Below are 112883 nucleotides of genomic sequence, written 5' to 3'. Positions count from 1 at the left end.
AGGGTTTCGGCGAGCCGGCGGAGCACCCCCGCGGTCGCTTCGAGCGCGGGCGAGCTGATGGCTGCGGCCAGGGCGTCCGCCACGGGCGCCCAGCAGGCACTGGCGGCGGCGAAGGCCATGGCGCCCTCGGGCGTGAGCTGCACCAGCTTCGCCCGCTTGTGGTGGGGATTGGGCGCGAAGCGCACGAAATCCATGGCGGAAAGGTCGTCCACCACCCGCTGCACCGACTGGCGGGTGAGGCCCATGTTGCGGGCGATACCGGCGGTAGGCAGCCCGCCACCGGCCTCCGCGATGGCGCCCAGCACCTGCCAGCGGGCGCTGGTGAGGCCAAGCGGCGCCACCAGCGCGTCGCCGGCGGCGATAAGCGCGCCGTTCAGGCGAAACACCTCCAGCGCCACGCGGCTGGCGGGATGGGTAAAGGGATCATAGGTCGGTGTCATATCGGCAGTATGATGTCGATATGACAGTTAGCTGTCAATGTCAGCGGGCCGCGCCGGTTGGCGGGTTGCGCGTGCATCGGCGCCGGGAACGGCCTATATGCGCGCCATGAGCCAGACGCCGCCCCTCGTCTTCGACCGCGCCCTGTCGCGTCGACGCCTCGCCCGCGCCGCCCATCTCGGCCCGGAGACCTTCCTTCTCGACCGCGTGGCGGAGGATCTGGCCGACCGCCTGGGCTCGGTGAAGCGGCGCTTTTCCACCGCGCTCGATCTCGGCACGCCCACGGATGGGCTCGCGCGCGCCCTCGATGGGCATCCGGCGGTGGAACGCCTGTTCGCCGCCGCGCCCTTGGCGGCGGGGCTTGGCATCCGTCGCGACGCCGTGGTGGCGGACGAGGAGGCGCTGCCGTTTGCACCTCAATCCCTCGATCTGGTGGTGTCCGCGCTCGCGCTCCAGGGGGTCAACGACCTGCCGGGGGTGTTCGCCCAGGTGCGCCGGGCGCTCAAGCCTGATGGCCTGTTCCTGGCCGGTTTCGTGGGCGGCTCCAGCCTGACCGAGCTGCGGCAGGCGTTTGCCATCGCCGAGAGCGAGACCACGGGCGGGGTCTCCCCCCGTGTCGCGCCGTTCGCGGATGTGCGCGACCTGGGCGGGCTGCTGCAACGGGCCGGATTTGCTTTGCCCGTGGCCGATACCGACCGGATCGTGGTGCGCTACGGCTCGCCCTTCACCCTGTTCTCGGAGCTGCGCCGCATGGGCGCGGCCAATGCGTTGACCGAACGGCGACGGGTGCCGCTGCGCCGCGACACGCTGCTCAAGGCAGCCGAGATCTATGGCGCGCGTTTCGCCGATCCGGACGGGCGGCTGCGGGTCACCTTCGACATCGTGTGGCTGTCGGGCTGGGCGCCGCACGAGAGCCAGCAGAAGCCGCTGGCGCCCGGTTCGGCCAAGATGAGCCTGGCCGCCGCCCTCGGCGCCAAAAGGGCGGGCGAGCCGCCCGCCGATGGCGCGGCGTGAGCTTCGATGCCGGAGATCTGAACGGCCCGACCGGCTGCGCGCTTGACGCGCCACGGTAAAACGGCAGCATCACCGGCCTTGGTGGGCCACGATGGCGGGGATGGGCATGGCCGGATTCGTCTTCAATACGCCCGCGCGCATCGTCTGCGCGGCGGGTGCCGCGGGGCAGGCGGGCACGTATTTCCGCGCGGCGGGCGTGTCCCGCGTGCTGGTGGTGACCGATGCCGGCGTCGCGCGGGCCGGTGGGCTGGCGATCGTGCTTGACGCCTTGCGCGCGGCGGGCGTCGCCCATCGCGTGTTCCAGGACGTGCCCAGCGGTCCGGATGCGCAGGCGGCCACGGCGGCGGCCGCAGCGGCCGTGGAGATGCAGGCGGAAGGCGTATTGGGTCTCGGCGGCGGCTCCGCCCTTGATGTGGCCAAGCTCGCCGCGCTGCTGGCGACCGGTGGTGACGCCCTGTCGGAGATTTATGGGACCGGCCTTGCGAAGGGTCCGCGCCTGCCGCTCGTTCTCGTGCCGACCCTGGCTGGCAGTGGCGCGGAGGTCACGCCCATGGCCCTGCTGGTGGCCGGAGGCGAGAAGAAGGCGGTGGTGGCCTCCTGCCTCATCGCCGATGTGGCGCTGCTCGATGTGGACCTGACCCTCACCGCCCCGCCGGCGGAGACGGCGGCCGCCGGGGCCGGCGCCATCGCGATGGCGGTGGAGGCCTTCACCTCCAGCCATGCCAACGCCAATCCGCTGTCGCTGGCCCTGGCCGAGGGCGCGCTCGGACTGCTGGCCTGGGCGCTGCCGCTGGCGGTGCGGGAGGGCGCGGACCGGCGGGCGCGCCATGCCTTGCTCACCGCCTCGCTGATGGCGGGCGAGGCCTGCGCCAATGCGGCGGTGGGGGCGGCGCATGCGCTCGCCTATCCCGTGTGCGCCCGCCATGGAGTGCCGGCGGGCCTCGCGTCGGCTTTGATGCTGCCCCATGTGGTGCGCTTCAACCTGCCGGTGGCGGGCCACGCTTATTCCGGCCTGCTGACGCGGCTGTTTCCGGAGGCTCCGGCGGCGGGCGATTCGGCGGCCCGCGTTGCTGCGTTCGCCGCGCGATTGGGCGCGTTGCTGTCCGTGATCGGATTGCCGCAGACGCTGAAGGCGGCGGGCGTGCCCCAGGCGGACCTCGCCGGCCTCGTGACCGCCGCCCAACGCCAGACGCGGCTGCTTGCCAATAATCCGCGCCCGCTGTTGGCGCAGGACATTGCCGCGCTTTACAAGGCGGCCTGGGGGTAGGGTGCCGCCCGGCGCGTCCTCCCCCCCACATCGGCACGGACACCCGAGGACACCCATGACCGGCACCGAAGCGACAGCGAAACAGGCGGGGCGCGAGGCGCCCTTTCTATTGGCCGATTTTCCCCACGTTCTCACGCTCTCCACCCGCTGGGCGGATGTGGACGTCTACGGCCATGTGAACAACGTGGTCTATTACTCCTATTTCGACACGGTGGTGAATGAACACCTGATCGCCCACGGCGTGCTCGATCCGCAGGCGAGCCCCGTCATCGGCCTCGTGGTGGAGACGCGCTGCACCTATTTCCGCTCGCTCACCTTTCCGGCGCCGGTTACGGCGGCGATGCGGGTGGCCAAGCTCGGCGCCTCGTCGGTGCGTTACGAGATCGCGCTGTTTCAGGGGGAGGATCCGCGGGCGGCGGCGCAGGGCCACTTCGTGCATGTCTACGTGGATCGCGCCACCCAGCGGCCGGCGGCCGTACCCGATGCGGTCCGCCGGGTGCTCCAGCCGCTGGCGTGACCTGGACCGGCCCCGCTCCAAACAAAAAGCCGGCCCGCGGTGCGGACCGGCTCTGAAGGGGTGGATATCGGACCCGATCAGCAGATGTACTGGGCGCCGTTGATGGTCAGGGTCGAACCGGTGACGAAGGAGGCTGCGTCGGAGGCCAGGAACACCACGCCGCGGGCGATGTCCTCCGGCTCGCCGAGACGGCCGACCGGAATGGTGGCGACGATCTTGGCCAGGACGTCCGCAGGCACCGCGCGCACCATCTCGGTGCCGATATAGCCGGGCGCGATGGCGTTCACGGTGATGCCGTGCTTGGCCGATTCCTGGGCCAGGGCCTTCACGAAGCCGATCTCGCCGGCCTTGGCGGCGGAATAATTGGTCTGGCCGAACTGCCCCTTCTGCCCGTTGATGGACGAGATGCAGACGATGCGGCCGAAGCCGCGCGCGCGCATGCCTTCGATCACGTTGCGGGACATGTTGAACGAGCTGGACAGGTTGGTGGTGATCACCGCGTTCCACTGCTCGAGCGACATCTTGTGCAGGGGGGCGTCGCGGGTGATGCCGGCGTTGTTCACCAGCACGTCGACCGGGCCGAGCTCGGCTTCCACCTTGGCGATGCCGTCCTTGCAGGCGTCAAAATTGGAGACATCCCACTTGAAGTGGGGAATGCCGGTCTTCTCGCTGAAGGCCTTGGCGGCCTCGTCATTGCCGGCGTAATTGGCCGCAACCGTGTAGCCGGCCGTCTTGAGCGCGATGGAGATGGCCTCACCGATTCCGCGAGTGCCACCCGTAACCAATGCGACGCGCGCCATAGTTCCCTCCATTCATGTTGGCTCGACCAAGACTAAGTTGAACCTTCCGAAGCGGATCGAGCCACGCCCGGATTGTGTCTAAGCATTTCCGAAAACGGTTGCGAGTGTCTCGGGCCGCGATCGAAGGTCGCGGCCCGTATTTTTACGGAGAGTGACGAATCAATCCCGCTCGACGCACACGGCAACGCCCATGCCGCCGCCGATGCACAGGGTGGCAAGACCTGTTTTCGCATCCCTCTTCTGCATTTCATACAGGAGGGTGATGAGAATGCGGGCGCCTGAGGCGCCGATGGGATGGCCGATGGCGATGGCACCGCCGTTCACGTTCACCTTGGAGGTGTCCCAGCCGAGCCCCTTGTTGACGGCGATGGCCTGGGCCGCGAACGCCTCGTTGGCTTCGATCAGGTCGAGGTCGGCGGGGGTCCAGCCGGCCTTCTCCAGCGCGAGCTTGGCGGCCGGGATGGGGCCGGTGCCCATGATGGACGGGTCGACGCCGGCCTGGGCCCACGACACGATGCGGGCGAGAGGGGTCTTGCCTTCGGCCTTGGCCTTGGCGGCGCTCATCAGCACCAGCGCGGCGGCGCCGTCGTTGATGCCGGAGGCGTTGCCGGCGGTGACGGTGCCGTCCTTGGCGAAGGCCGGCTTCAGCTTTTCCATGCTTTCCAGGGTGGCGCCGTGACGGATGTATTCGTCGTCCGAAACCACCACGTCGCCCTTGCGGGTGGAAATGGTGACCGGCACGATTTCATCCTTGAACTTGCCGGCCTTCTGGGCGGCTTCCGCCTTGTTCTGGGAGGCGACGGCGAATTCGTCCTGTTCCTTGCGGGTGATCTGGAACTGCTTCGCCACGTTCTCGGCGGTGACGCCCATGTGGTAGCCGTTGAAGGCATCCCACAGGCCGTCCTTGATCATGGTGTCCACGAACTCGAGACCGCCCATGCGCTGGCCGTTGCGCAGGTGCGCCGCGTGCACCGACTGGCTCATCGATTCGTGGCCGCCGGCCACCACCACTTCGCTGTCGCCGTTGGCGATGGCCTGGGCGGCGAGCGCCACCGTGCGCAGGCCCGAGCCGCACACCTGGTTCACGGTCCATGCCGGGCTGGAGGCCGGCAGGCCCGCCTTGATCGAGGCCTGGCGGGCCGGGTTCTGGCCCTGGGCGGCGGTGAGCACCTGGCCAAGGATGACCTCGCTCACGGCCTCGGCCGGAACGCCCGCCCGCTCCAGCGCCGCCTTGATGGCGATGGCGCCGAGCTCGTGCGCGGGCAGCGGCGCCAAGGCGCCGTTGAACGAGCCGACGGGGGTGCGCGCCGCGGCGACGATGACGACCTCGTCCTTCATGATTTTCTCCTGGGGCTTGGGAACAGGCGGACTTGGGAACTGGCGGACTTGGGAACTGGCGGACTTGAAACAGGCGTGGCGGCTTTGCGCCGCTTATGGATGCCGGCATTATATCGGGATCGGCCACGGCTTTGTGTCAATGACCCATGTCATGGCGACCCTGATGCTGGCAAGTTCGACCTGTGGGTGAGGGCGTGGGGCCGGCACCAAGGGGCGATGCGGGGGTGTGCGGTTGCGGTGCACGGTGGGTGCACGCGGTGCACATAATTTGGTAGCTATGGTGGTCGAAACGCCCTAACGTGGTAGCACCCCCCAAGGAGAGTGGATGACCGGACGATGGCAAAATCACAAGAGCCAGTCACCATCAAGAAATACGCCAACCGCCGCCTGTACAACACCGGCACGAGTACCTATGTGACCCTCGAAGACCTCGCCACGATGGTGAAGGAAGGCGAGGATTTCGTGGTCTACGATGCCAAGAATGGCGACGATATCACTCATTCGGTCCTGACTCAGATCATCTTCGAGCAGGAGAACAAGGGGCAGAATCTTCTGCCGATCGCCTTCCTGCGGCAGATCATCCGCTTCTATGGCGACAGTATGCAGATGTTGGTGCCGCGCTACCTGGAAGCGTCCATAGACAGTTTCACCAAGGACCAGGAGAAGTATCGCGATCACGTCGCGAAGACTTTGACCGGTGGCGGTTTCGCCGGCCTTGACGATCATGTGCGCCGCAACATGGAGATGTTCGAGCGCGCCTTCCACATCTTCCTGCCGTTCCCCAAGACTGCCGAGGAGGAACAGGCGGAGGCCGAGGCTGCGGCAGCGGCCGCCGCCGCTCAGCCCGCAGCCGCGGTGGAGTCGTCGCGGCCGGCGAGCGCGGGCGGGCCGGACGAGCTTGAAGCGCTGCGTCGGCAGATGGCGGACATGCAGGCGAAGCTGGAGCAACTGGTGGTGCGCCCGGTGGAGCCGAAGGCGCCAGAGCCGCCGGCTCCGGTCCCGCCCCCCGCTCCGACCGAGTTCGCGCCACCGGCTCCCGTTGTGGAGCCTCCGGCTCCGGACGCCCCCGAACCCGACGCGCCGCGGACCGGGGACAACACGGGCAACACGTTCTAAAGGCAAGGCCGTCTTCGACAACAGCCCGTCCCGCCTGGCGCGGGACGGGCTGTTGTCTTTTAGGCGGGCCTATCCCGCGTCGGGGCGGACCGAGAGATCGCGCTGGGCGACCCGGATCGATACCGAGAAGCCGGTCATCACGTCCAGCAGCATCACCGCGAGCATCAGGGCGAACACGGAATTGCCCGCCTGCGGCACCAGCAGGAATTCCGCGAGGCTCACACCGAACAGCAGGATCGACAGCAGGTGGTCGATGAGCGAGCGCGAGCTGATGCGGGTGGACTTCAGGATTTCGAAGAAGAGGACCAGCAGGCAGGTGGCGATGAACGCTTCCGCCAGGGTGATCTTCCATTGGGCGCCGGACAGCATGGACACGAGCGCGAGCGGGGCGCTCCAGTCGAGGCTGGGCGTGAGGAAGGCGACGATATTGAACAGCGCCAGCGGGATAATCAGAAGCGGCACGGGCGTCAGCATGAAGTGCTCCTTCGGACGGAACCCGCGTGAGGTGTGCGCCTGACAGCCTCGCGGGGCCGGGAATCGGCGGCACATTGCTCCAAGGAATGTCACTGTTCCGTTGCCGCCCTGCGGCGGGAGCCATTTTATCCGCCGGGTCCTGGCGATGCCCGGGATTCAGCGTGGGCCTGACGGCTCAGCGGCAGGAGCCTTGAGCGAAAGGGCGCGCACCACGGACGGCCGCCGCGAGGGCGCGGTGTTAAGGGCGCGCTCCTAAGGAGGCGCTCCCGGTCTGGGCCAGGGGAGAACATTGCTCGGGGGGAGGAGCCGCTCGGCCGATTCGCACTCTTGGCAGGGTGCTCCTGGCGCAAAATGCGCGTCGCGCACCCTCCGGTCGGAGGCCGATTCACGGTATCACACGCCGATGGCGATCGATCTGGCCTCACCCCCGCGGGGAAACGCGGGGTGTGGGCAATTCTCGGATTCGACCCTCATGGGGTCGATGGGCCGGGCCGGAGCCCGGCCTTCAATCACGCCTCGACCTTGGCCTTCAAAATCTGCCGGCCCTTGTACATGCCGGTCTTGAGGTCGATGTGGTGGGGACGGCGCAGCTCGCCGGAATCCTTGTCCTCCACGTAGGTGGGCTGCTTCAGCGCATCGGCTGAGCGGCGCATGCCACGGCGGGACGGCGAGGTTTTTCTCTTGGGAACGGCCATTGTCCAAACTCCTGAAGACGAGACATCCTAAGACAGGTCTCGCCCACTGCGGCGGTTCGCGCGAGCCTTTGCGAAACCTCTTCTTATCTGAAGGCGCGCCTTATACAGGCTCTCGGGCCGAAGCGGAAGCCCCGCGCGTGCGCTTTGTGATCGCGCAGTGTTCAGACCGGTGCCTCAACAAAGCCCACTTGCGCGTCAAGGAGAGCTGCGCAAGGGTGCGCGCCGTTCCGGTGCACACCGTTCGGGTGTGCGCCGGTCTGGGGCACACCCCAATCCCCGAGGAAACCGGACCCATGAAGCGTTCCGTCCACTCCGCCGCGCTCGCGGCTGCTCTCGCCACGTCCGTCGCCTTCGTTTCCCTTTCCGGTCCGGTCCTCGCCCAGACGGCGGCGCCGGCGGCGCCCGCCGCTGCGGCCGTGGCTGATCCGGTGGTGGCGACCATCAACGGCACGCCCATCCGCGCGAGCGAGGTGGCCATGGCCGCCGAGGACATCGGCCCGGGACTGCCGCCCCAGCTTCAGGGCGCGGCGCGGCAGGACTATGTGCTCTCCTTCCTCACCGACATGACCCTGCTGGCCCAGGCCGCCGAGGCTCAGAAGCTGGACCAGACGCCGGCCTTCCAGCAGCGCATGGCCTATGCCCGCACCAAGGCCCTCATGGAGGCGCTGATGACCCAGGAGGCCAAGAAGGCGGTCTCCGAGGACATGAAGCGCAAGACCTATGACGAGTTCGTCAAGTCGGCCCCCGCCGAGGAAGAGGTGCACGCCCGCCACATCCTGGTGGACGACGAGGCCAAGGCCAAGGACATCGCCAAGAAGGCCAAGGCCGGCGAGGACTTCTCCAAGCTCGCCAAGGAATATTCCAAGGACGGCGCCGAGGATGGCGGCGATCTGGGCTATTTCACCAAGGATCAGATGGTGCCGGAATTCGCCGAGGCCGCCTTCAAGCTCGACAAGGGCCAGGTGTCCGACCCGGTGAAGAGCCAGTTCGGCTGGCACATCATCAAGATCGAGGACAAGCGCGCGAAGCCGGTGCCCACCTATGAGCAGGTGGAGCCGCAGCTCGACCAGTATCTGGTGCGCAAGGCGCAGGCCGATCTCGTCACCAAGCTGCGGGCCGACGCCAAGGTGGAGAAGGCTGCCGCTCCGGCGGCCCCCGCCGACGCCGCTCCGGCCCCCGCTGCTCCGGCCCCCGCCGCGGTGCCGGCGGCGCCCGCGAAGAAGTGATGCCAGCACGCTGGCGGTGAAAGGGGCGCTTCGGCGCCCCTTTTTTCGTCGCGGCCGGGTCGAGGGAGCGGGGCCGGGCTGGCGCGATGCGCCGGCCGAGCGCGGCCGATCATGCCATCGGCCCCGGTCTTCGACCGTCCCTAGTGGGTTCGCTCAGGCACCGCGCTGGGTTTGACCAAAGCCCCGTAAGTCAAGCTCACAGGCTTTTGGTCTCACATGCTGTCCACGTCCGCGCGGACGTCGGCGATCAGGGCATCTGCGCCGCGCAGGCGGTCGCCCGCGGCGTCATGGACCAGCGCGCCGAAGGCCTTGGCGAGGGCGGCGCAGACGCCGAGCGCGCTCACCTTCTCGCGCACATCGCCGCTCCATTTGACATCAATGGCCAGATCGCGCCCATCGAGGGCCGCCTTCAGCTCGGGCAGGGCGTCGAGATCGGCGTTCACGTCGTGGAAGCGGAGAGTGAAGCCGGCATCCTCCCCGTCCAGGGTGCAGGGCAGGTAGCCGGAGGATTTCAGGGGCACATAGCCGTCGTCCAGGGTGAGCTTCAGCTTCAGCGCGTCCACGGCGCCTTGCAGGGCGGCGCGATCGGGGACGTCGGAACGACGGAGATAGACGGTAAGAGCACGGGCCATGACGGCTCCTTTGAGGAAAGGCCAGAAACAAAATGCGGCGCACCGCGTCTGAAACAGGCCTACCTTAAGGCTGCCGTCGCCCGGAGGGGAAGAGGGGGCGGGCCGCCGACGCGGCCCCCCCCCCCCCGCGTCTCAGGCGCGGGCCGCGTCGAGCTCGGCGACGATGGCCTCGCCCATGGCCTGGGTGGAGATGACCTCCGCCCCCGCCGTGCGGATGTCGGCGGTGCGCTTGCCGGCGTCGAGCACGCCGGAGATGGCGGCCTCGATGCGATCGGCGACCTCGCCCTGGTTGAACGAATAGCGCAGGGCCATGGCCAGCGAGCCGATCATGGCGATGGGATTGGCGATGCCCTTGCCGGCGATGTCGGGGGCCGAGCCATGCACCGGCTCGTACATGGCCGAGCGCTTGCCGGTGGCCGCGTCCACCGCGCCGAGCGAGGCCGAGGGCAGCATGCCGAGCGAGCCGGTGAGCATGGCGGCGATGTCGGAGAGCACGTCGCCGAACAAATTATCGGTGACGATCACGTCAAACTGCTTGGGCCAGCGCACGAGCTGCATGGCGAGAGAATCGGCGAGGTTGTGCTCCAGCTCCACGTCCTTGTAGTCGGCGTCGTGGACCTTGGTCACAACCTCCTTCCACAGCACGCCGGTGCGCATCACATTGTGCTTCTCGGAGGAGGTCACCTTGTTGCGGCGGGTGCGGGCGAGATCGAAGGCGACGCGGGCGATGCGGTCGATTTCGTAGGTATCGTAGATCTGGGTGTCGATGGCGCGCTTCTGGCCGTTGCCGAGGTCGGTGATGGTCTTCGGTTCGCCGAAATAGACGCCGCCGGTGAGCTCGCGCACGATGAGGATGTCGAGCCCCTCCACCACCTCGCGCTTCAGGGAGGAGGCATCCGCCAGCGCCGGATAGCAGATGGCCGGGCGCAGGTTGGCGAACAGTTCCAGGTCCTTGCGCAGGCGCAGCAGGCCGGCTTCCGGGCGCGCCTCATAGGGCACATCCGCCCACTTGGGGCCGCCCACGGCGGCGAGCAGCACGGCGTCGGCCGCCTTGGCGCGGTCCATGGCGGCGTCGGTGATGGCTTGCTTGTGCGCGTCATAGGCGCTGCCGCCCACCAGGTCTTCCTCGATGGCGAAGGAGGCAAGGCCCTCGCGCTCCAGCCAGCCGATGACGCGCTTCACCTCGGCCATCACCTCGGGGCCGATGCCGTCGCCGGCGAGCAGGAGGAGCTTGTGGGTGGCCATGGATGTTTCCTTCATCTGTTGCAGGGGCGGCCCGCCGCCGTCGAGCTGGCGCCGGAGCGCCGCCGGGCGGGCCGGCGCCTGGGGAGAACCGGCGGGAGTGCTAGGACTTTAGCGGTTGAAGCGCAAGGCGGCACGCCCACCGGTCGCGCCCCTTGGGCTCCGCGTGTCAGCCGATCCCCGCCAGATGGGCGGTGTCGTTGAGGCGCAGCAGCTTCGCCGCGCGGTCGGTGAGGTCGAGCAGGGTCAGGTTGCACGGCTCCTGGGCGAGGCGCCAATAGCCGGAAAGAGGCAGGTCCAGGAGGTGGGCGAGCAGCACCCGGTTGACGCTGTCGTGGCCCACCACCACCACCGTTTGCTCGGGATGGCGGGCGAGCAGCATGCGGGTGAGGTCGGCCGCGCGCACCAGCAGGTCCTGCAACGCCTCGCCACCGGGAAAGCGCACCCGGTGCGGCGCCTCGAGCCACAGGGCATGGAGCGCCGGATCGGCGGCTTTGGCCTCCGCGTGGGTCTTCCATTGCCAAGCGCCGTAATCGATGTCGGCGAGGCCCTCCGCCACCGTCGCCGGGGCATTGGTGGCGCGGGCGATGCTGGCCCCGGTCGCCACGGCGCGGGCGAGGGGGCTGGTGTAGATCGCCGCCGGGCGGGCGTATGCGGCGATGGCGGCCGCCAGGGCTTCGGCCTGGGCCTCGCCCTGGGGCGACAGCGGCATGTCCATGCGGCCCCGGAACCGTTCCGGGGAGATCCCTTCCACTTGGCCGTGGCGTGTGAGAATCAGGCGCGGCACTGTGATGGCTCCCGTGGTCGTCTGGAATGTGGGTCGAGGTTAGGGAGGCTGGGCGAAGGCGGTGTGTCACCTTGCGCGGCGGGTGGCCACCACGGCGCCGCCGACAATGAAGGCGCAGGCGAGGGCCAACGCGGCCGTGGGCGCCGCATAGCCCGCCGCCACCAGCAGCAGGGTGGAGAGCACCGGCGCCGCATAGGAGGCGACCCCCAGGAGCCGCACGTCGCCCTTCTTCATGCCGATGTCCCAGGCATAAAAGGCGACCCCCACCGGCCCCACGCCCAATGCGATCACCGCCGCCCATTGGCGGGCATCCGCCGGCCACACCGTCTCTTCCCAGGCGAGGTGGCATAGGCCCGCCAGCAGTGCCGTGACCAGGCAGAAGCCCGCCACGGCCTGGGTCGGCACATCGGCGAAGCGGCGCGAGGCCACCGAATAGATGGCCCAGATGAAGGCGCAGGCGAATGCCGCCAGATAGCCCGGCACATAGCGCCCCTCGATGCCGCCAAAGCCGCCCTTGCCGACCAGCAGCACCACCGTTCCGGCAAAGCCCATGAGCGCGCCGAGCACATGGACGCGCTTCAGCCCGCCGCCGGGCAGGGTGGCGGACAGCAGCACGATGAGCAGCGGCCAGAGATAGTTGATGAGCCCGGCCTCCGCCGGCGGCGCCAGCTTCAGGGCGGCGAAATAGAGAAAATGATAGCCGAACAGCCCGCCCACCCCGTGCACATAGGCCATGGGCCGCTGAACCAGCACCTTGAGGCCCGAGAGGCCACCCCCGCCGGCGAGCGCCGCGCCGAGCCCCACCAGACCGCCGATGGCGAAGGTGAGGGCCGTGAGCAGGAAGGCCGGAACCTGCCCGGTGGCGGCGGTGAGCAGGGCCAGCGTCGCCCACAGCGCGATGGCGAGAAGACCGATGCGGGTGGCGGAGGCCGATGTCATGGCGGCAGCATCCAGGCGGAGCGTGGCCCCGGCAAGGGGTCGGGGCATTGTGGATTCACGGCGGCGGGCCGGGAGGGCGTCCGTCCGATTCTACGGAACACATGAGGCGAGGTCCGTGTCACCACCGGAACGCGTGTTCAAGTTCCGAGCCATTCCCGTTGCGGTGCGTCTTCGGGGGCCTTCCTTCGGCACCGGGCGGCGCGCCTTCGGTGGACCGGTCCGCTTCAGTCCACCAAAGGCGCGTGAAAAAGCTCTATGGCCCCAGAAGCTCGATCAGCGGCGGGATCAGCGGTGCGTCGGCGGGGGGCATGGCCAGCTCGCGCAGCTTGCCCGGCCGCACCCATCTGAGGTCCTGGTGTTCCTTGCGGGTCACGGGGCCTTCCCAGCGCCGGCAGATCCACAGGGGCATCAGCAGGTGGAAGCTCTCATAGGCGTGGCTGGCGAAGGTGAGGGGGGCCAGGCAGGCCTCCTTCACCGTGATGCCCAGCTCCTCGTTCAACTCGCGGATGAGGCTTTGCTCGGGCCGCTCGCCGGGTTCGATCTTGCCGCCCGGAAACTCCCACAGCCCGGCCAGCGCCTTGCCCTCCGGGCGCTGGGCCACCAGCACCCGGTTGTCGGCATCGATGAGCGCGCAGGCCACCACCAGGGTGAGCTTCACGAGCGGTAATCCCCGTTGATGGTGATGTATTCCTTGGTGAGGTCGCAGGTGAGCACCCGGTCCGAGCCGCGGCCGAGGCCGATGTCCACGGTGAGGTCGATCACCAGGTTCTTCATGTATTGGGAGACCACCGCCTCGTCATAATCGGGATCGCGCGCGCCCTCGTGGGCAACCCGGATGTCGCCGAAGGAGATGGAGAGCAGGTCGCGGTCGGCGGGCTCGCCGGCCTTGCCGACCGCCATCACCACGCGGCCCCAATTGGCGTCCTCGCCGGCGACCGCGGTCTTCACCAGCGGCGAATTGGCGATCGACATGGCGATGCGCCGCGCCGACTTCTTGGAAACGGCGCCGTTCACATGCACCCGCAGCAGCTTGCGGGCGCCCTCGCCATCGCGGGCCACCTGCTCGGCGAGATCGGCCAGAAGGTCGAACAGGGCGCGGCGGAACGCCTTGAGCCGCGGGTCGTCCACGTCCTTGATGCGCGGCGCGCCGCGCTCCTCGGCAACGCCGGTGGCGAACAGCAGCAGGGTATCGGAGGTGGAGGTGTCGCCGTCCACGGTGACGGCGTTGAAGGTGTCCTTCACCCCCTTGGAGAGCAGCTTTTGCAGCACGTCGGCGGCGATGGGGGCATCGGTGAAGACAAACGAGAGCATGGTCGCCATGTCGGGGGCGATCATGCCGGCGCCCTTGGCGATGCCGTTGATGCGCACCGGCACGTCGTCCAGCAGCACCTCGGCGGTGGCGAGCTTGGGGAAGGTGTCGGTGGTCATGATGGCGCGGGCGGCGTCCATCCAGGGATAATCCACCAGCCGTTCGGCGGCGTCGGTCAGGGCCGGCTCGAACTTGGTGGCGTCAAGGGGCTCGCCGATGACGCCGGTGGAGGCGAGGAACACCTCGCCCGGCTTGCAGCCGAGCTTCACCGCGGCGATCTCGGCGGTGAGCTTCACCGCCGCGCGGCCGTTCTTGCCGGTGAAGGCGTTGGCATTGCCGGAATTCACCACCAGCGCCCGCGCCTTGCCCTTCTTCAGGGCGTCGCGGCACCATTCCACCGGCGCCGAGGGGCACAGGGAACGGGTGGTCACACCGGCCACCGTGGTGCCCGGCACGAACGACATGACCAGCACGTCGGTGCGCCCCTGATAGCGGATGCCGGCGGCGGTCGTGGTGAGGGTCACGCCGGGCACGGGCTGAAGCTGGGGCACGAACTCGGGGGCAAGAGGCGAGATGGACGACGACATGAGGCGATCCCCGCAAGAGGCCCTCGCCAGAGGCCCGTCCCCCGCCGCGGCGGCGGAGCGGCACGGTCCTCCTGGAGCAGATGGGCCAAAGGCCCTGGTCATGGGCCCTGGAACCGGGGAACAGGCTTCGCCTTTCGACAAGCCGGCACCCGCGGCGCCCCTCGTGTGCCGCACCCGGCGGGCGCTGGCAAGGGGCGTGCGATCGGGGTGCCGGCTAAGGGAGGTCATGTCGCCCGCGTCCCGCCCTCGCGGGGCGCGCCGGGAGGGCGCCTCAAGCCACAGGCCCGTGAGTTCGACTCATGGGCCTGTGGTTCATCCCGCGCGGCGCTTGAGCCGACCTGCTTGGCGCCGGTCGAAGACCGGGGCCGATGGTCTCAGATGCGCGGGACGATGATGAGCCGTTCCACCGGCTTGCCGCCCAGGAGGTGGGACGACACGATCTCGTCGATGTCCTCCGGAGTCTTGGGCGTGTACCAGATGCCCTGGGGATAGACGACCATGATCGGCCCGGCCGAGCAGAAGCTGAGGCAGCCCGAGGCGGTCATGGCGATGTCGCGCCGCCCGGAGGCCTCCAGCTTCTTGCCCAGGCGATCCCACAAGGGCTGGGCGCCGTTGGCGCCGCACGAGCCGCGCGGATGCTGCGGCGGACGCTGGGTGAAGCAGCAGAACACATGGTGCGTGTAGACCTGGGGGATATCCAGGGCTTCGGCGCTTTCGGCAACGTCGGACATGGCGGCTCTTCGATTAGGGCTCCGGAGCTTGGAACCATTCAATTTTCGTGCCGCACGCGGTCCATTTGAGATACATCAAATTCTGCAGAGTGTTGAGGGATACCGTCGCCGGGACGGGCGCGCGGCCATTGGCGGCTTTGAGGGAAGTGCGACACGGGTCCGGTGCGTTCTTGTCCCCGTTTGCACGGGCTGGAACGCAAACGGCCGGACACTAGGCCCGGCCGTTCGCAGGGATGCGGGGCGCGAGGGCTCAGCGGCCGACGAACACCTCGTCGAGCTTGCCGCCGGAGGCGAACTGGTTCTTCTGGACCTTGTCCCAGCCACCGAACACCTCCTCCACCTTCAGCAGGCGCACGGGCGGGAACTGGTCCTTGTATTTCGCCGCGACCTCGGGGTTCACCACGCGATGATAGGCCTTGGCCGCCACCTCCTGGCCGGCGGGGGAATACAGGAACTCCAGATAGGCGGTGGCCGCCGGGCGCGAGCCGCGCTTGTCCACCACCTTGTCCACCACCGCCACCGGGAATTCCGCGAGGAGGCTCACCGAGGGCGCGACGGCCTCCAGCTTGCGGTCCGGATACAGATCCTTGATGGCGCGGGTCTCGGCCTCGAAGGTCACGAGCACGTCGCCGGTCTCACGCTCGACGAAGGTGGTGGTGGCGCCGCGTCCGCCGGTGTCGAACACAGGGACGTTGGCGAGCAGCTTCTTCACGAAGGCGTCGGCCTTGGCGGTATCGCCGTTGTTCTTTTCCAGCGCGTAGGCATAGGCGGCAAGATAGGTGTAGCGCGCGTTGCCGGAGGTTTTCGGGTTCGGGAAGATGACCTGCACGTCATCGCGCACCAGATCCGACCAGTCCTTGATGTTCTTCGGGTTGCCCGCACGCACCAGGAACGAGGGGAAGGAATAATAAGGCGAGGCGTTGTTGGGGAACTTCTTCTGCCAGTCCTTGGCGACGAAGCCGGCCTTGGCCAGGACATCGACGTCGGTCACCTGGTTGAAGGTCACAACGTCCGCGTCCAGACCTTCCAGAATGGCGCGAGCCTGCCGTGAGGAGCCGGCATGGCTCTGGTTCACGGTGAGCTGCTGGCCGGTCTTGTCCTTCCAGAACGGCACGAACAGCGCGTTCTCGGCGGCGAACAGCTCGCGGGCGATGTCGTAGGAGACGTTGAGCAGGGAATCCGGTCCGGGTGCCGGCTGCGCCGTCTGGGCGAATGCCGGCAGGGGCGCGCCGGCGATGGGGGCGGCAAGGGCGCCGGCAAGGGCGCCGGCGAGCACCGATGCGAGAAAGGCCCGGCGGTGGATCATGGATGGACTCCCAAAATCACATTTAAAATACGTTTTAAACCGTATTTCACTATCCATCCAGATAGCATGTGGAAATGGGCCTGTGAACTACCCTGCATCACCTATCGTTATTGTTGAGAAAGCGGCGCGCCGCGCGCCGGCGCCAGGAGGGGCCTCTTCCGGTCATCGCGCCTGTTGCGGCTCGGCCTTTTCGGTTGCCCGGTCGGCGGAGGCCAGCGGGCCGGCGGCGGTGGTGTCCCGGTCCTCGTGGGCGAGGTTGCGGAAATGGCCCTTGGCCTGGAGGATGGCGAGCAGCGCGAGGCCCGGCAGCCCGGCGATGGCGGTGATGATGAAGAACACCGGCCAGCCGGTGGCTTCGGCGACGTAGCCGCCGCCCGAGGCGAGGAAGGTGCGGCCCACGGCGGTGAGGGCGGTCAACAGGGCATATTGGGTGGCGGTGTGGGCGCGGGCGCCGCACAGGGCCGAGAGATAGGCGACGAAGATCACCGTGCCGATGGCGCCGGTGAAATTCTCCACCACGATGGTGGCGGTGAGCGCCGGCACGCTGACGCCGATCATGGCCTGGGCGGTGAAGGCGAGATTGGAGAGGATCTGCAACAGGCCGCCCACCCACAGGCAGGTGGCGAGCGGCAGGGCGCGGGCGATGAAGCCGCCGGCAAACCCGCCGAGCAGGGCTGCGCCGAGGCCCACCCCCTTCACGATGCCCGCATAGGTGGCCTTGTCGAAGCCGATGGAGATGACGAACGGCGCGGTCAGCACGCCGGCGAAGGCGTCGCAGAATTTGTAGAGCAGCACGAACAGCAGGATGGTCACCGCCTGATCCCGCGCCAGGAATTCGCTGAAGGCCCCGACCGCCGTGGACATCACCCGGGCCACGGCCCCCACCCCTTCCTCACGCACGGGGGCGGTGGGCTCGCGGGCCATGAGGGTCGCGATCATGCCCACCGCCACGAACGCGGCGGCGGCCACATAGCCCCAGAACCACACGTCGGCCCGCGTCACGCCGCGCAGCTCCAGATAGGCCACGAGCGCGATCACGCCCGCCCCCGACACCAGCATGCCGATGCGGTAGGCGGCCACATAGCCGGCCATGCCCGCCGCCTGCTCGGAGGTGTCGAGCCGCTCCACGCGGAACGCGTCCACGACGATGTCCTGGGTCGCGGAGAGGGTCGCCACCAGCAGCGCGCCGAGGGCCACCATGAACGGGGAGGCGAGCGGGTTTTGCAGGCCGAGGAACAGGATGCCCGCCATTAGCGCGATCTGGGTCGCCATCAGCCAGCCCCGTCGCCGCCCGAGCAGGCGCGAGAGCACCGGAACGTCGAGCGCGTCCACCAGGGGCGCCCAGAGGAATTTGAGGGTGTAGGGCAGCCCCACGAGGGAAAACAGGCCGATGCTGCCGAGGCTGACCCCCGATTCGGTCATCCATACCGACAATGTGGTGCCCGTGAGCGCCAGCGGCAGGCCGGACGAGAAGCCCAGCAGAATCACCACCAGCACGCTGGGGCGCGCATAGACGGAGAGGGCATCGAGAAGGGAGCGCCGCGCCACGGGCGTCGGGGAGGCGGTGTCGTCGCTCATGCTGGGGTCCCGCGAAATCCCGGTCGGTTGACCCACCCGGAACGGCTGGCCGCCGGGCGGTGGCGGGGGATATCCATGGTCCTTCCGCCTTCGGCGGCAGTGAACATCAGGCGCGTTAAGAAAACGCCTGCGCCCGGCGCGGCACCACCCGCCCGCCGGCGGCCGCGGGAATCAGGCCTGTGCGGGAATCAGGCCTGGGGCTGGGTCCACAGGCCGGTTTCCACCTTGGACACGGCGATCACCGCCTGGGTGCGGCTTTCGACCCCGAGCTTCTGCAGGATGGCGGAGACGTGGGCCTTCACCGTGGCCTCGGATACCGAAAGCTCATAGGCGATCTGCTTGTTGAGGCGGCCTTCCGCCAGCATCATCAGCACCCGCACCTGTTGCGGCGTCAGGGTGGCGAGGCGGGCGATGATGAGGTCGGCCTCCCCGTCGCTGCTCGCGCCCAGGGTGATGTCCGGCGGCACGAAGGCCTCGCCCTTGAGCACGTCGGCGATGGCGTCGCGCATCTGCCGGGTGTCCATGGTCTTGGGAATGAAGCCCGAGGCGCCGAGATCGAGGCAGCGGCGGATCACCGCCGGCTCCTCGTTGCCCGAGACCACCACCACCGGCAGGGCCGAATATTGGGCGCGCAGATAGATGAGGCCCGAGAAGCCACGCGCGCCCGGCATGGTGAGATCCAGCAGGACCAGGTCGAACTCGGCGTCGTTCTCCAGCAGGGCGGTGAGCGCGTCGAAGGTTCCCACTTCCAGGATGGTGGCGCGCGGGTGATGGCTCAGCACCGCCTCTTTCAGGGCGCCGCGAAACAGGGGATGGTCGTCGGCAACGACGAGGCGCAAATCACTTCCAGCGGCTTCTCCCAATTCATCCTCCCTGGAAGCTTCTGCGTTTTGGCCTGATCCCGGATACATTCTTCCGCGCCCTGCGCCGCCCGCGCAACGAATCGCCGTTGGAGATCATCGATCCATGGCGAAGCTGTGGCAAGCGTATGCCTCAAGTTGTAGCGTGACCGATAAATGACATAACAATCTCGCGTTGGTGTTGGCTGGTTCTATGCTCGATTAAGTAGAGTCCTTGCCATGTGCCCAGAACCAGCCGACGGTCGCTCACCGGGATGCTGACGCCGACCCCCGTGATGAGGGTGCGGACGTGCGCCGGCATGTCGTCCGGCCCCTCCGTGTCATGCACCCATCCGGCCCCCTGTGGCGCCAGCCGGTCGAGGGCCGTCAGCAGGTCGCGCCGCACGTCAGGGTCAGCATTTTCCTGGATGGTGAGGGATGCGGACGTATGCCGACAGAAGGCGGTGAACACCCCGGAGCGGGCGCCGATTTCGGTGAGGAAGGCGCTCGCCTCGCGGGTGATGTCGGTGAAGCCCTCGCCCCGCGTCGCCACCGTGAGCCGGCTTTCGGCGTGGGTGTCGACGGGGCTGAGGCGCGCTGGGGTACGGTCGAGACGGAACATGGCGACATACCTGTACTGCGTTGATCGCGGGTCTGTATTGCCTCGCGGCGCGGGGCCTGCAACCTTGGCCGTCGCCCGGCGGCGGACCCGCAGCATGTCACCGCCCGAAACAGGACCTACCGAGCAGGACCTCTCCATGTCGAAACTTATCCTCGATTCCGCGGTGTTCGCGGACTCCGCCGTCGCCACCGACACGCGCATGGTGAACGATGCCATCGTCAAGGCGATGCTGGCGGTGCCGGATCGCTGGTCGGTGCCGCTGCCGCAGGTGCGGGCGGCCCGGATCTCGGGCAAGGGGGCCTTCCCCCTGCCGCCCGAGAGCCCGCGCGCCCATGTGGAGGCTCTTTCCGGACCCCGCGGCCCGATTCCGGTGCGAATCCTGATGCCGGACGGCGCGCCCAAGGGAGTCTATCTCCACATCCACGGCGGTGGCTGGACCCTGGGTTCGGCTCGGGAAAATGAGAACCTCACCGATCGCATCGCCGCGCGCTGCGGGCTGGCGGTGGTGTCGGTGGATTATCGCCTGGCGCCCGAGGAGCCCTATCCCGCCGGCCCGGACGATTGCGAAGCGGCCGCCTTGTGGCTGGTGAAGGAAGCGCACAACCGCTTCGGCACCACGCGCCTCGCCATCGGCGGCGAATCGGGTGGGGCGACGCTCGCCGTCACCACCCTGGTGCGCCTGCGCGACCGCCACGGCATCACCCCGTTCTCGGCGGCGAACCTCACCGCCGGCTGCTACGACCTGCGCCTGACGCCCTCGGTGCGCAACTGGGGCGACCTGCCGCTCGTCATCAATCGCAGCGACGTGGAGCGGTTCGTGGAAGGCTACCTGCGCCTGGAAGGCCGTGCCGGCGACCCGGACGTGTCGCCGCTGCTCGCCAACCTGAGGGGGCTGCCCAAGGCGCTGTTCACGGTGGGCACGCGCGACCCGCTCCTCGACGACACTCTGTTCATGGCCAATGCCTGGCTCGCCGCCGGCAATGATGCGGCACTCGATGTCTATCCGGGCGGATGCCATGTCTTCATCGGCTTCCCCGGCACCCTCACCGATCAGGCCCTGAAGAAGGCGGACGCCTTCCTGTCCGACTTCTGACGGGCGCGCACGCGAAAAAGTGCCTCTCCAGGCCGATCTACAGCGTCTCGCTCTGGTCGGGGGCGCGCAGCTCGTCGATCATCTGCCGGAGGCGACGGTAGATCTGGCTGGCGTAGTCGAATGCCCGGTCGATCTGCGAGGGGTCCGGCGCGGCCTGCGGCGGCGTGCCCGGCGCGGGGGGCGTTTCGCCCGGCCTGGTCGCGCCCGGCGTCGTGCCGGCCTGCTTCAGGGTCGCGATTTCGGCCTGAAGCCGGGCGATCTCCGCTTCGTAGGCATCGCGGGTGTCGGGCACGGCGACGCAGGTGAAGCCCGCGCCGTCCCTCGTGCACAGGGAGACGTGCCCGGTCTGCGTGTCGAGCTTCAGGGCGCCGCCTTCCACCGGCGCGAGCGTGAAGCGCGGTGGCGCGCCATCGCTCGCGGCGCGGGCGGTGCCTGCGACCAGGGGAAGCCCCGCCGCGCCGAGGGCGAGGAGGGCGAGCACGGCGGGGCGGGCGAGCATCGTCATGGTGTCTCCTGGGCGGTGTCGCCGGGCTGTTTATCCTGGGGGACACCTGGGCGGTGTCCCCCAGGAGGGGCGGGGGCCGGTGGGACGGCGTGACTTTCCGCTGTGATCGGGGCCGAACCACGGCGCGCCGGTTCTTCCTGCCGCCGGCTCAACCGATGTCGGAGCGGAACGGCGCGCGCCCGCTGGCAAGGGCATCATCCAGAAGCCCGATGCGATCCTGGCCCCAGAAGATTTCTCCATCGAGCACATAGGCCGGTGCGCCGAACACGTCGGCGGCGATGGCCTTGGCGCGATTGTCGAGATAGGCGGCGGATGCGGCCTCGCCCGTCGCCGCCGCCACGAGCGCGGCGCCGGGCAGGCCGGCGGCATCCGCCACCGTGGCCACCACGGCCGGGTCGGCAAGGTCCTGCTGGAGCTGCCACACGGCGGAGAACAGGCCCGGCAGCAGGCGCTCGATCTCAAGGCCCGCCTGGAGGGCCGCGATGACGGTGCGGTCGGCAAGGGCGGGGTCGAACGGCCAGAAGGCGGGGTGGATGTGGAAGTCGATGCCGCGCTTCACCCGCCAGCGCTGGAGCTCCACGATGCGATAATGCTGGCGCTGGGGCGCCCGCTGGGCCAGCGGCAGGCCGCCGGTTTCGGCGAAGACCGGCCCCAGGGCGACCGGATGGAACGCGACCTTCGCCCCGTGCTGCGCCGCCACCGCCATGAAAGGGGCATGGCCGATGAAGCTCCAGGGGCTGATGGTGGAGAAATAATAGTCGATGCGCCGCTGCATGGTGTCCTCCCGAGGTTGCTTATAGCAGCAGGGCGCGTGATGCCCATGGGGGGGAGGGTCGTGGAGGTCGCTCGGCCCCGCCGGTCGGCCGGGGCCAAGCGCGGCGCTTGACAGACCCGGCGTGTGGCGGTCCATGCTGCGCGTCAGGCGCGTGCCGCGTCTCGATGGGAAATGGCATGACCGATCGCACATCCATCGTCGACCGTCTCTTTGCCCTGAGGGCCGATCTCGCCGGGAAGACCGGTGGGGCCGCTGCTCCGTCGCAGGCGACGCCCGATCCAGCCGCCCGAAGGATCGAGCCGGACGCCGCAAAAGAGGCGGGCCCGCCGCCCGCCCTGGGCACGAACGCGGCGGACATCCAGGCGGCCGGGACATGGGTGAAGGCACATCCGCTCGCGAGCGTGGGGCTGTGCCTGCTGGCGGGGGTGCTCGTCGGCGGCGTGTGGACACGGGGCAGAGAACGGGGCGCGGGACGATGACAGATCTGGATACCCTGGTGCGGAATGTGCGCGTGCTGCTGCGGGCCGACCTCATCATCGCCGAGATCCACCTGCGTCAGGTGGCCACCAAGTCCGGCTTCTATGCCGTGGCCGGCGTGGTCGGCGGGTTCGGCCTGGTGATGCTGGGCATCGCCGGCTTCCTCGCCCTCGAAACCCTTTATGGCCCCATCCTCGCCGCCATCATCACCGGGGGCGGGGCGCTGGTGCTGGCGGTGCTGCTCGCCCTCATTGCGGCGCAGGTGAAGCCGGGGCGGGAGCTGGGCCTCGCCAATGAGGTGCACGCCGCAGCCCTTGCGGCGGTGAACAACGACCTTCAGGTGGCGGGCGCGGGCGTGTCGCGGCTCGCCGCCTTCGTGCGCAACCCCCTCGACAGCGCGTTGCCGGCGGTGGTGCTGACGCTGCTCAACACGCTGTTGAAGGGTTTCCGCAGGAAAGAGTGAGCCCGCGCGCCGTCTTCGCGTGGACCGTCCGCGTGCGGGACTTCGCCGGCGCGGCCGGGCGCAGCCCGTGGGCCTGGCGCAACGGGATGCGGGCGTTCGCCCCAAGCCCTGAGCGTGCCCTGATCTTGCCTAAGCCGTGATCTTGCCCAAGCCCTGACCTTGCCCAAGCCTTGCCCTTGACCCGGGCATCGCGCTGCGGCACCCCGAGGTGTGCCGCCGTGCAATCCTGGGCGGACCTTGCGAGGATGCCCGATGACCGACACGCTGCCATGCCCTAGTGCGCCGCAGACCTCCGGTGCGGGCTCTGCCCCCGAAGCCACGATACCCTCCAGCTCGGCCACCCCCGCCACCCCGGCCACGCCGGACCCATCCGCGCCCCGCTGCCCGGTGGCCCATGGCGCCGCGTTCGAAGGGGTGCGGTCCCCCGCCATACCTCCCGCCACGGCGCGGGACGGCACCCAGCCGGTGATGCTGCTGACCGGCGCGTCCCGTGGCATCGGCCATGCCACGGTGAAGCTGTTTTCGGCCGCCGGCTGGCGGGTCCTCACCTGTTCGCGCCACGCGTTTCCGGACAAGTGCCCCTGGGGCGCTGGGCCGGAGGATCATTTGCAGGTGGATTTGTCGAGCCCCGCCAGCACGCTGGAGGCCATCGCGGAGGTGAAGCGACGCCTGCCCGATGGGGCGCTCCATGCCCTGGTCAACAACGCGGCCATCTCCCCCAAGGGTGAGGGCGGCTCGCGCCTCGGTACGCTGGACACGAACCTGGAGACCTGGGTGGACGTGTTCCAGGTGAATTTCTTCGCCCCCATCATCCTGGCGCGGGGGCTGGCGGCGGAGCTGGAGAAGGCGCAGGGCAGCGTGGTGAATGTCACCTCCATCGCCGGCTCGCGGGTGCATCCGTTCGCCGGGGCGGCCTATGCCACCTCCAAGGCGGCGCTGGCCGCGCTGACGCGGGAGATGGCGTCCGATTTCGGGCGGCGGGGGATCCGGGTGAATGCCATCGCGCCCGGCGAGATCGATACCGCCATCCTGTCGCCGGGCACCGAGAAGATCGTGGCGCAGATTCCCCTGCAGCGCCTGGGCACGCCTGATGAGGTGGCCAAGATCATCTATGTGCTGTGCTCGGACATCTCGTCCTATCTCAACGGCGCCGAGATCCACATCAACGGCGGACAGCACGTCTGACGCCACCCGCCCTCGCCTTCGATCGAGGGGCGGGCGGCGTGGCTCACGCGCCGCCCGCGCTTGACCGCAGGCCGCTGCCTGCGGGGCGCGCCGGTGCGCGCGGGGCACGAAAAAACCCCTCGTCCGATGGAGCGAGGGGTTTTCGTCGGCTGGGCGACGCCGTGGGGCGCCGCCATTGATCTGGAGGCGGTCCAGGCCGCCTGTTGGGCTCAGGCCGCTTGCTGCGTTCAGGCCGCCTGCTTCTTGGGCTGCACTTCGGCCGTGTAGGCGTCCATGAGCTGGTGGGTGATGCCCGACGGCGTGAAGTGCCAGTCGGCGATCGCGCCCACCGGCGTCACCTCGGCGGCGGTACCGGTCACGAAGCATTCGGTGAAGGTCGCCAGCTCCTCGGGCTTGATGTGGCGCTCGACCACCTCGATGCCGTGACGGCGGGCCAGCTCGATCACCGTCTTGCGGGTGATGCCGTTCAGGAAGCAGTCGGCGACCGGGGTATGGATCACGCCGTCCTTCACGAAGAAGATGTTGGCGCCGGTGCACTCGGCCACGAACCCGCGATAATCGAGCATCATGGCGTCGGCGAAGCCGCGCCGCTCGGCCCGGTGCTTGGAGATGGTGCAGATCATGTAGAGGCCGGCGGCCTTGGCCGTGCAGGGGATGGTTGCCGGGTCGGGACGGCGGTATTCCGCAAGGTCGAGCCGGAGGCCCTTCAGGCGCTGCTCGGGGTCGAAATAGCTCGGCCATTCCCACACCGCGATGGCGAGGTGCACCTTGTTGTGCTGGGCGGCGACGCCCATGGTCTCGCTGCCGCGCCAGGCGACCGGGCGGACATAGGCCTCGGTGAGGTTGTTCTTCTCAAGCGTCGCTTTCTTGGCGGCGGCGATCTCGGTCATGGAATAGGGGATCGTGAAGTCCAGGAGCTCGGCGGAATGGCGCAGGCGCTCCGCGTGCTCGATGGATTTGAAGATCTCGCCGCCATAGGCGCGCTCGCCCTCGAACACGGTGCTGGCATAATGCAGGCCATGGGAGAGCACATGCAGCTTGGCGTCCGCCCACGGCACGAAGGCGCCGTCGTACCAGATCCAGCCGTCGCGCTGATCGAAGGGGACACCGGGTGCACTCATGTTCTTCGCTCCTTTTCCGGCCGCGTCGTCCGCGCGGCTTCCTCCCGCGTCGTCCGCCGAAGGCATGGCCTTCTCGGCCTGATGCCTTTGCAGCGCTCGTTCGCGGGAATATCTTTACGCCGGCTCCAAAGCATGGCAACCGGCCTGTCATGTCGCGAAAGGATCGATCACCTTCTTGCTCGACGGCGACCGATCATTTCGCGAAACTGGTTTTCTAAGTAACGATCGCATCGAAAAAGTCAATATGGCTGACATAAACACCGCTCTCGCGCCGGCTGATCCCGCTGCGCGCACCGGGTCGGACGAGGTCCGGGACGGTGTGCCTCTGGTGGATCTGATCGAGCTTTTATTCTTTGCTTACAGGGACTTCGTCGGAGATCCCGACGAGATCCTCGCGCCCATCGGCTTCGGCCGGGCTCACCACCGTGTGATCCACTTCGTGAATCGCAACCCCGGTATGCGTGTCGCGGACCTGCTCGACATCCTCCAGATCACCAAGCAGAGCCTTGGCCGGGTGCTGCGCGAGCTGGTGGACGGGGGCTTCGTGGAGAGCCGGGCCGGGGCCTCCGACCGTCGCCAGCGTCTTTTGTATCCGACCGAGAAGGCCGAGCAGCTCGCCCGCGACTTCGTCGGCATCCAGAGCCGGCGCATCGCCCGCGCCCTCGACGCCTGCGGGCCGGGTTCCGAGGAAACGGTGCGCCGCTTTCTTCTCGCCATGATCGATCCTGAGGATCGCGCGTCCGTGGAGCGCCTGATTCAGCGGGCCGACCGCGCACGCCGGGCGCGTGGCGGCTGAGCGGGCGGCCGGTCGGGCTTGACGCCGGCGGCTTGCGCCGTGCACAGCCGGGGCGAGGCACGGCCAGCCGCCGCGCGGGCCGGGCCTGGGACGGCACGAACATGTGGGGAGCGCCGTGATGTCCGATCCGACCATCGAGACCAGCCCTGATCCGCGGGCCGTGCCGCAATTGCCGGACGACGTGCCTCACCTTTTGGTGGTGGACGACGACAATCGCATCCGTACCCTGCTCTCGCGCCTGCTGATCGAGAACGGTTACCGCGTCACCACCGCCGCCAACGCCGCCGAGGCGCGCGGCCGGCTGGAAGGCCTCACCTTCGATCTGCTGGTGCTGGACGTGATGATGCCCGGCGAGAGCGGGCTCGACCTTGCCCGCGCCCTGCGCGAGACCTCGGCGGTGCCGATCCTGATGCTGACCGCCCGTGCCGAGACCGAGGACCGCATCACCGGCCTCGAGGCGGGGGTGGACGACTATCTGGCCAAGCCGTTCGAGCCCCGCGAGCTGCTGCTGCGCATCGGCTCCATCCTGAAGCGGGCGCTGCCGGCGCCGCAGAAGGCCATCGAGAGCGTGCGCTTCGGCGATTTCATCTTCCATCTGGAGCGCGGCGAATTGTCCCGTGAGGGCGAGATCGTGCGTCTGACCGAGCGCGAGCGCGACATGCTGCGCACCCTGGCGGAGGAGCCCGGCGAGACGGTGCCGCGCCTGGCCCTGGCGGGTGGCGGCGCCACCAGCGAGCGGGCCGTGGATGTGCAGGTGAACCGCCTGCGCCGCAAGCTGGAGCGCGACCCGGCCAATCCGATCTACCTGCAGACCGTGCGTGGCATCGGCTATCGGCTGGTGGTTACCCCTTGAGCCTGGTGCACTGCAGCCTGTCGGGCCTTGGTCGCGCGGTCGGTTTCCTGCGCGAGGCGAACCACCGTTTTGCCCAATGGTTCAACCGGGTGACGCCGAAGGGGCTCTACCCGCGCTCGCTGCTCATCATCGTGACGCCCATGGTGCTGCTGCAATCGGTGGTAGCGTTCGTGTTCATGGAGCGCCACTACAACACGGTGACGCGCCGGCTGTCGGCGGCCGTCAGCCAGGACATTTCGGCGGTGGTGGCGCTTTACGGCGCCCTGCCCGCCACCGATGACCATGCCCTCCTGCGGCGCATCGCCTGGCGCGACCTTCAGCTCAACGTGGCGGTGTTGGCTCCCGATCCGCTGCCGCCGCCAGGGCCCAAGCCCTTCTTTTCCGTGCTCGACAGCGCCTTGTCCCGCGAGATCGGGCAAAAGGTGAGCCGGCCGTTCTGGATCGACACGGTGGGCCGCTCCAACCTGATCGAGGTGCGGGTGAAGATGGATGACGCGGTGCTGCGCATCTTCGCCCAGCGCAACACCGCCTATGCCTCCAACTCCCACATCTTCCTTCTGTGGATGGTGGGCACCTCGCTGGTGCTGCTCACCGTGGCCATCTTGTTCCTGCGCAACCAGATCCGGCCCATCGAAAATCTGGCGGACGCGGCCGAGGCGTTCGGCAAGGGGCGGGACGTGGAGAATTTCCGGCCCCGCGGCGCGCGGGAGGTGCGGCGGGCGTCGGTGGCGTTCCTGGAGATGAAGCGGCGCATCGAGCGGCAGATCGAGCAGCGCACCACCATGCTGGCGGGTGTCTCCCATGACATGCGCACCATCCTGACGCGCTTCAAGTTGGAGCTGGCCTTCCTGCCGGACAATGCCGACACCGCCGCCCTCAAGAAGGACGTGGATGAACTCCAGGGCATGTTGGAGGCCTATCTTGCCTTCGCTCGCGGTGATCCGGGCGAGCAGACCTCGCTCACCGACATGGGGGCCCTCATCGAGGATCTGCGGCAGAATGCGGAGCGCGACGGCGCCACCGCGCGCGCAAGCTTCATGGGGCCGCCGCTGGTGGAGGTGAAGGGCGAGCAATTGAAGCGCTGCATCGGCAATCTCGTGAACAATGCGGTGCGCCATGCGGACACGGTCGAGATCTCCGGCACCCGCGACGCCCGCTGGCTGATCGTGAACGTGGACGACGACGGGCCGGGCATTCCGGAGGCCAAGCGCGACGAGGTGTTCCGTCCGTTCCTGCGGCTCGACGATGCGCGCAACCAGGACGAGGGCGGTTCCGGCCTCGGCCTTGCCATTGCCCGCGACGTGGCGCGCACCCATGGCGGCGACATCGTTCTCGCCGACAGTCCCCTCGGCGGCCTGCGCGCAACGGTGCGCATCCCGGTGTGAAGGCCCGGCGGGTGGCGGCCGATCCCCGCGCGGATCGGCCACGCTCGCGCTGCGTCACCCGGACGCGATGGCGGGGCGGGGAAAAGGGCCTGATTCGGTATGCGCCCGTACGCCCGCGCTTTCCGTCCCCTGTTTTGGGCCGCTTGCCTTCACAATTGCACACGGCAACGACTTTCGGAGGGGGGAGCGACCTTGCGGAGCCTAGACGCGGGCATCAAAAGCGCTAAGTTCTCGCCCGCCCGCGGATCAGCGCTCCGCGGGCGATGAAACCGCCGTGTCGAGTCGTCCCGAGCTTCCCACTCCGGTTTCCCGCCGCTTGCTCACCTATCGCTGAAGGACGCTGAGATCGTGAACGACAGCCATTCCCATACGTCGCATCTGTCGCTGGCCAAGGACAAGATCAAGGTCCTGCTTCTCGAAGGCGTGAACGACAGCGCTGTGGAGATGATGACGTCCGCCGGCTACAGCAACCTCACGCGCCTCTCCAAGGCGCTGGAAGGCGACGCGCTGCTGGAGGCGGTGAAGGGGGTGCACGTTCTGGGCATCCGCTCGCGGACCCATGTCACCGCCAAGGTGCTGGAGGCCGCCGACCGGCTGATCGCGGTGGGCTGCTTCAGCGTCGGCACCAATCAGGTGGAGCTCGACGCCTGCCGGGTCCACGGCATCCCGGTGTTCAACGCGCCCTTCTCCAACACGCGCAGCGTGGCCGAGCTGGTGATCGGCGAGATCGTCATGCTGCTGCGCCGCATTCCCTCGCGCTCGGCCGCCGCGCACAAGGGGCTGTGGGACAAGTCCGCCACCAACAGCTACGAGGTGCGCGGCAAGACGCTCGGCATCGTCGGCTACGGCAACATCGGCTCGCAGCTCTCCTACCTGGCCGAAGCCATGGGCATGCGGGTCATCTTCTATGATGTGGTCGACAAGCTGCGCCTCGGCAACACCGAACCCACGGCGAGCCTGAAGGACCTGCTGGCGCAGAGCGACGTGGTGAGCCTGCATGTGCCCGAGACGCAGTCGACCCACAACATGATCGGTCGCGAGGAGATCGCGGCCATGAAGCCGGGCTCCTATTTCATCAACAACAGCCGCGGCACCGTGGTGGACCTCGATGCCCTCGCCGAGGCCCTGCGCGAAGGCCGCCTCCTGGGCGCCGCCGTGGACGTGTTCCCGGTGGAGCCGCGCGCCAATGGCGAGCTGTTCGTCTCGCCGCTGCAGGGGCTGGAGAATGTCATTCTCACCCCGCACATCGGCGGCTCCACCCTGGAGGCGCAGGAGCGCATCGGCTCCGAGGTGGCGCGCAAGCTCCTCGACTATAGCGACACCGGCTCCACCGTGGGCGCGGTGAACTTCCCGCAGGTGCAGCTTCCCGCGCGCCCGCTCGGCACCCGCTTTATCCAGGTGCAACGCAACCTGCCGGGCATGCTCGGCCGGCTGAACGAGGTGCTGGCGCGGCACTCGGTCAACATCGCCGCCCAGTATTATGAGACCTATGCCGACGTCGGCTATGTGGTGCTCGATGCCGATGCCTCGGCCGCCGACAGCCAGCGGGTGCTTGAGGATATCCGTGCCCTGGAGGGCACCATCCGCGCCCGCCTGCTTTATGAACACAAGGTCTGAGCGGATCTGATCCCCATGCTGCGGCCGGACGCTCGTGACGAGCGCTCCGGCCGCACGCATTTTGGGGGCCTGCCCACGGCGGAGACCTGCGATGCGGGAGGTCGCGACCGGCCCGCGCGGCGCGGTTGGCGCCGAACCTGCATGGACGCGCTGACGACCCGGTCGCCGGGGCCTTTCGCGACAAAACGGTAGGCATGGCGCCGGCTCATGTATGGAAACGCGCGCGCCATGACCGATAACGAGCAATGGGTCATCTGGAACGGCTCGCTGGGCATCCTCGACATGGTGAGCATCGGCCGGTTCGAGGATGGGGAGGCGGGTCGCAGCGCCTTCCTGGCGCCGCCCTATGACATCGTCGGGCCGTTCAGCTTCGATGAGCTGGAACGCGAGGGGCGGATCGCGTTCGCGGCCTGCCTCGTCATGTCGCGCCAGCGCTGGAAGCGCGATCAGGTGGAGCTGCGCCTGGAGGCGCAGCGCGCGCGCCGGGCCTTCATGTTCCCGCCCGACCCGCGGGACGATGCCCGTGCCCACCGCGAGACCCTGGAATTGCCCCTGGACGGCGCCCTGGAGGTGGTGCAGGTCAATGCCGCCTTCCGACGCCTCGCCAAGTCGGCGCATCCCGATGCCGGCGGCAGCGATGCCCTTTACCGGCGCATCGCCGAGGCCCGCGACGCCTTGCTCGCCCTGCTCGCCGCGGTGTCGTGAAGCGCCGGCGGGGCGTGCACCAGCCCCGCCCGGTCTGGACTGCGGTGTCATCGGGCAAGCCCGCGCCCCAAGCCCAAGCCCGCGCCCCAAGCCCGCGCCCCAAGCCCGCCAGCCTGTGGCTTGCGGCGCCTGGGAGCGGTGGTTCGGGGTCAGGGATCGTTGCGCCAGTTGAGGCGGGCCACCACGGTGTAGCGCAGGAACTGCGTCAGCGAGCCTTCCATGAGCAAGGCAATGCCGAGCCGGGCGCCGGCCGCCATGCCCGCCATGGCCAGCGGCCACGATAAGGCGAACAGCGAGCCGGCGGTGAGACCCTGGCCGATGGTGCAGCCGCCGCACAGGATGCCGCCGGCCCCCATAAGGACTGCGCCGAGCAGGTGGCGTTTCATCTCGCGCGGGTCGTCGAACGCCTCCCAGCGGAACAGGTCGGCGCGCCGGGCCGCGATGAAGGCTCCGAGCGCCACGCCGAAGACGCTGCCGGCACCGAACTCCGCGAGGCTTTCGCGCTCGAACAGCAGGCCGAACAGGCTGCGCGCCACTGGCGACACGAAGGTGAGGCTCTGGGGGGCGCTGGGGTGGGCGAACTCGTCCACGAGCACGGTGGTGGCGAGCCAGCCGGCCACCACGCCGAGACCGAGCACCAGGCCCGCCGTCATCAGGCGCGGCGCGCGCCGCAGCCGCTTGTCCATCACCGCCATCGTGACGAGGCCGAGGGCGGACAGGCCCGCCAGCCACGCTCGGATGTCGTGCCCGGCGAGGCGGCCCAGCAGGGAGGGCAGATCCGCCCGGGTGCCCGATGGGACGGCGATGGCGATGCGCTCCAGCCCGTCGACGCGGATGCCGGCGAAGATACCGCGCAGGGTCGCATAGGCCACGGCGCCGAACACCAGGAGCACCACCAGGCTGCGCAGGTCGCCGGAGCCGAGCCGCACCAGCGAGCCGAAGGCGCAGGTGCCCACCAGCGCCATGCCGAGCCCGAACAGCAGGCCGCCCAGGAGGATGCCGAGCCATGGCAGCGCCGCCGGCACGTAATTGGTATGCTCCGGCGCGAGGATGCCGGCGGTGACCAGGAGTTGGGTGCCGGCGATGGCGAGGCCCAGAGCGAGGCCGAACACCTTCATGCGCCGCCAGTCGTGCCCCACCATGGCGTCCTCGAGGGCGCCGAAGGTGCACAGCCGCGCCCGGAACACACAGAAACCCGCGAGGCCTCCGACCAGCAGACCTGCGAGCGCAGCCCACCAGGGGCTTGAAAGGTCCATGGCGCCGCCTCCTCCCTTGAGCCTTTCCGCTGAACAGAGGTTCACCGGAAAGGCTCTAACGATTTGTTTTTTGGCAATTCCGTGCGCAAGAGACAGACACGCTCTTGCTGAAATTGCGGGCGCTGCCGGCGCGGGACGTGGCGTTGCGTCCCTTAGCGGCACGGCGCGATTGGCCGGCTATTTTTCTCCGCTGCGCGCGGTTCCGCAATAGATGTCGTAGATCACCGAGATAACGCGGCGCACATCATCATTGGCGAGGCTGTAATAGATGGCCTTGCCCTCGCGCCTTGTGGTCACCAGCCCGTCGAGGCGCAGCCGCGCCAATTGCTGGGACACGGTGGGCTGGCGCAGGGACAGGATGTTTTCCAGCTCCGTCACCGAAAGCTCCCGCTCGGCCAGGAGGCACAGCAGCAGCAGCCGGTTCTCGTGGGAGAGGGCCTTCAGGAAGTCGCTGGCCTTGCGCGCGTTGCGCATGAGCTGATCGAGCTCGGGAGAAATCTCCGGGCCTTCGCGCAGCTCGTCCGCGATCCGCGTGGACACGATGGGCGGCATATCTTGAACCTCTTGTCTCTCGACGGTGGCCCCCGGCCTCATGGCCGGGCCGGTGCGAGCCGTGCCGTCAACGCACCGATGAGACCCCAGAACGCTTCATCCGAAGCATAACCCGTAATGCGCCCCACTTCGTGGCCGTCTTCCACCAGCACGAAGGTGGGCGTGAACCGCACCGGGGCCGCAAGCGCGACGTCGCGGGGCGGCCCTTGCGAAACATCGACCCGGCGCAAGGGCGCGCGCCGGCCCTCGTCGGTCTTGCCATAGAGCGGCGCCACGTCCCGCTCGAACCTCTGGCAATAGACGCAGCCCTTGCGCTCGAACACCACGAGTTCACCCGCCCGCGCGGGACCCGTGCCGGCGATGGCGAACACGAGAGCCAGCAGGAGCGCCGGCACGACGGCAAGGGAGCGGGCGCGAGGCGTCATTCCACGGCCTTTATGTGCGATTTTGCTTCTCATATAATCGCATTCGCATATATCTTGATCAAGAGAAGAAGCTGCGGCGGGTCAACGCAGCGGGCGGCGCGCGGCGGGTCTTCCGAACCGCGTCCGAGAACGTGCATGGGGAGGACCATGTCGCTGGAGATCAGCCTGCCCGGTGCCTTTCTGGCCGGGCTCCTGTCGTTCGCCTCGCCCTGCGTGCTGCCGCTGGTGCCGGCCTATCTCGGCTTTCTCACCGGCGTCGCCGGGCCGGCGGGAGCAGAGGCCGCGCCGCCGCGGGCTCGCGTGCTTGGCGCCGCGCTGCTGTTCGTGCTCGGTTTCTCCACCGTGTTCATCCTGCTCGGCGCCACCGCCTCCGGCCTCGGGCAACTGCTGATGCGGCATCTGGAGGCGCTGACCCTGGTTTCCGGCGCACTGCTGGTGGTGTTCGGCCTGCATATGAGCGGCCTGCTGCGCATTCCGCTCTTGTATCGGCAGGCGCGGTTCGACGCGGTGGCGACGCCGGCCGGGCTCCTCGCGCCGTTCGGGATCGGGCTGGCGTTCGGCTTCGGCTGGTCGCCGTGCGTCGGACCGGTGCTCGCCGCCATCCTCATGGTGGCGGGGGCGGAAGCGTCGGTCGGCAAGGGCATGGCGCTGCTGGCGGTCTATGCGGCGGGCATCGGCATCCCATTCCTCATCGCCGCCGCCTTCACCGGACCGTTCCTCGCCTGGGCGCGATCGGCCCGGCGCCGGCTCGGCCTGGTGGAGAAGGTGGCGGGTGGCCTGCTGATCCTGACCGGCATCGCCTTCATGACCGGCTTCATGCCCCAGCTCGCCCAATGGCTGCTCGACGGCCTGCCGGCGCTGGGCGCCATCGGCTAAAGCCGGCGCCTGGCGCCATGGGAATTTTTTGGCGCCACTGGCGATCGGACTCGGCGGCGGCGCGACAGCGGAGACTGGATCATGCGGCCCTCATTGCCCATCACCCGGAGGGGTCTGTTCCGCGGCGCGGCCAGCCTTGCCACACTCGCCATGGCCGAGGGCACCGCCAGCGCCGCGCCCCGCCTCGGCGACGACGGGCTCTATACCCAGGATTGGTATGTGGAAAGCTTCCTGGATCTGGGCGAGGATCTTGCGACCGCCACCAGGAGCGGCCGCCATTTCGCCCTGCAATGGAGCCAGCGCGGCTGTTCCTATTGCCGGGAATTGCACACGGTCTATTTCGCCGATCCCGCCATCGCCGACCCTATCCGCGCGGCGTTCGACATCGTCCATCTCGACCTGTTCGGGGCGCGGCAGGTGACGGATTTCGAGGGTGCGCGCCTCAGCGAGAAGGCGTTCGGCCAGAAGGCGCGCATCCGCGCCACGCCCACCTTCCAGTTCTTCGCCTTGGAGGACGGCCGGGCGAAGGAAGTGGCGCGCCTGCCGGGCCTTCTGCCCCGTGGGGAGTTTTCCGCCATGTTCCGCTACGTGGCGGAGGGCGCCTATGCGAGCGGCACCTTCGACGCCTATCTGGCGCGCGCGGCCGACAAGCGCGGCTGAAACAAAAAGGCGGCCCCGCGTATCTGCGGGGCCGTGAAGGTCAACCACGCTCAGAGGACGGCGCGGCCCTATTTCACCGGCCGGTTCACCGGTGATTGCGGATCGAACAGATAGGCCACCACGTCGGCGATCTGCTGTTCGCTCAGCACCCCGTTGTGCCCGAAGCGGGGCATGGACGAGCAGGCAAACACCGCCTGGGCGTTGTAGACCTTGGCGAAGGCGGCCCTGGCATCCTCGGGCGCGAACTTGCGGTCGGCGCCATAACGGGCAAGGCTTGGCCCCAGCGTGCCGTAGCTCACTTCCCTGGGGTCCATCTGATGGCAGGCATAGCAATTGCCGCCGCTCACCGTGCCGGGTGGGTCGGAGAACTGGCCGCCACGCCCGTTCTGCGCCACCTTCTCGCCCGCCTTCCAGTCGCCGATGATGCGGCCTTGCGGATAGGTCACCGTCTTCGCCTCGCGGGCCATGATGGCCTGCGCTTGTTGCGGCGAGGGCTGGTTCCGCGTCTGCGAGCAGACCAGCAGGGTTTCGTCGGGGATGAGGCGCGCGCCCCAGCCCTCGGGCAGCTTGGTGAAACTCGCTTTCACGGCCGTATCCACCACCTGCGGCGGCGCCGGCGGGATCTGCTGCGCCAGCGCCGCGCCGGGTGCGAGCAGGGCCGCTGCGATGACAAGGGTTTTCATGGCTCTCCTCCCTCAGCGCTTGATGGATGGCACGTTGATCGTTCCGCCCGCCGCCTGGGTGTTCAGGAACACGGTGAGGGCGGTGACCACTTCCGATCCGTAGTCGGGCGGGGGCATGCGCATCTGGCGATAGCAGTCCCACAAACGGTGCTGCATGGTGCGCAGCGCGCTTTGGGAGACGCGGTAGGTCGGCCAGGAACTCATGGTGTCCTGGGCGTCCTTGCCCGGCTTGTCGAGCTGCGGCAGCGCCTGCAGCCGAATGCGCTTGCCGGCGTCCGCATGGCAGGTGGAGCAGGAAAAGTCATTGATGGACGCGCGGCGGAAGAACAGCGCCTCGCCCAGTGCGTAGGCCTCCTTCTCCTTGGGATGGGCGAGCGGGGTCGCGATCTTCATGCCGTTGGACCTGTTGGCGATGAAGGCGACAAGATCCTCCATGTCAGAGCCGCGCCCCGGCCCGGAAAAGGGCTTGGCGACGATGGGTTTGGTGTCGAGGCCCTGGAGCTTCTCCATGCACCAGATGAGGCGCTGCTCCAGGTCCATCACCTGGTCGGCGTCGGCGAAATAGCGCGGGAGCGTGGCATAGGCGCCCTCCAGCCGGCCCGGCCCCTGTCCGAGGTCACAGGTTTCGAGCGAGACCTTCCTGGCGCCCCTGGGCTCGGCCCACAGCGCTTCGCCCCGGTCCACCGCGAGGTAGCCGGGATTGGCCATGGGGTCGTTGATCATGGCGCGATAGCGCTCGATCTCCTTCTCGCTTGCATCGTCCTGGGCGCTGGCACAGGTCAGCGGCGCCAATACGAGCGCGAGCGCACACAAGGCTGCGCGAAACCGGATTTTGGGTCGCATGTCTCCTCCCGGATACTGGCGGGGCCGACCTGCGGACCTGCTGGCGAGGTCCTTGACGCGATGGGCCGTCCGAGCCGCCGGATCGAGCATGATAGGAATGTTCGATCGGCGGATAGGAGCTACTTTACATTCAAAAAAATCGATATCACAATATGTGAATTGATCGCCGGCGAGAGAAAACGCGCCGGATGAATCAAACAATCAAAATAATAGCTTATGGCCCGTAATCCGGGTCGTTGGGGAGGAGACGCATGACCTTTCACCACGACGCCACCCGTGTGCCCAGCCGCCGCCGGGCGCTCCAGATGGCGGGTGTCGCGGCGCTCGCCGCCGTGCTCGCCCCGCGCCTGAGCCGCGCCACCGAGGCCCAGGTGGCGGACGAGATGAAGGCCCTGTTCGGCGGCAAGACCATGGGCGAGGGCAAGATCAAGCTTGATCTGCCGGAGATCGCGGAAAATGGTCTGGTGGTGCCCATCAATATCGATGTGGAAAGCCCGATGAGCGAAACGGACTTCGTCAGATCGGTGCATGTGTTCGCCGACGGCAATCCTTTGCCGCAGGTGGTCACCTATCATTTCACGCCCGAGAGCGGAAAGGCCTCCGCCTCCACCCGCATGCGCCTTGCCCAGACGCAGAATGTGATCGCGGTGGCGGAGATGTCGAGCGGCGCGCTGTATTCGGCGAAAGCGCAGGTGAAAGTCACCATCGGCGGCTGCGGCGGCTGATCCGTCCCGCCGTTTCAAGACGACGCGAGCGGAAACCGCCGCGCGATAACAATCTGGAGGAACCCCATGGCCATCAAGTCCACGCCCCGCGTGCGTGTGCCCGCCCAAGCGAAGTCCGGCGAGATCGTCGAGATCAAGACCCTCATCTCCCACGAGATGGAGAGCGGCCAGCGCAAGGATGCGTCCGGCAAGAGCGTGCCGCGCGACATCATCAATACGTTTCAGGCGTCCTTCAACGGCAAGCCGTTCTTCACCGCCGAATGGTTTCCCTCCATTTCGGCCAATCCGTTCCAGTCGTTTTTCTACAAGGCGAAGGAAAGCGGCGCGTTCACCTTCTCCTGGAAGGACGACCAGGGCGGCGAGCAGACGGCCACCGCCAAGCTCACCGTCGCCTGACGCCGCCGGGCGCCTTTGGGCCTGTTTCCACCGATCAAGGGTTTCCCACGCCGGATCGCGCGCCGATCCGGCGGCGGATTGCCCTTGCCTCGCCACCATTCGCCTGGGCCTGAGCCCTGTCTGAGGGACGCGCGACACCCATGATCTCACGACGCGATTTTCTGGCCGCCGGAACGGCGCTCGCCTCCCTGCTCGCCGCCGGCGGGGCCGGGTTCGCCCAGGCGGTGGACACCGGTAAGCTCACCGAGGCCGAGCTGCTGCGCTTCGGCACGCCCGGCACCTTCACCATTCTCCATCTCACAGACATCCACGCCCAATTGATGCCGCTCTATTTCCGCGAGCCGTCCGTCAATCTGGGCGTGGGCGCGGCGCGGGGCCTGCCGCCCCACCTCACCGACGGTGCTTTCCTCGACTATTTCAAGCTCAGGCCCGGCACCCGCGATGCCTATGCCATGACAGCGCAGGATTTCACCGCGCTCGCCCGCGCCTATGGCCGCATGGGCGGCGCCGACCGCATGGCGCGCCTGGTCAAGGCGATCCGCGCCGAGCGCGGCGCCGACAAGGTGCTGGTGCTCGATGGCGGTGACGGCCTGCAAGGCTCCTGGTCCGCCTTGCAGACCAAGGGCGAGGACATGGTGAAGGTGTTCTCCGCCTTGGGCCTCGACGCCATGGTGGGCCATTGGGAATTCACCTATGGCGCCGACCGGATGATGGCGTTGAAGGAGACGGCGCCCTTCGCCTTCCTGGCGCAGAACGTGCGCTCCATCGAATGGCAGGAGCCGGTGTTCGATGCCGCCAGGATGTTCGAGAAGGGCGGGGCCAGGGTGGCGGTGATCGGCCAGGCCTTCCCGCGCACGCCCATTTCCAATCCGCGCTGGATGATTCCCGATTGGGAATTCGGCATCCGCGAGGAGGATATGCAAAAACAGGTGGATGCGGCCCGCGCCGATGGCGCGGACGCGGTGGTGGTGCTCTCCCACAACGGTTTCGACGTGGACCGCAAGATGGCGTCCCGCGTGAGCGGCATCGACGTGATCCTCACCGGCCACACCCATGATGCCATGCCGGCGGTGGTGGAGGTGGGCAAGACACTGCTGGTGGCCACCGGCTCCCACGGCAAGTTCATCTCCCGCCTCGACCTTGATGCGAAGGACGGGAAAGTCACCGGCTACAGGTTCCAGCTCATCCCCGTGTTCTCGGACGCGATCACGCCCGATCCGGAGATGGAGAAGCTGGTGGCGCAGGTGCGCGCGCCCTATGCGGCGGCGCTCGCCCGCGAGGTGGGGCGCACCGACAGCCTTCTCTATCGGCGCGGCAATTTCAACGGCACCTTCGACGACATGATCTGCGACGCGCTGCTGAAGGAGCGCGACGCCGAGATCGCCCTTTCCCCCGGTTTCCGCTGGGGTGGAACCCTGCTGCCGGGCGATCCCATCACGTTCGAGGCCATCGCCAACGCCACCGCCATTACCTATCCCGCCTGCTACCGCAATACGATGACCGGCCGGCAGCTCAAGGATGTGCTGGAGGACGTGGCCGACAACATCTTCCACCCCGATCCCTATTTCCAGGGCGGCGGCGACATGGTGCGGGTGGGGGGCGTCGGCTACGCCATCGACGTCTCGAAAGGCGTCGGCCAGCGCATTTCCGGCCTCACCTTCCTGAAGACCGGAAAGCCGGTGGAGGCGGACAAGAGCTACACCGTCGCCGGCTGGGCCTCGGTGGCGCAGAATGTGGAAGGCCCGCCCATCTGGGATGTGGTGGAGCGCTATGTCGCCGACACCAGGACCGTCACCGTCACCCCCAACAGCGCGGTGAAAGTCACCGGTGCCTGAGATCGCGCGCGCCGACGGCGCGGTGTCGCCAATATATTCAAACTTGCGAATTAAAGAATATCAGGGAGGACGGCATGTCCACACAGAACGGGTCCGGAAGCCGTGGACCTGAACACGCGTCCCCCGGAAGGGCGGGGTCCATCCTCTCCCGGCGCCGCTTCCTCGCCGCGGCGGGGATGGGGGCCGGCGCCGCAGCGGCGGGGGCCGGGTCGGCCTTCGGCGGCGCCGTCGCGGCAGCCGGCCCGGACCCCAATATCGTGCCGGTGCCCGAGTGGACGAAGATGCTGGGCGCGGGGGTGAACGCCAACCCCTATGGCAAGCCCTCGGTCTTCGAGAAGGACGTGGTGCGCCGGGAAGTGGACTGGCTGACCGCCAGCCATGAAAGCTCGGTCAGCTTCACCCCGCTCTATGCGCTCGACGGCGTCATCACGCCCAATGGCCTGTGCTTCGTGCGCCACCATGGGGGCGAGGCGGAGATCGACCCCGACAAATACCGGCTGATGATCCACGGCATGGTGGACCGGCCCCTGGTCTTCACCCTGGAGGACATCAAGCGCATGCCGGGGCGGGTGAACCGGGCCTATTTCCTGGAATGCGCGGCGAATTCCGGCATGGAGTGGCGCGGCGCGCAGCTCAATGGCTGCCAGTTCACCCATGGCATGATCCACAACGTCTTTTACACCGGCGTGCCGCTGAAGACCCTGCTCGACATGGCCGGGGTCAATCCCAAGGGCAAATGGGTGCTGGCCGAGGGGGCGGATGCGGCGGTGATGACCCGCTCCATCCCGCTCGAAAAGGCCATGCAGGATTGTCTCGTCGCCTTCGCCATGAACGGCGAGGCGCTGCGCCCCGAGCAGGGCTATCCGGTGCGGCTCGTGGTGCCCGGCTGGGAAGGCAACATGTGGGTCAAATGGCTGCGTCGCCTCAAGGTGGGCGACCAGCCGTGGCAGCAGCGGGAAGAGACGTCCAAATACACCGACCTTCTGGCGGACGGTCGCTCCCGCCGCTTCACCTTCGTGATGGATGCGAAATCAGTGGTGACGAGTCCGAGCCCCCAGGCGCCACTGAAGCTCAAGGGGCCGAATGTGATGTCCGGCATCGCATGGTCCGGCCGCGGCACCATCCGGCGGGTGGATGTGTCGCTGGATGGCGGGCGCAACTGGACCACGGCCCGCATCGAGGGGCCCGCCATGCCGATGGCCATGACCCGTTTCTATCTCGATTTCGACTGGTCCGGGCAGGAACTGATGGTGCAGTCCCGCGCCATGGACGACAGCGGCTATGTGCAGCCCACCAAGGCCGAGCTGAGAGCCGTGCGCGGCACCAATTCCATCTATCACAACAACGGCATCCAGACCTGGCTGGTGCGCGGCAACGGGGAGACGGAAAATGTGGAAGTCGGCTGAAGCGCTTCTCGCCGTGGCGGTGGCGGGCGCCGTCGGTCTGGCGGTGCTGCCCGCCGGCGCCGATCCCGCCGCCCCCGCCGAGCCCGGCACGGCGGCGCAGAAGACGGGGGAGACGGGCAAGCTTCAGCAGGCGGTGAACGTGCCGGCACCCGGCCCCGCGCCTGCCTCCGCGCCCGCCTCCGCGCCCGCCTCCGCTCCGGTGATCGGCCTCGGCCGCACGGCCCTGCCGGAGGAGATCGCCGCCTGGAACATCGATGTGCGGCCCGATGGCGAGGGCCTGCCCGCCGGCGCGGGGTCCGTGAGGCGCGGCGAAGACCTCTTCCTGCAGAACTGCGCCACCTGCCATGGCGAGTTTGGCGAGGGCGCCGGCCGCTGGCCGGTGCTGGCGGGCGGGCGCGGCACGCTGCAATCCGACCGGCCGGAAAAGACCATCGGTTCGTTCTGGCCCTATGCCTCGACGGTGTTCGATTATGTCCGCCGGGCCATGCCCTTCGGCAACAACCAGTCGCTGACGGCGGACGATACCTATGCCATCGTCGCCTATCTGTTGAACCTCAATGATCTGGTGCCGGAAGACTATGTGCTGTCGAAGGACAATTTCCCCAAGGTGGAGTTGCCCAACCAGCCAAATTTCTTCGACGACGACCGCGAGACCGCTGAAAAGGCGTTCTGGAAGAACGACCCATGCATGGCCGACTGCGCGGGCGCGGTGCATGTGACCGCCCGCGCCCAGGTCCTGAACGTGACCCCCGATGCCGACCCGCCCAAAGGCAATCTGGAATGATGAACGCGGCTTGCCACGTCCGGTGTCCACCGGACCGATGCCGGTTGAAGATCCGTTCCGCGTGGGCCGCCGGGTGATAAGCTTAAGACAAAGGCGCGCAAAGCGCTGGAAGTGGGAGGAGACGATGCCGCATTTTGACCGCCGGGCCTTCCTCGGCACCATGGCCCTGGCCGGAGCCCTTCCGGTGGCCGCGGAGGCCGCACAAAACCTGCTCCAGACAAAGGACATCGCCAAGGAGGCGGACACCGCCTGCCTCTATCACTGCGACTATGGCGACCCTAACCGGTTCGCCCAGACCCTCAACAACATCAGCAATCATTATGCGGCCTACGGCGCCGATCCCTTCGCCATCCAGATCGCGCTGGTCGCCCATGCGGGCGGCGTGAAATTCTTCCTCGACAGCCTCGACGGCACCCTATGGGAGAAAGAAACGCTGGACCCGCAGCTGGCGGAGAAGACAGACGCGCTCTCCAAGAACGGGCTGAAGGTCTATCTGTGCAGCTTCACCTTCGAGCGCAACAAGATCCCCCATGAGAAGGCCCGCACGGCACCCTACATCGCCTTCGTCCCGTCGGGCGTGGCGACGGTCGGGGCCTTGCAGAACAAGGGCTTCGCTTACCTCAAGGTCGGTTGAGCCGATGGCGCTCACCCGTCGCGCCCTGCTCGGGGCCGGGGCACTCTCGCTGCTGCCGGTGGCCGCGCCCGCGGTGCTGGGGCGGGCGCGGGCGCGCGTGGTGGTGGTCGGCGGCGGGGCGGGGGGCGCCTCCGTCGCGCGCGCCCTCGCGGCCGATGGCGCCGGCGCGCTCGCGGTGACGGTGGTGGAACCGCGTCCGGCATACACGGCGTGCTTTCGCTCGAACCTGTATCTGGGCGGCCTCGTGCCGTTCGACAGCCTGGTGCACGCCTATGACGGTCTGGCGCGGGCCGGCGTCGCCGTGGTGCCGCAGGCCGCCGGCGCCATCGACCGGGACCGGCGCGAGGTGGTCCTCGCCGATGGGGGGCGTCTGGCCTATGACCGGCTCGTTCTCTCCCCCGGCATCGCGCTGGACTATGATTGCGTTCCCGGCTGGAGCCAGGCGGCCGAGGAGATCATGCCCCACGCCTGGACCGGCGGGGCGCAGACGCGGCTTCTGCGCCGCAAGTTCGATGCGGTGCCCGACGGGGGCGTCATCGTCATCATCGCCCCGCCCAATCCCTATCGCTGCCCGCCGGCGCCCTATGAGCGCGCCTCCCTGATGGCGCAGCGGCTGAAAGCGACCGGGCGCGGCCGCGCCAAGATCTTCATCATCGACCCCAAGGACAAATTCTCGAAGCAGGGCCTGTTCCAGGAGGGATGGGAGGCCCGCTACCCCGGCATGATCGAGTGGATGGCGCCCGACATCGCCGACGGCCTGAAGTCGGTCGATCCGAAGACCGGCACCGTGGTGACCGGCTTCGAGACCTACGCCCATGCCGACCTCGTCAATGTCATTCCGGCCCAGAGCGCGGGCGCCATCGCGCGGGCGGCGGGGCTCGCCGACCGGTCCGGCTGGTGCCCCATCGATGGAGGAAGCATGGTCTCGCGCATGGACCCGAACGTCTTCATCCTGGGCGATGCCGCCATTGCCGGAGACATGCCCAAGTCGGCCTTCGCCGCCAACAGTCAGGCCCATGTGGCGGCACGGGCGGTGCGCGCGGGGCTCACGGACCGGCCCGCGCCCGAGGCGCGCTATGCGAACATCTGCTGGAGCCTCATCGCCGCCGACGATGCGGTCAAGGTGGGCGGGGTCTACGTCCCGGCCAACGGGCGGATCACCGAGGTGGAGCGCTTCATTTCGCAGACCGGCGAGGCCGCCGATGTGCGCCGCGCCGGCGTCGTGGAGGGTGAGCGCTGGTCCACGGGCCTGGCGGCGGAAATCTTCGGCTGAAGATCCCTGTGTTCATGCAGGTTTGCGGCCGGGGTGGGAAATATTCGTGACGCGGTTTGCCCGTCGTGCCGTTTGGTATTCATTCGCCCTGATCGGGCTTCAAAGTGCCTACGTTTTCATCTGTATGCCACTGTCATGCTGCGACTTTTCCGCGCTTTTGGCCCGGCGGCGGCGGCTTCCTGCGGCGCATCGGTAGGCATGGTGTGAAAAGGGGATAAGTATTGCCGCGGGGGCGTCGATTCGCCAGGCGGGGGCTGGTCATGCGAGTTGTTTCGATCAAATTCAGAATTCTGCTTTTGATTGCGCTGTTCATCGTCGGCCTGCTGTGCAATGCGGCCTTGATGCTGGCGGACCTGCGGAGCGTCATGCTCGAAGAGCGCAAGCGCGAGGTTCAGCACGTCGTCGAAGCTGCGGTGTCGCAGATCAAGGCGTTCGATCAGGCGGCCCGCGACGGCCTCATCTCCGACCAGGAGGCGCGCAAGCGCGCCGCTGACCTGATCCACCAGACGCGGTTCGACGGAACAAACTACCTCTTCATGTACACCTATGATGGGGTGACCGAGTTCCATGGCACACGCCCGGACCTGGAGGGCAAGGCGCGCATCAACGAGACCGACTCCAACGGGAGTTTGTTTGTTCAGCAGCAGCTTGCCAATGCCAAGGCGGGCGGTGGCTTCACCAGTTTCTATTTCCCCAAGCCCGGACCCGACCGCACGCCGGTGCGGAAGATCACCTATGAAGCGCCCTTCGAGCCCTGGCGTTGGGTGGTGCTGACGGGGGTCTATGTGGATGATCTCGACACGACCTTTTATTCCCGGCTCCGGGTCCTGGGCGTCATGACGTCCGGTATCCTCCTGGTCCTGCTTGCCGCGGCGTATTTCTTCTCCCGTTCCCTCACGCGCCCGCTCGATGCGCTGTCGGCGGACCTGAGGGCCATCGGCGACGGCAATCTCGACGTCGAGATCGCCACCGCCGCGCGCTCGGACGAGATGGGGGCCATCGGCAAGAGCGTGCTCTATATGCGCGACCGGATGCGGGAGGGCGAACGGTTGAAGCGGGAGTCCCTCTCCCGCGAGGTGGCCGAGCATGAGCACCGCGCCAAGCGCGAGAAGCTGGCGGAAGCCTTCGTCTCCCGCATGCAGCAGCTCGCGGCGGGTTTCACGGGTTCGTCCGGCGAGGTGGCCGATGCCGCCAAGAGCCTGTCCGTCACCGCCGAGCAGACCTCGCAGCAGGCGCAGGTGGTTGCCGGAGCCGCCGAGGATGCCGCTTCGAACGTGCAGACCGTGGCGGCCTCCTCCGAGGAAATGGCGGCCTCCATCCGCGAGATCAGCGGGCAGATGCAGCACTCCGTCCAGATCGCCGACACCGCTTATGGCGAGGCGGAGACCTCCAACACCCGCATCTCGGCGCTCGCGGTGGCGGCGTCGGACATCGGGGATGTCATCAACCTCATCAAGACCATCGCCGATCAGACCAACCTTCTGGCGCTGAACGCGACCATCGAGGCGGCGCGCGCGGGCGAGGCGGGCCGGGGCTTCGCGGTGGTGGCGGAGGAGGTCAAGCAACTGGCTCACCAGACCGCCAAGGCGACCGAGGAGATCGGCGGCAAGGTTTCCGAGATCCAGGAAGCCACCACCGGCGCGGTGCAATCCATGGGCGGGATCGCGCAGATCATCTCCAACATCAAGGAGATCGCCTCCACCATTTCGGGCGCCGTGGAAGAACAGAGCGCGGCCACGGCGGAGATCGCGAGCAATTGCCAGCGGGCGGCCACTGGCACCCATCAGGTGATGCAGAGCATTGCCGGCGTGGGGCAGGCGGCGGGTATGACCGGGGCGGCGTCCACGCAGTTGATGACCTTGTCCACGGGCTTGTCGAGCCAGGCCGCGGAATTGCGCACGGTGGTGGACGCCTTCGTCGCGGACTTCGCGGCCGCCTGAGGCGCAACAGGCGTCGGTGGACGGGGGCCGCCGGCGCGGCTCTCGCGCCGCGCCGGGGTGTCGGCGTTTCACGCCGGGGATGAATGCTGCGACGGGTTGCAGCCGTCCCGCCTTCGGCGGACGGCCTCGCGGTGGCCGGCCGGTCAGGCATACCGTCGCGCGCCGGCCACGCACAGCACCACCAGCAGGCTCACGGCGACCATGGACCAGGCGATCGGCTCGCCCAGCAGGCCCCCGGCGAGCGCCAGCCCGAGAAACGGCTGGAGCAACTGGAGCTGGCCCACCCCGGCGATGCCCCCGCGGGCAAGGCCGCGGTACCAGAAGATGAAGCCGATCAGCATGCTGAAGACCGACACATAGGCGAGGCCGAGCCAGGCTGCGCCGTCGATGCCGCTCCAGCCGCCCGGCCGCGTCGCGATCGCCAGCACCGCCATGGGCGGCAAGGCGGCGACCAGCGCCCAGGAGATCACCTGCCAGCCGCCCAGGCGCCGCGACAGGCGGGCGCCCTCCGCGTAGCCCAGGCCGCAGACCAGGATGGCGGCGAGCATCAGCAGATCGCCGCCTAAGGTGGCGTCACCGTTCCCCAGCAAAGCAAAGCCGACCACCGCCGCGGCGCCGAGGCCGGCGAACAGCCAGAACGCCAGCCGTGGCCGCTCCCCGCCCCGAATGACACCGAACAGGGCGGTCGCCAGCGGCAGGAGGCCGATGAACACCAAAGCGTGCGCGGCGGAGACCTGCCGCAGCGCCAGCGCCGTGAGCAGCGGAAAGCCGATCACCACCCCGAGCGCCACCACGACGAGGGGGCCGACATCCCCCCGCGCCGGGCGAGGCTGGCGCAGCGCGAGCAGCAGCGCCGCGCCGAGAAGGGCGGCGATCACCGCGCGGGCGGAGGTGAGGAACAGGGGCGTGAAGCCGGCGACCGCGACCCGCGTCGCCGGCAGCGAGCCGCTGAAGATGATGACGCCGACAAGGCCGCTGCCCCACCCGTCCGATCCGCGCCCCATGACGATCCCTCCGCATCTCTCCAGTGGCGATAGCGCGCGGGTCATTGCGACAACAGCCACACAGCCATACGGTAGGTCCGAACAGTAAGGGTTATAGGAGCCATACGGTTGGCGATTGCGGATGCCATCACGGGAAAAGCCCCCGGCCGCACCGAGGCGGTCGCCGCGGAAATCCGCAGGCGCGTGGCGGCCCGCATCCTGACGGCGGGCGAAAAGCTGCCCTCCATCCGCAGTTTCGCGCGGACCATGCAGGTGTCTCCCTCGACGGTGGTGGAAGCCTATGACCGGCTTGTCGCGGAAGGGCTGATCGCATCCCGTCCGGGCTCGGGCTTCTCTGTCTGCGGCGCGGTGCCGGCGGCTGTTCTGCGGGATGCGGCGCCAGCGCTTGACCGCGCCATCGATCCGCTGTGGGTGTCGCGGCAATCGCTCGATGCGGAGCCGGATATGCTGCGTCCCGGATGCGGCTGGCTGCCGGCCGACTGGATGCCCCAGGCCGCCCTGCGGCGGGCGCTGCGTGCCCTGGCCCACGCGAATGCACCGGTGTTGTCGGACTATGGTCCCACCCGTGGCAGCCGCGACCTGCGCCGTCTGCTCGCCCGCCAGTTCGCCATGGAAGGGATCGAGGCCGGGGCGGAACAGATCCTGCTGACGATGTCGGGCACCCAGTCCATCGACCTCGTCTGCCGGTTCCTGCTGCAGCCCGGCGATGCCGTGTTGGTGGATGACCCTTGCTATTTCAACTTTCAGGCGGTTCTGCACACCCATGGCGCGCGGATTATCGGCGTGCCCTACACCCCGGCGGGGCCGGACCTGGAGTTGTTCGCCGGGCTCGTGGCCGCCCACCGGCCGCGCCTCTATGTCACCAATTCCGCCCTTCACAACCCCACCGGCGCGACCTTGTCGCCGAAGGGCGCCCACCAGATTCTCACGATCGCCGCCGCCCATGGCCTGACCATCGTGGAGGACGAGATCTTTGCCGATTTCGAGCCGGAGCCCTCGGTCCGGCTGGCCGCCCTCGACGGGCTGTGCCGGGTGATCCGCATCGGCAGCTTCTCCAAGACCCTCTCGGCCTCGGCGCGGTGCGGCTATGTCGTGGCCCGGCCGGAGCTCGTGGAAGGGCTGGTCGATCTCCAGGTGGCGACGCAATTTGGCGGGCCGAGCCCGGTGGCGGCGGAGCTGGTTCTGCGCACCCTTGGCGATGGCAGCTACCGCAAGCATCTCGCCCACCTGCGCGGGCGGCTGGCGAAGCGGCGGCGCGAGGTGCTCGGCCAGCTCGAGGGGCTGGGCATCCGGCCGTGGACGCTGCCGCGCGGCGGCTTCTACCTGTGGTGCCGCCTGCCCGATGGACGGGATGCGGCCGAGGTGGCCAAGGCCGCGTTGCGGGAACGGGTGGTGCTCGCCCCCGGCAATGTCTTCAGCGTCGGCCGGTCGGCCCCGGACTTCATGCGTTTCAACGTGGCGCAGATGACGCCCGAGGTGCTGCCCGTTCTCGGCCGCGCCCTGCGGTGAGGCGGCGCCCCCGCGAGGGGCGGGCGCGGGCCGCGGTTTCAGGCCGTTCCGTCGTCAGGCTGTAAAGAACCGTCCGTAAGGATCGCGCTCCCGTGCGTTCCAGCCTTCGCAGAAGCCCCGATGCCTTTGATGATCAAGCCGCGCACGCTGGGACTGCTCCACAAGGTGGAGCGGCGGCGCGACGGCGGGCGCTTTATCGTCACCGTCCTGGTCGCGTTCGACCTCGCCGATTCCTCCCGGCTCGATGGCGAGCAGGGGCTGTGGACCATGGCGGCAGCGGCGCTGCCGCCGGGGACTCCCCTCGACATGGGGATGCCGAAGCCGCGCGCGGAGATGCTCATCGCCGGCCGCGTCCAGGCGCCGGATGCCGGGGCGCTGCTGCTGGAGGCCCGCATCGGCGGCGTGCACCGGCGCCTTGCGGTTTTCGGCGACCGCTGGTGGACGACCGACGCCGGCGGGCGCTATCTGCCCACCGATCCGCAGCCGCTGACGGACCTTCTGCTGTCCCGCGCGCGGGCTTTCGGCGGACCGGGGCATCCGGGCAACGGGGAGGGGCTCGGTTTCGGCGCGGTCGACCGGATCGGCGCCGGCGGGCCGATCCCCCTGCCCAATATCGAGGATCCGCGCGCCCTCATCCACACCATCCTCGACCAGCCCGAGCCGATGGCCTTCGGCCCCCTGGATGTGCTCGATCCGCGCCGCCAGCAGTTGGCCGGCACCTATGACGCGGCCTGGGCGCGCGACGTCGCTCCCGCCTTGGCCGACGACATCCACCCCGATTTCTTCATGGTCGCCTCGCGCGAGCAATGGCTGCCCGGCTATCTCAACGGCGACGAGCCCTATTGGCTCCACAATTTTTCCGCCGATGCGCCGCTGATCGAGGGGCGGCTTCCGGGCATCGCGCCGCGTGCCTTTGTCGGCCGTGGCGACGCGGCCTGGAGCGAGGTGGGCCTTGCCCTCGATACGGTCTGGCTCGTGGCCGGCGCCCGGCGGGGCATCCTGGCCTGGCACGGGGTGCTGCCGGTGGCGGATATCGAAGGGCGGGACGTCACCGATGTGATGGTGGCCTATGAGCGGCTCGGCGCGCCGCCCCGCCCGCTCAGCCATTATGCCGAGGTGCGGCGGGTGCGCTGCGATCCCGAGACCGCGCCGCGCTTTGCCTTCTCCGAATGGCAGCTCACCCCGCCCAAGGACCCGGCGGAGATCGCGCGGCGCGACGCCGCCCGCCTGGCCCGCGCGCAGCAGCAGGCGGAGCTTCAGGCGGAGGCGATGGCCTATGTCACCACCCGCGCCCTCGATGCCGCCGGCGTGCCCGAGATCCTGCGACCGGCGCCTCTTCCGCCCGCGGAGCCGATGCCGTTGCCCACGCCGGAGGAACTGGCGGCGGGCGATTTCGACCTGGGCGAGATGCTGGACCTGATCGAGGCGAAAGGCGCCAAGGCCCATGCCGACGCGGCCGCTCTCGCGGAGCGGGGCCAGCCGGTGCTGGAGGCCATGCAGGCCTTGCAGGCGCCCGATGCCGGCCCGCGCGAGGTGGATGCGCTGCTCGCGGCCCTGGTGCCGCTGACGGGGCAGGATGTGGCGGGTGAACTCGATCAGGCCCACGCGGCCGGTGGGGCGGCCCTGCCGGAAGGGGCCCTGCCGGAAGGCTTGGCGGCGCTGCTGCCGCCGGTGGCATCCGCCGCCCTGCCCGGCGACGCGGGGCCTGCGGATTGGCGGCGGCTGCTCGCGGACAATCTGAAGGGCGGGGACGATGCCGCCGTGCTGGCCGCCGCCCTGGCGCGCTGTCTCCGCTTGCCGGAAGGTCGCCCGCTCGCCGCGGCCCGCGCCGCGCTGGATGCTGCGGCCGGCATGGAGCTGCCGTCTCCGCCCGCCGCGGACCCGGCTTCGGGACAGCGCGCGGCCGAGGCCGTCGGGCCGTCGGTCACGGCGCTGCTCGATGCGCTGTTGGCGGACCCTGACGCCGCTCCGGCGGCGGCGCAGGTGGTGACGGCGCAGGTGATGGCGGCGAAGGAGAAGCTGGGCGAGGCCGGGCGGCAGATCCAAGACCTGCTGCCGCGCCTCGGCGCGGTGCACCCGAGCGAGGCCATCGACAGGCTTTTGGCCGGACTTGTTCCCGCGGGCGCGGCCGCCGCCGGCGCTGTGGACCTTCAGGATCTGAGTGCCCACCGGGACGCGGCGGTGGCGGATGCGCTGCGCCAGGTGGATGCGGCGGAAGCGCGGCTCGAGACCGGCGTGGCCGAGCTGCGCCGGATGGCGCCCAAGTCCAGCTACCCCCAGGTGCCGCTGGCGCCGCGGGTCGCCCGGCGCTTCGGCGATGCCGTGCTGGAGCAGCTCGGGGCGGGACTGACGCTGGCGGGGCGCGATCTGGCGGGGGTGGACCTGGCCGGGGCGGACCTGTCGGGCCTCGATCTGTCGGGCGCGTTCCTGGAGCGCGCCAACCTCGCCAACGCGCGGCTGCGCGGCGCCAATCTCTCCGGCGCGGTGCTGACGCAGGCGCGGCTCGACCATGCCGACCTCACCGACGCCGACCTCACCGGCGCCAACCTCAGCGCGGTGAGCGGCCGTAACATGCGCCTCGACGGGGTCCGGCTGTCGGAGGGGCTGCTGCTGGAGGCCTGCCTGACGGGCGCGAGCGCGCGGCGGGCGGTGTTCACCGGCGTCCGTTTCCTGTCGTGCGACCTCACGGGGGCCGATTTCACCGAGGCGCGCTTCGAGGACGGCCTGTTCATGAGCGTCAAGGCCGCCGCCATCCGGCTGGAGCGGGCGACCTTACGCCGCTGCCAGATCATGGAGGGCGACTTCACCGGGGCATGTCTCGACGGGTCTTTCGTCGATCGTTGCTCGCTGCTGAAGCTGACGGCGCCGGGGGTGTCCGCGGTTCGGGCCGACTGGCGCGGCAGCGCGTTCCTGGGCGGCGCCCTCCTGTCTGGGCTCGATTTCTCGGAGGGGCTCGCCAGCGAGGCCAGCTTCTACGGCGCCGATCTCACCGGCGCGGTGTTCCGCCGGGCCATCTGCGAGCGCACGGTGTTCAACGCGGCGCAGCTCGCGGGCGCGGATTTCCATCTCGCCAGCTTGCGCTTCGCTCTGCTGGACGGGGCCAATCTGGCCGACGCGGACCTCGCCGGAGCCCAGCTCATGGAGGCGCAGCTCCATCGCGCGAACCTGACGGGCGCCACCTTCCGCCATGCCAATCTGTTCGGCGCGGACCTGACGGACGCGGATCTGCGCGCCGCCGATTTCACGCTCGCTCACCTGCTGAACTCGCCGCTGGCGCTGGAGACGGTCCATGACTGAGACCGCCCAGGAGAAGGCCGCTCGGGCGCGCGCGGAGCTTCTGGCCCATGTCCGCTTCAACCTGCTGTTCCAGGACGGCGATTTCGCGCTGACCGACTGGAGCGACACGGGCGACCTGTCCGCCGGCTGCATCGCCAAGACAGCGTTCCGCAGCGCCCGGTTCGATCGTGCACGCCTTGGCGCTGTTCAGTTCATCGAGGCGGACTTCACCGCCGCGGTGTTCCGCGCCGCAGTGGTGCGCGAGACCATTTTCATCCGGTGCGACCTGAGCGGCGCGAGCTTCGCCGGCGCCACCATCGAGAAGGCGACATTCATCGCATGCGCGATGCCGGCGGCCGGGTTCGGGGGCGCCACGGTCACCGAATCGACTTTCCTGCAATGTGATCTCACCGCCGCGCGCTTCGCCGACGCACAGTTGAACGGCGCCGTGCTGCTGGATTGCACCATCGCGGAGATCGACCTTTCGGGTGTCGCGGCGCAGCGGCTGTTCGTCTCCAAGGCGGATCTGCGCGCGGCCCGCCTCGACGGCCTCTCCTGCGAGAGCGCCCTTCTGGCGGATGCCGACCTGTCGGAGCGCGATCTGACCTCGGTGCGGCTCGCCCGCTGCAATCTCATGGGCGCGAACCTGACGGGCGCGGTGCTGACGGGGATGGACATCGCCGGCAGCTTCTTCCTGCAATGCACGGCGCGCGGCGCCGATTTCTCCGGGGCGGCGGCGAGCGCGGCCCATTTCTCGAAGTCCGACCTGTCCGGCGCGCGTTTCACCGGCGCGCGGCTCGACAATGCCAATTTCATGCAGGCGCGGCTCGGCGGCGCCGACTTTTCCGGCGCCGATCTCGAAATGGCGGTGATGACGCAGGCGCAGGCGCCGGGCGCGCGCTTCACCGGCGCGAACCTCGCTTACACCCAGTTCGCGCAGGCGCGGCTCGACGGCGCCGACGCTTCGCGCGCCCGCTTCCTGCGCACCAATTTCCACCGCGCCTCGCTGACCGGCCTCGCCCGGCTCGATGCCTCCGGCAGCGTGACCGAGACCGAGCCGGCGCGGGCGGTGGCGGAGCTCTACGCGCCGCAGCGGGTGCGCCCGTGGCAGGAGGAAGACTAGATGTTCGTGACGTCGCAGGGCCCCTTGCCGGCCATGGACATGGCCTTTCCCGACGTGTGTCGCACCCCGGTGGGGCCGGCCATCGTTCCCATCCCTTATCCCGACATCGCTTTGTCGAACACGGCCATTCCGACCCAGACCAAGCTTTGTCTCACCTGCATGCCGGCGCACAATTTGGTGACCCAGAAGCCGCTGTCCAATGGGGACAACGCCGGTCTCGGCCTCGGCATGGTGTCCAATCTCGACATGGGGCCGGTGGCGGCGGCCATGGGCTCCACCAACTTTTTTGTAGGCGGTACGCCGGCCATCAAGATGACCTCGCCCACCAAGCAGAACGGCGTCTGCCCGAATGCCGCGGGCATGACCCTTTCCCCGTCCCAGGTGAAGCTGATGTCGCTGCGCTGAGCCGCCGCGACGCCATCGGGAGCAGACGCCATGTCCACATCTCAGCACGCCGAAGCCGCGTCCACGCCGACCCATGCGCCAGACCGGGACCGGCCGGCGCCAGAGCTTGAACCGCGTGGGCCAGCCCCCGGCGGCGGTGGGGCGCCGTTGGTGCGCCTGCAGCTCCAGCTCTCGATCCCCGAACTCAGCCTGTCGGATTATGAGTGCGAGGCCTTCACCGCCGAGGAGGGGGTATCGCGCTCGTTCCGCCTGGAGGCGTTCTTCGTCGTCATGCGCGATCTCACCGGCTCCAGCGTGGTGAGCAAGCCGGCCTGGTTCCAGGTGAAGCAGAACGGGGAAACGCGCGTGTTCGGCGGCGTGGTGCTGGAATTCCGGCTGCTGAACAAGATCGATGTGAACAGCTATACGTACGCCGTGGTCATCGGCCCGCGCCTGTCGCTGCTGGATCGCAGCCGGCAAAGCGCGGTGTTCGCGCCCGACAGCGCGCTCGGCGTCAAGGATCTGCTCGATGGCCTCCTGTCCGGCTCCCTCTATGCCAATGCGACGGTCACGGATCGTGGCGTGAGCCTTGATTATGAGATCCAGGATTCAGTTTCGAAAAACTACAAGCGGACGAACATCACCAAGTTCAATGAGAGCGATTTTCAGTTCTTCTCGCGTGTCTGTGAGCATTATGGGGTCTTCTATTTCTTCGACGTGATCGAAACGGCGGGAACCGTCAAGGACAAGCTGGTAGTGGCGGCGGACAACGCGGCCTTTCCCGCGTCCGCGGCGGGGTCGCTCGGCTTCAAGCCGGCGCGGGCCACCGTCGCGGTGACGCAGGCGGCGGTCACCGCGCTGGAATGGGTGGCGCGGCCGGCGCTGAAAGCCTTCAAGCTGCGTGATTTCAGCGAGGACAAGCCGGACACGGACATGCTGGTCAGCAGCACGCAGACCCCGGCCGATGGTGTCGGCGGCGTGGTGGAGTATGGCGACCACTATCTCACCCGCGACGAAGGCGAAGCCCTGGTTGAGATCCGGGCCCAGGAACAGGCGTGGCAGAGCAGCATTTTTGCCTGCGAGAGCACCGCCTGCGAGCTCGGCGCCGGTCAGGTGTTCGCCTTGACGGGGCACGATATTTCGGCCTTCAACACTGACTATGTGGTGCTTGAGATGCGCCACGAGGCCGGCAAGCCGGGAGCCCTCGGCTATGCCGCCAACACCGCCTCCATGCCCTATCGCAACCGCTTCACGGCCATCAAGAAGAGCCAGACCTTCCGGCCGCGGCGGGTGACGCCGCGGCCGGTGATGGCCGGGGTCTTCAACGCCATGGTGGAGGCCGAGGACACCAGCGCCACCCGCGCCGCCTTGGACAGTTCCGGCCGCTACCGCCTCGGCCTCGGCTATAACGAGACCTCCAGCCGCAACACCGCCGGCAAGGGCAGCGCGCCGGTCCGCCAGGCCCAGCCTTATGCCGGCTCCAGCGCCGACAGCGTGGTGAGCGGGCTGCACTTCCCTCTGGTGCGCGACACCGAGGTGCTGGTGGGCTACGTGAACGCCGACCCCGACCGGCCGGTCATCCTCGGGGCGGCGTTCAACCAGAACAACGCCGATCCCGTCACTTCCAGCGACCAGACCACCAACGTGCTGCGCACCACGGGCGGTCTGCTGATGGAGATGCAGGATGGCGCCAACAAGTCGGCCACGCGCTACATGCGCTTCGACATTCCCAAGGCGGTGACCGATGCGCCGCCCTCCAGCAGCGCCGCTTCCGGCACCTATCTGCGCCTTGGCGGCCATGCGGACGATTCCGGCGCCGCGTCGGGGTTGAAATATACGACCTCGTCAGTGACGCAGACGGACAATGCCAACAAGAATGAGGACGACCCCTATGGAGACAAGGCGTCGTCGTCCAAGTCGGCGAAGGAGAAGTCCAAGGTCAGCGCGACCAGCCATGACTGGTCTGGTAAGGGCGTCCTTTTGTATTCGGACGACGACCTCAACATCAATGTGAAGGGCGCGGGGCTGACGAAATTCGGCGCCGGCCACACCACCAAGACCGCAGGCGGCGATTCCGTGCACACCGTCGACAAGGGGCAGTATAAACTGACCACCCTGAACGGCGTGACCATCGAGGCCGGAACCTACACCGATCCGACCGGAGTCACCACCACCAGCCCGGCCGACATTCTCATCCACGCCACCAATACGGTGACCACGAAGTCCGACGGCGACACCTACGACTGGGTCTATGGAAACTCCACCAAGTACACGCAGGGCAATTCCTTCTCCGTGTTCTTCGGCACGGAGGAGTCCATCAAACTCGCCATGACCACAAATTTCCAGCTGGGCATGAAACTGGAGACCATCGTCGGCATCAAGATGGACCTTATCGCCGGCAATGCCACCAAGATCACCAACTCGGATCTGAAGCTCGTCAACACCGACGTCAAGATCGTGACGACCGATTTGAAGCTTGAGACCAGCAAGGTGACCATCGGCGCCGCGCTCACCAAGATGGTTTCCGCCAATTATGATAATTCGGCGTTGAAATTCATCGTGAATGGCACCAGTTCGGTCGTGTCGGCGGTCGCCTCGAAGGTCGCGAGCACCGCGGTCGAATCGGGCGCGATGATGTCCCAGACCATGGGGATGATGACGGCCATGCCCGGCCTCTACAACATCATGTAGGTGAAAGCATGCGCGGCACTGACACGGGCGGCGCTCAGGGCCGCCTTTCTTCTTCCGCGGCGGGCTCTCCGCAGCCGCCGGCGGCGATGCCGGGCCTCGTGCCGGGCCGGGTGTTCGCGCTCGATGCGGCGCAGCAGGTGGGCGTCACCGTCGGCGACGAATGCCTGTGGGCCCAGCGCAGCCTGAGCTGCGTGCTGGCGCCGGAGGTGGGCGACAGAGTGCTGGTGGCGCGGGTGGATGGCGAGGCGTTCGTGCTCGCGATCCTGGATCGCCTGCTGCCGGACACCATGACGCTGTCGGTGCCCCATGCCCGGTGCGTGGCGCTGTCGGCGCCGGACATCGCCATCACGGCCGAGGCGAGCCTTGCGCTGCGGGCGCGGGACGCGCGCCTGGAGGGCGAGAATGTGCGCATCCTCGCGACGTCCTTCAGCCTGGTGGGGCGACTTGCCACCCTGGTTGCCGATCTTCTGCGCACCACGGCGCGCCGCACCGAGACCGCGGCCGATGAAATGGCGGTGCAGGCGGGAGAGCGCACCACCCGCGTGCGGGGCACGGATGTCAGCGCGGTCGGCACCTCCGTGCGGCGGGTGGAGGAAGTGTCGGTGGAGACGGCGCAAAGCGCGGTGCTGGTGGCCAAGGACGACCTGCGCTTCGACGGCACCCGCGTGACGGTGGGCTGAGCATGGAGCGCATGGTGATCGACCCGCCGGGCGCCCTGGAGGCGGCGCGGCGGTTCTTGTCGGCGGCCCAGATCGATGCGGCGGATGTGTTGATCGACGAGGTGCTCGCGGTTGTGCCGGGCCATGTGGATGCCTTGAGCCTGCGCGGCGTGTCCCTGCTCGCGCGGGGCGCGGGGGACGCGGCGTTCGAGCTGCTCGGGGCGTTGGCGAGCCATCGTCCGGACCGCGCCGACATCGTGGCCAACCTCGGCGCGGCCCATCGTCTGGCGGGCCGGAACGAGGAGGCGCGGTTCTGCCTGGAGCGGGCGGTCGCGCTCGAACCGGACGGCGCCGGCCACCGGCAGGCGCTCGCCGCGGTTTTGCTCGCGGCCGGCGACGGGGCGGGGGTGCGCGCCCAGGCCGAGGCCTTGCTTGATCTCGGCCGGCGCCAGGGGCGCGCGGAGGTGATGGCGAAAGGCCATGCCCTCGCCGGCCGGCTGGCGCTTCTGGAGGGGGCGCCGCTCGCCGCCGCGCGGGCCCTGCGCGCGGCGCTGGCCCTGCGGCCGGGCGATGGGGAAGACCTGACCCTGCTGTCCGATGTGCTCGCGCGCCTGCAGAACCGGGACGAGGCGCTCGAGCTTGCGCGCCAGCTCTATCTGCTGGGGCCGACCGATCCCGCCGCGGCGCTGCTGCTCGCCCGTCGTCTGGCGGAAATGAACCGCTGGGCGGAGGCCGAGCGCCACCTGCGCCGGATCGTGGCCACCGCGCCGCACCATGTGGAGGCGAACCATCTGCTGGCCACCCGTCTGACCTTGATGGGGGAGGGCGCCCAGGCGCTGGCGCTGTTCGGCGCGCTGCTGCGGCGCGCGCCAAGCGATGCCGAATTGCTGGTGCGCATGGCCATGCTGGTGCGCCTGAACGGGGATCTGGAAAAGGCGCTGTCCTTTGTCGAGATCGCGGCGCGGCAGGTGCCGGGCGCGGTCTCGGCGCCGGCGCTGCGGGAGGAACTGCTGCTGGCCCTCGGCCGGATGGATGAGGCGTGGCCGCCCCCCGCCGAGGCGCTGCCGACCCCCGCCGTCACCGTGCCGCTCGGCATGGCGGCGGCCGAAGCGCTGGCGTTGGCGCGGTTCGCGGCCCGGCTGGCGCCGGCGGGCGGGCGCATGGCATGTCATGCGGAACCCGAGCTTCTGCCGCTGCTGGCGGGCGTGGTGGGCCTTGCGCCGACGCCCGCGCCCGCGCCGCGGGAGGCGGTGCCTTTGTCCGATCTGCCGGTCCGCGTGCCGATGCCCCGCGGCGGCGATGGCGACGGGCGACCCACCATTCCTTATCTTGCGGTCGAGGTGGGGCGGAACGCGGCCTGGGGCCACGGGCTTGCGGATTTCCCCCGTCCGCTGGTCGGCCTGGTGTGGGACGAGGCGGCGCCGGGTCTCACGCTGGAGGCCCTCGTGGCCGCGTTGGGGGGCCGGCCGGCGGGGGGCGGCACGTGGGTGTCACTCGTCTTTGACGGGGCCCGGCGGCAACTGGCGGCGCACCCCGAGATCGTCGACGCGGGCGCCCATTTCGCCGATGCCCGTGATCTCGTGGCGGCGGTCGCGCAGCTCGATCTCACCGTCGGCGTGGACAGTCTTGCGCTGCATGTGGCGGGCGCGCTGGGACGCGAGGGGATCGTGGCCGTGCCGCCGCATCTGCCGTGGACCTGGGCCCACCGAGGGGGAACCGCGCTCTGGTATCCCACCTTGCGTGTGGCGCGCCAGCCGGTGCCCGGGCGGTGGGATGAAGCGCTGGCGGAGGTCGCCGCCGTCGTCGCGGCCCGCGAGACGCCCGAGCGGCAGGCGCCGCCCCCCACGGCCACCCTTGAGGATTTGGCGCAGGAGGACGCGGGATGATCTGGCAACCGCTCGAACGGGACGTGGATCCTCGGGACATGATCGTTTCCCGGGCAGTGCGTACCGGCATTGCCAGATACCCGGACGGGCACCGTGAAACGATCTGGCAGGAAGGGACTTATGGCGGCCGGACGCTGCGCCTGCGCCTGCATCACGCGCCGCGGCAAACCCTTGCCTATCAGGGGCGGGCGGCCCTGCTGTACGCCGTCTCCGGTGAAGTGCTTGAAGGCCTGGAAGGCTACCGCTGCGAGGCCAGCGCGATCCTCGATCTGAAGACCCGCGCCTTCCTGAACGTGGCGTGCCGGCTGATCCCGCTGGGACCGGTGGAGCCGGGGAACTGACAGGTGGCTTGGGGTGGGCGGGCCGCTGCGCACTTGCCGGGGGTGCGCGGAAATCTGCGCAGTCCGGGTGCGGCGGAAAAGTCATCGCAAAGTCGTGAGCGTGATGTCCGCCTCCTGCAAAGACAAGGCTTGGTCCATGCGAATGAGGTTGACGTCATTCTGAAACATAAATGGCACCGGTATTGCGTAACTCGGCACGCCGGAACATGGCCGGCGATGATCGATCGAGGATGAAATGCCGCAACCCGCATATATTTCCATCACGGGTACGAAACAGGGCCTGATCAGCAAGGGTGCCTTCACCAGCGATAGCGTCGGCAACATTTGGCAGGAGGGCCATGAGGACGAGTGCATCGTCCAGGCGTTTTCCTCCAACGTGATCATTCCCCGCGACCCGCAGTCGGGTCAGCCCACCGGCTCGCGGGTGCACCAGCCCGCGACCATCACCAAGTATCAGGACAAGGCGTCGCCGCTGCTGTGGCAGGCGCTTTCGACCGGCGAAGTGCTGTCGGAGGTCACGCTGTCCTTCTGGCGCACCTCGACCGCCGGCCAGCAGGAAAAATACTTCACCATCAAGTGGGAAGACGCCGTGCTGGTGGACGGCAAGGGCATGATCCCGAATGTCCTGATGTCGGAGAACTCGAAGCTGCAGGACATGGAGGAGTGGGCCTTCACCTATCGCAAGGTGACCTGGACGCACGAGAAGGCCGGCACCTCCGGTTCCGACGACTGGCGCAAGACCGGCAGCTGATCCACTTTTGCGCGCGGCCGGCGCGATCGAGCCCGGCCGCGCGCGTCAATGTCATTGAGAGGTCACGGATTCTAAGGTCTTCTGCGCGGCGCGCCGCCGTGAGGCCGGCGGGGGTGCGTGGCCATCCGCCTTGCTGCCCAGAGCTTCGTTCACCGCAGGGGCCGCTCTGCGGGGTCACCCGCTTCCAGTCACCGGGCCGCGCCGCGGGGCCGGTCCATGCGCATCGCGAGGGTCGTGAACATGCTGTCGCTCGATCTCAAGTCACTTCTGGATCGGCTCGGCGTCTATCCGAAGCGGTCGCTTGAGACCGCCGCCGGCCTTGCCGTGGGACGGGGCCATTACGAGGTCACCGTCGAGCATCTGCTGCTCACCATGGTGGACGACGCCGACCGCGACCTGCCGCTGGCGCTGCGTCATTTCGAGGTGGATGTCCCGCTCCTCAAGCGCCGTCTGCAGCGGGCGGTGGAGGACATGAAGGCCGGCAATCCCGGACGCCCGGTGTTCGCCTCCAGCCTGATCGAGGTCATCACCGACGCCTGGCTCATTGGTTCGGTGGAACTCGCCCAAGGGGCGGTGCGCTCGGGCACGGTGTTGCTGGCGATCCTTCAGAACACCAACCGCTTCGGTCTCGCGGACTGGTGGGATGTGCTCCGCCGGGTGCCCGCCGCGGAGTTGAAGGCGAGGTTTCACGATCTCCTGGCGTCGTCGTCCGAGGCGAAATCCTCCGCGACCCCGGCTGCTGCCGGCGGTGCGCGCGGGGGCGCAGGGGCTCCCGGCCGCTCACCCGACAGCGTGCTCGGCCGCTTCGCCACCGATTTCACCGCGCTCGCCCGCGCCGGCAAGATCGACCCGGTCTTCTGTCGTGACCGCGAGATCCTGCAGATGATCGACATTCTCGGACGGCGGCGGAAGAACAATCCCATCTGCGTGGGCGAGCCGGGCGTCGGCAAGACGGCGGTGGTGGAGGGCTTGGCCCTCAAGATCGCCCAGGGCGATGTGCCCGATTTCCTGAAACAGGTGGAATTGATCGGCATCGACCTCGGCATGCTCCAGGCCGGGGCCGGGGTGAAAGGCGAATTCGAGAACCGCCTCAAGGGGATCGTGGAGGAGGTAAAGGCCTCGCCCACGCCCATCATCCTGTTCATCGACGAGGCCCACATGCTGGTGGGCGCCGGTGGTCCGGCCGGCGGGGGCGATGCCGCCAACCTGTTGAAGCCGGCCCTGGCGCGCGGCGAGCTGCGCACCATCGCCGCCACCACCTGGAGCGAATACAAGAAATACTTCGAGAAGGACGCCGCCTTGGAACGCCGGTTCCAGGTGGTGAAGCTCGACGAGCCGAGCCCGGAGGACGCGGCCACCATCCTGCGGGGCCTGCGGCCCATCTACGAGCGCAGCCACAACGTCTATGTGCGCGACGACGCGGTGATGGCGGCGGCCCAGCTTTCGGCCCGCTACATCTCGGGCCGCCAGTTGCCGGACAAGGCGGTGGACGTGCTCGACACCGCCTGTGCGCGGGTCAAGCTCTCCATGTCGAGCCGTCCCCGGGCGCTGGAGGGGAACGAGCGGCGCATCGCCGTGCTGGAGCGTGAGCTTTCGGCCCTTCAGCGCGACCGCAGTACGCTCGGCACCGCGGAAGATCCGCGCTGCGCGGAGATCGCCACCGAAATCGCCGTGCTCCATGCCGACATCGCGGTGCTGGAGGCCCGTTGGCAGGCGGAAAAGCTCCTGGTGGACCGCGTGCTGGAGCTGCGCCAGCAGCTTAACACCTGTGCTCAGGAGCAGGCGGCCGACGCCGCGCCGGAGCCAGAGCCCATGGTGGAGCGTGAAGCCGAGCTGCGCGAAGCGCTGGTGCAGACCCTTGCCGATTTGCGCGCCCATCAGGGCCGCGCCGGCCTCCTGCATTACGAGGTGACGCCGGAGACGGTGGGCCAGGTGATCGCCGACTGGACCGGCATTCCGGTGGGCAATATGGTGCGCGACGAGGCGGCATCCGTGCTGGCGTTGGCCGAGAACCTGTCGCGGCGCATCAAGGGGCAGGCCCAGGCGGTGGACGCCATCGACGAGGGCATGCGGGCGGCCAAGGCGGGCCTCAACAGCCCCACCCAGCCCATGGGGGTGTTCCTGTTCGTGGGGCCGTCGGGTGTCGGCAAGACCGAGCTTGCCACGGCGCTGGCGGATCTTCTGTTCGGCGGTGAGCGCTTCCTCGTCTCCATCAACATGTCCGAGTTCCAAGAGCGCCACACGGTGTCGAAGCTGGTGGGCTCGCCCCCCGGCTATGTGGGCTACGGCGAAGGCGGCATCCTCACCGAGGCGGTGCGCCAGCGGCCCTATAGCGTGGTGCTGCTGGACGAGGTGGAGAAGGCCGACCCGGAAGTGCTGAACCTGTTCTACCAGGTGTTCGACAAGGGTGTTCTCTCCGACGGCGAAGGCCGGGTGGTGGATTTCAAGAACACCATCGTCATCCTCACCAGCAACCTTGCCACCGACCTCATCACCGAAATGGGCACCCGCGCCGAGCGGCCCGCCACCGATGAACTGGTGGCCGCCATCCGCCCGACCCTGTCGCGCTATTTCAAGCCGGCCCTGCTGGCGCGGATGCAGATCGTGCCCTTCTATCCGCTCTTGGGCGACACCCTGGGCGAGATCGTGCGGCTCAAGCTCGACCGCGTCGGGCGGCGGCTGGCCGACAGCCAGAAAATGGCTTTCGGCTATGCCGACCAAGTGGTGGAGCAGATCGCCCGGCGCTGCACCGAGGTGGAGAGCGGCGCCCGCAATATCGATCATATCGTCTCGCGCACCCTGCTGCCGGAGATTGCCACCGAGCTGCTCGCCCGCATGAGTCAGGAGCAGGCCACCGACGGCGTGTTCGTGGACGTGGGCGCGGACGGCCGCTTCGTCTATCGCTTCACGGCGTCCGGCGAAGCGGCGCCGCTGGCGGCCGCCCTGTCCGCCGATCGGGTGGCGGAGGATGCGGACCCGGTGCCGGAAGAGGCGTTGGCATAGGGTTGCGCGCGCGTGGATGCGGCATCGCACGATCCCTCGACCGCGGACGACCTCCGGGCGGCGCATGATCCCGAGACCTCACATGATCCCGGGGCCTCACATGATTCCTTGGCGGCGCTTGAGGAGTTGATGGAGGTGACGACGGCGCTCGCCACCGAGCGTCATCTCGAAACCCTCCTCAACGCGGTGGTGAGCGCGGCGCGGCGCCTGACCGCGGCCGAGGGCGGGCGCATTCTCGTGCTCGACCGCACCGGCCGGGAGCTGCATTGCCTGGTGGGGCAGAACGAGGCGGCGCCGGAATTGTCGGGCCTTGCGCGGAGCGTGCCGCTCTACCGGGCCGCCAATTCTTTTAATCTCGACGAGCCCAATGTCTATGCGGCGGTGACCGGGCGGGTGGTGAACGTGGCCGATGTCCGCGCGTATACCGGGCTCGATTTCACCGCGCTTTATGCCCATGAAGCGGCGACGGCGTTCCGCACCCGCGCCTTCGTGGCGGTGCCGTTGCGCTCGGTGGAGGGGTTCACCCTTGGGGTGCTCCAGCTCATCAACGTGCGCATGGATCATCGGCGCATGGATGGTTGGCCTCTGGAGGCCGGCGCCGCCGGACGCGCGCTCAGCCCGGATTTCGAACGGGTCGTGCGCTGCTTCGCGGCCCATGCGGCGGTGGCTATCGCCAATGCGCGCCTGTTCGACGAGAACCGTCGGCTGATCCGCCAGCTCGACCGCGCGCGCAGCGACCTCGAGGAGGAAAACACCCGCCTGCGCAACGCCCAGGCGGGGCCCGGCAACGGCGTCATCGGCGACAGCGCGCCATTCCAGGTGGCCCTCGCTTTGCTCCAGCGGGCGGCTCCGGCGACGGTGCCGGTGCTGCTTTTGGGCGAGACCGGCACCGGCAAGGAGGTGTTCGCCAAGATGCTGCATGCGGCGAGCCCCCGCAGCGCGCGGCCGTTCGTGGTGCAAAACTGCGCGGCGCTGCCGGAGCACCTCCTGGAAAGCGAGCTGTTCGGCTATCGCCGTGGCGCCTTCACCGGGGCGATCGCGGACCGCGCCGGCCTGGTGCACGCCGCCCAGGGCGGCACCCTATTCCTGGACGAGGTGGGGGACATGCCCCTTGGCCTGCAATCGAAGATCCTGCGCATGCTGGGGCAGGGCGAGGTGCGGCGGGTCGGCGATACCCGCACCGAGACCGTGGATGTGCGCATCGTCGCCGCCACCAATGCGGACCTTGCCGCCAAGATCGCGCAGGGCCAGTTCCGCGAGGATCTCTATTACCGGCTGCAGGTCTTCCCCATCACCCTGCCGCCGCTTCGGGACCGGACGTCGGACATTCCCGCCTTGATCGAGCATTTCCTGGCGGCGGCCTGCGCGCCGCTGGGGCGCCGGCCACCGGCTTTGACGCCGGAGGCGCTTGCCTGCCTCGTCAACTGGCGTTTTCCCGGCAATGTCCGCGAGCTGAAGAATATCGTGGAACGCGCGGTGCTGCTCTGCGATGGCGACCGGCTCGACCTGCCCCATCTCCCGCCGGAGCTGATGGCCAGCACCGCCCTGCCGGCACCGATCATGACCCCGGAGGAAGAAGGGGGCGGATTGCGCCTGATGGTGCAGAATTACGAAGCTGCTATCATCGAGGTGAAACTGCGCGAGACCGGCTGGAACCAGAGCCGTGCGGCCGATCTCTTGAGGATCTCCCGGCGCAGCCTGGTGGAAAAGCTGTCGCGCTACGATATCCGCCAGCCCGGCCGAGTATGAGCCAAACCCGTTCGCAATCGATGGAAGCGCGGCGCGGGTGAGAACGAAGGGAGAGACGCCATCGACCGCCATCTGAACGATCTGTTCTCGGAATTCTTCACGGGGCGGCGCTCGTTCGATCAGCTCGCCGCGGCCCTGCGCGCGTTCGGCCAGGAGGATGGGGCGGACGATGGGGCGGACGGCGGGGGCGCCGCGGGGCGGAGCGCCGCCCAGCTTTCGGCGGCGCTCCAAGAACAGATCAATCTCGGCCGCATGCCTTATGATCTCGCCATGCTGCTGTTCCAGGAAGCCACCCGGCCGGAACCGGCCCCACCTGCGGCGGCGCAAGGGGCGTCAACTGGGGCGTCAAGTGGGGCGTCAACTGGGGCATCGGCGGGGGCCGAGTCGCCGGCGGGCGAGGGGGAAACCCTGCGTGGCCGGGTGGATGCGGTGGTGCTCTCCGCGCTGCTTGGCCAGTTCAAGGATCTGCGCAAGGGCGGGGAGGCGCGGGCGCGGCAGAACCAGCGCCAGCTGGACGATGCCTTGGCCTCGTTCCGCGGCGCGCGGCTGCGCCGCGATGCCCGCAGCAGCGCTGACGGCAATGGCCGCCCCCTGGTGCTCGGCCGCAGCGGGCGCGAGGAGAACCGGATCGGCCAGATCCTGCGTGACCGTTTCGTCCTCGACGCGGAGCTGGGGCGCGGCGGCATGGGCGTGGTCTACCGCGCCGTGGATCGCCGCCGGGTGGAAGCGGCCGGCAGCCGTCCCTATGTGGCCGTCAAGCTGCTGCACGGGGATTTCGGCGCCCATCCCGACGCGTTGCGCAGCATGGAGGCGGAGGCCCGGCGCACCCAGGACCTGTCCCACCCCAACATCGTGGCCGTGCACGATTTCGACCGCGATGGCGCCAATCCCTTCATCGTCATGGAACTGCTGGAAGGCAGCTCGCTGGATGTGCGGCTGAAGGACGACGCTGCCTTTGCCGGCAGTCCAGCGGCCTGGCACGCCATTCGGGACATGTTCGCCGGGCTCGGTCACGCCCATGCCCAGGGCGTCATCCATGCGGACCTGAAGCTCGGCAACCTGTTCCTGTGCGCGGACGGGCGCCTGAAGATCCTCGATTTCGGCATCGCCAGCGCCGCCCGGACCGGGGGGGACCGCGACGCCCCGACCTTCGACGCCGTGACGCCCACCTATGCCAGCCCCCAGCAATTGCGCGGCGAGCCGCGTGACCCACGGGACGATGTCTATGCCTTCGGCTGCATCATCCATCTGCTGCTGACGCGCAGGCACCCCTTCGGGCGCGTTCCCGCCACCGACGCCATGGCGCGCGGGCTCGTGCCGCCGGTGATCGCCGGCCTCACGGCGCCCATGCAGGCGGCGCTCGCCGCGGCGCTCTCGTTCGACCAGGGGCAGCGCCCGGCGGATGCGGTGGCCTTCCTCGGCGCGTTCCAGGGCCGCTGACGCGCCGTTGCGCAGCTCCCGTGGTCAGTTCCGGACCAGGTCCACCACCGGGCGCAGGGCAACCACATAGTCGCTCTCGGGCGCGAGGGCCGAGAGGATGCCGGAACTGCCCAGGCGCACCAGATCCTCGTTCAGGGGCAGCACCGCCGCCACCGGGCTGCGGAAGGCGGTGCAGATCTGGTCCGCCAGCTGCCGGGTGTCGAACGCCTTCAGCGCCTTGTTCACCACCAGCAGCAATTGCGGCACGTCCAGGCGGCGGGCCAGCTCCAAGGTCACCGCCGTGCCCTGGTAATCCTGGTGATCCGGCCGCAGCACCAGCAGCAGGGTGTCGGAGATGGCGATGGAAAGCAGGGTTTCCTCGTTCACCCCCGGATGGGTGTCGATGAGGAGATAATCGAGGGCGAGGCGCTCGCACAGGGCGTGGAAGCCCTCGTTGAGCAGGTCCACCTCGAACCCCTCCTTCAGCACCCGCGCGATTTCGCCGGCCTGCATGCTGGACGGCAGAAGGTGGATGCTGCCGCCATCAGGAGCGCCATCGGGAAAGGCGCTGTCGGTGACGTCGATCGCCGCTTCCTCAATGGCGCAGCGGCCCCACAGATAATCGTTGAGGGTGAAGCGGGCGCTATCGGCATCGAGGCCGAACAGCACATGAATGCCGGGCGAGAGGATGTCGGTGTCCACCACCCCCACGCGCAGCCCCTGGAGCGCGAGCAGATAGGCGATATTGGCGGTGATCGTGGATTTGCCGGTGCCGCCGCGATAGGAGTGGGTGGAGACGATGTGGGTCACTTCCGGTCCTCCGGCTCGCCGGCCTTGTGCCGCTCCCGCAGCGACCGGGCCCGGCGCTGGAGATTCTGGAAATAATCGGATTCCGTGATGGCGCCCACCTCCCGTTTGAAGCGCTGGCGGTCGATGGCCACGGTGAGCTGCGCGACGGTGTCGGAGAGGGTCGCATTCTCCTTCCGCAGCCGGCCGTTGGCCTCCTCCAGCTGGGCCTTGAGCTCCTGCAATTCCTCCACCAGCCAGGTCAGCCGGGTCTCGCGCGCTTCCACCTGCACCAGCATGAAGCCGAAGGATTCCGCAAGCTCGCGAATGGAGGGGGAGGCATCCTCCGCGCAGGTGAGGGCGAACAGCTCGTCCGTATAGTCGTAATTGCCCCGCGCGATCTGGCGGCAGAGCTGGTCGAGCTTCTGGAGCGTCTGCAATTCGGATCTCGGGGCGGTGCTCATCTTTGGACGATGCTCATCTTGGCGCGATGTTCATGGCGACGACCTGCGTGCGGCAAGGAAGGCTGCGCCGGCCCGCCAGCGCGCGCGAAGGTTCGGCAACGCAAAGGCCTGCGCAAGGACGCTTTGGGCCAGGAAGCGGTTGGTGAACTCCTCCACCCGCGCGGGACGGTGCGCGGGATCGAATGCCAGCAGCGCCTTGAGAGCCCGCCAGCGGTGCGCGGAAAGGCCCTCGGGGCGTCGTGGTCCCACCCCCTCCGCGCGGGCTTCGAGGGCGGTGCGCCGCTGGAACGGGTGGGCTCCGGACAGCACCATATAGGCGAGAAGCCCGAAAGCGAAGAGATCGCACGCCGGTGTGGGGGGGCAGCCGTCCAGCCGTTCGGGCGAGGCGAAGCGCGGCGTCAGCGCGCCCACCTGGTCGAGAAGGCGGATCGTGGCATCCTCGTCATCGTGAGGGGCCTGGACGGTCCGCTGCGCCAGGCCGAAGTCCAGCACCTTCACCCGGCCGTCGTTGCAGATGAAGACATTGCCGGGCTTCAGGTCGCCGTGGATGAGACCGTGCGCATGCGCATGCGCCAGCGCTGCGCCCACGGAGCGGATGCAGCCGCAGGCCTGCGGCCCGTCGAGGCCCCGGCCGCGCCGGTCCCGGAGTATGGCGGCGAGCGTGCGGCCCCGCAGCAGCTCCATCACCAGGAAATGGCGGTCGCCGTCATGGTCGCTGTCGTAGACACGCACGATGTTGGGGTGGATCAGCTCCAGCATGCGCTGGGCCTCGCGGTGAATCAGCGCCCGCGCCGCCGTGTCATGGGGCGGGGCGAGGGTGACGAGCTTGATGGCGACGTCCGGTCGCCCGGCGCGGGCACCGAGCCGCACATGGTCCACGGCATGGAAGACCGTGCTCATGCCGCCGCGTCCGATCACCTGGATCAGCTCGTAGCGGCCCTTGAGCCTGAGGCCGAGATAGGGGGACAGGATGCGCGTGCGGTTGCCGCCGGCCTCACCCGGCGCGGCGGCGCCCGCGGGCCGGGGCTCAGGCCCGCGCGCCATGGGCTCCCTCCGCGGCGCGGATGTGGACGATGATCGCGGTGGCATCATCCCGCGTCCCGTAGGCGGCGGCCTCTTCCACCACCTGGGTCGCGCCCACGCCGGGGCCGGTCGTCAGCAGCTGTTCCAGCCGCGCGCTCGGAATGGCGCCGTGCACCCCGTCCGAGCACAGCAGCAGCGCGTCGCCCGCCACGAGATCGACGATGGCGCAGTCGATCTCCACATCGTCCTCGGGGCCGATGGCGCGGGTGATGACGGTGCGGGCCGCGGCGCCGGGCGCGGTGCGGCCGAAGATGGCATGGTCGCGGGTGATCGGATGCAGCCGGCCCGCACGGGCGAGGTAGGCTCGGGAATCGCCCGCCCAGAGGCAGACGGCGCAGCCCTCGCCCAACACGGCGAGCACCACGGTGGCGCCCAGCGGCGCCCCGCTCTCGGCGCCGGACTGGAACAGGGCGGCGTTGGCGCGGAACAAGGCGTCGCGGGCTTGTGCCACGCGGCGGTCCAGCGCCGCCCCCGGCGTGACGCCCCGCTGTAGCAGCTCGACCACGGCGCGGCTCGCCACCGCGCCGTCGGCGAGGCCGCCGATGCCGTCCGACACCACGAACAGGGCGGCCGCATCCCATGCGGCATGGGCATCCTCATTCTGCCGGTGGCGGGGGCCGATGCGGGTCGCGGCCGAGGCGGCAAAGCGCAGCTCTCCCATGGTGGCATCGCTCACGGCGCCATCGCGCGCGGCTCCATCGCGTGCGGCTTCATCGCTCATGGCGGATCACCTCCCCCGGCGGGGCGATCGCGGACCACGCCCCGTCCATCATCCGCGCGAACACGTCCGGAGCCGGCAGGCCTCGGGTCATGAGCCAGACCGGGGGATGCTCGTCCCAGCCCTCGTGCCACCAGCACGACAGGCCCACCGGGCCCGCGGCGCCGGCCCGCAGCGACCAGGTGAGCAACTCGCTGGCGGCGCCGGCGACAGTGGGCAGCCGGCGCCCGGTGAGCACCCAGGTGCGGTCGGCGCGGGTAGCGCCCTCCCGCGCGGTGCGTGTCACCGGATCGGGGTGCGGTGCCGGCAGGAGCCGGCCGGCGAGGCTGACGAGGGCGGCGGCGGCCTGTTCCAGGTCGAGGGTGCCGTCGATCACCTCCAGCACGAGGTCTTCCAGGCCGCTGGTGAGGGGGCGCGTCTCCTCGTGGAGGTCGAGGATACCGAAATCGCGGGCGAAGGGCACCGCGAGGGTGAGGGGAAAGGCGCGGCCGAAGCGGTCCAGCGAGGAGGCGAGCACGCCGATCCACCCCTCCGGCCCGGCCACGCCGGGGTCGAGGGCGAAACGCCAGGGCGGGCTGGTGAGATAGGCCGCCTTCCAGGCGCCGGAGCCGGGTTCGGCGCTGCCCGCCATCACCCGGTTCAGCCAGCCATCCCAGGGCGTGACGAAGGAGAGCGGCAGGTTGCGCCGGACGAAATCGTCCTTCGAGGGGATCTTGCCGTAGAGCCCGCCCTGGGCGCGGCCGGCGGCGGTCATAGCTCGTCCGGGCAGCGGAAGCCGCGCAGGGCACCGAGCGCGAAGGCGCTGTTGACGCTGGCGGCGCGGAACTCATAGGTGACGCTCTGGCCGTCCGGCCCCTGCACCTTGACGCTCTGGATGTCGCCTCGGCTGCGCAGGCCGAAGCCCGAGACGAAGCGGAACAGGGCCCATGGGCCGGTGCGCTGAACCTGCGTTTCCCGGCCCTCCACCGGGGTGAGGGTGACGGTGAGGGTGCTGGCCTCGCCCTTAGTCGGCCACTCCATGTCGTAGGTGCGCGGGGCCTCGTGGCGATAGACGATGTCGGTGCCGTCGATGGAAAGGGTGGCGCGCAGCACGTTCGGCGACAGGAAGATCGGGCGCACCCCGTATTTCACCAGCAGGGTCGGTCCCTTGTTGGGGAAGAAGGCCTCGCGGATCTGCCGCGCGCGGTTGAACTGGGCCAGCGTGTCCGCGTTCAGGAGCGTGCGGGCGCCGTCCGCGTTGAGGGGCACATAGGCCCCGCGCCGGTCGGTGACGAAGGGCGCGAGATATTGCTGGAAAAAGCTGTCGATGGTGCCGCCGGGCCGGAAGAAGTCGGTGAAATCGGAAAGGGTGATGTCGTCGCGCGCGTCGCCATAGACCGGGTAGCGGCGGGCGATGGCGCTCTCGCAGACCGGCAGCACCTCCTGCTTCCAGGCCTGGTTGACGTTGTCGCGGGCAAGGCCCAGCAGGGTCGCCCAGGCATTGTCGGTGACGCTGGTGAGCACGGTGCGCACCGGCTCGGGCCGCAGGGCGGAATCGGTGCGCAGGGCGGTGAAGGCGTCATTGCCCTGGTTCCGGCCCTGGGACGAGATGATCTGGAACGCGGCCACCGGCGGTTGCGGCGCGTTGGCGACGCCGGACAGCACCCCATAGACGTTGCTCACCAGGTCGCGGACCCGCGACAAGGCGGGGGCCTGGCCCGAGGCGCCGGGCGTGCCGAGCTGGATCAGCGCGATGAAGGGCTGGGTGATGGTCTTGCCTGGCCACGGCCCTTCGCCGAAGGCGGCGCCGGCGGCCATGTCCCCGGCCGCGCCGGCCGCCTGCTGGGCAAGACCGGCCGGCGACACAGCGGGTGAGGGCGCCGGCTGCGGGCCGGCGGGGATGGGCACGTTGCTCTGTTGGCCGGGGGCCGGCAGGTCGGTGTTCTCCTTCACCGCGGCGACCAGCGCGTCGAGTGGGGATTGCGGGCCGGCGAGGTTCTGCAGCACCCCGAGCGCCTGGGGCATGGTGTCGAAGCGGATGGCGGTGATGTGGGACAGGGCGCCCTGCCAGGCGGCGATATAGTCGCGCACATAGAGGGCCGCGATCTGGCGGGCCAGCGCCTGGGACTGGGGCTTGTCGCCGGTGCCCACCACCCAGTCGCCGCCGAGCGCCTCGGACACCAGCACCGGCAGGCGCGGCAGGAAGAAATTGTAGAAGCCGGCCCGCGTGAACACGCCGGGGATCGCCAGCGCGCCGCTGGCCTGGGCCTGGGCGCCGCCGGCGAGGCTGCGGGTGCCCATGACCTGGGCCAGATCAATGCCGGTGAGCTGCTGGTTCTGGTAGCCCTCGCGCAGCAGCCGCGCATAGACCTGATCCACCTGCGGCACCCGCGAGAGGCGGGCGCGGGCCTCCTCGATCAGCCGGGTGTTCAGGGGATAGCGCTGCGGCATCAGCCCCACCAGCGCGTCGAGATGGCCGGCGAGGGCCTTCTGCCGGGCCGTGTCCAGGGGGAAGGTGAGCACGGCCTCGCCGTTCACGGTCTCCAGCATGGTCGAGCGCTCGAAGCGCTTGGGCTCGCCGAGCATCAGATAGGCGGTGAGGGCGGTCCGCATGTCCTCCAGCGCCGCCGGCGTGCCGGCCTGGATGTCCTGGGCGATGCGGCCCTCCAGGCGGGCCGCGAAGGCGGGCAGGAGGCGGGTGACGAGCAATTGATCGTAGGCGTTCCGCGCCGCGGCGCCGAGCCGTGGCGCGGTGGGAAGGCCGAGCAGGTCGGCGCTGATCCAGGAGCTATCGATCCCCGCCACCACCGTCAGCGCCTTGCCGGCGTTGAGCAGCGGCAGCAGCTCGCCATAGCCGGCCTGGGGCGGCAGATGCCGCAGCAGGCGCTCCGCGTCGTCGAGGCTCTCGCGGGTGGCGCCGATGCGCAGGTCGGCCTGGGAGGCGGAAGAGATCCACAGCGATGAGAGGCCGAGGGTGACGGCGGCGGCCCCGACATAGGTGGCCGCGCGCATGGTGGAGAGGCTGCGTTCCAGCTTCCGGTTCACCCCCACGAGACCTTGCTCGTCGAAAATCACGTCGCTGAGCAGACGCTTGACGAAGAAGGTCTTGCCGATGCCGGCCTGGCTGCGTCGGGCGCCGCCGGAGAGCCCGAAATTGCGGCTCATGGCGCCGAGCAGCCGCTCCACCGGGGCGCCGGCCTGGGTGCCGCTGGTGAAATAGAGCCCGCGCAGGATCGGCCGCATCTCGAAGCGGGAGGTCTTGAACACCTCCGAGGTGAAATGCCCGAGCGGCCCGGAAAGGCTTGCGAACTCCTTCGGGAAATTGAACATGCGGCAGCGCCGGACCAGCGCGCGCTCCTGGTGCAGGAGCCGCATCAGCCGGCCCTCCAGGCGCTCCACCAGCCCGAGGAAATTGCTGCGGAACTCCGGTTCCAGCTGGGCGGCGGGCATGTCCAGGGGAAAGGTCATGCCCCAGACCTGGGCGCGGCTCACGTCGTCCAGCTCGCCGAAGTATTCGCCGAAGCCGCTCAGCAGGTCGCATTTGGTGATGAGCACATAGACCGGCACCGTCATGCCGAAATAGCGCATGAGTTCCTGCAGCCGGCGCTTGACGTGGTCCGCGTGGACCTTGCGCTGGGCGTCGCTGGTGGAGATGACGTCGGCGAGGCTGATGGCGATGATGACGCCGTTGATGGGGCGGCGCGGGCGGTGGGTGCGCAACAGCTCCAGGAAGCCGCGCCAGGCCACCTTGTCCACCTCGCTGTTCACGTCCTGGGTGGTGTAGCGCCCGGCGGTGTCGATCAGCACCGCCTCGTCGGTGAACCACCAGTCGCAATAGCGGGTGCCGCCGATGCCGGCCACCGGGTCATCGCCCACCCGGTCGGCGAGCGGGAAGTTGAGGCCGGAATTCTTCAAAATGGTGGTCTTGCCGGCGCCGGGCGGTCCGAGGATCACGTACCACGGCAATTGGATCATGTAGTTACGGCCGGCTTCGTTGCCGATGGCCTGCTCTTTGAGCGTGCGCATCGCGCTTTCGAAGCGCTCGCGGATGATCTCCACCTCGTCCGACGATTGTTCGCTCGCCAGCAAGGCGAGGCCGTCGGAATCCAGCAGGGTCTTGATGGCGCGGGCATTGGCGCGGCGCGACAGAAAGATGCGCGCGGCCAATGCGCCGATGGCGAACACGAACAGGGCCGCGATCACCAGCACCCGCGTGCCCGCACCGGCCAGCGGCGTGATGCCGGCGACGCTGACGTGCGGTCCCACGAACCACACGAGGATGGCCAGGCAGCACAGGCCCACCAGCATCAGCAGCGTGCGAACCCTGAGAAGATTGGCGACGAGGGCCTGGAACATCGTGCAATCTCAGGAGTGCGGGGCGACGAGATGGTTGAGACGCTGCTCGACCGGCGCGATGTTCTGTTCGATGTGGATGGCAAACAGCGAGTAGATGGTCAGCAGCAGCACGCCGGCCACCGCGAACACCACCCATAACGGTACGGCGGTGGACAGCTTGCGCCGGGCGGAAACCCCGTGCCAGTGCGGCGACAGCTCGTCCGGAGGCGATTTCACATGGCTTTGCCAGATCCGGCCGAGCTCGTCGCGCAGCTCTTCAAGCTGATATTGCCCGCCTTCCATGACCCGATACTTGCCCTCGAAGCCGAAGGCGAGGCACAGGTCGATCAGCTTCAAGAGGGCGAGATGCTGGGCCGGATTGGCCCTGACCCGATCGACGATGGCGAACACCTTCTCGCCGCCCCAGGTCTCGCCGTGGAACTGATTGAGCAGGCTGTGGCTGCTCCAGTTGCTGGCGGCGCCCCACGGGGTGGTCATCACCGCCTCGTCGATCACCGAGCACAGCACATAGCGGGCGGCGCCCACATCCGCCATGCGCGCGCCGAACTTGATGGCGCGCTCGTCGAACCTTTTGATCTGCGAGACGGTTTCCGTGCGCAGGGCGGTGATGTCGGCTTGCTCCACCGACTGGCGCAGCTGCGCCACCAGCGCCAGCAGCGGGGTGGCCGCGGCGGCGATGGATTCCTCCGGTCGGCCGGGCTCCGGAGCCTCCGACAGGTCGGGCAGGTTGCTGTCGGCCGGTCCGCCGTCGTCGATGGCGCGGCGGGGCGTGGGCTCGCCGGGCCGCGCGCCGCGCGGAGCCGCCGTCTCGCGTCCGGCGGCCGGACGCGAGACGGCCGTGGGCCGATGGCCGATCACGGTCGGCTCGTCATCCCCCATGTGGCTGTCGTAGCTCACGGCTGCACCGCCCGGATGGCCCAGAATTCCATGTGCAGATCGGGATAGCCGCCGCTCACATGGAACGCGAAGGCGGCCGAGCGGGTCAGGCTGCGCCACAGCTCATGGCTCTGGTCCAGCTCGAAATAGACCGCGCCCTGAAGGTAGGGCAGCTCGCGCGGCGCGACCGGCAGCGAGCGCAGCGGGATGCCCGGTAATTGCAGGTTCACCAGGTCGCGGATCTGCTCCACGGACCCGATCTTGGTGGTGGCCGGGAACTGGGTGCGCAGCGCCTCGTGGGGGATGCCGGCGCTGACCACCAGCACGAACCGCCCGCCGGAGAACAAGGTTCGGTCGTTGATGGTGGCGGTGCTGATGCCGTATCCGCGCTCCTGCAGCGGCAGTGGCACCACGTTGCGCTCGACGATCAGGTTCAGCTCTTGCCGCAGCAGCTTGAGCACCGGCTCCAGGCTCGATTCCAGATCGTCGTGCACGTAGGCGGGCAGATGCGGCACGCGCCGCTGATGGGTGTTGAAGGTGGCGAGATCGCCGGTCAGCCGCACCAGCTCCCGGTACAGGGTTTCCGGATGGGTTCCCGGCAGCCGCGCCAGATGATTCAGAACCGCGTCGGCCGCGTTCATCACCCGGAGCAGGAGCAGGTCAATGAGGCCGGCGCTGTCGGCGCCCATGCGGGTCGGGTCGGTCCGCTCGGCGAGGGCCTCGGCGCGCGCGTGCACCAGGCTGTGCACCTCGGCCAGCACCTCGGTGAGGCGCTGCGAGGCCTGATAGTCGAGGCAGGGCGGGATGAAGGTCGCGGACAGGATCACCTCGCCGGCCGGCGTCACTTCGGCGATGCGGGCCAGGGGCAGGACGATGAGGCCATCAAGGCTCTCGCCCTCGAACACCAGGCTCGCGTTCAGCGCGCCGAGCCGGATGTCGATCGGCTCGCGGTCGGGGGCGCTGGTGTCGCGCACCGCCTGCTGCACGGCGGTGAAGCGGCGCGGACCGCCGCCGGGCTCGGTGATCTCGGCGCCGTCCCGCGCGCGGGCGGGAACGGCGAGATAGGCCAGGGCCTGCTTCAGATTGGGCGGAACACGGCGCGACACCGGCGGCGGCGTCTGGCCCGGCATGTCGATCGCGGCGCCGTCCGGCAGCACCGCCTCGCAATGGGCAAGGCCGAACTGGCCGAGCTTCAGAAGCCGGGCATCGAGGGCGAGGCGCCGCAATCCCCACCCATGGGGGATGAGGCCGGCGACGCGGGCCTCGATGACATGCTCCAGCCAGCGGTCGTGTTGCTGGAAGTGCTGGGGCCGGACGAACATGCCTTCGGTCCAAAGGGGTTTGCTCGTCACAGACATGCGTTCATCTCTCCCGAAGGACGGACAGGGGCGGCAGGTGTCACTGGCCGAACCAGCCCTTGTCCCGCGTTCCGTTGAGTTCGACGTTGACGGCGAGACTGGTCACCGTCACCAGCAGGTAGTTGGTCTTGCCCGGCGTGAGATCCACGAAGGTGCGCCACTGGGCGGCCGAGATGTCGCGGAAGCCGGCGATGACGCCGAGGTATTTCGCATCGCCGGTGATATCGTGCTCCACCTCGCGGGCGGTGCCGGGCACGATCTCCACTTCCTGCTTGGAGATCATTTCCGGCCCGAGCCGCGTCACGTCGTTGTCCAGGAGCTCGAAGAAGCTCGCGGCCATGAAGTTGGTCGTGGCCTTCAGGTCATACAGCTTGATGACGACGGGGGAGGGCACGCCCGACTGGTTCGGATTGATGTTCTCGTCGGCGCGGATGGTGATCCGGGTGGGGGTCACCACCACCGGCGGCGGTCCGGGCGTGGCGCAGCCGCCCAGCGACAGCGCGGCGCCGCTGGCGAGGAGGCCGCGCAACGCTTCACGGCGGGAGAGCGGGGCCATCAGAACTCCTCCCGGCGGGTGTCTTGCCGGCCAAGGTCTTGCCGGCCGGAGTCTTCGGTGCGCTGCGCGTAGCTGCGGGCGAAGGCGCGCCCCATCACCTCCGAGCTGACCACGTCGAGCGCCCCAACCAGCCGTTCGTGCATCATGAGGTAGCGGTCCCACAGCTTCATCTTGTCGGCCTTCCGGGCGAAGATCCCGTTGCTCGGGCCTTCGTCCTCCAGATCAAAGGCGATGGCCGCAGGGCTGACGCGTTCCAGAAGGTCGGCGGCGGTGGCCTGGAGGGCGTCGATGGCCGCCATCTCGTGCCGGTTCATCTCGTTGAGAACAGCCTGCGCTGCGCCGGCGGGGCTTGTCCGTGGGTCGCGGGCCGAGTCGCGCGCTAGGGCGCGGGACAGGGCCTCCTCCGGTGAGGCTGCCGCCTCGAACGGATTGTCCGACACCGCGCGCCGGTCGGCATCAAGGCGCAGATCGTCCTTCAGGCGGCGCTGCGTGTCCTTCAAGGCAAGCAGGCCCTGGACCAGGGTGCGCAGCAGTGCCGCGACCTCGCCCAGGAGCCGCTCGCGCTCGGGGGCGGTCAGTCGGGCGGGTTCGACCCCGAGCAGGGCCCACAGATCGTTTTCCGAAGCCGGTTCGGGCGCGGCCGGGCGCGGCGGCGGAAGGGGTGGCGTGTCCGCCGCCAGCGGGCGAAGGGCGGGCATCGGCGGAGCCAGGAACGGCTGCGGCGCGCGCGCCGCCGGGGGCTGGGCCTTGCCTTTGCCGCGCATCCGCAGAAGGGTCACCATCTCTTCCGGGTCGTCCAGATCGGCCGGCGGCACGAGGGGCGCCGGCGCGACCGGGAATGGTGGGGCCGGCGGCCGTGGTGGCGCTGGCGCGACGGCGGCCGGTGCCGCAGCGTCCCCCGCGCTCACCAGCCGTGGGATCAGGATCGACAGTTCGTCGAGGAACCCGGGAGGGATCACGGCCGCTGCCTCCTCGGCATCGGTCGGTTGCGGCGGAGCGGTGACCACCGGCCGGGCCGGCGGGACGGCGGGCCACCCGACGGCATCCGGCGGCGGTGCCTGGATCGGCGCGCGCGGCGGCAGGGCGGTGGGGATCGCCAGGGCGGCCGGGAACGGCGCCATCGGCGCCGGGGCGGCTGGCGGTGGGGCGGCCGGCGGTGGGGCGGCTGGTCCCGGAGTGAAGTCGAAGGTCGGGCGGACCGGGCGCGGCGTCAGCAGATCGTCGATGCCGCCGGGTCGGGCGCCGGCGCGCCGGGCGGTGTCGGTCCCTTCGCCGTCCATCTGGCCGATGCCCAGGTCGCTGAAGGGATTGTCGCTCTCTTGCAGCACGCTTTGGCCGTCGAGCGCGGCAAGCGGATCGCGGATGCCCTGGGTCGCGCCGGGATAGGCGGCGGGTGACAGGGGACCCCGCGCTGTCCCGGGCGTGGTGAACGGCGCGGCGAGTGGGAGCGCCGCCGGCGCGCGTTCCCGCAGTGGCGGCAGCGGGTCGGCCATCGGCCGCTCGGGGGCGGCGGCCGGCTGGATGCGCCGGATCTCCGCCGAGATGACATAGGAGCCGAGATAGAGCAGGTCGCCGTCGACCAGCACGGCGGCATTGCCCCGGCCGAGGGGCGCGTCGGTGGTGTTGAGGTAGACCCCGTTGGTGGACAGGTCGACCACCGTGAAGCCCTGCCCGTTGAAACGAATCTCGGCATGGCGGGCGGACAGGGTGTGGGTTGGATCGGGGAGGCGCCAGTCGCAGGTCGCCGATCGGCCGATGACGCCGCCCGCCGCGTCGAAATCGTGCGTGGCGCTGGCGCCGAGGCCGCGCCCCTGTTCGCTGGTGACAGTCAGCCTCGCACGCAGCACACTGTCCTCCCCCGCCGCATGACATCATCAGGCGGCCCCGCCGGCAGGTCTCCGCCGTGAAAAGAGGGACGCCGCTATGCGAGATGGAAGCGCCCGTTGTTGGACCACGGATGGGCACCTTCCCGTGTCTTATCGATGCAAATTACGACATGGCGATTACAGGCGCCGCCGGCGGATGAGGCTGGCGGCTCACAGGGTTGGCGCCAGCCGGTCGGCGGCGAAGTCCACATGGCCCCCCGCGTCGTCCGGGGGCGCGGCCCAGGTGTTCCAGCCGAGCTGTCCTTCGCCGAGGGCGAAGGCGGGCCGCTCCCCCGCCTTGATCTCGATCCTGAGGTCGAAGGCGAGTGGGTCCTTCAAGGCCAGCATCAGCAGGTCCAGCACTTCCGCGAACAACGGCTGGTCGGGCATGAGGCGCGCGAAGGTGGGGCCGTCCACGGGGCCGATCACCAGCCGGAATTTGCCCGTATGGTCCATCACGTCGGCGCCGACGATGAAGTCGACGCCGAGTTCCGGCGGCGTGTCGCCGAGGCGCGAGCACAGATGCGCGGGGATGGTGACCACCCGCGGGACGAATTCGTCGATGCGGACCGGCAGGTCCGTGCAGTGGCCGATGAGGGGCGCGATGATGGAGGCCGACAGGCTGTAGCAGCTCAGCAATCCCGCATAGGGCAGCAGCGCGACGCGCCGCCGGTCGGCCCGCCCCGGCAACAGCCCCATCAGCGCCGCGATGGTCTGCGAAACCGCGTCGTGCGCGCCGCGCTCGTACTGGAGGGCATGGCGGTGATGCTTGTGCACGCGCACCAGGAGCGACACCAGGCGGTGATTGAACAGGTCGAGGAAGGTGCTAAGCACCCCCCCATCCGCCGCATCCTCGATCACCTGCTCGGTGTAGAACGGCGGCAGCGGCGAGGAGGGGCCTTGCAGGCCCAGGAAGTTCACGGTCACGTCGGCACGGGTGCCGTCCGCGTTGAAGACGAGGCGTTCCACCTCCCGCGCCGGATAGCCGAGGCTGGGATTGGCGTGAAAGCGCACCGCCTCGGCCTGGGGGTCACGCGTCCCGCCGAACGGCGGGGCGTCGGGAAACAGCCGCTCCAGATGCTGGATCAGGGCGAAGAAGGCCCAGAGTTCCAGCTCTTGCGTCTCCAGCCCTTGTGCCTCCAGCTCTTGTGATTCCAGCTCTTGCGTCCTTCCGCCCGGTCCGCCGGGCGTGGCCGCCGGAACCGGCCCGTCGCTCACAGCGGTTCCTTGACGCCCCGCCTCGGTTCCCATTCGTACCTCACATTGCCTTCGCTGCCGGACATGGCGAACTGGTGCATGCTGTTCACGGTGGCGAACGCGCTCAGCATGCGGTCGATGACGCTGCCGAGCAGGAACATTTCCGCTTCGCCGCCGATCTTGCTTTCCTGGCACACGAGGGTGAAGCGCCGGATCCGCACCGGCACGCCGCGCAGGATGCTGTCGCCGGTGGTGTTCTCGAAGCGCTCCAGGCCGGCGAGCAGGAGTTCGAGCCGCTGGCGCATCTGGTCGTCGTGCACCGCGCGGAAGTCGAAAGTGGCGAGCAACTGCCGCAGGGCCTCCACATTGGCGATGGTACTGAAATTGCAGGCGAGGGCCGCCACCAGTCGCCACAACAGGCCGTCCGAGAGCGGCGGCGGGATTTCCGGCGTCACGAACGAGATGTTCTCGAACAGGACCGCGCCCGGAGTGGTGTTGCCGGGCTGGGTGATGGCGCCGGCGGGCAGGCGCTCCGCCAGCCGTCCGTTGGAGCAGACAAGGCCGATGGACACGGTCTCCGCCTTGGGGACCATGCGTTCGTCCAGCCGGTTCACGAACGAAATGTAGTGATCGATGCGCCGCCCGGCGACCGCGGGCTTGGCCCGCAGGCGATAATAGGCGGTGGTGGCGCGCGCGCCCGGCAGATCGTGCCGGAAGGATTCGAAGGGGGCATAGGCCACCCGTTCCGACACCCCCTGGATGTAGCCGGAGACGCTCTCCACCGTGTGCACCGAGAGGCCCTCGCCCTGGAGTGGGGTCAGGCGATATTCGGTCTTGCTGCCGTCCACATGGAGCGGGCGGGCGTCGGCGCGGAACAGGTTGACGGCCGGTGTGCAGTTCAGGCGGACGGCGCCCGGCGGCAGGCGCACATGCTGGGGAAAGGGCCGCGTGAACTGGAACGAAAGCTTGAGGCCGCGGGCCGGCAATTCGGCCAGGGGGGCAAGGCCCGTCAGATCCACATAAAGGAACTTATCCGGCACCAGCAGGTATTCCTGAAGCAGCCGGAAGCCTTCGACTGCGGTTTTCGGCTGCGCGAGAACCGCCTCTTCGGGCGCGAAGGCGGCCGGGCGCAGGGCGGTCGCCGGCAGGGTCAGCACCGTCGCGTCGCCGTGGCGCACCTCGATCCGCTTCAGGTGGGCGAGCAGCCAGAGATAGAGATGCACCGCCTGCGCCGGATCGCCCTGCGGCGCGAGGTGAAAGCGCAGGTCGTTGCCGGCGAGCGGCGCCAGGGTGGCATGGGGCAGGCAGTCGAGGTCGAGGCTGATCTCCGCATTGGCGGGGGTGTTCTCCAGGGTCGCGTTGCGCACCTCGAACGGCAGCACCGCAAGCGCGAAGCAGGTGCTGAAGGGGCAGCTCGTGCCGTCGATGGTGCGGGAGCGGACCTGGGTGCCCCGCGGTACCGCAAGGGCGCCGCCGTCGCTGCCGGGGGCATGGCGGAAGGCCAGGGTGGTGGTGGGTGGCACCGGCTGGAGATAGGCCGGCCAGATCAGCCGCAGGAGATCATGGACCAGCTCCGGAAGGTCGTCGTCGAGCCGCTGGCGCAAGGTGGCGGTGAGGAAGGCGAACCCCTCCAGCAGCCGCTCCACATGGGGATCGCGCGCCTTGCGGGACAGGAAGCTGGCCAGCTTCGGATTCTCGCGGGCGAAGATGTCGCCGAGATCGCGCAGATAGGCCAGCTCGTCCTGATAATATCGGTTCAGCGTCACGGTCTCGTCGCTCGCAATTGGACCTGGGACATGTTCTTCACGCGCACCGGAATCCACGTCGCTTGAAAATGCTCTAAAGCCGCGATCGGCTTCTTCCGGAACGGCTTCAATCGCTCACATTCACGTAGCCGTTGTTGTTGAGGACGGTGTCGAACGCCAGGCGCTTGGGGCCGTTTTCCAGCACCAGGGTGGCGTGGATGCGGAAGGCCAGATGCAGCGGGTTGCTGCGGTCTGGAACGTGGCTGACCGAGACCTCGGACAGGCGCGGCTCGAACATCTCGATCTGGCCGCGCACCGCCGCCGCGATGATGCCGAGCGCGTCCGGAAACCGGCCCACCAGATCGTTGAAATCCGGCATGCCGAAGTCGGGACGCGACAGGCAGCAGTTCGCCCGTGCGTTCAGCACCGACCGCAGGTTGCCCATGATGCTGTCGACGAGGCCGGACAGGTCGCCCGTGGCGTCCGATGCGGTCTCGCCGCGGGGCGCGGTGTCGGGCGCCCGGAGCCGTTCCAGGAGCGTGCGATGGGTCATGTCCGATGCGTCATGGCGCTTTGCCCCCGGCGCGGAGGAAGGCGGGACGGGCCCGCCTTCCGGCAAGATCAGGCCTTGTCCAGCTTGCCCTTCAAGGTCAGCGTGAAGTCGGCGCCCATGTATTTGAAATGGGGCTGAACCGCCATCGAGACCCGGTACCAGCCGGGCTCACCTTCCACGTCCTCGACCGTGATCTGCGCGTTGCGCAGCGGGCGGCGGGAGCGCACGTCGGACGAGGGGTTCTCCTGGTCGGCCACATATTGGCGGATCCATTTGTTGAGCTCGGTCTCAAGCTCGACGCGGGTCTTCCAACTGCCGATGTTCTCGCGCTGAAGCACTTTGATGTAATGCGCCAGGCGGTTGATGATGAACATGTAGGGCAGTTGGGTGCCGAGCTTGTAATTCAGCTCCGCCGCCTTGCCCTCCTCGCTGTTGCCGAAGAACTTCGGCTTCTGCACCGAATTGGCAGAGAAGAAGGAGGCGTTGTCCGTGCCCTTGCGCATGGTGAGGGCGATGAAGCCCTGTTCGGCGAGCTCATATTCCCGCCGGTCGGAGACCAGGGCCTCGGTGGGGATCTTGGTCTGGAGCTGGCCCATGGACTCGAAGGTGTGCAGGGGCAGGTTCTCCACCGCGCCGCCGGACTGGGGGCCGATGATGTTGGGGCACCAACGGTAGTTGGCGAAGCTGTCGGTGAGGCGGGTGGCGAAGGCAAACGCCGTGTTGCCCCACAGATAATTGGCGGTGCTGCCGGCGGACGTCTCCGAATAGTTGAACGACTTCACCGGGTTGCTGTCCTGGCCGTAGGGCAGGCGCAACAGGAAGCGCGGCGCGGTGAGGCCCACGTAGCGGGCGTCCTCGCTCTGCCGGAAGCCGTTCCACTTGGCGTATTTCGGCCCCTCGAAGATCGACTGCAGATCCTTGAGATTCGGCAGTTCCTCGAATGTGTCGACGCCGAACATCTGGGTCGAGGCGGCGCCGATCACCGGGGCGTGCGACATGGCGCCGACGCTGGCGAGATATTGCAGCAGCTTGATGTCCTGGGCACCGGGACCGAAATCATAATTGGTGACGACGGCGCCGACGGGCTGGCCGCCGAACTGGCCGTATTCAGCCGTGTAGACATGCTTGTAGAGGCCGGAGCGGACCACCTCGGGCGAATCGTCGAAGTCCGCCAGGAGGTCGTCCTTCGCCACCGAGAGCATCTCGATCTTGATGTTCTGGCGGAAGTCCGTGCGGTCCACCAGGAACTTCAGGCCGCGCCAGGATGATTCCATCTGCTGGAAGGCCTCGGCATGGAAAATGGCGTCGAGCTGCGACGACAGTTTCTGGTCGATGGCGGCGATCATCTGGTCGACCGCGGCGCTGTTGACCTTCTCGTCCCCGTGGGCCGGCTTCAGCAATTCCGAAATGAAGGCGGCGACGCCGCGGCGGGCGACATCATAGCCCTCATCCGTGGGGCGCAGCTTGGTCTCCATGAGGATCTGGTCCAACATGGAGGTTTCTTCCAGCGTGGCCGCGCCGGCCGGGGCCTCGGCGACGGTGTCAGGCGTGCTCATGACTGTTTCTCCGAAGGATTCGACGGCGGCTGTCCGGGCAGGACCGCTCAGGCGGAGGGGTCGGTGGAACCGGTGATCTCGGACAGGAAGCGCTGGCGCGCCGCTTCGTCTTCGATCACACCCTGGATCATCTTGCGGAAGGCGGGGATGTTGCCGAGCGGCCCCTTCAGGGCGACCAGCGCCTCGCGCAGCTCCAGCAGCGCCTTCAGCTCGGGCACCTGCCGCACCACGGCCTCGGGCTCGAAGTCCTTCAGCCGGTCGAAGGTAAGGCTCAGCGCGATTTTCTCGTCGGCAGCCTCCTCGCTCAGCTTGTTGTCGACGGACAGGTCGAGGCTGAGATTGTGGCTCTTCAGCACGTCGTCGAAATTGTCCTTGTTGATATTGGCAAGCTCGCGCTCCTCCACCGGGCGTTCATCTGCCTTCTGGGTGAAGTCGCCGACCACCAGCAGCTTGAGGGGAAGCTCGACGTCTTCCTTCATATTGCCCGTCGCCGGACGGTAGCGAATGTTGACCCGTTCCTTGGGTGCGATCGATTCAGCCATGTCCATGTCCCCCAGATGGCCGTCAGGCGTGGACCAGCCGGACGGCGGTTCGAAGATCGAGGCGTGCGAGCCGGCGCTGGGCGGCTTCCACCGCGCCGCGCAGGTGGGTGGCGCCGAGCAGCTTCTCGGCGGCCGGATGGTGATAGGCGCGCAGCGCAAGCCGGGCCGCGCGCAGGGCCAGCCCCGGCTCCCAGGCATCGAGAGCGCGGCGCTCCACTTCGGATTCAAGGTGCTGCACCAGCGGCAGCGCGACCGATGGAAGGTCCAGGTCCAGGCAGGTTTGTGCCTGGAGCAGGTGCATGTCGAACAGCGCGCGCTCGCCGCGCACCGTGTCCCGCGCGGCGCCCAGGCGGTCGAGGGCCTCGGCCTTCTTGCCGGCGCCCACGAGCGTCTTGATGTCCGCGGCCAGGTCCTTGAACGTGTCCGCCTGTGCCTCGGCGGGCGCGGCGGCGGGTGAGCCGGCGTGCTCGTCGAACCAGGCACGGGTCGCGACGTCCGCGAACGGCGTGCCGTCCGCGAAGGTGAGGTCGACCAGCGCCGGGAGGCGCCGGACCAGGGCGCACGATAATTCCACCACCGCCGCCGCGGCCATGGCATATTTTGGCCCAAGGATATTGAGCGTCTCGAATACCTTCCGGTGCGCATCCAGCCAGAAGGGGGAGGAGCCGATGAGGCCTTCGAGGGCGTGCACGAGCGCTTCATGTTCGCCGGAGCGGCTCATGGCGGCGATGCCTTCCAGGCGCTGCGCGGCCGGCGCCATGAGCTGGGTGGCGTTGTCCTTGGCGGGTGGCGTGAGGGTGATGTCGAGCCAGGCCGCCGAGCGGGAGAGGCGATAGCTGCGGGGATCGGACAGGTTCGTTTCGCGCAGCCGGCGCGCGTGCTGGCGCATGCTGTCGGCCAGGGCGCTGATGGCGCGGTCGAGCTCGGGACCGCTGGCGTCGGGCGCCACCGGCGGAGCCGCCGGCAAGGGTGCTGCGGTCGCGGATGCCGTGGCCGCCGGGGTGACGGGGGCGGGCGACGGCGTGGCACCGCCATTGGCGGGAAGGGGCGTCGCGGGCGCGGGCGCCTGGGGCGTTCCGGCCTTCTCCGCCGCCTCCCGCGCGGCGGCTTGCCGGGCCGCCTCGGCGGCGCGGGCGAGCTCGGCCTTCGCCGCCTCGGCCTTGGTGCGGACCGCGCGCACCAGGTCGCCGAACGCGATGCGCTCCTTGGCGAGCTTTTCCGGCAGAAGGACGTTCAGTTCCTCGAGCAATTCGGAGGCATGCAGCAAGGCCGGGATGTCGGGCTCGGCCACCGGCAGGTCGGCGACCACCGGCGTCAGGCGGGTGACCATCCATTCGAGGGCGCCGACGCGAGCCCGCTCCCGCTTGGGCGGGACCTCGTCCCACCACTGCTTGACCATGGCCGAGAGCGCATCGATCCCCACCGCGAGGCCACGCCATTGCTCGGTCTGGGTCAGGGCGACGGTGGTCCAGGCGGTGACCAGAAGGTCGCGACCGTGGGTGGTCAGCAGATCAAGCCCGATGCGCGCCACCTGCGGCCACGGTACGGCGGCGGGGCCATCGGTCTCGATGCGGCGGACGCTGGTCTCGATCTCCTCGAAGGCCGGCAGGCCGCGCACATCCGTGCCCACCGGGGCGTCCGGCGCCAGCGGCAGAACAAGCCGGTCGCTGCGCGCATCCTCGAAGACGGGGATGGAGTGTTCGCTCATGGGCTGCCGCGCCTGCTCCGACCTGCTCCATGGGGCAAAGCTGGAGCGTCCGGCGGTTGTCTTTGTTTTTTTTGACAGCAGGATGAAGCTGGGATTGCGCTTGCGCGACGGCCCGCCTTTCGTGCGCGTCGCTACGCCACGATCAGCACGCGTTGGTCGAGTACCGCGCGATATGCACCCGTCGGGCGAGGCTTTCGGGCACGAACGGCCGTGTCATCCCCGCCGCGGGGTCAGCTCGCCTCAAGCAGGCGCTCGGCGTCCTCAAGGTCCACGGACACCAGCCGCGACACGCCGCGCTCGGCCATGGTGACGCCGAACAGCCGGTTCTGGTGCGCCATGGTGATGGGGTTGTGGGTGATGGTGAGGAAGCGGGTGTCGGTGCGCCGGGTCATTTCCTTGAGCAGGGTGCAGAAGCGTTCCACATTGGCGTCATCGAGGGGCGCATCCACCTCGTCCAGCACGCAGATGGGCGCGGGATTGGTGAGGAACACCGCGAAGATGAGCGCCATGGCGGTCAGCGCCTGCTCGCCGCCCGAGAGCAAAGACAGGGTCTGCGGCTTCTTTCCCGGCGGGCGGGCGATGATGTCGAGGCCGGCTTCCAGCGGGTCCTCGGCGTCGGTGAGCACGAGGTCCGCCTCGCCGCCGCCGAACAGGGTGTCGAACAGCGACTTGAAATGGGCGTTCACCACCGTGAACGAGGCCTGAAGGCGCTCGCGCGCCTCGCGGTTGAGGCTCTGGATGGCGCCGCGCAGGCGCTTGATGGCCTCGATGAGGTCGTCGCGCTCGGCGACGAGGGCCGTGTGGCTGGCCTCGGCCTCCTCCAGCTCCACATCGGCGCGCAGGTTCACGGCGCCGAGGCGGTCGCGGTCGCGCTTGGCCCGTTCGAGCACGGCCTCGATGGCGGCGGCCTCGGGCAGGTTGTCGTCGTCGGCAATGGCGGCCTGGGCGCGGGCGGTGTCCGGGGGGCCGTCCAGGGCTTCGAGGATCTCGCGTTCCACGTCCTCCCGGCGCTGGCGGGCGGCCTCGAGCCGGGCCTCGGCGCGGGCGGCCTCGGCGCGGGACTGGGACATGGCCTCCAATGCGTCGCGGGCGGCGGTGTCGGCGGCGGCAAGGGCCGCCTCGCCCTCGGCCAGCCGGTCGGCCGCGGCGCGGCGGGCGGCTTCCGCCGTCTCGAGGGCGGTCATCAGGGCCCGGCGCTGGCGGACGATCTCGCTCGGCGCGTCCTCGATCTCGGCCAATTCGGCCTGCGCCTCCTCGGCGCGGGTGGCGATGGCGGCGAGCCGCTCGCCGGCGCCCCCGGCGCGCTGCTGCCAGGACCGGCGCTCGCCGACGATGGCCTCCAGGCGCTTGATGCGGGCGGCGCCCTCGCGGCGCAGGGCCTCGGCGGCGGCGCGGGCCTCCGCGAGAGCGGCCCGGTGCGCGCTGGCATCGGCGCGGGCACGGGCGAGCTCGGCTTCCAGCACCTGGGGCAGGTCGAGGGCGGCAAGCTCCGCCTGCGCATCCTCCGCCTGGGCTTCGGCCTCCTCGCGCACGGCGGCAAGGCGGGTGCGGGCCTCGCCGATGGCGGCGAGGCGGGCCATATGCTGGGCCGCCTTGCGCTCGGCCGTCTCCAGCACGGCGCGGGCGGTCTCGGCGGCGCGCTGGGCGGTGCGACGGGCCTCGCGGGCCTGGGTCTCGGCGGCGGCGGCGAGGTGGAGCTCGCCCTCGCGCTCGGCCAGGGTGGCGCGCAGCTCCTCCATGGCCTCCTGCGCGGCGGCGGCATCGGCCTCAATATCGGCCAGGCGATTGCGCTCGGCGAGGCGGCGGGCGGCGGCGGTGGGCGCATCGGCGGCGGCGACGACGCCATCCCAGCGCCAGAGGTCGCCGGTCAGGGAGACGAGCCTTTGCCCAGGCTTCAGCAGCGGCGCGAGGCGCCCGCCATCGCCGGCGGCGACGATGCCCACCTGGGCCAGCCGGCGGGCCAGCGCCGGCGCGCCCTGGACATGAGTGGCGAGCGGCGTCACCCCCGGCGGCAGCGGCGGGTCGGCGGGGTCGAGGGCGGAGCCGGCCCAGCGGGCGGGGGCCTCCGGCGCCACCGGCAGGTCGAGGTCGTCGCCCAGGGCGGCGCCGAGGGCGGTCTCGTAGCCCTTCGTCACGGCGACCAGGTCGGCCACCGGCGGGAAGCGGTGGTCACTGGATTGCAACAGCTTGGCGAGGGTGCGGGCCTCCGCGTCCAGGCGGCCGAAACGCTTGTCCGCCTCGCTCACCGCCGGCCGCAGCGCTTCCACCGCGCGCCGGGCGGCGGCGTGTTCGGCCTCGGCGGCCATGGTGGCTTCCTCGGCCTCGGCGAGGCTTTCGCGGGCGATTTCCGCGTTGAGGCGGATGTCGTCGAGGGCCGCTGTGCCGGCCTCGCGCCTGAGCCGACCCTCCTCGGCCTCCACCGAGGCGCGCTCGGCGGCGTTGCGCAACAGCCGGTCGCGGATTTCGCGGGCGGTCTGCTCCAGGCTGGCGCGGCGGGCGCCGAGATCGGCGAAATGGGTGGTCTTCTCCTGAAGGCGCAGCTCGGCTTCCTCCAGCAAAGCGGCGGCTTCCTCCTGCCGCTCGGCGGCGGCGGCGCCAAGGTCGGCCGCGTCCTCCTGCTCGGCGATGAGGGCTTCCGCTTCGGCCTCCAGCCGCGCCAATACGCCTTCCGCGTCGGTGGACAGGGACTTTTCGCGTTCGAGGTCCTGGGCGAGCTGCACCAGCCGGCGTTCCAGCTCCTGGCGGCGGGTGGACAGGCGCGCCTCCTCCTTGTCCAGCGCCTCGCGGGCGTGGGTGAGGCGCTGGAGGGCGGCGGCGGCTTCCGCCTCCTGCGTGCGCAGGGGGGGCAGGGCGTGGGCCGCGAGCGCCTGGAGGCGGGCCGATTCCGCCTGCATGCGGGTCAGCTCCGCGCCGTCGCGCTGGGAGGCGAACAGCGCCCGCTCGGCCTCCATCAGGGCTGCCGTCACCTCGCGCCAGCGCAGCCACATGAGGGTGGCCTCGCACTTGCGGATTTCGGCCGCGAGCACCTTGTAGCGCTGGGTCTGGCGCGACTGCCGGCGCAGGCTCTCCACCTGGGATCCCATCTGGGTGATGACGTCTTCCACCCGGGCGAGGTTCTGCTCGGCCGCCTTCAGGCGCGTCTCGGCCTCATGGCGGCGGGCATGAAGGCCGGCGACGCCGGCCGCCTCCTCCAGGATGCGGCGGCGGGCATTGGGCTTGGCGCCCACGATCTCGCCGATCTGCCCTTGCCGGACCAAGGCCGGGGACCGCGCGCCGGTGGAGGCGTCCGCGAACAGCAGGTGCACATCGCGCGCACGCACGTCGCGCCCATTGATGCGATAAGCAGAGCCCGAGCCGCGCTCGATGCGGCGCGCGACTTCCAGCTTTTCCCATTCGTTGAAGGCGGCGGGGGCGGTCCGGTCGGCATTGTCGAGGTGGAGCGCGACTTCGGCCATGTTGCGCGCCGGCCGCCCGGTGGTGCCGGAAAAGATCACGTCGTCCATGTCCTGGGCGCGCATGGCCTTGTGGGAGCTTTCGCCCATCACCCAGCGCAGCGCTTCCACGAGGTTCGACTTGCCACACCCGTTCGGGCCCACCACGCCTGTCAGGCCGGGCTCGATGACGAGTTCGGTGGGCTCGACGAACGTCTTGAAGCCCACCAGCCGGAGGCGGTCGAACTTCATGCGGTCAGCCGGAGGCGGTCGAGGGTCATGGGGTGAAAGGGTCGCTCGCGGAGAACATGGCAAAAGGTGTGCCAGTGCTTGACCGCGGCGTCAAACGGCGGCGTCAAGCAGCGTCGTCAAACAGCCACTTGCGCCGGGCCCGCGCGCGGGTGCCGCGCGTGAGATCAGGGTGCCGCGACCTGTCGCGCGATCGACGCTTGACGCCGCGCGGCGCGGCCGGTAATTTCGCGCAACTTTTGAAAGGGCCTGCGTGACCATGCGCAATTTCGTTATTCTTCTCGTATCCGGGGGCGCCACGATCGGTCCAGCCTGAAAGGGCTGTTTCGAATGGACGTGGCGCGTGACGAGGGGCCCTTGGGGCCCCTTCGTCGTTTCTGAACCGCCGCGTCCTTCCGGATCGCGGCAAGACCGCGATGACAGCTTGATATGAGGCGCTCCGGCGCCAGGGAGTTCCAACGCCATGACGAGCGTGACCACCGCCACCGCGACCGCCGGCACTGCGACCACCGGCACCAAGATGACCGGCGCCGAAATGGTGATCCAGGCCTTTGCCGACCAGGGAGTCGCGCACATCTTCGGCTATCCCGGCGGCGCCGTGCTGCCCATTTATGATGCGCTGTTCCACCAGAACGCCATCGAGCACATCCTGGTGCGCCACGAGCAGGCGGCGGTGCACGCGGCGGAAGGCTATGCCCGCTCCTCGGGCAAGGTGGGCGTGGTGCTCGTCACCTCCGGCCCCGGCGCCACCAACGCGGTGACCGGCCTCGCCGACGCGCTCATGGATTCGATCCCGATCGTTTGCATCTCCGGGCAGGTGGCCTCCCACCTCATCGGCAACGACGCCTTCCAGGAGTGCGACACGGTCGGCATCACCCGCCCCTGCACCAAGCATAATTACCTTGTCCGCGACGTGAACGATCTCGCCCGCGTGCTGCACGAGGCCTTCTATGTGGCGCAGAACGGGCGGCCGGGTCCGGTGGTGGTGGACATTCCGAAGGATGTCCAGTTCGCCACCGGCACCTATGTCGGCCGCGCCAACATCCAGCACAAGACCTACCGGCCGAAGCTCGAGGCCGAGGACGGGCAGATTGCGGCGGCGGTGGAGATGATCGCCTCCGCCAAGAAGCCCATCTTCTACACCGGCGGCGGCGTCATCAATTCCGGGCCGGAAGCGAGCCGCCTGCTGCGCGCGTTTGCCCGCGAAACCGGCGTGCCGGTGACCTCGACCCTGATGGGCCTCGGCGCCTTTCCGGCCTCCGACCCCCAGTGGCTGGGCATGCTGGGCATGCACGGCACCTATGAAGCCAATCTCGCCATGCACGATTGCGACGTGATGGTGTGCATCGGCGCGCGCTTCGACGACCGCATCACCGGCCGGCTGGATGCGTTCGCGCCGGGGTCCAAGAAGATCCATATCGACATCGACCCGTCCTCCATCAACAAGAACGTGAAGGTGGACCTGCCCATCGTCGGCGACGTGGCGCGGGTGCTGGGCGCGATGACCCGTGCCTGGGCGGCCAGGGGCCTTGCCATGGACAAGGCGGCGCTGACCGCGTGGTGGGCGCAGATCGACCGCTGGCGTTCGCGCCAATGCCTCGCCTATCGCGCCTCCGACACCATCATCAAGCCGCAATACGCCATCGAGCGGCTGTATCACGCGGTGAAGGACAAGGACGTCTACATCACCACCGAGGTGGGCCAGCACCAGATGTGGGCGGCGCAGTTCTGCCGCTTCGAGGAACCGAACCGGTGGCTCACTTCCGGCGGCCTCGGCACCATGGGCTATGGCCTGCCCGCCGCCATCGGCGCGCAGAAGGCTCACCCCGGTGCGCTGGTGGTGGATATCGCGGGCGAAGCCTCGATCCAGATGAACATGCAGGAAATGTCCACCGCCATGCAGTTCGACCTGCCGGTGAAGGTGTTCATCCTGAACAACAAGTATATGGGCATGGTGCGCCAGTGGCAGGAGCTGCTGCACGGCGGGCGCTATTCGCACTCCTATTCGGAGGCGCTGCCGGACTTCGTGAAGCTGGCCGAAGCCTATGGCGGCGTCGGCATCCGCTGCGACAAGCCGGCCGATCTTGACGCGGCGATCCATGAGATGATTTCGGTGCGGAAGCCGGTGATCTTCGATTGCGTGGTGGACCAGCAGGAGAACTGCTTCCCCATGATCCCCTCGGGCCGCGCCCACAACGAGATGATCCTCGGCGACATGGCCGTGGATCTCGACGCGGCCATCACCGACGAAGGCAAGATGCTGGTGTGAGCGGGGCCTCTGCGTCCCGACGCCGTTCCGGCCCTCCCCCGCGCGGGGGAGGGGTTTCCGCCGACACTCATTTGCGAGCCATCCATGTCTGAAGCTCCCGAGCGCATCGAGCGCCACACCCTCTCGGTCCTGGTGGACAACGAGCCGGGCGTGCTCGCCCGCGTCATCGGCCTGTTCTCCGGCCGCGGCTACAATATCGACAGCCTCACGGTGTCCGAGGTGAGCGCGGAGAGCCACCTCTCGCGCATCACCATCGTCACCACCGGCACCCCCATGGTGATTGAGCAGATCCGCAACCAGCTCGCCCGCCTGGTGCCGGTGCACCGGGTGCAGGACCTCACCGTCGAGGGCTATTATCTGGAACGGGAGCTGGCCATGGTGAAGGTGCGCGGCACCGGGGAAGCGCGCTCGGAGGCTCTGCGCCTCGCCGAGGCGTTCCGTGCCCGCGTCATCGACGCCACCCGCGAAAGCTTCGTGTTCGAGATCACCGGCAAGAGCGACAAGATCGACCAGTTCGCCCACCTGATGGAGCCGCTCGGCCTGGTGGAGGTGGCGCGCACCGGCGTGGTCGCCATCTCGCGCGGGCCGACCGCCCTGTAATCCGTATTCCCATCGGCCGTGATCCAGTGCAAAGACGCTGGCCGCGACCCGTTGCATTCAAGAACGACGCCACAAGGAGACACTGATGCGCGTTTACTACGATCGCGACGCCGACCTGAACCTCATCAAGGGCAAGAAGGTCGCCGTCATCGGCTATGGCAGCCAGGGCCATGCCCACGCGCTCAACATGCGCGATTCCGGCGTGAAGGATGTGGTGATCGCCCTGCGTCCCGGCTCCGCCACCGCCAAGAAGGCCGAGGCCGAGGGCTTCAAGGTGCTCTCCCCCGCCGAGGCCGCCAAGTGGGCCGACGTGGTGATGATGCTCACCCCCGACGAGCTGCAGGGCGACATCTATCGCGAGAGCCTCGCCGACAACATGAAGGAAGGCGCGGCGCTGCTGTTCGCCCACGGCCTCAACGTGCACTTCAACCTGATCGAGCCGCGCAAGGATCTCGACGTGCTGATGGTGGCCCCCAAGGGTCCCGGTCACACCGTGCGTTCCGAATACCTGCGTGGCGGCGGCGTGCCGACCCTCATCGCCATCGCCCAGGACGCGTCGGGCAATGCCCATGACCTCGGCCTCTCTTATGCCTCCGCCATCGGCGGCGGCCGCGCCGGCATCATCGAGACCACCTTCAAGGAAGAGTGCGAGACCGACCTGTTCGGCGAGCAGGTGGTGTTGTGCGGCGGCCTCGTGGAGCTGATCCGCGCCGGCTTCGAGACCCTGGTGGAAGCCGGCTACGCCCCCGAGATGGCCTATTTCGAGTGCCTGCACGAGGTGAAGCTGATCGTCGACCTCATCTACGAGGGCGGCATCGCCAACATGAACTATTCCATCTCCAATACCGCGGAATATGGCGAATACGTCACCGGCCCGCGCATCATCACCCCCGAGACCAAGGCGGAGATGAAGCGGGTGCTCACCGACATCCAGTCCGGCAAGTTCACCCGCGACTGGATGCTGGAGAACAAGGTGAACCAGACCTCGTTCAAGGCCACCCGCGCCCGCGTGAACGCCCACCCCATCGAGGAAGTGGGCGAAAAGCTGCGCGCCATGATGCCCTGGATCAAGGCCAAGGCCCTGGTGGACAAGACCAAGAACTGAGGAGAGTTGCCTCAAAAGGCATTTTACCGGCCGTCTCGATCTATGAGAATGAGTACATTGACGTGCTCATCCCCGCTTTTTTAGCAGTGTTGGCTATCATTGAAGTGCAAGCATGGTTCGCGAGGCATTTCATGGGCGAGACGGACGATCTCAGTTGGGACGACAACAAGGATGCGGCAAACCGCGAAAAGCGCGGTTTGCCGCTCCCCCTTGCCGCGCTGCTCTTCGACGGCCGGACGCGCGTGGAGGATGTCTCGCTCAAGTCGCCGGACGGCGAGACGCGCTTCGAGACCATGGCGGAATATGAGGGGCGTGTGCTATTCTGCGTGTGGACATGGAGTGGTGAGCAGCGCCGCATCATCTCCTTGCGGGTTGCCCATCGGAGTGAACGCCGTGCCTACCAAGAAACAATTGGAAGAGGCCGAACGTCTCGCAAAGACGATTGACTGGGCAAGGTTCGACGCCATGTCGGACGAGGAGATCCGGGCCCACTGGGCGTGGGACAAGGACATGACTTGGCCCACCGACGCCGAGTTGGCCGAGTTCGATCTTGTCATTCCCGCCAAGAGCCGCCGCAAGCCGCCGAAGGAAGCGGCGGAGTAGACCGCGTTCTTCGCGTTGCCGCCGCCGCCCCCTATCATCGAAGGTCCAAAGCAGATTTGGGCGCCCGTTGAGCGGGCGCCGTGTCGGGCTTTGCTGCGTGCATCATTTGCCGCCCACGCAAGCCCACGTATGTCCGAACATTCTTGGAAAATCGTGTCACTCGGGTCGTGTCACTCGGGTCGTGTTCCTCGGGCGGTGCCGGTCGCGCGCAGGGGCGGAGCGATGTCTGTTCGATTTCGGCTCAAATTAAATCAGAAAAATTCAAAACAACGCTTCAATTTAAAATCGCTCTCGAAAGCGTATGTTTTCGATGGTGATGCAGATAGCATATATTTTTCTTTGACACAATTCGGTGTTATCCTATCTTGAGAACACTTGCAGCGTGCATCTAGATTTCAGGCGCTGAAGGTCGGGCGTCAGCCTCTCCGCGTGGCGCTCTGTGTTTTGATTTTGAACAATTCAATAAAGAGACTCGACCCATGAATGTTACCGTCATCTTCGGATCGGACGGCGGCGCGACCAAGGGTGTCGCCTCCAAGATTTCCAAGAAGTGCCAGGGCCGCAGCGTCGATATCAAGACCGCCACCAAGGCCGATTTCGAAAATTGCGAGCTTCTAATCCTCGGCTCCCCCACCTATGGCGACGGCACGCTCCAGACCGACTGGGAAGAAAATATCGACAAGCTGCGCGCGGCGAAGCTGGGCGGCAAGAAAGTGGCTCTGTTCGGCACCGGAGACCAGGCGACCTATCCCGACAGCTTCGTGGATGCCATGGGCATTCTTTATGATGAAGTCACGGAACTGGGCGCCGTGGTGGTCGGTTTCACCGAAACCTCCGGCTACGATTACAGCAATTCCACCGCGGAGCGGGACGGCCAGTTCGTCGGCCTCGCCCTCGACCAGGACGGTCAGTCCGGCATGACGGAGAAGCGGGTCACGGCATGGCTCAGCAAGCTGCTGTAGATCCGGTCGCGCTCCGGCTGTTCCACCACCACCTGTATGAATACGGGCGGGGTGTGAGGGGCCTGTTCCTGATGACCCTGGGGCTCATCGAATCAGCTCCCGTCGTCGCGAAGCTTCGCGACGACGGCATCGACCACTTTGTGCAGCGGGTGGGGAGTTCCAAGGTCAATGTGTTCTTCGGGCGGGAGGCCTATGTGGCGGTGGCGCGCAGCTTCGTCACCAAGCCGCTCAACCTCCTGAGCCCGGAGGAGGACTTCATGCTCGGCACCCTGCTCGGCTACGACCGGGAGCAGCAATGCCGCCGATTCCTGGCCAAGCTGGCGACCGTGGGGGCGCGCTGCCCGTTGGCGGTGGCCGCCGAATAAAGGGCGGCGAGGCCCCCTGGCCTCCGCCGACTGCCGTCCTTCCGCCCACGCCTGCCGAGCCGGCGTCGCGATGCGACCGGCGCGGGTGCGGCGGTGCGCCCATGCCCCGGCGATCTTGCGCGGCGCGGGGCTCCTCGTGTCATCCCTATGATCCGATGGGCTTCGGTCGGTCCGATCCCGCGCCGGCGCGCGGTGCGTCGTTGCTGCGGGCTGCCACGCTCAGCGGCGGGCGGCTCCGATTGTCCGGGTGCCGCTGGGGGAAGCGTGCGTCGCGACCGCGCCCTCTCGCCGGCAAACACCGCTTCCAGGGTTCCGCAGCTCAGCACTCCACCGGTGCGAGGCGGGGCGGTGTGATTCGGAGCCTGCCGACCTTCGTCCTCCGTGGCCGGACGGCAGACGCCGTCCTCAGACCGCCGTATCGGAATAGTGCGTGGCCAGCGGCAGCGAGGCCGTGGCCAGGAACGAGCGATAGCGCCGTCGCGCGTCGATGGCGGTGCCGTTGTCGCAGATGGCGGCCTCCTGCAGCTCGGCGATGGCCCAGGGGTTGGGCTCCACCGGCAGGGCGACGATCTCGGGCGCGTTGTGCGAGGTGATCTCGATGATGTCGTGGGCGGTGAGAGCCTGCAGGGCGTGGGCGGCGAGCTGGCGCTGATAGGCCCGCCGCTCGGGCGCGATGTCCTCCCAGGCCTCCAGGAGCGGATAGCGGTCGCGCGAAAAGGCGTGCATCGCCCGCGCCATACGCTCCACCATGTCCGCCGCGATCATCCCGTCACCCTTTTGGCCTGTCGATCCCTACGGATGCTGAAGGTGCCTGGAAGGGGTTTCACGACCGTTGCGAAAAGGGGCGATTTGGCCGCATGGTCAATGAAACATGAACGCGACGCGCGGGGCGGCGGGGCCGGGCTGCTCGGGCGGCGTGGAGAACAGGATCAGGAGCGAACAGATGCGGGTGACCTTCGACATGCTCAAGGTGAAGCTGTTCACCGATGGGGCGGACAAGGCTCAGATCATGGAGATGGCCCGGCACGGCCACATCGCCGGCTTCACCACCAATCCCTCGTTGCTGCGCAAGGCGGGCGTCACCGATTATGCCGCGTATGCCCGTGATCTGGTGGCGGCGGTGCCGGATCGTCCCATCTCGTTCGAGGTGATCGCGGACGATGTCGCCGAGATGCGCCGGCAGGCGCGGTTGATCGCGGAATGGGGCCCGAACGTCTATGTGAAGCTGCCGGTGTCCACCACCCGCGGCGAGCCGCTCTACCCGCTGGTGCGGGAGCTGTCGCAAGCGGGCGTGAAGGTGAACCTGACGGCGGTGTTCGATCTGCCCCAGGTGGATGCGGGCGTGGCGGCGCTGGCGGGCGGCGCGCCCGCCTGTATCTCGGTGTTCGCGGGCCGGCTCGCCGACATGGGGCTGGATTATGCGCCGGCGGTGCGCCGCGCCGTGGACCTTGCCCGCGCCACCACGAATGTGGAGGTGATCTGGGCCTCCACGCGCGAGGTGTGGAACGTCATCGAGGCCGACCGCCTGGGGTGTCACATCATCACCGCGCCGGCGGATGTGCTGAAGAAGCTGCCCGGCATCGGCAGCCGCAGCGCGGCTGAATTGTCCCTCGACGCGGTGAGGGCCTTCCGCGCCGATGTGGAGGCGGCGGGCCTCACCCTGCCTGCATCCGGCCGCGAAGCCGCCGCCTGAGGCGGTTGCGAATAACCGGCCGCGCGCGACGCACAATGGCCAATGGCCCCCGGGCGGCCATTGCGCCGGCGGGCGGCGCTGTTAGACTTGTCCGCAAGGCGCAGCCGGGGCGTGACGCACACACCGAGCTTGAGCGCATGATTCCGCCTTTTGGCGAGGGCATCAACATGAGGGACGAGGCGCACGGGTCCGTGCCGGGCTCGGAGCCGTCTTCCCGCACCGGGGGCGAGGGGCGCGACCCCGCGCCTGGCCCCGCGCGGCGGGGATCCGGGCGGCCGGTGCCGGCCGACGACGCGGTCTATGCCGCGATCGACCTCGGCACCAACAATTGCCGCCTGCTCGTGGCCCGTCCGACCCCGCGCGGCTTCCGCGTGGTGGATGCCTTCTCGCGCATTGTCCGCCTGGGCGAAGGGCTCGGCGGGTCCGGCCGGCTGGGCGAGCCGGCGATGGATCGGGCCGCGGCCGCGCTCGAGGTGTGCGCCGCCAAGATGGCGCAGCGGGGCGTCACCCGTGCCCGCGTGATCGCCACCGAGGCCTGCCGCGCCGCCGACAATGGCGATGCCTTTTGCGCCCGCGTGCGTGAGCGCACCGGCCTTGATCTCGAGGTGGTGGACCGGCGCACCGAGGCGGGCCTTGCCGCCACCGGTTGCGCACCGCTGGTGGATCCACGCGGCGACGGGGCGATCCTGTTCGACATTGGCGGTGGCTCGACCGAGGTGGTGTGGCTCGGCCGCCGCTCGGCCGGCGACGACGGGCCGCCGCGGGCCCGCATCCGGGCCTGGATTTCGCTTCCGGTCGGCGTCGTCTCGCTGTCCGAGCGCCATGGCGGGGTGCGGGTCACGCCCGATGTGTTCCATGCCATGGTGGCCGAGGTGCGCGCCATGCTGGAGGGTGTCCGCGAGAGCTGGGGCTTCCGCCCGCCTTATCGGCTGCACCTGCTCGGCACCTCCGGCACGGTGACCACGGTGGCGGGCATCCATCTGGGCCTCGACCGCTATGACCGCACCCGGGTGGATGGGGCCTGGCTCAGCGACACCTGCATCGGCGAGGTGGTGGGTCGGGTGATGGGCATGTCGTTCGAGGAGCGGGTGGCGAACCCCTGCATCGGCGCCCAGCGCGCGGATTTGGTATTGGCCGGCTGCGCCATCATGGAAGCGGTGCGGGCGGTGTTTCCGGCGGAGCGCCTGCGGGTGGCCGATCGCGGACTGAGGGAAGGCATGTTGGTTCAGTTGATGCGTGCCGATGGAGTTTGGCGGCGGCCCGGAAAGGGCGGCCACGCGGGGCCGGATCGCGCCCGCGCTCAAAGAAAGGATGCACGGTCGTGAACACTCCGTCCCGCGGGCCGGATGGCCGGCCCCTGAAGGTGCGCGTGAAGACCGCGCGCGGCCGCACCACCTCCCAGCAGAAATGGTTGCAGCGCCAGCTCAACGATCCCTATGTGGCCCGTGCCCGGCGCGAGGGATGGCGCTCGCGCGCGGCGTTCAAGCTCATCGAGATCGAGGAGAAGGCCCGGCTCCTGAAGAAGGGTATGCGCATCGTCGATCTCGGCGCCGCGCCCGGCGGCTGGAGCCAGGTGGCGGCGCAGAAGATCGGGCTGGAGGCGGGCCACGGCAAGATCGTCGCCATCGACCTGCTGGAGATGGAGGCGATTCCCGGCGTGGTGTTCGCGCAGATGGATTTCCTCGAGCCCGATGCGCCCGAACGGCTGCTCGCCTTGATGGACGGCCCGGCGGACGTGGTGATGTCCGACATGGCCGCCAATGCCACCGGCCACAAGAAGACCGACCACCTGAAGATCGTGGCGCTGGTGGAGCTGGCGGCGGAATTTGCCCGGCAGGTGCTGGCGCCGGGCGGTGCCTTCCTCGCCAAGGTGCTGCAAGGCGGCACCGAGGGGGCGCTGCTGGCGGATTTGAAGCGGGACTTCGCCCAGGTGAAGCATCTGAAGCCGGCCGCGAGCCGCGCCGATTCGGCCGAACTCTATGTGCTGGCCACTGGCTATCGCGGGCGTGGTGCCGTCGGCGCGGATGAGGGTTCGCCGACCGATTCGCCGGCGGCGCAAGAGTGAGCGCGGCGTGATACCAAAGGCCTGTGAGTGTGACTCACTGGGCTTTGGTCAAGCCCGCGCGGCGCCTGAGCGAACCCACTTGGCACCGGTCAAGGACCGGGGCCGATGGTATAGAGTGGGCGCGGGATAAAAGTGAGCGCGCGCTGCCCCGCGGGGTGGGCTCAGTGCTGTTCCACCTCGCCGCGCGGGTCGGTGATGTCGGCGGGCTTGGCGATCAGCTCTCGGCCGGCGGTCTTCGGCAGCAGGATGAAGTGGAAGACACTGAGCGCGCTCACCACGGCCACCACCAGGAAGGCGGCCGTGAAATCCGCCTGGGTGACGTGAAGCTCGTGCCGGCTGCCGCGCATCATCTCCAGCACCAGCCCCGCCAGGGCGACGCCGGTGGACAAGGAGACCTGCTGGGCGACGCTGGCGAACGAGGTGGCGCTGCTCATCTCGCGGTCCTGCACCTCGGCATAGCTCAAGGCGTTGAGCGCGGTGAACTGGAGCGAGCGCAGAAAGCCGCCGAGCAGGAGCAGGCTTACGATCAGCCAATAGGGCGTCTGCGCGGTGAACAGGGCATAGGCGGCGATGAAGCCGGCGGAGACCACGGCGTTCACCGTCAGCACCCGCTTGTAGCCCACGGTGCGGAGAATGCGGGCGGCGGTGACCTTCATGACAATGGCGCCGGCCGAGGCCGAAAAGGTGATGAGACCCGAGGCGAGGGGCGAAAGGCCATAGACCAGTTGCAGCAGCAGCGGCAGCAGGAAGGGCAGGGCGCCGATGCCCACCCGGAACAGGGAGCCGCCCACCACGCAGGCGCGGAAGGTGGGGTAGCGCATCAGCCTCAGGTCGAGCACCGCGTGGGGCGTGTGGCGGGCATGGCGCACATAGGCGGCCAGCGACAGCGCGCCGATGCCGGTCACGATGACCACCACCCAGAGCGGCACCAGATGCTGGCCCAGCACGGCGAAGCCGAACACCAGCCCCGCGAGCCCGATGCCGGACAGCACCAGGCCCTTCAAATCGAGCGGCGGCACGTCTTCCGCGCGCACGTTCTCGATGAAGCGGGTGGCCAGGAATACCCCAAGGATACCGATGGGCACGTTGATGAGGAACACCAGCCGCCAGTCGAAATAGGTGGTGATGAAGCCGCCCAGCGGCGGTCCGATCACCGGTCCGAGCAGGGCGGGGATGGTGAGCCACGCGAGGGCAGACACCAGCTCGGATTTCGGCACCGCGCGCAGGATGACGAGCCGGCCCACCGGCACCATCATGGCGCCGCCGAGCCCCTGGATGACGCGGTACAGCACGAAATCGGCAAGCGACGTGGCGAGGGCGCACAGCACCGAGCCCAGGGTGAAGATGACGATGGCGGAGCGGAACACGGTGCGCGCGCCATAGCGGTCCGCCGCCCAGCCGCTGGCGGGAATGAAGACCGCCAGCGACAGCAGATAGGAGGTCAGCGCCAGCTTGAGCGCCACCGGATCCTCGTGGAGGTCGGCGGCGATGGCGGGCAAGGAGGTGGCGATCACCGTCGCGTCCACCTGCTCCATGAACAGGGCGCAGGCGACGATCAGGGGAATGAGGACCTGCGGGGGGAGAGCGAGGCGGGGCACGGCGTCATCCTGGCGGAGTGAGCGCTTCTTAAGTCACTTTAGCGGCTGGATGAAGAGGCCGGATCGGTGCCCTTCAGGTGTGATTGGGCGCGGTGCGCGGATCGGAGGGCTTGGCCTTGCTGGCGATCAGCTCGGCGCCGGCGCCCTTGGGCAGGCCGGCGAAATGGAACACCGAGAGCCCGCTGACCACCGATGCCCTGGATGAAGCGGTAGATCACGAAGTCGGTGAGCGAGGTGGAGAAGCCGCACAGCACCGAGCCCAGGATGAAGACCGCGATCGCGGCGCGGAACACGGTGCGGGGGGCGGATATCGGCACAATGGTATCCCGAGGGGGCCGGTCGTTGTAGCCATCTGCCCTTGGGGCATGAAGCGGCCGCGGTGCCGCGCCGATTTGCGCCGGGGAGGGGTCGCCGCCGCTTGCGCCGTCGCCGCCGAGGCCCATATCGAGGGGGACGTGTTCTTACGCGCGAGGATCTTCAAGCGAAACGGATTCCGGTGCGTGTGAAGAACAGGCGTCAATGCAAAAACCGAGAGCGGATGACGTGAGCCGGTGCGAACGGAAGACGCTCCAAGGTACTCCGGGAGGTGCTGCACCATGGTCTATCTGCTCGCGGCGCTGCTGCCGCCGCTGGGGCTTCTGCTGAACGGCCAGCCGGTGTCGGCCGTGGCCAATCTCATCATGATCGTGCCGTGCGTGCTGCTGGGGCTGATCTTTCCGCTGTTCCTGCTGCTGCCCTCGGCGCATGCCCTGATCTCGGTGCACATGAAGCGCAATGATCGCTGGCAGCGCCGCATGCTGGAAGCCATCGCGCGGCGCGATGCACCGCCCGGCGGGCGGCCCTGAGCCGGAAGCAGATGGCGCCGGCGAGGATGCCGTCGTGGTCCGGGCGGGCCGGCGCATCGGCGGCGGGCGGGCCGGTCTTGCCGTGACAGGTCGGTGCGCTGGCCCCAATGGGCGTCGGCTGCGGCAGTCGGATAAGAGGCCCTTGGCCGCGCGCGAGAGCCGATGGCAGAGATGCCCCCGCGTCCGTCCCCAGGCGCCTCAAGCGCGCGAGGCCGATCCTGGGCACCGGGTGTTTCCGCGCGTTATCGGCGCGGAAACACGGCGGGCTCCGAGGGGGCCGTGCGGCTGTGAGCGCCGGTCAGAAGAAGCGGCGGCCGCCCTCTTCGTCCTGACCCGGCTCGCGGGTCAGGCGCGGGGCCTCATCGCGCCGGATGAAATCCGAAAAAGGGTCACGAGCGTCCTCCCGGGCGCTCGCGGGGGCAACTTCGAGGGGCTGGGGACGGGCGGGAGCGGCGGCGGCGGGTGCCGGGCGCGCGTTGGTGATGGGCACTGCGCGGCCCGAATCGGTGGTGCGCGAGGCCTTCGCGTCGAGCCAGGGCAACGGGAAGGGCGAGGCGATGAAGGCCACGCCGTCCTCCTGCTCCCAGGCGACCATGTAGACTTCCTCGTCCACCGGCATACCGGGCAGGGAGAACATCTGCGGCGCCTCGCGGGCGGAACCGGTCCAGCCCAGCGAATGGGCGAGCTGGAAGGCTTCGTCGAGGAAGGAGCTCAGGGCCGCCAGGCGGTCGGCCCGCAGGTTCTGGATGAAGTCCACATCGAGCAGGCGGCGCAGATAGGTCTCCACGCTGTCGCCCGCGGCCCATTGGGCGCCGGTGGCGAACTGGTACACGTAAACGCGCGGGTTTTCCATTCCTCAGCTCCACCCCAGGGAGAATATCGCCGACCCCGGCGCGCCGCGACTCCCTCGGATCAGATCCTTGGGATGCGGATGACGTTCGGGGCCAAGTTCGCCCCTTGTATCGTCTTGTCGAGCGTTTTCAAAGAGACGCCGGTCGGCGGACCGGTGGGGGCCGGCTCGGGTCTGTCGTCGCGGCGGGGCCCGGCGCCTCCGGCAAGTCATTGAAACAGCATGCTTGCTTGGGAGCGCGCCGGTATCTGGGCAGGTCGTTAACCAGATCTTTACGATACCCGTCCGCGACCGTGGAGAACCGGCGCCGGCACGCTCACAGGGCAGCGCGCAAGCGGGCGGCGCAAGCGCTCGGGAAGGTGCCTTTTCCGATGGAAGAGGCGCTCGTTAGCGGGCGTCGTCCGGAGCGGTCCAACGGGCGGCGGCATCATCGTCGGCGCTCTTGGCGGCCACCCAGCCGCCGGCCGAGGGCGCGCCTCGATCTCCGGCCGCCCGTTCCTCCTTCTTCCAGAAGGGCGCGTTGGTCTTCAGCCAGTCCATCAGGAATTCCGCGGCGGCGAAGGCCGCGCCGCGGTGGGCCGAGGCGGTGGCCACCAGCACGATGGGTTCGCCCGGAACGATCCGCCCGTGACGGTGCACGATCACCGCCCCTTGCAGGGGCCAGCGGCTCCGAGCCTCGGCCAGCAGGCGCGCCATCTCCTCTTCCGCCATGCCGGGATAATGCTCCAGTACCAGGGCGGTGAGGGGCGCGGCGCCGGCATCGGCGCGGCACAGGCCGGTGAAAGTCACCACCGCGCCCACATCGGTGCGGCCGGTCGACAGGCGCGCGCTCTCCACCGCCGCGTCGAACGGCTCGGCCTGCACCCGCACCTGGAAGATGCCGCCATCGGGTGGGATCGGAGCGCTCATGGTCAGCCCCCGGTCATGGGCGGGAAGAAGGCCACTTCCCGCGCGCCATCAAGCGGCGTGTCCGGCTTCACATGGCGGCGGTCGAGGGCGGCGCGCACCACCTTGGGGTCGGCGAAGGCGGCGGCATGGGCTTCGTCCCGGCCCGCCAGCCAGCGGGCGAGATCGGCCACGCTTACCACCGTGTCGGGCGGGTCGAGGCTCTCCTCGGCCACGCCCACCCGCTCCCGCAGCCAGGCGAAATAGAGGATCCTCACCTTTTCTCCTCCACCAGATGGCGCGCCCCGGCCCGGAAATAATCATAGCCGGTGTAGAGGGTGAGCACGGCCGAGATCCACAATAGGGTGAGCCCGATGATGGTAATGCCGGGGACGAGCCTTTCCCCGGCCGTGCCGGTGATGAGCACGCCCACCGCCACCAGTTGCACCGTGGTCTTCCATTTGGCGAGGCGCGACACCGGTACCGACACCCGCAGCTCGGCGAGGAACTCGCGCAGGCCCGAGACCAGGATCTCGCGGCACAAGATCACCACCGCGGCCCACAGGGACCAGCCGCGGATGGTGCCGTCGGACGCGAGCATCAAGAGGCTGGTGGACACCAGGAGCTTGTCGGCGATGGGGTCGAGCATGCGGCCGATGGCCGATTGCTGCTGCCAGGCGCGGGCGAGGTAGCCGTCGAAGAAGTCGGTGATGGCGGCGGCGACATAGAGCGCCAGCGCCACCCAGCGCAGCCACAGGCCGCCGTGCAGGATGTCCGACCAGAACAGGCATGCCGCCACCAGTGGCACTGCCACGCAGCGCGCATAGGTCAGCAGATTGGGCACGGAAAGGGCATGGCCCCGTCCGGGCGCGGGGGAAGGGGATGTGCGCGTTGCGGCGTCGGCCATGCTTGTCACTTCGCAAGAGCGATCGGGGTCGCGGTTCCCCTCCTTTAATCCGCCCCGGGCGGCGGGGAAACCCGGTTGTGGTGCGCGGCGCTCAGGCCGGCGGTCGCTCATGGAAATAATCATAGACTGCCTTGGCGGTGGCCGCATTGATTCCGGACACCTGCTCAAGGTCCGCGAAGGAGGCCCGTTCGATCGCCTTCAGTGTGCCGAAATGGCGCAGCAAGGCGCGTTTGCGCGTGGGGCCGACGCCTGGAATGGCCTGCAGGCCGGCTTCGGTGATGTCCTTTTTGCGCCGGGCCCGGTGGGAGCCGATGGCGAAGCGATGGGCCTCGTCGCGCAGGCGCTGGATGAAATACAGCACCGGGTCGCGCGGTTCCATGCGGAACGGGGTCTTGCCGGGCAGAAAGAATTGCTCGCGGCCCGCCTCCCGGTCGAGGCCCTTGGCGATGCCCACCAGCGGCACGTCGGTGATGCCCAGTTCGCCCAGCACCGCGCGTGCCGCATTGAGCTGGCCCAGGCCGCCGTCGATGAGCACCAGATCCGGCCAGGGCGAGGCGCCCTCGGCATCGGGCAGGGCCGTGTCGGTGTCGGGCGCCTCCAAGTCCGGCGCCTCCAGGTCCGGCGCCTCCAGGTCCGGCGCCTCCAGGCCGGGTTCCTCCACGACCGTCGCCTCCATGTCGGGGGCGCTCGTGGGCGGGGCGGCGGTGTCGGGGCTGGCGGGGGGCTGGGCGTCCGGCTGGGCGGCTGCGCGCGGGGCCTCCTTCAGCAGGCGGGCGAAGCGGCGGGTGAGCACCTCGCGCATCATGCCGAAATCGTCACCGGGCACGATGTCGGCCGACTTGATGTTGAACTTGCGGTATTGGGATTTGCGGAAGCCCTCCGGCCCCGCCACGATCATGCCGCCCACGGCATTGGTGCCCATGATGTGGGAATTGTCGTAAACCTCGATGCGCTGGGGCGCATGGGCGAGGCCGAAGGCTTTCGCCACCCCATCCAGCAGCTTCGCCTGGGTGGCGGTTTCCGCGAGGGTGCGGCCGAGCGCCTCGCGGGCGTTCTGCAGGGCATGCTCCACGAGGTCGCGCTTCTCGCCGCGCTGGGGCGCGGCGATCTCGACCCGGAAGCCCGCCTTTTCCGAAAGCGCCTCGGACAACAGCGCCTGCTCCTCCACCTTGTGGGACAAGAGGATGAGGCGCGGCGCCGGCTTGTCCTCGTAGAACTGGGACAGGAAGGCGCCCAGGACCTCGCTTTCGTCCAGGGAGCGGTCGGCGCGCGGATAATAGGCGCGGTTGCCCCAGTTCTGGCCGGTGCGGAAGAAGAAGACCTCGATGCAGGTGGCCCCGCCCTCCTGGTGGCAGGCGAACACGTCCGCCTCCTCCACCGAGCGCGGATTGATGCCCTGGCTGCCCTGCACGGCGGACAGGGCGGCGAGGCGGTCGCGCAGGCGCGCGGCGCGCTCGAATTCCAGGGCTTCGGCCGCCTGCTCCATCTCCTGGGCCAATTCCTCCTTGATGGCGCGGGAGCGGCCGGAGAGGAACGCCTTCGCCTCCCGCACCAGCTGGGCATACTCTTTTTCGTCGATCTCGCCGGTGCAGGGGGCGGCGCAGCGCTTGATCTGGTGGAGCAGGCAGGGGCGCGAACGGTTCTCGTAATAGCTGTCGGAGCACGAGCGCAGCAGGAACGCGCGTTCCAATGCGTTGATGGTGCGGTCCACCGCCCACACGCTGGCGAACGGACCATAATAATCCCCCGGCCGGTTGCGCGCGCCGCGATGCTTCAGGATCTGCGGGGCGGCGTGGTCGGCGGTGATGAGGATGTAGGGAAAGGACTTGTCGTCGCGCAGCAGCACGTTGAAGCGCGGCTTCAACTGCTTGATGAAGTTGGCCTCCAGCAACAGCGCTTCCGGCTCGGTGCGGGTGGATACGAACTCCATGGCATGGGTGGCCGCGATCATCCGCGCGATGCGGTTGGTGTGGCCCACCGGGCGGGTATAGCTCAGCACCCTCTTCTTGATGCTCTTGGCCTTGCCCACATAGAGCACGGTGCCGTCGGCGCCGAGCATGCGGTAGACCCCCGGCCCCGCCGGGGCGTGCTTCACCGCCCTGACGATGGCGGCCCGGCCGGTGGCAAGGCTCGCCTCCGCCGGCGCCTCGGTCTCCCCGTCCTCGGAGAGCAGCAGGAGGGGCTGCGCGTCGGTGTCGTCCGCGGCGTCGGCGCGCGCGGCGTCCTGCGGGTCGCCGGGTTCGACCCCGGTGGGCATGTCCGGACCCGCATGGCGGGACGATCGCCGCATGCGCGCATCGGCGTCGGGAAGCTGGAGTTCGGGCGGGTCCGTGGGGCGTTTGCCGGTCATGGGCGCAACTTAGGCAGTCGTGGCCGCCAGAACCAGGGGCAGGCGCGGCCGGGGCCGAGGGAGATTGCACGCGAGGGCCGCGGCGCGCCGTGGTCAGGAACTATCAACCCTGTCGGCGAGGAGCTGCCCCGCAGCCCGCGCGGGGCCGCGTGTGCTTGATGCCGTTCATCTTCAAAATCAATGTGTTGATCCGTTTACGGAGCGTTCAGCATAGGCCGCATCGGTGCCGGTGCGGCCAAATTTGCGCAGGCTTTTCCTGCGAGAGTGAAGCCGCTGGCCCCAAGCCGGCGCGGTGCGCTGGCGGCGGGGTTGCGAGGCGTCCGGGATGTGTGGCGGAGGTTGAGAGGCGGGCTGTAAAACGTGGCTGTGATTGGCTTTCTTGGCCCGTTGTCCACTGTTTACAGATCTTCGTAGATAATATTGAATCTGTGGATCTCAACTATCTGTTCAGGTTTCGGAGCGAATGGAAGGTTCCAGAAATGGGGCGCAACTGTGATGATGCCGCAACGGCGCCTTGTTTGACATTCCGTGCTCTGAGTGCGGTAACGAAAGGGAAAGAGTCTGCCACATCTCGGCCGTTTTTGATTTGGTCGGTGTGGCGCAGTCGCTACAGACCTGTGCGGCGCGGGTCTGTATGAAGTCTCCCATGATCGGCGTTCGCCTTCGGGTGGGCCGAATTGAAGCAAGAAGGTATCCGTCATGTTGAAGCGTACTTTGCTGGGCGTGTCCGCCCTGGCTCTTCTGGCCGGTTCTGCGTCCGCCGCCGATCTGTCCGGGCGCTACCAATATCCCGTGAAGGCGGCCGTGGTGCCCGTGGCCATGTTCTCGTGGACGGGCTTCTACGTCGGCGGCAACGTGGGCTGGGGCTGGGCCTCCAACTCGTTTGACGTCACCTCGGGCGGCATCACCTACGGCTATGACGTCGGCAATTCGAACGGCGTGTTCGGCGGTGTCCAGACCGGCTACAATTTCCAGTTCGCCAACAATGTGGTGATCGGTGCCGAAGCCGATCTGGAGTTCGCCGACATCGGCCAGAGCGCGGTGCTGGTGGGTGGCCCGGCCACCGGCTTCACCACCTCGTCGAACGTGGATTATTTCGGCACCATCCGCGGCCGTGTCGGCTATGCCTTCGACCGCTTCCTGCCCTATTTCACGGGTGGCGCGGCCTGGGCCAAGACCAGCTTTACCGGTCCTTGGGGCGTGTCCTCGGATGGCACCCGCTGGGGCTGGACCGTGGGTGGCGGCGCCGAATACGCCATCACCAACAACTGGACGGTCAAGGCCGAATATCTCTACATCGACCTCGGCGACAAGAGCATCGTCTATCCGTCCCTGGAATCGGTGTCGTCTGGCCTGACCATGAACACCGTGAAGGCCGGCGTGAACTACAAGTTCTGATCGCCGCCGCATGTAAAAGGGGCTCCCCGGCCCATGCCGGGGAGCCCCTTTTCGTTTGGGCGCCGCCCGCCGGAGGCCTCAATTGCGCGGCGCGCTGCGCAGGGGAATGGGCTGGGCGGTGCCGCTTTCGTCGCGGATGGCGAAGCGCCAGCGCCCGTCGGCCTCGCGCGTGACCTCGTATACAAGCCGGCCGGTGACGCGGTTGTCCTTGTCGAAGGTGAGCACGCGCGGCTTCAGGGCCGGGATCTCGTCCTCGCCGACATAGACCGAATTGCAGATGATGACCTCGTCGCCGGGCTGGCAGGTGCGGGCGGCGGCGCCGTTGAGCACGCAGCAGCGCGAGCCGCGCTCGCCGAGGATGACATAGGTGGAGATGCGGGCGCCGGAATTGCGGTTCCAGATCTCCACGAACTCCATCGGCAGGATGCCGGCTTCCTCGCAATGGTCCGGGTCGAGGGTGATGGAGCCGTGGTAGTTGAGGTCCGCCCCGGTGACGGTGATGCCGTGCAGCTTGCCGGCGACGATCTTGCGCATGGGTGTTCCTGCCCGCTTCTCGTGAGGGTGCATCTCGTATTGTCGCGTGTCTCTGGCGCGTCACGGGTGCAGCCCACGCGGCGCTTGAGCGAAATCTTCTTTGCCCCGGTCGGCGACCGGGGCGGTTGGTCTTAATCGCGTGGGCGCTTCGAGGGAAGGGCGCGGCACCAGGCGGGGGCGGCGCGGCCGTTCACGAAGGTCGAATCGTCGCAGCGTCAAGGCGCGGTCCGGTAACACGGGGACGCAATTCTTGAACGCTGCGGCGGGGCCAGTTTCGCAAGCCGCCTCGCTTCTTGCGCGGTTGTCGTGCTAGGAGCCGGCACCGTGAACAATAGAGTGAGGGCTGTGATGGCTCATCCGGCTGCGCCCGAGGCGCGTGCCCTTCGCGTCGGTGTCACGGGCATCGGCATCATGGGTTCCAACCACGCCCGCGTTCTTGCGGAGCTGCCCGGCGCCGAGCTGGTGGCGGTGGCGGACCCCGACCAGGCCCAGGCGGAGCGCGTGGCGAGCTTCCTTGGCTGCAAAGCGGTGGGCGACCACCGGGCGCTGCTCGATCTCGGCCTCGATGCCGTGGTGGTGGCGGCCCCGACCCATCTGCACCACAAGATCGCCCTGGACGTGATCGGCGCCGGCTGTTCCGTGCTGGTGGAAAAGCCCATTGCCTCCACCGCCGAGGAAGGCCGCGAGATCGTCGAGGCGGCCCGCCAGAAGGGCGTGACCCTCATGATCGGCCATGTGGAACGCTTCAATCCGGCGGTGCGCGCGGTGAAGGAAGCCATCCGCGGCGAGCACATCCTGTCGGTGGCCTTCACCCGCGTGGGGCCGTTCCCGCCCCGCATGTCCAATGTGGGCGTGGTGATCGATCTGGCTGTGCACGATATCGACCTGATCCGCTGGCTGACCGATTCGGAAATCGCCGAGGTGCAGCCGCAGACCTCGGCCGCGCTCGCTGCGCGCGAGGATATTGCGCTGCTGCAGTTCCGCACCGCATCGGGCGTGCTCGCCCACATCAACACCAATTGGCTGACCCCCTTCAAGGCGCGCACGGTGCATGTGGCCACCGCCAAGAAGTATGTGATCGGCGACCTGCTCACCCGGCAGGTGACCGAGCATTTCGACTACCGGCCGGACGGCTCCTATTCCACCCGGCACCTGCCGGTGGCCTATGCCGAGCCGCTCCGGGCGGAGCTCGAAAACTTCCTTGCCGCCGTGCGCACCGGGCGCACGCCGGAGGTGACCGGCGAGCAGGGCGTGGCGAGCCTCGAGATCGCCATCTCGTGCCTTGCCGAGCATGGCGCCGCGGCGCCCGCCCAGCGGCGCGCCGTCGGTTGATTCGATCTTCATTTCAGGATGCGTTCCCCCGTGGCGCGCGTCCTCTTTCAGGACTTGGCTCATGACGTCTTCCGCGACGGCCGCCGCGCCCATCGCCTTCATCGATCTTGCGGCGCAGCGCGCCCGCATCGGCAAGAGGATCGATGATGCGGTGCAGGCGGTGCTCTCCTCCTGCCGCTTCATCAACGGCCCGCAGGTGGGTGAGCTCGAAGAGAAGCTGGCGGCGTTCGCCGGCTCCAAATATGCGGTCACCTGTTCCTCCGGCACCGATGCCCTGGCCCTCATCCTGATGGCGTGGGGCCTGAAGCCGGGCGACGCGGTGTTCTGCCCCGCCTTCACCTTCTGCGCCACCGCCGAGGTGGTGCCATGGGTCGGCGCCACCCCGGTGTTCGTGGATGTGAAGGAAGACACCTTCAACATGGACCCGGAGAGCCTGGAACTGGCGATCGCCATCGCCGTCGAGCAGGGGCTCACCCCCAAGGCGGTGATCCCGGTGGACCTGTTCGGCCAGCCGGCGGACTATGACGCGCTCCTGCCCATCGCCGAGAAGCATGGGCTGAAGGTGCTGTGCGACACCGCCCAGGGCTTCGGCGGCACCTGGAACAACCGGCGGACCGGTTCCATCGGCGATGCCACCGCCACCTCTTTCTTCCCGGCCAAGCCGCTCGGCGCCTATGGCGACGGCGGCGCCATCTTCACCGACAGCGAAGAGCTGGCGACCATCCTGAAAAGCCTGCGCGAGCACGGCCAGGGCGTGGATAAATACCAGAACGTGCGGATCGGCATGACGGCCCGCCTCGATACGGTTCAGGCGGCGGTGCTGCTGGAGAAGCTCGCCATCTTCGAGGAGGAGATCGCGGCGCGCGATGTGGTGGCCAAGCGCTACAATGCGCTGCTGAAGGACGTGGCCACCGTGCCGGTGATCGATCCGCGCGCGACCTCGGTGTGGGCGCAATACACCCTGCGCCTGCCTCCCGGCGTGCGCGACGGCCTCGCCGACGCGCTGAAGGCGGACGGCGTGCCCACGGCGGTTTATTACCGCCTGCCCATGCACCTTCAGCCGGCCTATCGCCATTATCCGGCGGCGGGCGCCATCCTGCCCGTGTGCGAGGCGCTGGCGGAGGAAGTCATTTCCCTGCCCATGCACGCCTATCTCGACGCGGCGACGCAGGATCGCATCGTCGACGCGGTGCGCCGCGGCCTTGGTCGCTGAGGGTCCGGTCGCCGGCGTTCCAGCCATGCTATGATCGGTTCGAGATCACCTTTCAGGGACCCTCGGACCCATGGCCGACGCCGCGCGCATCGCCCCCCGCCTGACCGTCGCCGCATTCCTCGCCCTGAGGGGCGAGGAATGCGTGCGCTACGAGCTTGTGGAGGGGGTGCCGGTGCGGGCCATGACGGGCGCGAGCCGGCGGCACGACCGGATTGTCGTCAATGCCATCGCGGGACTGCGCCAGTCGTTGAAGGGGAAGCCGTGTGAGCCATCCACGGCCGACATCGCCATCGTCGTTCCCAATGGCAATGTGCGCCGCCCCGATGTGAGCGTGGACTGTGGGGCGCTGGATGATCGCGCCCAATTGGCAAGCGATCCCCGCCTCGTGATCGAGGTTCTGTCGGCCTCCACGCGCGGCATCGACCTTCTGCGCAAGCTGGAAGAGTACAAATCGGTGCCCGGCCTCGCCTATATTCTCATCGTCGAGCCGGAGGCGCCGCGGGCGCTGCTCTGGCGGCCGGAGGGCGGTGCCGCCGCGCCCTGGGGCCTGGAGGAACAGGCGGGCCTCGACGGCGTGTTCCATCTGCCCGCCATCGGCGCGACTCTGGCCATGGCCGACCTCTACGACCGGGTCAGCTTTACGCCGGACGCTCAAGTCTGAGGGCGTGACCGCGCGCAGGCCGCACGCCGCGTCACGCCGTCCCGTGATGTCGGCGCGCTGGCGCCGGGGCGCGCGAACGGCTAGCTTTCGCGCCGCTCTCACCACGGCGCGCCAGGCTCCATGTTTCGCTCCATCCTTTCCGTCGGCGGCTTCACCCTGCTCTCGCGCCTCGCCGGCTTCATCCGCGACGTGGTGATGGCGGCGGTGCTCGGCGCCGGGCCGGTGGCCGATGCCTTCCTGGTGGCGTTCCGGCTGCCGAATCATTTCCGCGCCATCTTCGCGGAAGGGGCGTTCAACGCGGCCTTCGTGCCCACCTATGCGCGCCTGAGGGAACAGGACGGGGTGCCGGCGGCCCGGCAGTTCGCCGACGAGATCCTCACCGCCATGATGCTGGTGCATGGGGTGCTGCTGGTGCTGGCGCTCGGCTTCACGCGCGAGTTCGTGGGGCTGCTGGCGCCGGGTCTCGCCGAGGATGGGGCGCGGTTCGAGCTGGCGGTGACGCTGACCCGCATCACCTTTCCCTATCTGGCGCTGATCTCGGTGGCGACGCTGGTGTCGGGCGCCCTCAATGCGTCCGAACGCTTCTGGGTGGCGGCGGCCTCGCCCATCCTGCTCAACATCTGCATGGTCAGCACCCTGCTCGCGGCGGCGCTGTTTCCCACCGCCGGCCATGCGGCGGCGTGGGGCGTGCTCATTTCCGGCGTGGCGCAATTGTTCTGGGTGGGGCTCGACGCGGAGCGGCACGGCATCGGCCTGCGGTTCGGCTGGCCGAAGATGGATTCGGGCACGCGGCAGTTCCTCAAGGCCCTGGGTCCGGCCATCATCGGCTCGGCGGGGGTGCAGATCGCGCTGTTCGCCGACACCATCATCGCCACCTTCCTGCCCTCGGGCGCCCTCTCGGCGCTCTATTATGCGGACCGCATCAATCAATTGCCCATCGGCGTGGTGGGCATCGCGGTCGGCACCGTGCTGCTGCCGGAGATGGCGCGGCGGCTTGCGGTGAAAGACGATGCCGGCGCCGCCCACGCGCAGGCCCGTTGCATCGAATTGTCCACCTTGCTCGGCCTTCCCTTCGTGGCGGCGGCGCTGGTGGTGCCGGACCTCACCATGCGCGCCCTGTTCGCGCGCGGCGCCTTCACCACGGCGGACGCGGCCGATGCGGCGGCGACCCTTCGGGCCTACGGTTTCGGCCTGCTCGCCTTCGTGGTGGTGCGGGCCTTCATCGCGCCCTTTCACGCCCGCGGCGACACCCGCACCCCCATGATCGCCGCGCTTACGGCGGTGGCGCTGAACGTGGCGCTGAAGTTCGCGCTGATGGGACCGTTGGCCCAGGTGGGCCTTGCCTTCGCCACGGCGGTGGGCGGCTGGATCAATGTGAGCCTGCTCATCCTGTTCGCGTGGCGGCGCGGATTCCCGCTCGGGGACGCGGCGCTGGGCGGGCATCTGGCGCGGCTCGCCCTGGTGCTGGTGGTGGTGGCGCTGGCCCTGTGGGGCACCCAGGCGCTGGCGGCGCTGGCTGTGCCGGCGCGGATGCCCGGTCGCGAGGAAGTGATGCTGGCGCTGGTCGTGCTCGGCGGCGGGGCGGCTTACGCTGCCAGCGTCTGGCTGTTGCTCGGCCGGCGCTTCCTGGCGGGCGTCATGGGCCGGCATATGCCCGCCGTGGTGTCGTGAATGGTCCGTTTGCACCGTGGCGGCGGCGTTGCCATTAAGTCACTGTCGACCGTTCGCCGCCCTTTGACGTCCGTGGCGACGGCGATTTCCGCGATTCAGGCGTTTTGCATCGCACCGGGCTGTGCTATCGCAACGCCTCTCATTCCGGTTTCGGCTCGTCGGTTGCGGGAAGTGCCGAACCCCTCGCCCCAGAATTTTTCGCGGATCCCAAGGATCCGTCAGGAGCCGGATTTGATGACGCACCCCATGCGCTCAGCTTTCTTTTTCGCGCCTGCCCTTCTCGCGCTGTCGCTCGCGGGCTGTGGCCAGCCGACCGCACAGCAGTCGGGGCCGCCGCCGGCGCCCCCGGTGACGGTGGCGCACCCTTCCACCCGCACCGTGACCGATCAGGACGAATATGTGGGCCGCTTCGTCGCCATTGACGAGGTGAACGTGCGCGCCCGCGTGTCCGGCTATCTGGACTCCATCCACTTCACGGACGGGCAATTGGTGAAGCAGGGCGACCTGCTGTTCACCATCGATCAGCGCCCGTTCAAGATCGCCCTCCAGCAGGCCCAGGCGAACCTCGCCCAGGCCCAGGCGAACCTGGACTTCACGAAGGCCGACCTCGAGCGCGCCCGCTCGCTGCTGGAGGACCGCAACTCCACGGCCATCTCCAAGCAGACCTTCGACCAGCGCACCCAGGCCGAGCGCACCGCCGCCGCCACCGTGCAGTCGCAGGAAGCCGCCGTGCGGTCCGCCCAGCTCGATCTGGACTTCACCGAGGTGAAGGCGCCGGTCTCCGGCCAGATCGGCGACCGGCGGGTGTCGGTGGGCAATTATGTGACCGGCGGCACGGGTGGTTCGCCGACCCTGCTGGCGGTGATCGTCTCCACCAATCCCATCCGCTTCGAATTCACCATCGACGAGGCCTCACTGCTGCGCATCCAGCGCCGCAAGGCCGATATCAAGGGCGATCCGGTGGCCCTGAAGCTCATCGATGACAAGGGCTTCGTTCACAACGGGAAGATGGACTTCCTGAACAACGTCATCGACCGCGAGACCGGCACCATCCGCGGGCGGGCGGTGTTCGACAATCCCAACGGCCTGTTCCGGCCGGGCATGTTCGCGCGCATCCGCCTCAATTCGTCCGATCCGCATGAGGTGATGGTGGTGCCCGATGCCGCCATCGGCACGGAGCAGGTGAAGAAGTTTGTCTATGTGGTGGGGCCCGACAACACGGTCTCGCAGCGCTTCGTCACCCTCGGCGCCACGGTGGGCGACCAGCGCGCGATCCTCGAAGGGTTGACGCCGCAAGACGTGGTGGTGGTGAACGGGCTGATGCGGGTGCGTCCCGGCGTGACGGTGACCCCGCAGATGGCTGACGCCCCCAAGGCTGACGCCCCCAAGGCTGACGCCCCCAAGGCTGACGCCCCCAAGGCTGACGCCCCCAAGGCTGAC

Annotated in this window: 102 protein-coding genes and 1 pseudogene (1 of these 103 running past the window's edge); 53 read left to right on the top strand and 50 right to left on the bottom strand. The window is 68.7% G+C overall.

Features of this window, described 5'->3' with window-relative positions:
• On the bottom strand, positions 1 to 440 hold the 5' portion of the coding sequence (locus tag HUW53_RS01785; protein ID WP_237344023.1) for a MarR family winged helix-turn-helix transcriptional regulator. It extends 82 nt beyond the left edge of the window; the window shows 440 of its 522 coding nt (coding positions 1–440); its start codon is at positions 438 to 440; its stop codon lies beyond the left edge, outside the window.
• A 97-nt stretch (positions 441 to 537) separates the two neighbouring features.
• On the opposite strand from HUW53_RS01785, the gene HUW53_RS01780 reads away from it, so the two are divergent.
• The 3 genes from HUW53_RS01780 (at position 538) to HUW53_RS01770 (ending at position 3236) form a co-directional block, all read left to right on the top strand.
• Positions 538 to 1452, top strand: a complete 915-nt coding sequence (locus tag HUW53_RS01780) for a methyltransferase domain-containing protein (RefSeq protein ID WP_237344022.1) — start codon at positions 538 to 540, stop codon at positions 1450 to 1452.
• Positions 1453 to 1558: 106 nt separating this feature from the next.
• Positions 1559 to 2719, top strand: coding sequence for an iron-containing alcohol dehydrogenase (locus HUW53_RS01775; protein WP_237344021.1), 1161 nt, complete (start codon positions 1559 to 1561; stop codon positions 2717 to 2719).
• Positions 2720 to 2774: 55 nt separating this feature from the next.
• The gene (locus HUW53_RS01770; RefSeq protein ID WP_237344020.1) at positions 2775 to 3236 is read left to right on the top strand and encodes an acyl-CoA thioesterase; all 462 of its coding nucleotides are present in this window, start codon (positions 2775 to 2777) and stop codon (positions 3234 to 3236) included.
• 77 nt (positions 3237 to 3313) lie between these two features.
• On the opposite strand, the gene phbB is transcribed toward HUW53_RS01770, so the two are convergent.
• Positions 3314 to 4036 carry an acetoacetyl-CoA reductase gene (gene phbB / locus HUW53_RS01765; protein WP_237344019.1) on the bottom strand — a complete coding sequence of 241 codons (723 nt, stop codon included), beginning with the start codon at positions 4034 to 4036 and terminating at the stop codon, positions 3314 to 3316.
• A 159-nt stretch (positions 4037 to 4195) separates the two neighbouring features.
• On the bottom strand, positions 4196 to 5374 hold the full coding sequence (locus tag HUW53_RS01760; protein ID WP_237344018.1) for an acetyl-CoA C-acetyltransferase: 1179 nt from the start codon (positions 5372 to 5374) through the stop codon (positions 4196 to 4198).
• 336 nt (positions 5375 to 5710) lie between these two features.
• On the opposite strand from HUW53_RS01760, the pseudogene phaR reads away from it, so the two are divergent.
• Positions 5711 to 6337 (top strand): annotated as a pseudogene (gene phaR / locus HUW53_RS01755) (polyhydroxyalkanoate synthesis repressor PhaR); the annotation flags it as partial.
• A 222-nt stretch (positions 6338 to 6559) separates the two neighbouring features.
• Here the strand turns inward: phaR and HUW53_RS01750 are convergent.
• The gene (locus HUW53_RS01750; protein WP_237344017.1) at positions 6560 to 6964 is read right to left on the bottom strand and encodes a hypothetical protein; all 405 of its coding nucleotides are present in this window, start codon (positions 6962 to 6964) and stop codon (positions 6560 to 6562) included.
• Positions 6965 to 7473: 509 nt separating this feature from the next.
• The gene (gene rpmF, locus HUW53_RS01745; protein ID WP_237344016.1) at positions 7474 to 7659 is read right to left on the bottom strand and encodes a 50S ribosomal protein L32; all 186 of its coding nucleotides are present in this window, start codon (positions 7657 to 7659) and stop codon (positions 7474 to 7476) included.
• A 293-nt stretch (positions 7660 to 7952) separates the two neighbouring features.
• On the opposite strand from rpmF, the gene HUW53_RS01740 reads away from it, so the two are divergent.
• Entirely contained in the window at positions 7953 to 8885 is a 933-nt protein-coding gene (locus tag HUW53_RS01740) for a peptidylprolyl isomerase (RefSeq protein WP_237344015.1), read from the top strand.
• A 212-nt stretch (positions 8886 to 9097) separates the two neighbouring features.
• Here the strand turns inward: HUW53_RS01740 and HUW53_RS01735 are convergent, their stop codons facing one another.
• The 11 genes from HUW53_RS01735 to HUW53_RS01685 all read right to left on the bottom strand — a co-directional run bounded on the left by HUW53_RS01735 (position 9098) and on the right by HUW53_RS01685 (position 19457).
• Positions 9098 to 9517 carry a hypothetical protein gene (locus HUW53_RS01735; RefSeq protein ID WP_237344014.1) on the bottom strand — a complete coding sequence of 140 codons (420 nt, stop codon included), beginning with the start codon at positions 9515 to 9517 and terminating at the stop codon, positions 9098 to 9100.
• A gap of 132 nt (positions 9518 to 9649) precedes the next feature.
• Entirely contained in the window at positions 9650 to 10762 is a 1113-nt protein-coding gene (leuB, locus tag HUW53_RS01730; RefSeq protein WP_237344013.1) for a 3-isopropylmalate dehydrogenase, read from the bottom strand.
• A 166-nt stretch (positions 10763 to 10928) separates the two neighbouring features.
• Positions 10929 to 11546 carry a histidine phosphatase family protein gene (locus tag HUW53_RS01725; RefSeq protein WP_237344012.1) on the bottom strand — a complete coding sequence of 206 codons (618 nt, stop codon included), beginning with the start codon at positions 11544 to 11546 and terminating at the stop codon, positions 10929 to 10931.
• Positions 11547 to 11612: 66 nt separating this feature from the next.
• Positions 11613 to 12485 (bottom strand): aromatic amino acid exporter YddG, encoded by an 873-nt coding sequence (gene yddG, locus HUW53_RS01720; protein WP_237344011.1) that lies wholly within the window; start codon positions 12483 to 12485, stop codon positions 11613 to 11615.
• Positions 12486 to 12738: 253 nt separating this feature from the next.
• Positions 12739 to 13143, bottom strand: coding sequence for a (deoxy)nucleoside triphosphate pyrophosphohydrolase (locus HUW53_RS01715; RefSeq protein ID WP_237344010.1), 405 nt, complete (start codon positions 13141 to 13143; stop codon positions 12739 to 12741).
• Positions 13140 to 14381, bottom strand: coding sequence for a bifunctional glutamate N-acetyltransferase/amino-acid acetyltransferase ArgJ (gene argJ, locus HUW53_RS01710; protein ID WP_237344009.1), 1242 nt, complete (start codon positions 14379 to 14381; stop codon positions 13140 to 13142). The genes HUW53_RS01715 and argJ overlap by 4 nt, the downstream gene beginning before the upstream one ends.
• A gap of 374 nt (positions 14382 to 14755) precedes the next feature.
• Positions 14756 to 15112 (bottom strand): (2Fe-2S) ferredoxin domain-containing protein, encoded by a 357-nt coding sequence (locus HUW53_RS01705; RefSeq protein ID WP_237344008.1) that lies wholly within the window; start codon positions 15110 to 15112, stop codon positions 14756 to 14758.
• 250 nt (positions 15113 to 15362) lie between these two features.
• Positions 15363 to 16418 (bottom strand): sulfate ABC transporter substrate-binding protein, encoded by a 1056-nt coding sequence (locus HUW53_RS01700; RefSeq protein WP_237344007.1) that lies wholly within the window; start codon positions 16416 to 16418, stop codon positions 15363 to 15365.
• Between the two features lie 162 nt (positions 16419 to 16580).
• The gene (locus tag HUW53_RS01695) at positions 16581 to 17996 is read right to left on the bottom strand and encodes an AmpG family muropeptide MFS transporter (protein ID WP_237344006.1); all 1416 of its coding nucleotides are present in this window, start codon (positions 17994 to 17996) and stop codon (positions 16581 to 16583) included.
• Positions 17997 to 18184: 188 nt separating this feature from the next.
• Positions 18185 to 18859, bottom strand: a complete 675-nt coding sequence (locus HUW53_RS01690) for a LuxR C-terminal-related transcriptional regulator (protein WP_237344005.1) — start codon at positions 18857 to 18859, stop codon at positions 18185 to 18187.
• A gap of 130 nt (positions 18860 to 18989) precedes the next feature.
• A complete protein-coding gene (locus HUW53_RS01685; RefSeq protein ID WP_237344004.1) occupies positions 18990 to 19457 on the bottom strand; it encodes a secondary thiamine-phosphate synthase enzyme YjbQ in 468 nt (155 codons plus the stop codon).
• A 136-nt stretch (positions 19458 to 19593) separates the two neighbouring features.
• Between HUW53_RS01685 and HUW53_RS01680 the strand changes: the two genes are divergently transcribed.
• Positions 19594 to 20550 (top strand): alpha/beta hydrolase, encoded by a 957-nt coding sequence (locus HUW53_RS01680; protein ID WP_237344003.1) that lies wholly within the window; start codon positions 19594 to 19596, stop codon positions 20548 to 20550.
• A 37-nt stretch (positions 20551 to 20587) separates the two neighbouring features.
• On the opposite strand, the gene HUW53_RS01675 is transcribed toward HUW53_RS01680, so the two are convergent.
• Together HUW53_RS01675 and HUW53_RS01670 are read right to left on the bottom strand one after the other, a co-directional pair.
• Entirely contained in the window at positions 20588 to 21055 is a 468-nt protein-coding gene (locus HUW53_RS01675; protein ID WP_237344002.1) for a hypothetical protein, read from the bottom strand.
• Between the two features lie 148 nt (positions 21056 to 21203).
• A complete protein-coding gene (locus HUW53_RS01670; RefSeq protein WP_237344001.1) occupies positions 21204 to 21830 on the bottom strand; it encodes a 2-hydroxychromene-2-carboxylate isomerase in 627 nt (208 codons plus the stop codon).
• Between the two features lie 176 nt (positions 21831 to 22006).
• Between HUW53_RS01670 and HUW53_RS01665 the strand changes: the two genes are divergently transcribed.
• The 3 genes from HUW53_RS01665 to HUW53_RS01655 all read left to right on the top strand — a co-directional run bounded on the left by HUW53_RS01665 (position 22007) and on the right by HUW53_RS01655 (position 23955).
• Positions 22007 to 22309 carry a hypothetical protein gene (locus HUW53_RS01665; RefSeq protein ID WP_237344000.1) on the top strand — a complete coding sequence of 101 codons (303 nt, stop codon included), beginning with the start codon at positions 22007 to 22009 and terminating at the stop codon, positions 22307 to 22309.
• Entirely contained in the window at positions 22306 to 22770 is a 465-nt protein-coding gene (locus HUW53_RS01660; protein ID WP_237343999.1) for a hypothetical protein, read from the top strand. The genes HUW53_RS01665 and HUW53_RS01660 overlap by 4 nt, the downstream gene beginning before the upstream one ends.
• Positions 22771 to 23238: 468 nt before the next feature.
• Entirely contained in the window at positions 23239 to 23955 is a 717-nt protein-coding gene (locus HUW53_RS01655) for an SDR family NAD(P)-dependent oxidoreductase (protein WP_237344136.1), read from the top strand.
• 227 nt (positions 23956 to 24182) lie between these two features.
• Here the strand turns inward: HUW53_RS01655 and HUW53_RS01650 are convergent, their stop codons facing one another.
• Positions 24183 to 25076, bottom strand: a complete 894-nt coding sequence (locus HUW53_RS01650) for a branched-chain amino acid aminotransferase (RefSeq protein ID WP_237343998.1) — start codon at positions 25074 to 25076, stop codon at positions 24183 to 24185.
• A gap of 244 nt (positions 25077 to 25320) precedes the next feature.
• Between HUW53_RS01650 and HUW53_RS01645 the strand changes: the two genes are divergently transcribed.
• From HUW53_RS01645 to HUW53_RS01625, 5 genes are all read left to right on the top strand, one after another.
• Positions 25321 to 25872 (top strand): MarR family winged helix-turn-helix transcriptional regulator, encoded by a 552-nt coding sequence (locus HUW53_RS01645; RefSeq protein WP_237344135.1) that lies wholly within the window; start codon positions 25321 to 25323, stop codon positions 25870 to 25872.
• A gap of 118 nt (positions 25873 to 25990) precedes the next feature.
• Positions 25991 to 26725 (top strand): response regulator, encoded by a 735-nt coding sequence (locus HUW53_RS01640; protein ID WP_237343997.1) that lies wholly within the window; start codon positions 25991 to 25993, stop codon positions 26723 to 26725.
• Positions 26722 to 28110 (top strand): ATP-binding protein, encoded by a 1389-nt coding sequence (locus tag HUW53_RS01635; RefSeq protein ID WP_370877807.1) that lies wholly within the window; start codon positions 26722 to 26724, stop codon positions 28108 to 28110. The genes HUW53_RS01640 and HUW53_RS01635 overlap by 4 nt, the downstream gene beginning before the upstream one ends.
• A 348-nt stretch (positions 28111 to 28458) precedes the next feature.
• Entirely contained in the window at positions 28459 to 29727 is a 1269-nt protein-coding gene (serA, locus tag HUW53_RS01630; protein WP_237343996.1) for a phosphoglycerate dehydrogenase, read from the top strand.
• A 228-nt stretch (positions 29728 to 29955) separates the two neighbouring features.
• A complete protein-coding gene (locus HUW53_RS01625) occupies positions 29956 to 30432 on the top strand; it encodes a J domain-containing protein (protein ID WP_237343995.1) in 477 nt (158 codons plus the stop codon).
• Positions 30433 to 30581: 149 nt separating this feature from the next.
• Here the strand turns inward: HUW53_RS01625 and HUW53_RS01620 are convergent, their stop codons facing one another.
• The 3 genes from HUW53_RS01620 to HUW53_RS01610 all read right to left on the bottom strand — a co-directional run bounded on the left by HUW53_RS01620 (position 30582) and on the right by HUW53_RS01610 (position 32665).
• Positions 30582 to 31688 carry a YeeE/YedE family protein gene (locus HUW53_RS01620; protein WP_237343994.1) on the bottom strand — a complete coding sequence of 369 codons (1107 nt, stop codon included), beginning with the start codon at positions 31686 to 31688 and terminating at the stop codon, positions 30582 to 30584.
• Positions 31689 to 31865: 177 nt separating this feature from the next.
• Entirely contained in the window at positions 31866 to 32240 is a 375-nt protein-coding gene (locus tag HUW53_RS01615; protein ID WP_237343993.1) for an ArsR/SmtB family transcription factor, read from the bottom strand.
• Between the two features lie 38 nt (positions 32241 to 32278).
• Complete coding sequence (locus HUW53_RS01610) at positions 32279 to 32665, bottom strand: thioredoxin family protein (protein ID WP_237343992.1); 387 nt, start codon at positions 32663 to 32665, stop codon at positions 32279 to 32281.
• A gap of 147 nt (positions 32666 to 32812) precedes the next feature.
• Between HUW53_RS01610 and HUW53_RS01605 the strand changes: the two genes are divergently transcribed.
• Together HUW53_RS01605 and HUW53_RS01600 are read left to right on the top strand one after the other, a co-directional pair.
• Complete coding sequence (locus HUW53_RS01605) at positions 32813 to 33541, top strand: cytochrome c biogenesis CcdA family protein (protein WP_237343991.1); 729 nt, start codon at positions 32813 to 32815, stop codon at positions 33539 to 33541.
• 81 nt (positions 33542 to 33622) lie between these two features.
• A complete protein-coding gene (locus HUW53_RS01600) occupies positions 33623 to 34201 on the top strand; it encodes a thioredoxin family protein (RefSeq protein WP_237343990.1) in 579 nt (192 codons plus the stop codon).
• Positions 34202 to 34269: 68 nt separating this feature from the next.
• Here HUW53_RS01600 and soxX read toward each other — a convergent pair whose 3' ends face one another.
• Together soxX and soxA are read right to left on the bottom strand one after the other, a co-directional pair.
• Complete coding sequence (soxX, locus tag HUW53_RS01595) at positions 34270 to 34884, bottom strand: sulfur oxidation c-type cytochrome SoxX (protein ID WP_237343989.1); 615 nt, start codon at positions 34882 to 34884, stop codon at positions 34270 to 34272.
• A 12-nt stretch (positions 34885 to 34896) separates the two neighbouring features.
• Positions 34897 to 35727, bottom strand: coding sequence for a sulfur oxidation c-type cytochrome SoxA (gene soxA, locus HUW53_RS01590; protein WP_237343988.1), 831 nt, complete (start codon positions 35725 to 35727; stop codon positions 34897 to 34899).
• A 251-nt stretch (positions 35728 to 35978) separates the two neighbouring features.
• Here soxA and soxY point away from each other — a divergent pair, with 251 nt between their 5' ends.
• From soxY to HUW53_RS01550, 8 genes are all read left to right on the top strand, one after another.
• Entirely contained in the window at positions 35979 to 36452 is a 474-nt protein-coding gene (gene soxY, locus HUW53_RS01585; RefSeq protein ID WP_237343987.1) for a thiosulfate oxidation carrier protein SoxY, read from the top strand.
• 66 nt (positions 36453 to 36518) lie between these two features.
• Complete coding sequence (gene soxZ, locus HUW53_RS01580) at positions 36519 to 36848, top strand: thiosulfate oxidation carrier complex protein SoxZ (RefSeq protein WP_237343986.1); 330 nt, start codon at positions 36519 to 36521, stop codon at positions 36846 to 36848.
• A gap of 140 nt (positions 36849 to 36988) precedes the next feature.
• Positions 36989 to 38683: a thiosulfohydrolase SoxB gene (soxB, locus tag HUW53_RS01575; protein WP_237343985.1), complete on the top strand. Its 1695-nt coding sequence runs from the start codon at positions 36989 to 36991 to the stop codon at positions 38681 to 38683.
• Between the two features lie 176 nt (positions 38684 to 38859).
• Entirely contained in the window at positions 38860 to 40089 is a 1230-nt protein-coding gene (soxC, locus tag HUW53_RS01570) for a sulfite dehydrogenase (RefSeq protein WP_237344133.1), read from the top strand.
• Entirely contained in the window at positions 40073 to 40873 is an 801-nt protein-coding gene (locus tag HUW53_RS01565; RefSeq protein ID WP_237343984.1) for a c-type cytochrome, read from the top strand. Before soxC ends, HUW53_RS01565 begins: the two co-directional genes overlap by 17 nt.
• 124 nt (positions 40874 to 40997) lie before the next feature.
• Positions 40998 to 41507, top strand: coding sequence for a DsrE family protein (locus tag HUW53_RS01560; protein ID WP_237343983.1), 510 nt, complete (start codon positions 40998 to 41000; stop codon positions 41505 to 41507).
• 4 nt (positions 41508 to 41511) lie between these two features.
• Positions 41512 to 42780 (top strand): NAD(P)/FAD-dependent oxidoreductase, encoded by a 1269-nt coding sequence (locus HUW53_RS01555; protein ID WP_237343982.1) that lies wholly within the window; start codon positions 41512 to 41514, stop codon positions 42778 to 42780.
• A 296-nt stretch (positions 42781 to 43076) separates the two neighbouring features.
• On the top strand, positions 43077 to 44720 hold the full coding sequence (locus HUW53_RS01550; RefSeq protein WP_237343981.1) for a methyl-accepting chemotaxis protein: 1644 nt from the start codon (positions 43077 to 43079) through the stop codon (positions 44718 to 44720).
• Between the two features lie 143 nt (positions 44721 to 44863).
• Here the strand turns inward: HUW53_RS01550 and HUW53_RS01545 are convergent, their stop codons facing one another.
• Positions 44864 to 45724, bottom strand: coding sequence for a DMT family transporter (locus HUW53_RS01545; protein ID WP_237343980.1), 861 nt, complete (start codon positions 45722 to 45724; stop codon positions 44864 to 44866).
• 126 nt (positions 45725 to 45850) lie between these two features.
• On the opposite strand from HUW53_RS01545, the gene HUW53_RS01540 reads away from it, so the two are divergent.
• From HUW53_RS01540 to HUW53_RS01485, 12 genes are all read left to right on the top strand, one after another.
• Positions 45851 to 47233 (top strand): aminotransferase-like domain-containing protein, encoded by a 1383-nt coding sequence (locus tag HUW53_RS01540; protein WP_237344132.1) that lies wholly within the window; start codon positions 45851 to 45853, stop codon positions 47231 to 47233.
• A gap of 120 nt (positions 47234 to 47353) precedes the next feature.
• Positions 47354 to 50530, top strand: coding sequence for a DUF2169 family type VI secretion system accessory protein (locus HUW53_RS01535; protein ID WP_237343979.1), 3177 nt, complete (start codon positions 47354 to 47356; stop codon positions 50528 to 50530).
• Positions 50523 to 51632, top strand: coding sequence for a pentapeptide repeat-containing protein (locus HUW53_RS01530; protein ID WP_237343978.1), 1110 nt, complete (start codon positions 50523 to 50525; stop codon positions 51630 to 51632). Before HUW53_RS01535 ends, HUW53_RS01530 begins: the two co-directional genes overlap by 8 nt.
• On the top strand, positions 51633 to 52037 hold the full coding sequence (locus tag HUW53_RS01525) for a DUF4150 domain-containing protein (RefSeq protein WP_237343977.1): 405 nt from the start codon (positions 51633 to 51635) through the stop codon (positions 52035 to 52037). It abuts the gene before it with no gap.
• A 30-nt stretch (positions 52038 to 52067) separates the two neighbouring features.
• Positions 52068 to 54707: a type VI secretion system Vgr family protein gene (locus HUW53_RS01520; protein WP_237343976.1), complete on the top strand. Its 2640-nt coding sequence runs from the start codon at positions 52068 to 52070 to the stop codon at positions 54705 to 54707.
• A gap of 8 nt (positions 54708 to 54715) precedes the next feature.
• Entirely contained in the window at positions 54716 to 55387 is a 672-nt protein-coding gene (locus HUW53_RS01515) for a DUF3540 domain-containing protein (protein WP_237343975.1), read from the top strand.
• Between the two features lie 2 nt (positions 55388 to 55389).
• A complete protein-coding gene (locus tag HUW53_RS01510; protein WP_237343974.1) occupies positions 55390 to 57252 on the top strand; it encodes a tetratricopeptide repeat protein in 1863 nt (620 codons plus the stop codon).
• A complete protein-coding gene (locus HUW53_RS01505; RefSeq protein WP_237343973.1) occupies positions 57249 to 57593 on the top strand; it encodes a hypothetical protein in 345 nt (114 codons plus the stop codon). The genes HUW53_RS01510 and HUW53_RS01505 overlap by 4 nt, the downstream gene beginning before the upstream one ends.
• A gap of 235 nt (positions 57594 to 57828) precedes the next feature.
• Positions 57829 to 58344, top strand: a complete 516-nt coding sequence (locus tag HUW53_RS01500) for an Hcp family type VI secretion system effector (RefSeq protein ID WP_237343972.1) — start codon at positions 57829 to 57831, stop codon at positions 58342 to 58344.
• A gap of 216 nt (positions 58345 to 58560) precedes the next feature.
• Positions 58561 to 61347: a type VI secretion system ATPase TssH gene (gene tssH / locus HUW53_RS01495; RefSeq protein ID WP_237343971.1), complete on the top strand. Its 2787-nt coding sequence runs from the start codon at positions 58561 to 58563 to the stop codon at positions 61345 to 61347.
• A 135-nt stretch (positions 61348 to 61482) separates the two neighbouring features.
• Complete coding sequence (locus tag HUW53_RS01490) at positions 61483 to 63096, top strand: sigma-54-dependent Fis family transcriptional regulator (RefSeq protein ID WP_237343970.1); 1614 nt, start codon at positions 61483 to 61485, stop codon at positions 63094 to 63096.
• 252 nt (positions 63097 to 63348) lie between these two features.
• A complete protein-coding gene (locus tag HUW53_RS01485; protein WP_237343969.1) occupies positions 63349 to 64536 on the top strand; it encodes a serine/threonine-protein kinase in 1188 nt (395 codons plus the stop codon).
• Between the two features lie 24 nt (positions 64537 to 64560).
• Here HUW53_RS01485 and HUW53_RS01480 read toward each other — a convergent pair whose 3' ends face one another.
• From HUW53_RS01480 to smc, 17 genes are all read right to left on the bottom strand, one after another.
• Complete coding sequence (locus tag HUW53_RS01480) at positions 64561 to 65325, bottom strand: MinD/ParA family ATP-binding protein (RefSeq protein ID WP_237343968.1); 765 nt, start codon at positions 65323 to 65325, stop codon at positions 64561 to 64563.
• A complete protein-coding gene (locus HUW53_RS01475; RefSeq protein WP_237343967.1) occupies positions 65322 to 65765 on the bottom strand; it encodes a hypothetical protein in 444 nt (147 codons plus the stop codon). The genes HUW53_RS01480 and HUW53_RS01475 overlap by 4 nt, the downstream gene beginning before the upstream one ends.
• Positions 65766 to 65795: 30 nt before the next feature.
• Positions 65796 to 66809 (bottom strand): serine/threonine-protein kinase, encoded by a 1014-nt coding sequence (locus tag HUW53_RS01470; protein ID WP_237343966.1) that lies wholly within the window; start codon positions 66807 to 66809, stop codon positions 65796 to 65798.
• Entirely contained in the window at positions 66793 to 67569 is a 777-nt protein-coding gene (locus HUW53_RS01465) for a PP2C family protein-serine/threonine phosphatase (RefSeq protein WP_237343965.1), read from the bottom strand. The genes HUW53_RS01470 and HUW53_RS01465 overlap by 17 nt, the downstream gene beginning before the upstream one ends.
• The gene (gene tagF, locus HUW53_RS01460) at positions 67559 to 68320 is read right to left on the bottom strand and encodes a type VI secretion system-associated protein TagF (RefSeq protein ID WP_237343964.1); all 762 of its coding nucleotides are present in this window, start codon (positions 68318 to 68320) and stop codon (positions 67559 to 67561) included. Before tagF ends, HUW53_RS01465 begins: the two co-directional genes overlap by 11 nt.
• Complete coding sequence (tssM, locus tag HUW53_RS01455) at positions 68317 to 71901, bottom strand: type VI secretion system membrane subunit TssM (protein WP_237343963.1); 3585 nt, start codon at positions 71899 to 71901, stop codon at positions 68317 to 68319. The genes tagF and tssM overlap by 4 nt, the downstream gene beginning before the upstream one ends.
• A gap of 9 nt (positions 71902 to 71910) precedes the next feature.
• Entirely contained in the window at positions 71911 to 72798 is an 888-nt protein-coding gene (gene icmH, locus HUW53_RS01450) for a type IVB secretion system protein IcmH/DotU (protein WP_237343962.1), read from the bottom strand.
• The gene (gene tssK, locus HUW53_RS01445) at positions 72795 to 74135 is read right to left on the bottom strand and encodes a type VI secretion system baseplate subunit TssK (RefSeq protein WP_237343961.1); all 1341 of its coding nucleotides are present in this window, start codon (positions 74133 to 74135) and stop codon (positions 72795 to 72797) included. Before tssK ends, icmH begins: the two co-directional genes overlap by 4 nt.
• A 40-nt stretch (positions 74136 to 74175) precedes the next feature.
• On the bottom strand, positions 74176 to 74691 hold the full coding sequence (tssJ, locus tag HUW53_RS01440; RefSeq protein WP_237343960.1) for a type VI secretion system lipoprotein TssJ: 516 nt from the start codon (positions 74689 to 74691) through the stop codon (positions 74176 to 74178).
• A complete protein-coding gene (locus HUW53_RS01435) occupies positions 74691 to 76538 on the bottom strand; it encodes a type VI secretion system-associated FHA domain protein (RefSeq protein ID WP_237343959.1) in 1848 nt (615 codons plus the stop codon). The genes tssJ and HUW53_RS01435 overlap by 1 nt, the downstream gene beginning before the upstream one ends.
• 189 nt (positions 76539 to 76727) lie before the next feature.
• Positions 76728 to 77774, bottom strand: a complete 1047-nt coding sequence (gene tssG / locus HUW53_RS01430; protein WP_237343958.1) for a type VI secretion system baseplate subunit TssG — start codon at positions 77772 to 77774, stop codon at positions 76728 to 76730.
• Positions 77771 to 79519, bottom strand: a complete 1749-nt coding sequence (tssF, locus tag HUW53_RS01425) for a type VI secretion system baseplate subunit TssF (RefSeq protein WP_237343957.1) — start codon at positions 79517 to 79519, stop codon at positions 77771 to 77773. Before tssF ends, tssG begins: the two co-directional genes overlap by 4 nt.
• Positions 79520 to 79625: 106 nt before the next feature.
• Entirely contained in the window at positions 79626 to 80051 is a 426-nt protein-coding gene (gene tssE, locus HUW53_RS01420; protein WP_237343956.1) for a type VI secretion system baseplate subunit TssE, read from the bottom strand.
• A gap of 68 nt (positions 80052 to 80119) precedes the next feature.
• Complete coding sequence (gene tssC, locus HUW53_RS01415) at positions 80120 to 81607, bottom strand: type VI secretion system contractile sheath large subunit (RefSeq protein ID WP_237343955.1); 1488 nt, start codon at positions 81605 to 81607, stop codon at positions 80120 to 80122.
• A 47-nt stretch (positions 81608 to 81654) separates the two neighbouring features.
• A complete protein-coding gene (tssB, locus tag HUW53_RS01410) occupies positions 81655 to 82149 on the bottom strand; it encodes a type VI secretion system contractile sheath small subunit (protein ID WP_237343954.1) in 495 nt (164 codons plus the stop codon).
• A gap of 22 nt (positions 82150 to 82171) precedes the next feature.
• Complete coding sequence (tssA, locus tag HUW53_RS01405; RefSeq protein WP_237343953.1) at positions 82172 to 83857, bottom strand: type VI secretion system protein TssA; 1686 nt, start codon at positions 83855 to 83857, stop codon at positions 82172 to 82174.
• 230 nt (positions 83858 to 84087) lie between these two features.
• Positions 84088 to 87540 (bottom strand): chromosome segregation protein SMC, encoded by a 3453-nt coding sequence (gene smc / locus HUW53_RS01400; RefSeq protein WP_237343952.1) that lies wholly within the window; start codon positions 87538 to 87540, stop codon positions 84088 to 84090.
• Between the two features lie 460 nt (positions 87541 to 88000).
• Between smc and HUW53_RS01395 the strand changes: the two genes are divergently transcribed.
• The 7 genes from HUW53_RS01395 to HUW53_RS01365 all read left to right on the top strand — a co-directional run bounded on the left by HUW53_RS01395 (position 88001) and on the right by HUW53_RS01365 (position 93441).
• On the top strand, positions 88001 to 89806 hold the full coding sequence (locus tag HUW53_RS01395) for an acetolactate synthase 3 large subunit (RefSeq protein ID WP_237343951.1): 1806 nt from the start codon (positions 88001 to 88003) through the stop codon (positions 89804 to 89806).
• An 84-nt stretch (positions 89807 to 89890) separates the two neighbouring features.
• Positions 89891 to 90406 carry an acetolactate synthase small subunit gene (ilvN, locus tag HUW53_RS01390; RefSeq protein WP_237343950.1) on the top strand — a complete coding sequence of 172 codons (516 nt, stop codon included), beginning with the start codon at positions 89891 to 89893 and terminating at the stop codon, positions 90404 to 90406.
• A gap of 37 nt (positions 90407 to 90443) precedes the next feature.
• A complete protein-coding gene (gene ilvC, locus HUW53_RS01385) occupies positions 90444 to 91511 on the top strand; it encodes a ketol-acid reductoisomerase (protein ID WP_272903712.1) in 1068 nt (355 codons plus the stop codon).
• Between the two features lie 62 nt (positions 91512 to 91573).
• Entirely contained in the window at positions 91574 to 91957 is a 384-nt protein-coding gene (locus HUW53_RS01380; RefSeq protein ID WP_237343948.1) for a BrnT family toxin, read from the top strand.
• A 19-nt stretch (positions 91958 to 91976) separates the two neighbouring features.
• A complete protein-coding gene (locus tag HUW53_RS01375) occupies positions 91977 to 92114 on the top strand; it encodes a hypothetical protein (protein ID WP_237343947.1) in 138 nt (45 codons plus the stop codon).
• A 479-nt stretch (positions 92115 to 92593) separates the two neighbouring features.
• Complete coding sequence (gene fldA / locus HUW53_RS01370) at positions 92594 to 93076, top strand: flavodoxin FldA (protein ID WP_237343946.1); 483 nt, start codon at positions 92594 to 92596, stop codon at positions 93074 to 93076.
• Positions 93055 to 93441, top strand: a complete 387-nt coding sequence (locus tag HUW53_RS01365; RefSeq protein WP_237343945.1) for a DUF2023 family protein — start codon at positions 93055 to 93057, stop codon at positions 93439 to 93441. Before fldA ends, HUW53_RS01365 begins: the two co-directional genes overlap by 22 nt.
• A 405-nt stretch (positions 93442 to 93846) precedes the next feature.
• On the opposite strand, the gene HUW53_RS01360 is transcribed toward HUW53_RS01365, so the two are convergent.
• The gene (locus tag HUW53_RS01360; RefSeq protein ID WP_237343944.1) at positions 93847 to 94206 is read right to left on the bottom strand and encodes a hypothetical protein; all 360 of its coding nucleotides are present in this window, start codon (positions 94204 to 94206) and stop codon (positions 93847 to 93849) included.
• A gap of 106 nt (positions 94207 to 94312) precedes the next feature.
• Here HUW53_RS01360 and HUW53_RS01355 point away from each other — a divergent pair, with 106 nt between their 5' ends.
• The 3 genes from HUW53_RS01355 to HUW53_RS01345 all read left to right on the top strand — a co-directional run bounded on the left by HUW53_RS01355 (position 94313) and on the right by HUW53_RS01345 (position 97199).
• Positions 94313 to 95134: a transaldolase gene (locus tag HUW53_RS01355; protein ID WP_237343943.1), complete on the top strand. Its 822-nt coding sequence runs from the start codon at positions 94313 to 94315 to the stop codon at positions 95132 to 95134.
• 167 nt (positions 95135 to 95301) lie between these two features.
• Entirely contained in the window at positions 95302 to 96459 is a 1158-nt protein-coding gene (locus tag HUW53_RS01350) for a Ppx/GppA phosphatase family protein (RefSeq protein WP_237344131.1), read from the top strand.
• The gene (locus HUW53_RS01345) at positions 96456 to 97199 is read left to right on the top strand and encodes an RlmE family RNA methyltransferase (RefSeq protein WP_237343942.1); all 744 of its coding nucleotides are present in this window, start codon (positions 96456 to 96458) and stop codon (positions 97197 to 97199) included. The genes HUW53_RS01350 and HUW53_RS01345 overlap by 4 nt, the downstream gene beginning before the upstream one ends.
• Before the next feature lie 161 nt (positions 97200 to 97360).
• Here HUW53_RS01345 and HUW53_RS01340 read toward each other — a convergent pair whose 3' ends face one another.
• Complete coding sequence (locus HUW53_RS01340; protein WP_307500250.1) at positions 97361 to 98797, bottom strand: DHA2 family efflux MFS transporter permease subunit; 1437 nt, start codon at positions 98795 to 98797, stop codon at positions 97361 to 97363.
• Between the two features lie 596 nt (positions 98798 to 99393).
• Here HUW53_RS01340 and HUW53_RS01335 point away from each other — a divergent pair.
• Complete coding sequence (locus tag HUW53_RS01335) at positions 99394 to 99642, top strand: hypothetical protein (protein WP_237343941.1); 249 nt, start codon at positions 99394 to 99396, stop codon at positions 99640 to 99642.
• 298 nt (positions 99643 to 99940) lie between these two features.
• On the opposite strand, the gene HUW53_RS01330 is transcribed toward HUW53_RS01335, so the two are convergent.
• The 5 genes from HUW53_RS01330 to uvrC form a co-directional block, all read right to left on the bottom strand.
• Positions 99941 to 100495: a hypothetical protein gene (locus HUW53_RS01330; RefSeq protein ID WP_237343940.1), complete on the bottom strand. Its 555-nt coding sequence runs from the start codon at positions 100493 to 100495 to the stop codon at positions 99941 to 99943.
• 384 nt (positions 100496 to 100879) lie between these two features.
• Complete coding sequence (locus HUW53_RS01325; RefSeq protein ID WP_237343939.1) at positions 100880 to 101401, bottom strand: molybdenum cofactor biosynthesis protein MoaE; 522 nt, start codon at positions 101399 to 101401, stop codon at positions 100880 to 100882.
• A 2-nt stretch (positions 101402 to 101403) separates the two neighbouring features.
• Positions 101404 to 101655 carry a molybdopterin converting factor subunit 1 gene (gene moaD, locus HUW53_RS01320; RefSeq protein WP_237343938.1) on the bottom strand — a complete coding sequence of 84 codons (252 nt, stop codon included), beginning with the start codon at positions 101653 to 101655 and terminating at the stop codon, positions 101404 to 101406.
• Positions 101652 to 102284 (bottom strand): CDP-diacylglycerol--glycerol-3-phosphate 3-phosphatidyltransferase, encoded by a 633-nt coding sequence (gene pgsA / locus HUW53_RS01315; protein WP_237343937.1) that lies wholly within the window; start codon positions 102282 to 102284, stop codon positions 101652 to 101654. Before pgsA ends, moaD begins: the two co-directional genes overlap by 4 nt.
• A gap of 91 nt (positions 102285 to 102375) precedes the next feature.
• A complete protein-coding gene (gene uvrC, locus HUW53_RS01310) occupies positions 102376 to 104634 on the bottom strand; it encodes an excinuclease ABC subunit UvrC (RefSeq protein WP_237343936.1) in 2259 nt (752 codons plus the stop codon).
• Between the two features lie 699 nt (positions 104635 to 105333).
• Between uvrC and HUW53_RS01305 the strand changes: the two genes are divergently transcribed.
• A complete protein-coding gene (locus HUW53_RS01305) occupies positions 105334 to 106032 on the top strand; it encodes an outer membrane protein (protein ID WP_237343935.1) in 699 nt (232 codons plus the stop codon).
• Between the two features lie 78 nt (positions 106033 to 106110).
• Here HUW53_RS01305 and panD read toward each other — a convergent pair whose 3' ends face one another.
• Positions 106111 to 106566 (bottom strand): aspartate 1-decarboxylase, encoded by a 456-nt coding sequence (gene panD, locus HUW53_RS01300; RefSeq protein ID WP_237343934.1) that lies wholly within the window; start codon positions 106564 to 106566, stop codon positions 106111 to 106113.
• 348 nt (positions 106567 to 106914) lie between these two features.
• Here panD and HUW53_RS01295 point away from each other — a divergent pair, with 348 nt between their 5' ends.
• From HUW53_RS01295 to HUW53_RS01275, 5 genes are all read left to right on the top strand, one after another.
• A complete protein-coding gene (locus tag HUW53_RS01295; RefSeq protein ID WP_237343933.1) occupies positions 106915 to 107898 on the top strand; it encodes a Gfo/Idh/MocA family protein in 984 nt (327 codons plus the stop codon).
• Between the two features lie 61 nt (positions 107899 to 107959).
• Positions 107960 to 109111 (top strand): DegT/DnrJ/EryC1/StrS family aminotransferase, encoded by a 1152-nt coding sequence (locus HUW53_RS01290; RefSeq protein WP_237343932.1) that lies wholly within the window; start codon positions 107960 to 107962, stop codon positions 109109 to 109111.
• 70 nt (positions 109112 to 109181) lie between these two features.
• Positions 109182 to 109772: a Uma2 family endonuclease gene (locus HUW53_RS01285; protein WP_237343931.1), complete on the top strand. Its 591-nt coding sequence runs from the start codon at positions 109182 to 109184 to the stop codon at positions 109770 to 109772.
• Positions 109773 to 109892: 120 nt separating this feature from the next.
• A complete protein-coding gene (murJ, locus tag HUW53_RS01280) occupies positions 109893 to 111443 on the top strand; it encodes a murein biosynthesis integral membrane protein MurJ (protein WP_237343930.1) in 1551 nt (516 codons plus the stop codon).
• Between the two features lie 234 nt (positions 111444 to 111677).
• On the top strand, positions 111678 to 112883 hold a 1206-nt coding region (locus HUW53_RS01275), incomplete at its 3' end, for an efflux RND transporter periplasmic adaptor subunit (RefSeq protein WP_336885708.1).

Source organism: Xanthobacter agilis (genome assembly GCF_021730435.1).
Lineage (GTDB): Bacteria > Pseudomonadota > Alphaproteobacteria > Rhizobiales > Xanthobacteraceae > Xanthobacter > Xanthobacter agilis.
Note: the sequence above shows the minus strand (reverse complement) of the source record. Positions and strands in the feature narration are given on the sequence as shown.

Excerpts from the sequence above, each read along its gene's own strand:
- tagF (WP_237343964.1), bottom strand. The coding sequence starts at position 68,320 with ATGACCGCCGCCGGCCGCGCCCAGGGCGGGCTCTACGGCAAGATCCCC.
- tssH (WP_237343971.1), top strand. The coding sequence starts at position 58,561 with ATGCGCATCGCGAGGGTCGTGAACATGCTGTCGCTCGATCTCAAGTCA.
- rpmF (WP_237344016.1), bottom strand. The coding sequence starts at position 7,659 with ATGGCCGTTCCCAAGAGAAAAACCTCGCCGTCCCGCCGTGGCATGCGC.
- HUW53_RS01325 (WP_237343939.1), bottom strand. The coding sequence starts at position 101,401 with ATGAGCGCTCCGATCCCACCCGATGGCGGCATCTTCCAGGTGCGGGTG.
- HUW53_RS01475 (WP_237343967.1), bottom strand. The coding sequence starts at position 65,765 with ATGAGCACCGCCCCGAGATCCGAATTGCAGACGCTCCAGAAGCTCGAC.
- pgsA (WP_237343937.1), bottom strand. The coding sequence starts at position 102,284 with ATGGCCGACGCCGCAACGCGCACATCCCCTTCCCCCGCGCCCGGACGG.
- tssK (WP_237343961.1), bottom strand. The coding sequence starts at position 74,135 with ATGTCTGTGACGAGCAAACCCCTTTGGACCGAAGGCATGTTCGTCCGG.
- tssA (WP_237343953.1), bottom strand. The coding sequence starts at position 83,857 with ATGAGCGAACACTCCATCCCCGTCTTCGAGGATGCGCGCAGCGACCGG.
- HUW53_RS01615 (WP_237343993.1), bottom strand. The coding sequence starts at position 32,240 with ATGCCGCCCATCGTGTCCACGCGGATCGCGGACGAGCTGCGCGAAGGC.
- HUW53_RS01525 (WP_237343977.1), top strand. The coding sequence starts at position 51,633 with ATGTTCGTGACGTCGCAGGGCCCCTTGCCGGCCATGGACATGGCCTTT.
- HUW53_RS01365 (WP_237343945.1), top strand. The coding sequence starts at position 93,055 with ATGGCTCAGCAAGCTGCTGTAGATCCGGTCGCGCTCCGGCTGTTCCAC.
- tssM (WP_237343963.1), bottom strand. The coding sequence starts at position 71,901 with ATGTTCCAGGCCCTCGTCGCCAATCTTCTCAGGGTTCGCACGCTGCTG.
- soxC (WP_237344133.1), top strand. The coding sequence starts at position 38,860 with ATGGGGGCCGGCGCCGCAGCGGCGGGGGCCGGGTCGGCCTTCGGCGGC.
- HUW53_RS01375 (WP_237343947.1), top strand. The coding sequence starts at position 91,977 with ATGTCGGACGAGGAGATCCGGGCCCACTGGGCGTGGGACAAGGACATG.
- yddG (WP_237344011.1), bottom strand. The coding sequence starts at position 12,485 with ATGACATCGGCCTCCGCCACCCGCATCGGTCTTCTCGCCATCGCGCTG.
- HUW53_RS01650 (WP_237343998.1), bottom strand. The coding sequence starts at position 25,076 with ATGAGTGCACCCGGTGTCCCCTTCGATCAGCGCGACGGCTGGATCTGG.
- HUW53_RS01680 (WP_237344003.1), top strand. The coding sequence starts at position 19,594 with ATGTCGAAACTTATCCTCGATTCCGCGGTGTTCGCGGACTCCGCCGTC.
- HUW53_RS01740 (WP_237344015.1), top strand. The coding sequence starts at position 7,953 with ATGAAGCGTTCCGTCCACTCCGCCGCGCTCGCGGCTGCTCTCGCCACG.
- phbB (WP_237344019.1), bottom strand. The coding sequence starts at position 4,036 with ATGGCGCGCGTCGCATTGGTTACGGGTGGCACTCGCGGAATCGGTGAG.
- murJ (WP_237343930.1), top strand. The coding sequence starts at position 109,893 with ATGTTTCGCTCCATCCTTTCCGTCGGCGGCTTCACCCTGCTCTCGCGC.
- HUW53_RS01530 (WP_237343978.1), top strand. The coding sequence starts at position 50,523 with ATGACTGAGACCGCCCAGGAGAAGGCCGCTCGGGCGCGCGCGGAGCTT.
- HUW53_RS01760 (WP_237344018.1), bottom strand. The coding sequence starts at position 5,374 with ATGAAGGACGAGGTCGTCATCGTCGCCGCGGCGCGCACCCCCGTCGGC.
- smc (WP_237343952.1), bottom strand. The coding sequence starts at position 87,540 with ATGAAGTTCGACCGCCTCCGGCTGGTGGGCTTCAAGACGTTCGTCGAG.
- HUW53_RS01705 (WP_237344008.1), bottom strand. The coding sequence starts at position 15,112 with ATGTCCGACGTTGCCGAAAGCGCCGAAGCCCTGGATATCCCCCAGGTC.
- HUW53_RS01290 (WP_237343932.1), top strand. The coding sequence starts at position 107,960 with ATGACGTCTTCCGCGACGGCCGCCGCGCCCATCGCCTTCATCGATCTT.
- HUW53_RS01655 (WP_237344136.1), top strand. The coding sequence starts at position 23,239 with ATGCTGCTGACCGGCGCGTCCCGTGGCATCGGCCATGCCACGGTGAAG.
- HUW53_RS01515 (WP_237343975.1), top strand. The coding sequence starts at position 54,716 with ATGCGCGGCACTGACACGGGCGGCGCTCAGGGCCGCCTTTCTTCTTCC.
- soxA (WP_237343988.1), bottom strand. The coding sequence starts at position 35,727 with ATGCGACCCAAAATCCGGTTTCGCGCAGCCTTGTGTGCGCTCGCGCTC.
- HUW53_RS01335 (WP_237343941.1), top strand. The coding sequence starts at position 99,394 with ATGGTCTATCTGCTCGCGGCGCTGCTGCCGCCGCTGGGGCTTCTGCTG.
- HUW53_RS01665 (WP_237344000.1), top strand. The coding sequence starts at position 22,007 with ATGACCGATCGCACATCCATCGTCGACCGTCTCTTTGCCCTGAGGGCC.
- HUW53_RS01545 (WP_237343980.1), bottom strand. The coding sequence starts at position 45,724 with ATGGGGCGCGGATCGGACGGGTGGGGCAGCGGCCTTGTCGGCGTCATC.
- HUW53_RS01295 (WP_237343933.1), top strand. The coding sequence starts at position 106,915 with ATGGCTCATCCGGCTGCGCCCGAGGCGCGTGCCCTTCGCGTCGGTGTC.
- HUW53_RS01395 (WP_237343951.1), top strand. The coding sequence starts at position 88,001 with ATGACGAGCGTGACCACCGCCACCGCGACCGCCGGCACTGCGACCACC.
- HUW53_RS01510 (WP_237343974.1), top strand. The coding sequence starts at position 55,390 with ATGGAGCGCATGGTGATCGACCCGCCGGGCGCCCTGGAGGCGGCGCGG.
- HUW53_RS01330 (WP_237343940.1), bottom strand. The coding sequence starts at position 100,495 with ATGGAAAACCCGCGCGTTTACGTGTACCAGTTCGCCACCGGCGCCCAA.
- soxX (WP_237343989.1), bottom strand. The coding sequence starts at position 34,884 with ATGAAAACCCTTGTCATCGCAGCGGCCCTGCTCGCACCCGGCGCGGCG.
- HUW53_RS01285 (WP_237343931.1), top strand. The coding sequence starts at position 109,182 with ATGGCCGACGCCGCGCGCATCGCCCCCCGCCTGACCGTCGCCGCATTC.
- HUW53_RS01780 (WP_237344022.1), top strand. The coding sequence starts at position 538 with ATGCGCGCCATGAGCCAGACGCCGCCCCTCGTCTTCGACCGCGCCCTG.
- HUW53_RS01750 (WP_237344017.1), bottom strand. The coding sequence starts at position 6,964 with ATGCTGACGCCCGTGCCGCTTCTGATTATCCCGCTGGCGCTGTTCAAT.
- uvrC (WP_237343936.1), bottom strand. The coding sequence starts at position 104,634 with ATGACCGGCAAACGCCCCACGGACCCGCCCGAACTCCAGCTTCCCGAC.
- ilvN (WP_237343950.1), top strand. The coding sequence starts at position 89,891 with ATGTCTGAAGCTCCCGAGCGCATCGAGCGCCACACCCTCTCGGTCCTG.
- HUW53_RS01555 (WP_237343982.1), top strand. The coding sequence starts at position 41,512 with ATGGCGCTCACCCGTCGCGCCCTGCTCGGGGCCGGGGCACTCTCGCTG.
- soxY (WP_237343987.1), top strand. The coding sequence starts at position 35,979 with ATGACCTTTCACCACGACGCCACCCGTGTGCCCAGCCGCCGCCGGGCG.
- HUW53_RS01565 (WP_237343984.1), top strand. The coding sequence starts at position 40,073 with ATGTGGAAGTCGGCTGAAGCGCTTCTCGCCGTGGCGGTGGCGGGCGCC.
- HUW53_RS01695 (WP_237344006.1), bottom strand. The coding sequence starts at position 17,996 with ATGAGCGACGACACCGCCTCCCCGACGCCCGTGGCGCGGCGCTCCCTT.
- HUW53_RS01620 (WP_237343994.1), bottom strand. The coding sequence starts at position 31,688 with ATGGACCTTTCAAGCCCCTGGTGGGCTGCGCTCGCAGGTCTGCTGGTC.
- fldA (WP_237343946.1), top strand. The coding sequence starts at position 92,594 with ATGAATGTTACCGTCATCTTCGGATCGGACGGCGGCGCGACCAAGGGT.
- soxB (WP_237343985.1), top strand. The coding sequence starts at position 36,989 with ATGATCTCACGACGCGATTTTCTGGCCGCCGGAACGGCGCTCGCCTCC.
- HUW53_RS01360 (WP_237343944.1), bottom strand. The coding sequence starts at position 94,206 with ATGATCGCGGCGGACATGGTGGAGCGTATGGCGCGGGCGATGCACGCC.
- HUW53_RS01485 (WP_237343969.1), top strand. The coding sequence starts at position 63,349 with ATGCCTTATGATCTCGCCATGCTGCTGTTCCAGGAAGCCACCCGGCCG.
- HUW53_RS01660 (WP_237343999.1), top strand. The coding sequence starts at position 22,306 with ATGACAGATCTGGATACCCTGGTGCGGAATGTGCGCGTGCTGCTGCGG.
- argJ (WP_237344009.1), bottom strand. The coding sequence starts at position 14,381 with ATGTCGTCGTCCATCTCGCCTCTTGCCCCCGAGTTCGTGCCCCAGCTT.
- HUW53_RS01625 (WP_237343995.1), top strand. The coding sequence starts at position 29,956 with ATGACCGATAACGAGCAATGGGTCATCTGGAACGGCTCGCTGGGCATC.
- HUW53_RS01770 (WP_237344020.1), top strand. The coding sequence starts at position 2,775 with ATGACCGGCACCGAAGCGACAGCGAAACAGGCGGGGCGCGAGGCGCCC.
- HUW53_RS01605 (WP_237343991.1), top strand. The coding sequence starts at position 32,813 with ATGTCGCTGGAGATCAGCCTGCCCGGTGCCTTTCTGGCCGGGCTCCTG.
- HUW53_RS01640 (WP_237343997.1), top strand. The coding sequence starts at position 25,991 with ATGTCCGATCCGACCATCGAGACCAGCCCTGATCCGCGGGCCGTGCCG.
- HUW53_RS01775 (WP_237344021.1), top strand. The coding sequence starts at position 1,559 with ATGGCCGGATTCGTCTTCAATACGCCCGCGCGCATCGTCTGCGCGGCG.
- HUW53_RS01305 (WP_237343935.1), top strand. The coding sequence starts at position 105,334 with ATGTTGAAGCGTACTTTGCTGGGCGTGTCCGCCCTGGCTCTTCTGGCC.
- HUW53_RS01735 (WP_237344014.1), bottom strand. The coding sequence starts at position 9,517 with ATGGCCCGTGCTCTTACCGTCTATCTCCGTCGTTCCGACGTCCCCGAT.
- tssB (WP_237343954.1), bottom strand. The coding sequence starts at position 82,149 with ATGGCTGAATCGATCGCACCCAAGGAACGGGTCAACATTCGCTACCGT.
- HUW53_RS01535 (WP_237343979.1), top strand. The coding sequence starts at position 47,354 with ATGCCTTTGATGATCAAGCCGCGCACGCTGGGACTGCTCCACAAGGTG.
- tssJ (WP_237343960.1), bottom strand. The coding sequence starts at position 74,691 with ATGGCCCCGCTCTCCCGCCGTGAAGCGTTGCGCGGCCTCCTCGCCAGC.
- tssC (WP_237343955.1), bottom strand. The coding sequence starts at position 81,607 with ATGAGCACGCCTGACACCGTCGCCGAGGCCCCGGCCGGCGCGGCCACG.
- HUW53_RS01610 (WP_237343992.1), bottom strand. The coding sequence starts at position 32,665 with ATGACGCCTCGCGCCCGCTCCCTTGCCGTCGTGCCGGCGCTCCTGCTG.
- HUW53_RS01685 (WP_237344004.1), bottom strand. The coding sequence starts at position 19,457 with ATGTTCCGTCTCGACCGTACCCCAGCGCGCCTCAGCCCCGTCGACACC.
- HUW53_RS01670 (WP_237344001.1), bottom strand. The coding sequence starts at position 21,830 with ATGCAGCGGCGCATCGACTATTATTTCTCCACCATCAGCCCCTGGAGC.
- panD (WP_237343934.1), bottom strand. The coding sequence starts at position 106,566 with ATGCGCAAGATCGTCGCCGGCAAGCTGCACGGCATCACCGTCACCGGG.
- HUW53_RS01645 (WP_237344135.1), top strand. The coding sequence starts at position 25,321 with ATGGCTGACATAAACACCGCTCTCGCGCCGGCTGATCCCGCTGCGCGC.
- HUW53_RS01505 (WP_237343973.1), top strand. The coding sequence starts at position 57,249 with ATGATCTGGCAACCGCTCGAACGGGACGTGGATCCTCGGGACATGATC.
- HUW53_RS01500 (WP_237343972.1), top strand. The coding sequence starts at position 57,829 with ATGCCGCAACCCGCATATATTTCCATCACGGGTACGAAACAGGGCCTG.
- HUW53_RS01700 (WP_237344007.1), bottom strand. The coding sequence starts at position 16,418 with ATGATCCACCGCCGGGCCTTTCTCGCATCGGTGCTCGCCGGCGCCCTT.
- HUW53_RS01465 (WP_237343965.1), bottom strand. The coding sequence starts at position 67,569 with ATGAGCGATGAAGCCGCACGCGATGGAGCCGCGCGCGATGGCGCCGTG.
- HUW53_RS01675 (WP_237344002.1), bottom strand. The coding sequence starts at position 21,055 with ATGACGATGCTCGCCCGCCCCGCCGTGCTCGCCCTCCTCGCCCTCGGC.
- HUW53_RS01470 (WP_237343966.1), bottom strand. The coding sequence starts at position 66,809 with ATGGCGCGCGGGCCTGAGCCCCGGCCCGCGGGCGCCGCCGCGCCGGGT.
- leuB (WP_237344013.1), bottom strand. The coding sequence starts at position 10,762 with ATGGCCACCCACAAGCTCCTCCTGCTCGCCGGCGACGGCATCGGCCCC.
- HUW53_RS01600 (WP_237343990.1), top strand. The coding sequence starts at position 33,623 with ATGCGGCCCTCATTGCCCATCACCCGGAGGGGTCTGTTCCGCGGCGCG.
- HUW53_RS01520 (WP_237343976.1), top strand. The coding sequence starts at position 52,068 with ATGTCCACATCTCAGCACGCCGAAGCCGCGTCCACGCCGACCCATGCG.
- tssE (WP_237343956.1), bottom strand. The coding sequence starts at position 80,051 with ATGACCCATCGCACGCTCCTGGAACGGCTCCGGGCGCCCGACACCGCG.
- soxZ (WP_237343986.1), top strand. The coding sequence starts at position 36,519 with ATGGCCATCAAGTCCACGCCCCGCGTGCGTGTGCCCGCCCAAGCGAAG.
- HUW53_RS01355 (WP_237343943.1), top strand. The coding sequence starts at position 94,313 with ATGAACGCGACGCGCGGGGCGGCGGGGCCGGGCTGCTCGGGCGGCGTG.
- HUW53_RS01350 (WP_237344131.1), top strand. The coding sequence starts at position 95,302 with ATGAGGGACGAGGCGCACGGGTCCGTGCCGGGCTCGGAGCCGTCTTCC.
- HUW53_RS01560 (WP_237343983.1), top strand. The coding sequence starts at position 40,998 with ATGCCGCATTTTGACCGCCGGGCCTTCCTCGGCACCATGGCCCTGGCC.